This is a genomic window from Amycolatopsis keratiniphila (assembly GCF_000400635.2).
Classification (GTDB): domain Bacteria; phylum Actinomycetota; class Actinomycetes; order Mycobacteriales; family Pseudonocardiaceae; genus Amycolatopsis; species Amycolatopsis keratiniphila.
The window spans coordinates 4,849,904-4,965,246 of sequence record NC_021252.1 but is presented as its reverse complement, the minus strand read 5'-3'; the positions used below and the strand labels follow the sequence as shown (position 1 = coordinate 4,965,246).

The 115,343-nt window shown below is 66.4% G+C and carries 101 protein-coding genes, 4 tRNA genes and 2 pseudogenes (2 of these 107 running past the window's edge); 62 read left to right on the top strand and 45 right to left on the bottom strand.

Annotated elements, in window-relative coordinates; all coding sequences use genetic code 11:
* Positions 1 to 327, top strand: the end of a protein-coding gene (locus tag AORI_RS63615) for an ALF repeat-containing protein (protein ID WP_016334861.1). It extends 3,177 nt beyond the left edge of the window; 327 of the gene's 3,504 nt are visible here — the last part of the coding sequence; the start codon falls outside the window, past its left edge; the stop codon is at positions 325 to 327.
* Positions 328 to 1,116 carry a hypothetical protein gene (locus AORI_RS63610; protein WP_016334860.1) on the top strand — a complete coding sequence of 263 codons (789 nt, stop codon included), beginning with the start codon at positions 328 to 330 and terminating at the stop codon, positions 1,114 to 1,116.
* A 202-nt stretch (positions 1,117 to 1,318) separates the two neighbouring features.
* Here AORI_RS63610 and AORI_RS84790 read toward each other — a convergent pair whose 3' ends face one another.
* From AORI_RS84790 to AORI_RS63595, 4 genes are all read right to left on the bottom strand, one after another.
* The gene (locus AORI_RS84790) at positions 1,319 to 1,603 is read right to left on the bottom strand and encodes an RICIN domain-containing protein (protein WP_123798475.1); all 285 of its coding nucleotides are present in this window, start codon (positions 1,601 to 1,603) and stop codon (positions 1,319 to 1,321) included.
* 35 nt (positions 1,604 to 1,638) lie between these two features.
* Positions 1,639 to 2,280, bottom strand: coding sequence for a YrhB domain-containing protein (locus AORI_RS82955; protein WP_123798473.1), 642 nt, complete (start codon positions 2,278 to 2,280; stop codon positions 1,639 to 1,641).
* 158 nt (positions 2,281 to 2,438) lie between these two features.
* On the bottom strand, positions 2,439 to 2,966 hold the full coding sequence (locus AORI_RS63600; RefSeq protein WP_016334858.1) for a hypothetical protein: 528 nt from the start codon (positions 2,964 to 2,966) through the stop codon (positions 2,439 to 2,441).
* 79 nt (positions 2,967 to 3,045) lie between these two features.
* Positions 3,046 to 4,203 carry a NucA/NucB deoxyribonuclease domain-containing protein gene (locus AORI_RS63595; protein ID WP_123798471.1) on the bottom strand — a complete coding sequence of 386 codons (1,158 nt, stop codon included), beginning with the start codon at positions 4,201 to 4,203 and terminating at the stop codon, positions 3,046 to 3,048.
* An 823-nt stretch (positions 4,204 to 5,026) separates the two neighbouring features.
* Between AORI_RS63595 and AORI_RS63590 the strand changes: the two genes are divergently transcribed.
* Positions 5,027 to 7,732, top strand: coding sequence for an ATP-binding protein (locus AORI_RS63590; RefSeq protein WP_016334856.1), 2,706 nt, complete (start codon positions 5,027 to 5,029; stop codon positions 7,730 to 7,732).
* Positions 7,733 to 8,032: 300 nt separating this feature from the next.
* On the top strand, positions 8,033 to 8,722 hold the full coding sequence (locus AORI_RS63585) for a hypothetical protein (protein ID WP_016334855.1): 690 nt from the start codon (positions 8,033 to 8,035) through the stop codon (positions 8,720 to 8,722).
* Here the strand turns inward: AORI_RS63585 and AORI_RS63580 are convergent.
* A complete protein-coding gene (locus AORI_RS63580; RefSeq protein WP_016334854.1) occupies positions 8,689 to 9,030 on the bottom strand; it encodes a hypothetical protein in 342 nt (113 codons plus the stop codon). The two genes, AORI_RS63585 and AORI_RS63580, sit on opposite strands and share 34 nt — an antisense overlap.
* A gap of 44 nt (positions 9,031 to 9,074) precedes the next feature.
* Here AORI_RS63580 and AORI_RS83415 point away from each other — a divergent pair, with 44 nt between their 5' ends.
* The 3 genes from AORI_RS83415 (at position 9,075) to AORI_RS63570 (ending at position 14,060) form a co-directional block, all read left to right on the top strand.
* Positions 9,075 to 9,641 (top strand): hypothetical protein, encoded by a 567-nt coding sequence (locus AORI_RS83415; protein ID WP_123798469.1) that lies wholly within the window; start codon positions 9,075 to 9,077, stop codon positions 9,639 to 9,641.
* A gap of 316 nt (positions 9,642 to 9,957) precedes the next feature.
* On the top strand, positions 9,958 to 10,566 hold the full coding sequence (locus AORI_RS83680; protein ID WP_016334853.1) for a hypothetical protein: 609 nt from the start codon (positions 9,958 to 9,960) through the stop codon (positions 10,564 to 10,566).
* A 275-nt stretch (positions 10,567 to 10,841) separates the two neighbouring features.
* Positions 10,842 to 14,060 (top strand): hypothetical protein, encoded by a 3,219-nt coding sequence (locus AORI_RS63570; protein WP_228688157.1) that lies wholly within the window; start codon positions 10,842 to 10,844, stop codon positions 14,058 to 14,060.
* Between the two features lie 57 nt (positions 14,061 to 14,117).
* On the opposite strand, the gene AORI_RS63565 is transcribed toward AORI_RS63570, so the two are convergent.
* A complete protein-coding gene (locus AORI_RS63565) occupies positions 14,118 to 17,861 on the bottom strand; it encodes a hypothetical protein (RefSeq protein ID WP_016334851.1) in 3,744 nt (1,247 codons plus the stop codon).
* Between the two features lie 670 nt (positions 17,862 to 18,531).
* Between AORI_RS63565 and AORI_RS63560 the strand changes: the two genes are divergently transcribed.
* Complete coding sequence (locus tag AORI_RS63560; RefSeq protein WP_228688416.1) at positions 18,532 to 19,479, top strand: hypothetical protein; 948 nt, start codon at positions 18,532 to 18,534, stop codon at positions 19,477 to 19,479.
* 94 nt (positions 19,480 to 19,573) lie between these two features.
* Here AORI_RS63560 and AORI_RS63555 read toward each other — a convergent pair whose 3' ends face one another.
* The 3 genes from AORI_RS63555 to AORI_RS63545 form a co-directional block, all read right to left on the bottom strand.
* Entirely contained in the window at positions 19,574 to 20,158 is a 585-nt protein-coding gene (locus tag AORI_RS63555; RefSeq protein WP_016334849.1) for a hypothetical protein, read from the bottom strand.
* A gap of 34 nt (positions 20,159 to 20,192) precedes the next feature.
* A complete protein-coding gene (locus AORI_RS63550) occupies positions 20,193 to 20,777 on the bottom strand; it encodes a hypothetical protein (RefSeq protein WP_043848168.1) in 585 nt (194 codons plus the stop codon).
* A gap of 925 nt (positions 20,778 to 21,702) precedes the next feature.
* Positions 21,703 to 22,836, bottom strand: coding sequence for a hypothetical protein (locus AORI_RS63545; protein WP_228688156.1), 1,134 nt, complete (start codon positions 22,834 to 22,836; stop codon positions 21,703 to 21,705).
* 247 nt (positions 22,837 to 23,083) lie between these two features.
* Between AORI_RS63545 and ligD the strand changes: the two genes are divergently transcribed.
* Positions 23,084 to 25,150: a DNA ligase D gene (gene ligD, locus AORI_RS82945; protein ID WP_016334846.1), complete on the top strand. Its 2,067-nt coding sequence runs from the start codon at positions 23,084 to 23,086 to the stop codon at positions 25,148 to 25,150.
* A 573-nt stretch (positions 25,151 to 25,723) separates the two neighbouring features.
* Positions 25,724 to 25,945 carry a DUF2188 domain-containing protein gene (locus AORI_RS63535; RefSeq protein WP_016334845.1) on the top strand — a complete coding sequence of 74 codons (222 nt, stop codon included), beginning with the start codon at positions 25,724 to 25,726 and terminating at the stop codon, positions 25,943 to 25,945.
* 139 nt (positions 25,946 to 26,084) lie between these two features.
* Here AORI_RS63535 and AORI_RS63530 read toward each other — a convergent pair whose 3' ends face one another.
* Positions 26,085 to 26,393, bottom strand: coding sequence for an ANTAR domain-containing protein (locus tag AORI_RS63530; protein WP_016334844.1), 309 nt, complete (start codon positions 26,391 to 26,393; stop codon positions 26,085 to 26,087).
* Between the two features lie 637 nt (positions 26,394 to 27,030).
* Here AORI_RS63530 and AORI_RS83410 point away from each other — a divergent pair.
* The gene (locus AORI_RS83410) at positions 27,031 to 27,321 is read left to right on the top strand and encodes a hypothetical protein (RefSeq protein WP_123798467.1); all 291 of its coding nucleotides are present in this window, start codon (positions 27,031 to 27,033) and stop codon (positions 27,319 to 27,321) included.
* 33 nt (positions 27,322 to 27,354) lie between these two features.
* Here AORI_RS83410 and AORI_RS63525 read toward each other — a convergent pair whose 3' ends face one another.
* Complete coding sequence (locus tag AORI_RS63525; RefSeq protein WP_016334843.1) at positions 27,355 to 28,347, bottom strand: hypothetical protein; 993 nt, start codon at positions 28,345 to 28,347, stop codon at positions 27,355 to 27,357.
* 213 nt (positions 28,348 to 28,560) lie between these two features.
* Positions 28,561 to 28,752 (bottom strand): hypothetical protein, encoded by a 192-nt coding sequence (locus tag AORI_RS63520; protein ID WP_016334842.1) that lies wholly within the window; start codon positions 28,750 to 28,752, stop codon positions 28,561 to 28,563.
* A gap of 237 nt (positions 28,753 to 28,989) precedes the next feature.
* On the opposite strand from AORI_RS63520, the pseudogene dnaE reads away from it, so the two are divergent.
* The 6 genes and pseudogenes from dnaE to AORI_RS83675 form a co-directional block, all read left to right on the top strand.
* Positions 28,990 to 31,179 (top strand): annotated as a pseudogene (dnaE, locus tag AORI_RS63515) (DNA polymerase III subunit alpha); the annotation flags it as partial.
* Positions 31,180 to 31,283: 104 nt separating this feature from the next.
* The gene (locus tag AORI_RS63510; protein WP_016334840.1) at positions 31,284 to 32,765 is read left to right on the top strand and encodes a hypothetical protein; all 1,482 of its coding nucleotides are present in this window, start codon (positions 31,284 to 31,286) and stop codon (positions 32,763 to 32,765) included.
* Positions 32,765 to 34,711, top strand: a complete 1,947-nt coding sequence (locus AORI_RS63505; RefSeq protein ID WP_016334839.1) for a hypothetical protein — start codon at positions 32,765 to 32,767, stop codon at positions 34,709 to 34,711. The genes AORI_RS63510 and AORI_RS63505 overlap by 1 nt, the downstream gene beginning before the upstream one ends.
* A complete protein-coding gene (locus tag AORI_RS84035) occupies positions 34,708 to 35,043 on the top strand; it encodes a hypothetical protein (RefSeq protein WP_016334838.1) in 336 nt (111 codons plus the stop codon). The genes AORI_RS63505 and AORI_RS84035 overlap by 4 nt, the downstream gene beginning before the upstream one ends.
* Positions 35,040 to 36,791, top strand: coding sequence for an integrase (locus AORI_RS63495; protein WP_200870925.1), 1,752 nt, complete (start codon positions 35,040 to 35,042; stop codon positions 36,789 to 36,791). The genes AORI_RS84035 and AORI_RS63495 overlap by 4 nt, the downstream gene beginning before the upstream one ends.
* Positions 36,788 to 37,219 carry a hypothetical protein gene (locus AORI_RS83675; RefSeq protein WP_016334836.1) on the top strand — a complete coding sequence of 144 codons (432 nt, stop codon included), beginning with the start codon at positions 36,788 to 36,790 and terminating at the stop codon, positions 37,217 to 37,219. Before AORI_RS63495 ends, AORI_RS83675 begins: the two co-directional genes overlap by 4 nt.
* Before the next feature lie 45 nt (positions 37,220 to 37,264).
* Here AORI_RS83675 and AORI_RS63485 read toward each other — a convergent pair whose 3' ends face one another.
* A complete protein-coding gene (locus AORI_RS63485; protein WP_123798463.1) occupies positions 37,265 to 38,464 on the bottom strand; it encodes a pentapeptide repeat-containing protein in 1,200 nt (399 codons plus the stop codon).
* 624 nt (positions 38,465 to 39,088) lie between these two features.
* On the opposite strand from AORI_RS63485, the gene AORI_RS63480 reads away from it, so the two are divergent.
* Positions 39,089 to 40,264 (top strand): helix-hairpin-helix domain-containing protein, encoded by a 1,176-nt coding sequence (locus tag AORI_RS63480; RefSeq protein ID WP_046199812.1) that lies wholly within the window; start codon positions 39,089 to 39,091, stop codon positions 40,262 to 40,264.
* A 92-nt stretch (positions 40,265 to 40,356) separates the two neighbouring features.
* Positions 40,357 to 40,878 (top strand): hypothetical protein, encoded by a 522-nt coding sequence (locus AORI_RS82440; RefSeq protein ID WP_016334833.1) that lies wholly within the window; start codon positions 40,357 to 40,359, stop codon positions 40,876 to 40,878.
* A 9-nt stretch (positions 40,879 to 40,887) separates the two neighbouring features.
* On the opposite strand, the gene AORI_RS63470 is transcribed toward AORI_RS82440, so the two are convergent.
* The 10 genes and pseudogenes from AORI_RS63470 to AORI_RS63435 all read right to left on the bottom strand — a co-directional run bounded on the left by AORI_RS63470 (position 40,888) and on the right by AORI_RS63435 (position 46,912).
* Positions 40,888 to 41,385, bottom strand: a complete 498-nt coding sequence (locus tag AORI_RS63470; RefSeq protein ID WP_016334832.1) for an NUDIX hydrolase — start codon at positions 41,383 to 41,385, stop codon at positions 40,888 to 40,890.
* A 70-nt stretch (positions 41,386 to 41,455) separates the two neighbouring features.
* Positions 41,456 to 42,295 (bottom strand): endonuclease/exonuclease/phosphatase family protein, encoded by an 840-nt coding sequence (locus AORI_RS63465; protein WP_016334831.1) that lies wholly within the window; start codon positions 42,293 to 42,295, stop codon positions 41,456 to 41,458.
* Positions 42,286 to 42,939, bottom strand: a complete 654-nt coding sequence (gene tmk / locus AORI_RS63460) for a dTMP kinase (RefSeq protein WP_016334830.1) — start codon at positions 42,937 to 42,939, stop codon at positions 42,286 to 42,288. Before tmk ends, AORI_RS63465 begins: the two co-directional genes overlap by 10 nt.
* The gene (locus tag AORI_RS82935) at positions 42,936 to 44,054 is read right to left on the bottom strand and encodes a radical SAM protein (protein WP_043848167.1); all 1,119 of its coding nucleotides are present in this window, start codon (positions 44,052 to 44,054) and stop codon (positions 42,936 to 42,938) included. The genes tmk and AORI_RS82935 overlap by 4 nt, the downstream gene beginning before the upstream one ends.
* A gap of 53 nt (positions 44,055 to 44,107) precedes the next feature.
* Complete coding sequence (locus AORI_RS84360) at positions 44,108 to 44,644, bottom strand: DUF5753 domain-containing protein (protein WP_228688155.1); 537 nt, start codon at positions 44,642 to 44,644, stop codon at positions 44,108 to 44,110.
* Between the two features lie 96 nt (positions 44,645 to 44,740).
* Positions 44,741 to 44,962: pseudogene (locus tag AORI_RS84785) on the bottom strand (helix-turn-helix domain-containing protein); the annotation flags it as partial.
* A 54-nt stretch (positions 44,963 to 45,016) separates the two neighbouring features.
* The gene (locus tag AORI_RS63445; RefSeq protein WP_228688154.1) at positions 45,017 to 45,493 is read right to left on the bottom strand and encodes an NUDIX hydrolase; all 477 of its coding nucleotides are present in this window, start codon (positions 45,491 to 45,493) and stop codon (positions 45,017 to 45,019) included.
* The gene (locus tag AORI_RS84780; protein WP_420806990.1) at positions 45,466 to 45,582 is read right to left on the bottom strand and encodes a helix-turn-helix domain-containing protein; all 117 of its coding nucleotides are present in this window, start codon (positions 45,580 to 45,582) and stop codon (positions 45,466 to 45,468) included. Before AORI_RS84780 ends, AORI_RS63445 begins: the two co-directional genes overlap by 28 nt.
* A 271-nt stretch (positions 45,583 to 45,853) precedes the next feature.
* Positions 45,854 to 46,036, bottom strand: coding sequence for a hypothetical protein (locus tag AORI_RS63440; protein ID WP_016334827.1), 183 nt, complete (start codon positions 46,034 to 46,036; stop codon positions 45,854 to 45,856).
* 282 nt (positions 46,037 to 46,318) lie between these two features.
* The gene (locus tag AORI_RS63435) at positions 46,319 to 46,912 is read right to left on the bottom strand and encodes an RNA polymerase sigma factor (protein ID WP_016334826.1); all 594 of its coding nucleotides are present in this window, start codon (positions 46,910 to 46,912) and stop codon (positions 46,319 to 46,321) included.
* A gap of 595 nt (positions 46,913 to 47,507) precedes the next feature.
* On the opposite strand from AORI_RS63435, the gene AORI_RS63430 reads away from it, so the two are divergent.
* Positions 47,508 to 48,839: a helix-turn-helix domain-containing protein gene (locus AORI_RS63430; RefSeq protein ID WP_043848164.1), complete on the top strand. Its 1,332-nt coding sequence runs from the start codon at positions 47,508 to 47,510 to the stop codon at positions 48,837 to 48,839.
* Between the two features lie 4 nt (positions 48,840 to 48,843).
* Here the strand turns inward: AORI_RS63430 and AORI_RS63425 are convergent, their stop codons facing one another.
* Positions 48,844 to 49,401, bottom strand: coding sequence for an NUDIX hydrolase (locus tag AORI_RS63425; protein WP_016334824.1), 558 nt, complete (start codon positions 49,399 to 49,401; stop codon positions 48,844 to 48,846).
* Between the two features lie 226 nt (positions 49,402 to 49,627).
* Between AORI_RS63425 and AORI_RS63420 the strand changes: the two genes are divergently transcribed.
* Positions 49,628 to 52,318, top strand: coding sequence for an MFS transporter (locus tag AORI_RS63420; RefSeq protein WP_016334823.1), 2,691 nt, complete (start codon positions 49,628 to 49,630; stop codon positions 52,316 to 52,318).
* Positions 52,319 to 52,320: 2 nt separating this feature from the next.
* Here the strand turns inward: AORI_RS63420 and AORI_RS63415 are convergent, their stop codons facing one another.
* A complete protein-coding gene (locus AORI_RS63415) occupies positions 52,321 to 52,731 on the bottom strand; it encodes a winged helix-turn-helix transcriptional regulator (protein ID WP_016334822.1) in 411 nt (136 codons plus the stop codon).
* Positions 52,732 to 53,077: 346 nt separating this feature from the next.
* On the opposite strand from AORI_RS63415, the gene AORI_RS63410 reads away from it, so the two are divergent.
* The 15 genes from AORI_RS63410 to AORI_RS63340 all read left to right on the top strand — a co-directional run bounded on the left by AORI_RS63410 (position 53,078) and on the right by AORI_RS63340 (position 66,369).
* Positions 53,078 to 53,761, top strand: a complete 684-nt coding sequence (locus AORI_RS63410) for an A24 family peptidase (protein WP_016334821.1) — start codon at positions 53,078 to 53,080, stop codon at positions 53,759 to 53,761.
* 28 nt (positions 53,762 to 53,789) lie between these two features.
* Positions 53,790 to 54,389: a hypothetical protein gene (locus AORI_RS83400; RefSeq protein ID WP_123798461.1), complete on the top strand. Its 600-nt coding sequence runs from the start codon at positions 53,790 to 53,792 to the stop codon at positions 54,387 to 54,389.
* 524 nt (positions 54,390 to 54,913) lie between these two features.
* Entirely contained in the window at positions 54,914 to 55,345 is a 432-nt protein-coding gene (locus tag AORI_RS63400) for a hypothetical protein (RefSeq protein WP_228688153.1), read from the top strand.
* An 81-nt stretch (positions 55,346 to 55,426) separates the two neighbouring features.
* The gene (locus tag AORI_RS63395) at positions 55,427 to 56,122 is read left to right on the top strand and encodes an SAF domain-containing protein (RefSeq protein ID WP_016334817.1); all 696 of its coding nucleotides are present in this window, start codon (positions 55,427 to 55,429) and stop codon (positions 56,120 to 56,122) included.
* 40 nt (positions 56,123 to 56,162) lie between these two features.
* On the top strand, positions 56,163 to 56,990 hold the full coding sequence (locus AORI_RS63390; RefSeq protein WP_016334816.1) for a CpaE/TadZ family protein: 828 nt from the start codon (positions 56,163 to 56,165) through the stop codon (positions 56,988 to 56,990).
* Positions 56,991 to 57,049: 59 nt separating this feature from the next.
* Positions 57,050 to 58,516, top strand: coding sequence for a TadA family conjugal transfer-associated ATPase (locus tag AORI_RS63385; RefSeq protein ID WP_228688152.1), 1,467 nt, complete (start codon positions 57,050 to 57,052; stop codon positions 58,514 to 58,516).
* The gene (locus AORI_RS63380; protein ID WP_016334814.1) at positions 58,513 to 59,439 is read left to right on the top strand and encodes a type II secretion system F family protein; all 927 of its coding nucleotides are present in this window, start codon (positions 58,513 to 58,515) and stop codon (positions 59,437 to 59,439) included. Before AORI_RS63385 ends, AORI_RS63380 begins: the two co-directional genes overlap by 4 nt.
* Positions 59,436 to 60,341 carry a type II secretion system F family protein gene (locus AORI_RS63375; protein WP_016334813.1) on the top strand — a complete coding sequence of 302 codons (906 nt, stop codon included), beginning with the start codon at positions 59,436 to 59,438 and terminating at the stop codon, positions 60,339 to 60,341. The genes AORI_RS63380 and AORI_RS63375 overlap by 4 nt, the downstream gene beginning before the upstream one ends.
* Before the next feature lie 79 nt (positions 60,342 to 60,420).
* Positions 60,421 to 61,404 (top strand): hypothetical protein, encoded by a 984-nt coding sequence (locus AORI_RS63370; RefSeq protein WP_016334812.1) that lies wholly within the window; start codon positions 60,421 to 60,423, stop codon positions 61,402 to 61,404.
* Between the two features lie 16 nt (positions 61,405 to 61,420).
* The gene (locus AORI_RS63365; protein ID WP_016334811.1) at positions 61,421 to 61,675 is read left to right on the top strand and encodes a hypothetical protein; all 255 of its coding nucleotides are present in this window, start codon (positions 61,421 to 61,423) and stop codon (positions 61,673 to 61,675) included.
* A gap of 138 nt (positions 61,676 to 61,813) precedes the next feature.
* Entirely contained in the window at positions 61,814 to 62,143 is a 330-nt protein-coding gene (locus AORI_RS63360) for a hypothetical protein (RefSeq protein WP_338024026.1), read from the top strand.
* A gap of 107 nt (positions 62,144 to 62,250) precedes the next feature.
* Positions 62,251 to 62,613, top strand: a complete 363-nt coding sequence (locus AORI_RS63355) for a TadE/TadG family type IV pilus assembly protein (protein ID WP_420806969.1) — start codon at positions 62,251 to 62,253, stop codon at positions 62,611 to 62,613.
* Entirely contained in the window at positions 62,610 to 63,050 is a 441-nt protein-coding gene (locus tag AORI_RS63350) for a TadE/TadG family type IV pilus assembly protein (protein ID WP_123798459.1), read from the top strand. The genes AORI_RS63355 and AORI_RS63350 overlap by 4 nt, the downstream gene beginning before the upstream one ends.
* Positions 63,047 to 63,460 carry a hypothetical protein gene (locus AORI_RS63345; RefSeq protein WP_016334807.1) on the top strand — a complete coding sequence of 138 codons (414 nt, stop codon included), beginning with the start codon at positions 63,047 to 63,049 and terminating at the stop codon, positions 63,458 to 63,460. Before AORI_RS63350 ends, AORI_RS63345 begins: the two co-directional genes overlap by 4 nt.
* Before the next feature lie 29 nt (positions 63,461 to 63,489).
* Positions 63,490 to 66,369, top strand: a complete 2,880-nt coding sequence (locus tag AORI_RS63340) for a BTAD domain-containing putative transcriptional regulator (protein ID WP_228688151.1) — start codon at positions 63,490 to 63,492, stop codon at positions 66,367 to 66,369.
* A 487-nt stretch (positions 66,370 to 66,856) separates the two neighbouring features.
* Here the strand turns inward: AORI_RS63340 and AORI_RS82930 are convergent.
* Positions 66,857 to 67,725 (bottom strand): IS5 family transposase gene (locus AORI_RS82930; protein WP_228688150.1). Its coding sequence is split into 2 segments (ribosomal slippage): positions 66,857 to 67,351 and positions 67,354 to 67,725, totalling 867 coding nucleotides; the frame shifts between segments, so codons are not numbered across the junction.
* Positions 67,726 to 67,786: 61 nt separating this feature from the next.
* Here AORI_RS82930 and AORI_RS63325 point away from each other — a divergent pair.
* The 4 genes from AORI_RS63325 (at position 67,787) to AORI_RS83395 (ending at position 72,612) form a co-directional block, all read left to right on the top strand.
* Positions 67,787 to 68,293, top strand: a complete 507-nt coding sequence (locus AORI_RS63325) for a hypothetical protein (protein ID WP_016334805.1) — start codon at positions 67,787 to 67,789, stop codon at positions 68,291 to 68,293.
* A gap of 734 nt (positions 68,294 to 69,027) precedes the next feature.
* Positions 69,028 to 69,261 (top strand): hypothetical protein, encoded by a 234-nt coding sequence (locus tag AORI_RS63320; protein WP_016334804.1) that lies wholly within the window; start codon positions 69,028 to 69,030, stop codon positions 69,259 to 69,261.
* A gap of 70 nt (positions 69,262 to 69,331) precedes the next feature.
* Entirely contained in the window at positions 69,332 to 71,203 is a 1,872-nt protein-coding gene (locus AORI_RS63315) for an ATP-dependent nuclease (RefSeq protein ID WP_016334803.1), read from the top strand.
* A 995-nt stretch (positions 71,204 to 72,198) separates the two neighbouring features.
* Positions 72,199 to 72,612, top strand: coding sequence for a hypothetical protein (locus tag AORI_RS83395; RefSeq protein ID WP_123798457.1), 414 nt, complete (start codon positions 72,199 to 72,201; stop codon positions 72,610 to 72,612).
* Positions 72,613 to 72,748: 136 nt separating this feature from the next.
* Here AORI_RS83395 and AORI_RS63310 read toward each other — a convergent pair whose 3' ends face one another.
* From AORI_RS63310 to AORI_RS63265, 10 genes are all read right to left on the bottom strand, one after another.
* Positions 72,749 to 73,465 carry a DUF3800 domain-containing protein gene (locus AORI_RS63310; protein ID WP_016334802.1) on the bottom strand — a complete coding sequence of 239 codons (717 nt, stop codon included), beginning with the start codon at positions 73,463 to 73,465 and terminating at the stop codon, positions 72,749 to 72,751.
* Between the two features lie 1,543 nt (positions 73,466 to 75,008).
* A complete protein-coding gene (locus tag AORI_RS63305; protein WP_016334801.1) occupies positions 75,009 to 75,968 on the bottom strand; it encodes a C40 family peptidase in 960 nt (319 codons plus the stop codon).
* Between the two features lie 15 nt (positions 75,969 to 75,983).
* Positions 75,984 to 77,018, bottom strand: a complete 1,035-nt coding sequence (locus AORI_RS63300; protein ID WP_016334800.1) for a replication-relaxation family protein — start codon at positions 77,016 to 77,018, stop codon at positions 75,984 to 75,986.
* Between the two features lie 65 nt (positions 77,019 to 77,083).
* Positions 77,084 to 79,570 carry a type IV secretory system conjugative DNA transfer family protein gene (locus AORI_RS63295; RefSeq protein ID WP_046199810.1) on the bottom strand — a complete coding sequence of 829 codons (2,487 nt, stop codon included), beginning with the start codon at positions 79,568 to 79,570 and terminating at the stop codon, positions 77,084 to 77,086.
* Between the two features lie 33 nt (positions 79,571 to 79,603).
* Entirely contained in the window at positions 79,604 to 80,437 is an 834-nt protein-coding gene (locus tag AORI_RS63290) for a GP88 family protein (RefSeq protein ID WP_046199809.1), read from the bottom strand.
* Positions 80,438 to 80,497: 60 nt separating this feature from the next.
* Positions 80,498 to 82,408 (bottom strand): VirB4 family type IV secretion system protein, encoded by a 1,911-nt coding sequence (locus tag AORI_RS63285; protein WP_016334797.1) that lies wholly within the window; start codon positions 82,406 to 82,408, stop codon positions 80,498 to 80,500.
* Entirely contained in the window at positions 82,405 to 83,562 is a 1,158-nt protein-coding gene (locus AORI_RS63280; RefSeq protein WP_043848158.1) for a PrgI family protein, read from the bottom strand. Before AORI_RS63280 ends, AORI_RS63285 begins: the two co-directional genes overlap by 4 nt.
* Positions 83,559 to 85,721 carry a TrbL/VirB6 family protein gene (locus AORI_RS63275; protein ID WP_016334795.1) on the bottom strand — a complete coding sequence of 721 codons (2,163 nt, stop codon included), beginning with the start codon at positions 85,719 to 85,721 and terminating at the stop codon, positions 83,559 to 83,561. The genes AORI_RS63280 and AORI_RS63275 overlap by 4 nt, the downstream gene beginning before the upstream one ends.
* Before the next feature lie 4 nt (positions 85,722 to 85,725).
* Positions 85,726 to 86,052 carry a pilin gene (locus AORI_RS63270; RefSeq protein WP_043848886.1) on the bottom strand — a complete coding sequence of 109 codons (327 nt, stop codon included), beginning with the start codon at positions 86,050 to 86,052 and terminating at the stop codon, positions 85,726 to 85,728.
* A gap of 59 nt (positions 86,053 to 86,111) precedes the next feature.
* Positions 86,112 to 87,068, bottom strand: coding sequence for a hypothetical protein (locus AORI_RS63265; RefSeq protein WP_016334793.1), 957 nt, complete (start codon positions 87,066 to 87,068; stop codon positions 86,112 to 86,114).
* 196 nt (positions 87,069 to 87,264) lie between these two features.
* On the opposite strand from AORI_RS63265, the gene AORI_RS83390 reads away from it, so the two are divergent.
* The 6 genes from AORI_RS83390 to AORI_RS63240 all read left to right on the top strand — a co-directional run bounded on the left by AORI_RS83390 (position 87,265) and on the right by AORI_RS63240 (position 91,826).
* Positions 87,265 to 87,447, top strand: coding sequence for a hypothetical protein (locus AORI_RS83390; protein WP_123798455.1), 183 nt, complete (start codon positions 87,265 to 87,267; stop codon positions 87,445 to 87,447).
* 132 nt (positions 87,448 to 87,579) lie between these two features.
* On the top strand, positions 87,580 to 88,404 hold the full coding sequence (locus tag AORI_RS63260) for a hypothetical protein (RefSeq protein ID WP_016334792.1): 825 nt from the start codon (positions 87,580 to 87,582) through the stop codon (positions 88,402 to 88,404).
* Positions 88,397 to 89,281, top strand: a complete 885-nt coding sequence (locus tag AORI_RS63255) for a DNA methyltransferase (RefSeq protein ID WP_016334791.1) — start codon at positions 88,397 to 88,399, stop codon at positions 89,279 to 89,281. The genes AORI_RS63260 and AORI_RS63255 overlap by 8 nt, the downstream gene beginning before the upstream one ends.
* A gap of 178 nt (positions 89,282 to 89,459) precedes the next feature.
* Positions 89,460 to 89,915, top strand: coding sequence for an XF1762 family protein (locus AORI_RS63250; protein WP_016334790.1), 456 nt, complete (start codon positions 89,460 to 89,462; stop codon positions 89,913 to 89,915).
* A gap of 177 nt (positions 89,916 to 90,092) precedes the next feature.
* Complete coding sequence (locus AORI_RS63245) at positions 90,093 to 90,404, top strand: helix-turn-helix domain-containing protein (RefSeq protein WP_228688149.1); 312 nt, start codon at positions 90,093 to 90,095, stop codon at positions 90,402 to 90,404.
* A 63-nt stretch (positions 90,405 to 90,467) separates the two neighbouring features.
* The gene (locus tag AORI_RS63240) at positions 90,468 to 91,826 is read left to right on the top strand and encodes a tyrosine-type recombinase/integrase (protein ID WP_016334788.1); all 1,359 of its coding nucleotides are present in this window, start codon (positions 90,468 to 90,470) and stop codon (positions 91,824 to 91,826) included.
* A 49-nt stretch (positions 91,827 to 91,875) separates the two neighbouring features.
* Here the strand turns inward: AORI_RS63240 and AORI_RS63235 are convergent.
* From AORI_RS63235 to AORI_RS63220, 4 genes are all read right to left on the bottom strand, one after another.
* Positions 91,876 to 91,950: transfer RNA gene (locus AORI_RS63235), tRNA-Val, on the bottom strand.
* Between the two features lies 1 nt (position 91,951).
* Positions 91,952 to 92,022 (bottom strand) — tRNA-Cys (locus AORI_RS63230).
* A gap of 25 nt (positions 92,023 to 92,047) precedes the next feature.
* Positions 92,048 to 92,120, bottom strand: a tRNA-Gly gene (locus AORI_RS63225).
* A 136-nt stretch (positions 92,121 to 92,256) separates the two neighbouring features.
* Complete coding sequence (locus AORI_RS63220) at positions 92,257 to 92,682, bottom strand: SsgA family sporulation/cell division regulator (RefSeq protein ID WP_005159130.1); 426 nt, start codon at positions 92,680 to 92,682, stop codon at positions 92,257 to 92,259.
* Between the two features lie 400 nt (positions 92,683 to 93,082).
* Between AORI_RS63220 and AORI_RS63215 the strand changes: the two genes are divergently transcribed.
* From AORI_RS63215 to AORI_RS63195, 5 genes are all read left to right on the top strand, one after another.
* Positions 93,083 to 93,154: transfer RNA gene (locus tag AORI_RS63215), tRNA-Val, on the top strand.
* An 892-nt stretch (positions 93,155 to 94,046) separates the two neighbouring features.
* Entirely contained in the window at positions 94,047 to 95,573 is a 1,527-nt protein-coding gene (locus AORI_RS63210; RefSeq protein ID WP_016334786.1) for a sugar transferase, read from the top strand.
* A gap of 109 nt (positions 95,574 to 95,682) precedes the next feature.
* Positions 95,683 to 96,297, top strand: a complete 615-nt coding sequence (locus AORI_RS63205) for a malonic semialdehyde reductase (protein WP_016334785.1) — start codon at positions 95,683 to 95,685, stop codon at positions 96,295 to 96,297.
* A 180-nt stretch (positions 96,298 to 96,477) separates the two neighbouring features.
* On the top strand, positions 96,478 to 98,496 hold the full coding sequence (gene thrS / locus AORI_RS63200; protein WP_016334784.1) for a threonine--tRNA ligase: 2,019 nt from the start codon (positions 96,478 to 96,480) through the stop codon (positions 98,494 to 98,496).
* Entirely contained in the window at positions 98,493 to 99,029 is a 537-nt protein-coding gene (locus AORI_RS63195; RefSeq protein WP_016334783.1) for an HIT family protein, read from the top strand. Before thrS ends, AORI_RS63195 begins: the two co-directional genes overlap by 4 nt.
* 160 nt (positions 99,030 to 99,189) lie before the next feature.
* On the opposite strand, the gene AORI_RS63190 is transcribed toward AORI_RS63195, so the two are convergent.
* Positions 99,190 to 99,732, bottom strand: a complete 543-nt coding sequence (locus AORI_RS63190; RefSeq protein WP_034307837.1) for a YceI family protein — start codon at positions 99,730 to 99,732, stop codon at positions 99,190 to 99,192.
* 105 nt (positions 99,733 to 99,837) lie between these two features.
* On the opposite strand from AORI_RS63190, the gene AORI_RS63185 reads away from it, so the two are divergent.
* The 6 genes from AORI_RS63185 (at position 99,838) to AORI_RS63160 (ending at position 104,335) form a co-directional block, all read left to right on the top strand.
* Entirely contained in the window at positions 99,838 to 100,380 is a 543-nt protein-coding gene (locus tag AORI_RS63185) for a MarR family winged helix-turn-helix transcriptional regulator (RefSeq protein WP_043848884.1), read from the top strand.
* A 104-nt stretch (positions 100,381 to 100,484) separates the two neighbouring features.
* The gene (gene pgsA, locus AORI_RS63180; protein WP_016334780.1) at positions 100,485 to 101,126 is read left to right on the top strand and encodes a phosphatidylinositol phosphate synthase; all 642 of its coding nucleotides are present in this window, start codon (positions 100,485 to 100,487) and stop codon (positions 101,124 to 101,126) included.
* Complete coding sequence (locus AORI_RS63175; protein WP_016334779.1) at positions 101,123 to 102,040, top strand: phosphatidylinositol mannoside acyltransferase; 918 nt, start codon at positions 101,123 to 101,125, stop codon at positions 102,038 to 102,040. The genes pgsA and AORI_RS63175 overlap by 4 nt, the downstream gene beginning before the upstream one ends.
* 22 nt (positions 102,041 to 102,062) lie before the next feature.
* Positions 102,063 to 103,208 (top strand): glycosyltransferase family 4 protein, encoded by a 1,146-nt coding sequence (locus tag AORI_RS63170; protein ID WP_043848883.1) that lies wholly within the window; start codon positions 102,063 to 102,065, stop codon positions 103,206 to 103,208.
* Positions 103,205 to 103,687: a hypothetical protein gene (locus tag AORI_RS63165; protein WP_016334777.1), complete on the top strand. Its 483-nt coding sequence runs from the start codon at positions 103,205 to 103,207 to the stop codon at positions 103,685 to 103,687. Before AORI_RS63170 ends, AORI_RS63165 begins: the two co-directional genes overlap by 4 nt.
* Positions 103,688 to 103,873: 186 nt before the next feature.
* Positions 103,874 to 104,335: an XdhC family protein gene (locus AORI_RS63160; RefSeq protein WP_016334776.1), complete on the top strand. Its 462-nt coding sequence runs from the start codon at positions 103,874 to 103,876 to the stop codon at positions 104,333 to 104,335.
* Here the strand turns inward: AORI_RS63160 and AORI_RS63155 are convergent.
* Positions 104,329 to 106,437, bottom strand: coding sequence for an elongation factor G-like protein EF-G2 (locus AORI_RS63155; protein ID WP_016334775.1), 2,109 nt, complete (start codon positions 106,435 to 106,437; stop codon positions 104,329 to 104,331). The genes AORI_RS63160 and AORI_RS63155 overlap by 7 nt on opposite strands.
* 164 nt (positions 106,438 to 106,601) lie before the next feature.
* Here AORI_RS63155 and AORI_RS63150 point away from each other — a divergent pair, with 164 nt between their 5' ends.
* Both AORI_RS63150 and pdxS read left to right on the top strand, forming a co-directional pair.
* The gene (locus AORI_RS63150) at positions 106,602 to 108,020 is read left to right on the top strand and encodes an FAD-binding oxidoreductase (RefSeq protein WP_016334774.1); all 1,419 of its coding nucleotides are present in this window, start codon (positions 106,602 to 106,604) and stop codon (positions 108,018 to 108,020) included.
* Positions 108,021 to 108,155: 135 nt separating this feature from the next.
* Positions 108,156 to 109,070, top strand: coding sequence for a pyridoxal 5'-phosphate synthase lyase subunit PdxS (pdxS, locus tag AORI_RS63145; protein WP_016334773.1), 915 nt, complete (start codon positions 108,156 to 108,158; stop codon positions 109,068 to 109,070).
* Positions 109,071 to 109,113: 43 nt separating this feature from the next.
* Here pdxS and AORI_RS63140 read toward each other — a convergent pair whose 3' ends face one another.
* Complete coding sequence (locus AORI_RS63140) at positions 109,114 to 109,539, bottom strand: PaaI family thioesterase (protein WP_016334772.1); 426 nt, start codon at positions 109,537 to 109,539, stop codon at positions 109,114 to 109,116.
* Between the two features lie 75 nt (positions 109,540 to 109,614).
* Between AORI_RS63140 and AORI_RS63135 the strand changes: the two genes are divergently transcribed.
* From AORI_RS63135 to AORI_RS63125, 3 genes are all read left to right on the top strand, one after another.
* A complete protein-coding gene (locus AORI_RS63135; protein WP_016334771.1) occupies positions 109,615 to 110,031 on the top strand; it encodes a DUF6892 domain-containing protein in 417 nt (138 codons plus the stop codon).
* A 123-nt stretch (positions 110,032 to 110,154) separates the two neighbouring features.
* Positions 110,155 to 110,655 (top strand): peptidase inhibitor family I36 protein, encoded by a 501-nt coding sequence (locus AORI_RS63130; RefSeq protein ID WP_016334770.1) that lies wholly within the window; start codon positions 110,155 to 110,157, stop codon positions 110,653 to 110,655.
* 89 nt (positions 110,656 to 110,744) lie between these two features.
* Positions 110,745 to 113,444, top strand: coding sequence for an AfsR/SARP family transcriptional regulator (locus tag AORI_RS63125; protein ID WP_016334769.1), 2,700 nt, complete (start codon positions 110,745 to 110,747; stop codon positions 113,442 to 113,444).
* 106 nt (positions 113,445 to 113,550) lie between these two features.
* On the opposite strand, the gene AORI_RS63120 is transcribed toward AORI_RS63125, so the two are convergent.
* Both AORI_RS63120 and AORI_RS63115 read right to left on the bottom strand, forming a co-directional pair.
* Positions 113,551 to 114,612, bottom strand: a complete 1,062-nt coding sequence (locus AORI_RS63120; protein ID WP_016334768.1) for a DmpA family aminopeptidase — start codon at positions 114,610 to 114,612, stop codon at positions 113,551 to 113,553.
* A 136-nt stretch (positions 114,613 to 114,748) separates the two neighbouring features.
* Positions 114,749 to 115,343, bottom strand: partial view of a TetR/AcrR family transcriptional regulator gene (locus AORI_RS63115; protein WP_016334767.1) — the 3' portion only. The gene runs 53 nt beyond the window's last position; 595 of the gene's 648 nt are visible here — the last part of the coding sequence; its start codon lies beyond the right edge, outside the window — the gene reads right to left on this strand; the stop codon is at positions 114,749 to 114,751.

The following is a 115,343-nucleotide window of genomic DNA, read 5'->3' as shown; positions in this document are numbered from 1 at the left end:
GCAGGCAAAGTCGGCGAAGGAGCCGGCCGCGTCCTCCTGCCCAAGATCGGCGAGAAACCACGCAAAGTCGTCAACACCGACGTGAGGCATCTCGGCGAAGACAAGCGTTATGAACGCGGAGGATTCGCGGACGAGAAGTCAGCACGAGAAGCCGTACAGGGACTCGGGAAGTCCATCGAACGTAACGGCATCCCCAAGGGAACCATTCCCGACACGGCCCGCACTGACCGGCTGCTGGTGCCTCTGAACGACAAGGCCTACGCTGTCTATCAGATCAAGCCAAACGGCAACGCCGTCTTCAAGACCATCCTGGAAAAGAGAGGGTAAGTGACCGCAGAGCAGAGCGAGTCGCCGGTTGCGGCGTTCTGGCGGTTCGACACCGATGACGAACGGCGCATCGTGCGCGATGTGCTGTATCGCCGGTTCCCTCGGTTGACCAGCGTTCTAGTCGACTGCTTTACCGCTGTGTCCACATATGACATCGCACACCCAGGAAACCCCGACGGTGACAATGATGTCGTCATCGAGACACTCACGCTGTTCGGAGATGTCAACGGGAATCTCGGGCGAGTGTCCGCCGGGCGGCTGAACGACACCCTCGCCGAAGGCGCGGCGCGCAGTCTCGGCCATGCAACCGACCTCGGGCACGTGCGGGAAGCAATTCAGCTGGTCAGCGCGAAATCCGCGACGATCGACTGGGAAGCCCTCGTCTGGGTCGAGGCGACCGATTTCGACGGATCTGTAATTCCTGAAGAAATCCGCCCGCTCAGCGCACCCTTTTGGACGTTGCAGACAACACGTGAGCGCACGACCGTCAATACGGTGTTAGCGCGACGGTTCCCGCAGACATCGGCAGTTCTGTCAAGCTGTCTCGAGGAAGCTGATACTCAAGACATCGTGTATCCCGACCAGAGTCCCGAATACACGGAAGTGGTGCGCGAGGTACTTACGCTATTGTCCGACGTCTACGCCGATCTCAGCCGTGTCACGCCGGTACGACTTGAGAATGTCCTCTATGAAGCACTCGCACGGTGCTTCGGCGAAGCACCCGAGGAGCACCGAGTGCCTCACGCGGTCAACCTCATCGCCGAGCACGTCAACTTCCGTAGCAGCTGACCAACGATGCCAGGGTCTGTCGGTTGAGCATGGCGGGCTCGCGCTCCGCCGAGCCATCAACAGAAGGTCGACTACAGGCGGCATAGACATGATCGCTGGTCGGACGGCCGCTGGGTGCAGACGTGCTAGCCGGTCACGAAGAACGGTGGCTCTGCTGACCTGGGTGCTGGCTCCACGTTCGGTGAAGCCAGCACCCAGGGTGTTACGGAGTTGTGCTGACCTGGATGGTGGTCCAGCGTTGGTTGGGATTGCCGAGGTCGGCCCACTGGCCTACGAGGGTCGAGTTGGCAGTGCCGTTACCGAGTGCTTCGGCGACTTTGGAGGAGTAGACGCTGCGGAGGCGAAGGTGCCGTTCGCAGCGGTGGTGAACTCCCAATGCTGGTTGACACCGTCGTGGCAGGTGTACTGGACGATCTGTGGGCCATCGACGACCTCCACGGCTAGCCGAGAAGCCATTGGCCCGGCTGAATCGATGATGCCGGAACACAACGCAAGCCGACTGCCATCACCTGCCTGCTCTGGTCAGGGCATGCGCCATCTGCTTGATCGCGTGCCCGACATGAGCTTCGCCCCACCATGGGAACCCTTGTCGACAACCCCGCCAGCAACGGATACGGATTCAAAGGATGCGCGTTCCTGGTTCGGGATTCGGCCCAGATAGACGCCAACACACCCTTCGGCCGGTCCGCGTTCCAGGAAGGCGTGGGCGAATGTGCTCGGGTGCTGACATGCGGGGGCCGCGACAGCCTCGACGTAATCTCGGGCCTCTTGCGCACTGAGGTCGGGGGCGGATGCTCGCACGAGCCGGAGCGCGTCGAACCGCCGGCCGCGGTCGGTCAGCTCGATGATGCGTGTTCGCAGCGGATCGTGACGTTCGATCCCGCGGACTTGCTCGAGGTACTCCGCGATCCACTCGCCCTGCTCGAGATCAGCGGTTGCGTGCAGTCCATGGAGACTGCCGTCCACCGCGTCGACAAGGAACGGTCCGTGGCCCACCACTGCGTCCGTGATCTCACCGGAGCGCAGGTAGCGCTCGCTCTGGCTATGCACCACCCAGCCAAGCCGGTGCGGGCTGACTTTTATGATCACCATGTCTGGTCCGTGCACCGCCCACCCGGACACATGCCGCTCTACGATCTCGACAGCCCATTCCTTGGACACCACGACACCAGGCTAGAGGACACTGCGCGCGGATAGTGCGAGGAGCTCGGCAAGCAGGATGCGTTCCGACGCCGCGAGATGAATGGTTCACGGTCCCCAAAGTCCTCGTCATGATGACACCGGGATGGCGCGCATGTGGTGCTGCCCTGCTTCCTGTGGGGTTAGTGGGCGCGCCAGAGTGCGCCGGTGTTGTCGGTGGCTTTTAGGAGTTCGTCCTGGCGCGGTGTTGCCGGCCAGATTTGGATCAGGTGGTGCTCCTGCGGGTCGTCGGGGCCGCGGTCTTCGCCGGCGTCGCGGTGGCGCACTGAGTCCCGTACGCGGTAGTTGCCGTCTGGGGCTAGGGGCAGTGCGATGGGGATGTCGACGGCGCCGTCGGCTTCGGTCCCGCAGACCGCGATCGGGCCAGCTGGCCAGATGACCGAGACTTCGGCCACGTCCTCCCAGGTTTCAAGGTCGGGCTCCGGCGGCCCGTCCCAGGTCTCGGTGGTGACGGTGATGCCGCCGAGGTGGACGCCGCACGTGACCGCGACAAACCCCGGGGCTGTGGCGAGAAGTCCTGTGACTCGTGGGGAGGGCAGGGCGCCGACGTGGTAGAGCGGGCTCTGCGGATCGTTGCGGTCTCCGAGGGAGAAAGTGTTGTCCTCGATGGTCAAGGCGCCGGTAGTGCGATCGAGCAGCGTGACAGTCATCGGTCTCTATTCCTTGTGCGGGAACGTGACAGGGGTGAGACCGCGGTGCGGCCCCACCCCATCGAACTGGATAGCTAGGTTATCCCGGGCACTTCACGAACGCCCGGGTCTTCTCGGCGATCTCCTGTTCGGTGATCCCGGCGGGCAGGACAACGTTCACCCAGAATTTGTCCTTGTCCAGCACGCGGTTGGCGGCGTACCAGGGGCGGCGGTAGCGGCTGCCCTCGAGGCTGTTCTGGGTCGCGGGCACCATGTAGCAGGAGTGATCCGGGTTGAGCGAACCTCCCTGGTAGGTGCTGGCGAAGGGGTACTCGTCGCACGATTTCCCTACCGGGCGCGGGATGCTCGACGGGCAGGCGGCGTTCCGGTTGGCGGTGATCAACGCGCTGTCCATGGTGCGCGTGAGCTCGGGCCCGAATCCTTTCCTGCCCCACTTGCCGGCGAGGTTGCGTTGTGCCCACTGGATGTGCCAGGCCACCTGGGCGGTGTCGTTGTTGAGGGTGGATACGTCGTAGGTCGGGGTGAACTGGGCATACACGCATCCGCCGGTGTTGGGCCCGACGTTCGGGGTGCTGTCGCAGCGCACGTCGACGGCTGTGCCGATCTCCTCACGCAACGGTCCGCCAATCGAAGGCGACACGGATTGGAAGGTGAAGACGGGCAGCACTTTCAGCTGTTCCAGGTTAGAGCCTGCCGACGTGACCTGGTAGTCGAAGTCCACAGCGACATTGAACGGCAGACTCTTGGTCGCCGACGCTGTGGTGGTGCACCCGCTCGAGCACGTCGCGGTCGCGTAGGCGACGGTTCCAAGTTTGGCGGCACCTTCCGCGATCATCACGGTCGCGTTGATCCGCTGCGTCCACGTCCTGGTCCGCACGTCCAGGGTCACCAGGGACCGGACAGCCATGTCCCCGAAGCCGGCCTCTTTGCCGGTCTGCAGGTCGATGAGCTTGTAGGCGACCTCCTCGAACAGACAGGACTCCGTCCGGTTGAAGAACAACTGATCCTTCGCGGTGCACACCACAGCGGCAGGCACGGCGAGCTGCCGCTGTAAAGCCTCCCTCCGGCGCGTCTGATCGGGAAGGCTCTCGGGACTCGTCAGGCAAGCCACAGTCCCACGCCGACCCGCGTCGATCTGCAGGTTCGCGCAATCCGGCCCCGTCTGACTCACAATCTGCCGTGCCTTACCGGAGCTTGCCCCGCCAGCCGTGTCAGCGGATGCCGTGGTGCCGCTCAAGGCGGCTCCGATTACCGATATCGCTGCGATCAGCGTGAAAAATCTTCGCGACCGATGCTGTTTAGTCACACAATGGCCCTTCTAGTCGAAGTTGCTAGTAAGTGACGGAGTTGCGCTTGACCTGTGTTATGGGCAGAACTCAGGGGCGTCTTGTGTCGCCGTGCGCCGGTCCGGGCGGTCAACCACTTGCTTAGATTCGTGGCCCCGCGCACGGATATGCGGATTCGTCCGAAATTGCTCATTCAAGCGACGTCAAAATGCTTTTGGTTGGCGGCTGGAGCGACCATCTCAGCTCCGCGCGTGATCCACGACTTCACTATGTGCCGTACGCGGGAACCTGTCACTGCGCGATGCGGCTGCGCTGCCCTGGTATCCCTGAACTGACGGCCTAAAGTTAGTCGAAGGAAAGCGAATATGTGTGCGATTCACGCGACGAGATCGCGACGGCTGCGCCCCGCATCCTGCGCAGTTTGAGCAGGTTGAACCAATAGTGCCTCGTTGACCCCCCTTGGCTCAAGAATCACTGTGACTTGTCTACCAATCACAATGTTGCGCTGTCAAGGTTTTGCAAACATGGTGGAACTACGGAGTGGAGAAGTGCGGATTCCCCATTCTGGTCTCATTGGTAAACAGAAATCTGCAGGTTCGCTCCCTGTGGATGTGTGAGTGTGGCGTGTCTTGAGATGAACGGGTTTGGCTACCCGATCGCGGTCCCGGTCTGCGGAAGATGCTGTCACTTTGTGGTGACGGCGGTTGACCTGCGGGCTGGTGCCTTGGATTTTCAGGCAAACTCGTCTGAGCGGTGGGCGAGGGGAGAGCGGCGATGGGAACGGAGCGGGTGTCGCGGCATCACTTGATCGTGGTGGCGGATGTGGAAGGGTTTGGTGACCTGCGGCGAACGGAGCCGCATCAGCGGGCTGTGCGTGAAGGTCTCTACGACGTGGTGCGGGCGGCGTTCGGTGCGGCCGGGGTCGAGTGGGACGAGTGCTATCACGAGGATCGCGGTGACGCTGTGTTTGTGCTTGTTCCAGCTGGTGCGGAAAAACAGGTGTTTGTGGAGACGGCGTTGCCGACGTTGGTGGCGCGTCTGCGGGTGCACAACGATAGTCGGCCACAAGCGCAGCAGATTCGATTGCGGATGGCCTTGCACGCCGGAGAGGTCGGCTACGACTCCCACGGCGTCACGTCAAGGTCTCTGACGTTGGCGTTCAGGTTGTGCGACGCGCCGCAGCTGAAAGCGGCGCTGGCCGCCTCGCCTGGGGTGCTGGCGGTGATCGCGTCGGACTGGCTGTTCGACGACGTCGTCCGTCACATCCCCGCGGCAGCGCCTACGGCCTGGCGGCCCGTCACAGTCGCGGTCAAGGAGACCACCACAACCGGATGGATTACGCTGCCTGACCATCCATATCGGCCTGAGCCTCTGCCGGTATCGGCGGGTGAGGGGGTGCCAAGCAGTAGCTACCTGCGTGCGGGCCAGCCTGAAGCTGTTCCGCGGCAGTTGCCTGCGGCAGTACACGACTTCACTGGCCGCGCCGAGCATCTGGCAGCGCTCGACGCGCTCATCCCGCCCGATCCCGGTCAGGACGGGCAGGGCGATTCGCGTGTCCGGTCGGTCGTGATCACGGCAGTCGACGGCGCCGGCGGTATCGGCAAAACCACCCTGGCGCTGTACTGGGCGCACCGAGCGCAGAACAAGTTCCCCGACGGCACCTTGCATGTGAATCTGCGCGGATATGGTCCTGGGGTTCCAGCGACTCCCGCCGAGGCACTGGGTGGATTCTTGAGGGCGCTGGGTATTGCGCCACGCGCCATACCTGCAGACGTCGAGACGCAGGCCGCGATGCTGCGCTCGCACCTTGCAGGGAAACGGGTGCTCATGGTCCTGGACAACGCCAGTGGGGCCGAGCAGATCCGGCCTCTGCTGCCCGGCACACCCGGCTGCATGGTGGTGGTGACAAGTAGGGATAGCCTCACCGGTCTGGTCGTCACCGACGCGGCCCACCGTCTGACGTTGGATCTACTCACCCTTCCTGAAGCTCACGAGTTGGTCGCCGGCATCCTCGGTTCCGACCGAGTCGACGCCGAACCAGTTGCCGTCGCCGAACTGATCCGCCTGTGTGCCCGGCTACCGCTTGCACTCCGCATCGCGGCCAGCCGCGCAGCAGCCCGACCGCGCCTGGCCGTGGCCGACGTCGTCGCCGAGCTCGCTGACGACCGGATCCGGCTGGACATTCTGAGCGAGGCCGGCGACGAACGGGCCGCAGTCCGTGCCGTCTTCGACTGGTCCTATCAACAGCTCCCCGTGGCCCAGGCCCGCGTATTTCGCTGCCTCGGGCTCCACCCCGGCCCCGACCTATCACTCCCTGCGGCCGCCGCGCTCGCAGATCTATCGCCGGCTGGCACCCGCCCGCTACTGGCTGGGCTCGAGTGCGCCCACCTGATCGAACTCACGGCAGGTGGTCGCTACCGATTCCACGACCTGCTGCGGGCCTACGCCGCAGACCAAGCACGACGTCATGACACCGCAGAACAGCGTGACCAAGCGATGGAGTCGCTGCTGACCTGGTACACCCACGCCACTCGTACCGCCGACCACCATCTCTACACCGTGTTCGCGCAGGTACCGGCGAGAGTGGCCGAACCGGCCTTTCCGCACGTCTTCGCCGGGCCCGACGAGGCCTGGGCATGGCTCACTGCCGAACGTGCCAATATTCAAGCCGTGCTGCGGCACGCCACCGAACATGGGCTGGACTACCACACGATCCCTCTGACTTACGCCTGCCGCTTCCTCAACTCCGCAGGTAGTCGGCAAGAGCAGCTTGAGGTTTACAGTTTGGGAGTCATCGCCGCATGCCGGACCGGCAACGCGACCCAACAGGCAATGCTCCTCCTCGCCCGCGGCGAGTCGGCGTCCCGACTGGGTCGGTGGACCCAAGCCCGAGGTGATCTCGACCGCGCGCAAGCCTTGATCGAGCGCCTGGACAACGTCACCTTGCGGGTCTTTGCCCTCAACGCTGAGAGCGTATTGTTGCTGCGTCAACGCCAGTTCGAGAGAGCGCTAGTGCACCTCGACACGGCGCTGCCGCTGAGCCGGGGGATCGATTCCGGACGGTGGGAAGCCGTGGTGGAAGGCAACCTCAGCGAAGCAAACTTCGGACTTGGTCGCTACCAGCGCTCTCTCGAGCACGGTGAACGTGGCCTGCGCCTGCGCCGACAGGCCCAGGACCTCAGTGGCGAAGCCGGGGCGCTAACGCTGCTCGCGCGTACCTGGCACGCGCTGCACGACACCCGCAAGGCGATCGAGTTATGCCAGCAAGCGATAGCGATTGGCCGCCGCACGCTCATTATCCGGTACGAGACCCTAGCGGAACCACTGGATGTCCTCGCGATCTGCCAGCACCACCTCGGCCATACCATCGATGCCATCAAATGCTGGCAAGAAGCCGCCACTATCTACGACGACTCAGGTCACGCACGCAAAGCCGCCGAGGTCCGGCAGCGCCTGCACCAGGCTCAGGCCGCACTCTGAACCCGACTACTTGCGACCTTGAGTCCTCGTGACACAGGAATCTTCGCAGGATGCGCCCCGACGGCAGCGCCCACGTCGGCAACCCGCTGGTTAAGAGTCGGCACCTGGGCGTGCCGGACGGTGTCGAGTAATGCCGGACAAGACCTTTTCGTCTGGTCGTGGGTCAGCTGCTGTGTCGGGGTGTGTCGTCTGGTGTCGGACTGTTTCAGACCTCTCGGGCGCGTCTCGGGCTCGCAGATGTCGGGTTCTGTCGCTTGGTCCAGCCGCCTTGGAGGCGTGGGTTGCTGGGTGGTGTGGACGATGACGACGGAGGATCGGCGCGATCCGGTTGTGTCGGCTGTGAGCACGATGGTGGGGATCGTGGTCGGGCTGACGTTCTTGTTCGGGTTCGGCAATGTCTTCGCGCTCGCTCTCCGGCTCGGTGTTCCGGTGTGGGTTGCACCGTTGGTTGCACCCGCGGTGGACCTGACGGTAGTGGCGTTGCTGGTGGCGATCCGCCGCCTCTCGGCGCATGGAGCGGCTCCTGAGGTTCAGCGTTCGGCAAGACGGCTTCTTGTCCTCGCCAGCGCGGTGACGTTGGCGTTGAACGTGGCAGAGCCCGTCATTGCTGGAGAGATCGGTAAGGCGCTATTCGATGCGGTGGGACCGGTGTTGCTGATCGGTTGGTCCGAGGTCGCGCCGGGCCTGCTGCAAGCGCTCGCCGACCTTCGCCAGAGTGTGGAACCTCCTGCCGATTCGGCGCCCCTGACCGCGATGGCGGAACGTGAATCGAAGGTGTCGAACGTGGTCAACACTGGCTTGGACGGCGATTTGGTCGAGCGGGCGAAGCATATGGACGCCCGGCATCGGGAGTTGCACCAGCGACCGATCTCGGCCGAAGGGCTTCGTAAGGCTTTGGGCGTCGGAGCGGAGCGTTCCCGCTCACTCACACGCCTGGTCCGGTCGGAATGGCGCGATCAGTTGGCTGTGAACTCGGAGTCCGCTTCGTAGCTGAGCTCGGGAGGGTATGTCCTGCAGTGCTTCGTGGGGCCGTTGACCCAGCAAGGCCACCACCGGAAGCCTTGGAGGTCGAGTCGCTCCTCCAACGCGTCGACGACTGGATGCGGCCAGTTGATGACCACCTGGCGCACCCGCTCGTCGAGCGTCATTTGCTGCTCTGGGTGCATGTAGGACAGGCGCTGGCGGCCCTCGTAGTACTCCAGAAGCCGCCACAGCTCCGGCAGCTCGTAGTTATGCGCCAGGGCAAGCCGGTTGATCCACTGCTGATCGATCGAGGACGGCACGTCGCCGATTGCCACGGCCACCTCCCGGAGTCGGGTCCGGCCCATGGTAGAAGCGTTGAATGCAAACCGCGCTGATCAGTGCACTTACTGCCGCAGTGGTAACCCTGTTCATCGAGTACCTGGCGAAGCCTCGCCTGGAGGCGAGAAAGGATCGGATCATCGAAGGTGCCCGACATCGCCGAGCGCTGAAGGCTGAGCTGATGAGCATCTTCGCTACGGCTTCCCATCTGAAGTTTGAGGCTTCAGTCCAATGGCCTCGGGAACATTGGGAGAAGCCGATTGAAGACCTGGAGAAGAGGCTAAGTCACGCGGAAGGCACGCTGCTCGCGGCATCTCCAATGTTGAAAAGGGAGCAAATCAAAGTCATCTTGATGCCGCTAGGGGAAGCCGTAAGAACCTGCGGAACCCTTAGGCAAGTGATCAAGTATGGCATAGAAGGCGGCTCCGAAGCGGAGGCTATCGCTCTAGGGTTCGACGCCATCTCGCAAAACGCTTTCAAGTCGGCAGCCAGAGCCGAAATACCACGTTGGCACATTCTCAAATATCGAAAGTTGATCAAAGCGGTAGCTAGAGAAAGGTCCATCGACGTTGATCCAGTTAGTTCGTCGGACGACAATTCGGCCTGAGCGGGCGTGCTTCTGAGCCAGCCCGCGCCAGCGGGTGATCGCCATTGCGGCCGTCGGGACGCGGCGTCGATGCGCTTGCCGACGGGCCTGGCGGTCAGGCCTGTCTGGTCGGACCTGGTCCGCGTCTCCGGGAGAGTGGCGGACTTCGACCGCGTCGAAGCGCCACCCGAGACCGGGTTTCCGAGTGGTGTGTCCAGTTCCGGGACTTGGCGTGCCGACGCTGGCTCTGGCTATCCAGGGCGCCCTCCTTGAACGGAACCCTCGATGCCAGTAGGTGCCACAGGCCCGTCTCGGTCGGCTCAAGTACTGTCGCCGGGTGTTGTCTGTTCTCGTTCACCAAGTCACTGTTCAGAACACTGGGGTCAAGCCCACCGAGATCGCCACGGTCGTTGTCGCCTTCTTCGCGCTGACCGCGGCGACATGGTCAGCGCTCACAGCGCACAGAACCGGAGTTCGGCAGGCGCAGCAGCTCCAAGAGGCTCGGGATCACGAAATCCGGCGGCAAGCGGCACAAGTGGCTGCCTGGAGCGTTCCGAACATGGACAACGACGGAACGCAGACGATCTCGACCTACATCGTGAATGCCAGCAGCCTTCCCGTCTTCACGCTGGAGCTGACGGACGTAGGTGGGACTTGGAATTTCGCTGTGCAGGAGCCGACTCCGGAGCCGCGCCTTATGCGCGCGCAGGACTACGACTGGTCGGAGGACGGGATCGATCCTTCGGAGATCCGGATGGCCACGTTGCTCTTCACTGATGCCGAGGGCAATCGGTGGGTCCGTGACAAACACGGGCTCTGGCTACTCGAGCGCGCCAAGCTGCAACAGGTCGGCGGAAGATCCGTTGGGACAGCAGCCGCTCAGCGCTCGGCCTCTTGGTGGCGCCGGGGGCGCCAATCTTCAGCTGCGAACGACCAGACGGGGTGAGCCCGAACTTCGCGCCGTACTGCGGCGCAAGTTGTCTCGGCCTCGTGCTGCACCTGCAAGCCTGGGCTTTGACGAACCGTTCGGCACCTGCACCAGCGCTGCGGAGCCGTTCACGAGCTTCGTTGCGCTCAAAGCCCGGCTCGACGCCGAATATGCGGCCGCCGGAAGCTAGGTTTCGGGCCGCGGCGCGGTGACCGTGCTGATTGGCTCGCCTGGGGGCGTGTCGTTGCCGACTGACACGGACAGGCGATGTCGACAATGGACGGGTGGTGTCGATGACGGAGGACGGTGGATCGTTGCCGGAGCTGCCCGATGAGGTGGCGGCGACGATCACGCGTGAGTTGCCCACGCAGGGGGCGAGGATCTTGGCGTGCCTGCGGACGGCGTCAGTGTTGATCGTTTACGCGCTGGACGATGAGGCCGATCTTCGGCTTGCCGAGAGTGCGGCCTACAACGTGCGCGAGGCAGTCGATGCCGTCGTCAAGGAGAGCAGCCCGGTCCCAGGTGGGGGTCTTTCCGTTGTGCGTGAGGCTTGGCAGCGGTATGAGGAGGAGATAGCACGGCCGGGCAACGACGCCGATGCATCGCTGGCCACGCTCATGGACGTTCTGCGGCGCGTCGCCGAGAAGCGGGATCGGGACTCGTATCACGCCGCTCGTCTGTTGCAGTATCTCCGGTCGAAGGCCGGTATCGATCCTCTGGGCGGCGAGCTCGACCCGGTCAAGGAGTACACCCAGCTTTACAGCGAGGCAAACCGGGCGCTGCACTCGCAGACGACTCTCCCCGCAGCTGTAACGCTTTATTCCCGTGCGGTGGCGTGGTTCGTCCGGATGTTCACACCGTCCGATGAGATCGTCCGTGCACTACGGGCCTTGGCCGACGAGCCGTGGAGCGGCCACGACCAGGTCGAGCGTTTGCGGAATCTGGCACTGAACGAACATCATCTCCGGCTGTTTCTCGGGCTGCTGACCGACCCCGGCTGGCTTATTCCTCTCTACGACGCGGACGTGATCGCATTACCCGCGCCGAGCGGTACCTGGCCGGGTGCGGCGCTGCTAGAGAGCCTCGGGAGCACCGCGCCAGCAGAGGTTGCCGTCGTTTTGACGCGTCTGGTGAGGGACGTGAAGCAGCGCACGCTCGAAGAGGACAGGGACAACGTGGCGTTCACCCTGTTGCTGTTCGCGTCCCAGCTGGGGACTGCCGGACATAGCGCGGTCGGTGACATCGTCTCGGCCTATTCGAGCAACCGGTCGGTTCGTGTGATCGGCGCTGACGTGATCAAAAAGGCTGATCCGACGATCCCGCTTGTGGAGACCGTGGCCAGGACGATCCTGAACGGTGCCCCTCTCGACACCGACCGCTACTACTACAAGCTGGTGCTCGAACGACTCGAAGCAGGGCTCAACCGCGGCAACGCCACGAGCCGCATTCGCATGCTCGCGGCCAAAACACGGGAAGCGTCCCAACATCACCAGGCCGGCTGGATCACTCGCGACAGCGCGCGCCTCACGGCCGACCTCGGCGAACACGATCGCCATTACCTCGTCATCCTCGCCCACGGCCTCGCGCGCCTGCTAGAGCAAGCACCGAACCTCGGCATCTCCACCGCGGACCTCCTTAAATGGACAGAGGGCATTGGCGGCGAACTCGGGGAAAGGATCACCAGCCGCATCCTCGCACCCGCCGGCGACGTCCCGATCAACGACAAAATCGATCACGTCACGCGCCGACTCGCGTCGTCCGCCCCCACCGGCGACGACAAAGACCTCATCGACGCAGTGCTCCTCGCCGCCCCTGAGCCCGGCCGCCTCGCGCCATGGGCCGAAGCGCTCGGTCTACCAGGGGACGATCCGTTCGGCGAGGACGAGTCCATCCCGGCCGCACTGCGCCGCGCTTGGCACTGGTCGACAGTGCTGCCCGACTCTGCGCTGGAGAACTGGCAGGACCGGATCGCGGAACTGGAGGAGCGCTACGGCTCCCTCCCGCAGGAGCTCTTCGAACACAGAACTGATCACGTAACCATGATGTCGGGACAACCCGCATATAGCACAGAAGAACTGTCCTCCCTGTCCGTGGCCGACGCCATCGACACGGTGACACGGTGGCGGCCCGACGGCGATAGCCGCGGTCGCATGGTTCTCGCTCGTGAACTTGCCCGGGCTCTTGAAAGTGTCGTCGAAGCAGAACCCCAGGCATGGACAGTCGATCCCGTGTCGGTCGTGACTGGCCTGCGGGAACCTGTGTATGTCCTGCACTATTTCGACGCGGTCGCGAAGAAGGCAGCCGATGTCATCGAGAGTGCGCCGGACATCGTTGCGGCTGCCCAGCTCGTGCGGACCGAACGCTGGACCCCGATCGTCCTCGGGGAGGACGATTTCGACTTCGAGCCGGACTGGGGTCGCGTCGAGCAGGTGACAGTCGACCTCGTCCGTGCGCTGGCGAATCACGACACCCGACTTGCCGACCATCTCGACACCGTGTGGGCTTGGGCGCTGGAGCTGATCGATCGTGCACCTGTGAGCGGAGACGCTGCTCACGCTAGCCACGACGCGCTGTTCCGCGCGATCAACGGCCACCGCGGGCGAGGGCTGCAGGCAATTCTTTCGCTGGCGGGCTGGGAATATCGCAACGGAGGCGTGATCCGCCCTCAGTTCGTCGAACTGCTCGACGAACTGATCCAGATACCTGGTCCTGTCGGCATGGAGTACCGGGCCGTCCTCGCCCAGAACCGCAGATTCCTGGAAGCAATCACAAAGGACTGGCTCGTCCGACGCGTCGACGCGCTGTTCCGGGACGCCGAACTGGGCATCGAGACGTTTGAGCTGACCTTGAAGTACGCACAACCCACCCCCTGGCTCTACGCCAACCTGCGAGATGAGTTGATCGCCGCGGCGAGACAAAACGCGGACAACGCGGTCGACACCCTCCTCGTAGGAATGCTCCGCCACGAGACAGGGTACGAGATTCCCGCCATCCTCCAGGCCCTCCGCGGCTGTCCTGAGGCGCTCACCGCAGCATCCTCAGGAGCCGCTGTCTTGGTGCAAGGCAGCACCGACGGTGAACCGGAACTCGACGTCGCCGCCGAGTTCTGGCGAGCCTTGCTCGACGCTAACCGTGAGGCAGTGCCCGCCGACGCGCTTCGTGCCGCCGGCTGGTGGGCGTTCGTCACCGGCGTGCCCGAAGAAACGTGGGCACAGCTCACGGTCCGAACACTCGCCATCACCAGAGGCTTGGGCCACTACACCATCGAAGTCGCGGACCGCTGCCGCACAGCACCGGTCCCAGGCGACAGCACCAAGATTCTGCTCATGCTGCTGGGCAATGGCGCGCCGTGGGAGCAGGACTACGTCGCACGAGCCTCGATCGACGCACTACGAACCATCAGCACGACACGGTTCGATCCCAACTTCGATGAGCTTCGTACCAAACTCATCGACCGCGGTTACGCCGAAGCAACCGACATTGCTCCGTACAACGATCCGAACGACGCTTGATCAGCTCCTCGTTGTGAAGCCGTGACCGTCCAATGTCATCAGCGCCGCGGGTGTCAGTCATTGTCGTCGCTGTCTGCCGTGTCGCGCGGCAAGGAGCCGTTCAGGCTTCAGAATGAGACCGGCGAGAGCAGGATGTGTTTCCTCTGCCTGGGCGATGAAGTCGGGGTCAGTGGTGGAGAGCAGCAGTAGCGCGTGGTAGGCCACGAAGATCGCATTCGCTTCGCACACCTGACGGCGGTCCGGGGGGAGGGCCGACGCCACGTCATGCAGGCTGTAGGTCTCCAAGGTGTGGTAGGCGATGGCTAGCCCGTCTTGGCGCAAGATGGATACGTCCATCTCGGAGCCGACGGGAACTACCACTGAATGCCGATGTATTTCGTGGTCGATCGCGATGCTGCGCATCGCCGGAAGCTGGGGAACTACCGGGTCCACCAGTTGGCTTGGTGACCTCAGCCAGGCAACCTGATGCGGACCGCGGTAGGTGCACACCTTGCGGGGATCCGCAGTAGCCATCTGCATAGGCTCATCGAACGCAAGGGAGCCGTCGTCGATAAAGACGAACAGGAGAAATTCGCCGATGTCCGCCGGCAATCCCATCGCACGTAACGCGAAGGCCGTCTCGACCGCGACTTCCAGCGGATCACGCCGAGCGCGACCCGCAGCACGGGTAGCTTGCGCCGCGCCCACGGCTCGTGCCGGTGCCGAGTCGGCATCGATGTGCTCTAGCAGAGCCCGGATCATGCCCTCATCGGGAGCCAGCGCCGAGGCGGGAGTAGGGGCGCTCTGGCGCCTGCCGAGCGTGTGTTCGCTGGTTTCGCGCGGCAGTTCGAAGGACGTGCCGAACGACGGGTCACGGCGGTCGGTGCACCCGTTGAGCAACAACCGGCGCATGACGTTGACGGCTCCCGTTCGATCAACAGCGTCGATCTCTGCGGGTACCGCCTGGTCGAGCAAGCCGCGACACGCAGACTTGTCGCCAATGAGGTAACAACTCAACGCTCGAAAAACCGCGATGACGTCTCTGTCTCCCACCTGAAGCTTGACGCCCTTGTCAAGCGCTGCCGTCGCCATCCGGTCCGCTGACACAAGCAGCTCGAATGCAGCCTCGTCCTGAGTGAGCAAGCCCTCAAAGCAGCCCGTGCTCAGGTTTCGCAACAGCGTCGAGATGTCGAATCGACGGAGCGCACCGGACTGCACGGCCTGTTCGAAGCGATCTACGATCGCCTTCGCGGCGACCCAATCGCGCAGATGTACGCATGCCTCTGCCACGATGCGCAAGACCTGAGGATACTCGACCTGCGCGGGATTCATGCGCTCCAGCAGCGCCTCGCCCTGCGCGCGGGCCTCGGCGGCACGACCGGTTCTGATCAGCAGATTGAGCCCGGTCAGGTTCTCGAACCAGTCGTCCCCTCCGGCCGTGGGAACCAGCCGGCGAAAGTCACACAGCGCCGATTCCAATGCCATCAGTCTGGGATGTTCGGCGTCGTGCATCAGCAGGTTCATGACCGTGGCGCTAGCTTTGCGGATCGTCAGTGCTGCCGTTTCCTGGTCCAGGCCAACCACTCGGGGCACCTGGGTCACGAACTGCTCCAACAGCGGAACGATGAGCTCCACGTTCTCGCGGGGATGATCACTTAGTTCGTACAGCACGTGAGCGTAGGAGACGAGCGTTTGGACGCGGAGACCGAGTGAATGATCATCGGACTGGCTGTCGAGATAGGCGAGTTCGGCCGCAAGGTATCGCATCGCTGTTGGCCACTCCTCCAAGTAGCCGAGGATGCCCGCTGTGTTCCCCCATAACAGCGACACGGCCTGGTTGAAGACTGCCAGTTCGATGGCGTGCTCGGACAGGGCGATGGCATGGTTGACCATGCCCGAGGCCGCGGACATCTCGTAGTGCGAAGTGAATGTTTGCAGCCACGCTTGTGCGCAGAACGCCAATTTGAACACCGTGAAGTCGGTATTGCCCTCGCGATCGACCAGCCCTCGTACAATGAACTGGACGATGTCATTCATCGCGATGGACGCGTCCGATGGTCCGGATAGTCCGTCGATGCCCTCCCGTGGCATCGGGAAGTGTCCGTCCATGACCGCGAGCGAGTCGCGCTTCATGGCACGGAGGACTTCGCCGATCGGCGGATCGGACTCGGTGTAGTGAGGAAACGTCATGTGTACTGCTGGGCTGGCCGAGGCCAGCAGCAGGTGCACGGGAATCTGTCGCGACGCGACGAAGGCTGCGCCGCGCAGAGCTTGTGCGGCCAGCTTCGCGGCGGGTTCTGGCCGGCCGGTTACCCGCTGCCACGTGGCGGTGATGGTCCCGACGACGGTGTGCGGATAGCCGGGCGGGACCGAGGGGGCATCATCCATCGCCTGCTGGAGCAGACTGCCGAACTCGGCAATCGCACGAGCAAGATCGCCCTGGTACTCCAGCACCGTGCTCACCAAGTACGCTGCTGCCAGTTCCAGGGCCAGAGGCCAGCGGTGCAGGAGATCCGCGAGCTGCTCCAGCGCTTGCAGCTCTTGCGGATTCGGGGTGCGGTCACCCAGCACGCGTCGGGCCAGCAGTTCGATGGCCTCGCCGCCGGTCATTCCGGCAACCTCGATCTTCGCGGTGGAGGGGCCCGCGAGCGGGGTCTGGTCCGTGGTCGTGACGAGCGTATGCCCGTATCCCCGTGGCGGAATCCAGTCGCGAATCGCGGCTTGATCCGCGCAGTTGTCGAACACTAGAAGCCAGGGGCGGGCGCTGCGTGCGAGCACGCCGAAAATCCGCTGGGGCAAGGGGATGTCGGCGTCGCTGGTATCGATCAGGCCGTGCGCCCGAAACCAGTCCGCGACTGCACTGAACGATGCGGCGAGTTGGGACGGTGACGTCGCGTCGACAAACATGACCAACTCGTAGCTGTACGCGTTGTCGTCGGCCCAGGCTACGGCCAAGCTGCTCTTTCCGGTCCCCGACAGACCCGCAATGAGGCACACGGGCGCCGCATTGGGATGCACGGGGAAAGGCAGATGCTGTCGCAAGTCCGCAAGCAACTCTGGCCGCGCGATATCCCCGGTCCGGGGTGCCGGAGTCACCGGGATCGCCCAGTCTCGCTCGCGGATCAACGCGGTGAGCGCCTCGACGCTGGTCCCCAGGATGCGCACCAGAGCGCTCATGGGCAGTTCGGCCACTGCTGGGCCTGCGGCCTTGCCCATCACCTCCCACACGAGATAGCCGGTCAGCAGGCCCGCCGCATCCCATCCCACGGTCGACGGTGCCACCCGGTGTCGGGCTGCGCGGACGCGTTCCTGCACGTCGACCCGCACCTGCTCGATGTCGCGCGGGTCCAGCACGACCTCCATGCGGACAAGGCGTTGCCAAAACTCTGGCTTCTGAGCTGCCAGTTCGGTCGCGACCTTCCACCGGCCGGCCAGGGCGAGTACCCGTTCGCGCAGGTCAGAACCTTCATCGCGCATCAAGGTCAGTAACTCGGAGAGGTTGTCCCCGGCCGAGCGGTTGGTCACCACCAGGTAGCGCTCGGCGGAATGGGTCAGCAGGCGGACCGCAATGGACAGGAGATTCGACGCCGTGAACGCCGAGGTTGCGCCGCCGCTCTTGATCTGGGCGACCGTCATAATGCGGTCGCCGCGCCGCACTCCGAAGTCCACGATGTCCTGATCGGCCCTCAGTCGGGTGGTCAGGATGCCCTCTACCTGAATAGCTGTGGATTCCGGATCGTCGACGAACAGTGCTGACAGCCCGTACTCCAGGGTCCAGAGAAACTGGTACTCGAACCCGCGTATGGCGTCCTGTGCGCCCACGTGTGATCTCCTCTGCGGTGTTGCGGCTCATGACCCCGGTTCGAACTACCTGGTCTCGGTTGTCATCGCGGTAAGGCGCGATGACAAGCCACGTCATTTCGGGGGTTGGGGTATCCCCAGACTTAATGACCAGGTGTACTCACCTGGGCACCCTCTGATGGTATCGGCGGTGCTGACACTGCTACTGGGCCAGTCCCGCCTTGTACCTGACCGAAGGGTTTGACCAGGCAACCTGTCGCTGTGGCTGCGCTCGAATGGCCGAGACCGCATGTGCCGCCCGCCGAGCGCATCCAGAGCCAACGGTGACCGCATCAAGACGCTGGGCCGCGACTACATCCTTGAATTGCCTAGATGGTCTCGTCGTCGCCGGTATCGCCGAGCTGAGGTCGTTGACCCGGCTATGCGGGAACCTGGCACGTTGCGGCGGATGCTGGGCACTAGGACCGCAGCGGGAGCCGTAGTCGAATCGGCTGCCGCGGTCGCGGGGCGATCGGAGGTGGCCAGCTTAGGCGCGTCTTCGGTAGGTGGGTGTTGTTGGGAATTCTGCCGTCGGTGTCATCGAGGCGGCGTTGGCGGGTCGGACTTGTACTCGAAGAAGGTTCCCACCGTGTTGTGGACGGACTGGTACCCGTTCCGCCTGTCCGCAGGGAGCTACCATGACTTGGTGGAGATGCGTTCCGCCTGGCTGAAGTGGGCACGTGCCGTCGAGCATCAGCAAGTCCTGAGCCGCAGCATTCGCGAGTACCTCGCCGAAGACCCCTTCCAATACGTTCGGTGGGACAACGCGAGTGACGTCACGGATCCACTGATTCGGATGCAATGGCGACTGAAGATCACGAAGCCGTTTCCCGAGTCCTGGGGCGTCCTTCTGGGGGACGTGCTCACGAACCTGCGAGCCGCTCTTGACCACACGATGTGGACAGCCGTCCTGAACCACTCGGGGCCGCCCGTTAAGCCGAATCAAGTGCAGTTCCCTGTCGCCAAAAAAGAGGCTGCCTTCAAGGACGCGGCGGGTAAGCTGCGTACCCTGGTGGCCCCGGAAGTGTGGGCGGTGATCGATGCACTTCAGCCTTTCCGCGGCGGCGACCGAGCCCACACCGCACCTCTGGAGATCGTTCGCTGGTTGTCCAACATGGACAAGCACCGGAGTCTACGTTTCGTCGTCCTCGCCTCGATCGATCTGATGCCGGTGCACATCACCTCGGACGCGCCTGTAGAGGTCATCGAGGAGCGTCGGCACGAGGGCCCGATCGAAGGTGACAACAAGACGTTGCTCTTCCTGAAGATCAAACGTCCGCTGGGGAACGCACCGATCGACCTGGCGCCCACGTTCGGATTCTCCCCGTCGCTCCAAATCAGTGAGGAGCCCGTCGAGTTCCGGCCGCTCGCAAGCGCGATGCCGATCATGACGGAGACGGTCTTGAAGGTGATCGCGTCCGTCACCAGCGCCCTAGGCCTGCCGATACCGGACGGCCACGGCTTGCAGCTGGGGCACGAACACGAAGGCGTGGCGGCCGAACTCAGCGGCGACACGTACACCTTCCGCAACGCCGATGGCACGATTCACCGGTTCGACTTGTCATCGCCGGACCTGGGTGAATCCGACAGTCCTTCGTAGGCGCAGGCGCCGGGGCTGGAGCGCTCTGGTCTCCTGCCCGCGTGTGGCCCTCGCAGAATCGCGGACCGCCCCAGTCAGTTGGTCGCCCTGTGGCTTAGCGTGCACTGCCACCTGATTCCGGGGCCTCCTTTACGCTTTTGAGCATGGCAACGGTTGCGTCTTTCGGGTCACGAACGTCCTGCGATAGGGCGTGAAGCACTGCGTCTTGGTCGCCGCCGAGCTCGCCTGCGATGTCGTAGGCAAGCTCGGCCTCGATCCACTCGGGATAGGGCTCGAAGCCTCGCCCGGTCAAGACCGACGAACGATCGAAGATCAACCACTTGAAGCCGGCGTCGCCCCGCTCGTGGGGCTGCAACCGAGCGGCACTTGCAGGGTCAAGCGGGACGCCCTTCATCGTGTGTTTCATCTTCAGGCGGACGCGCAGCGTCGTTGCCAGATAGCCGGGGAGCTGTAACAGGAGAGCTTTCATGTGAGCATCGTTCTTCGTCAGCTGCTTTGCGTGAGCTGCATCGAGGTGTAGTTCGAGCAGTTTGGCCAGCATCTGCGCCCGGGTACGAGCGGCGGCGTCGTGCTTGTCCTGTTCGGCTCGCTCTTCGGCTCGGCGCCAACCCATGATGGCGATCCACAGGGCGACGGTCGATGCGAGAAGCGAGCCGATTAGGCTTAGGTAGTTGGTCATTGCTGGAATGTAAACCTCACCACCGACAATTACGTTATCGTGAGGGATTACCATCTTCTGGCGGTTGCTCGGCAGAGGCTGACGTGTCTCTGCTTCTCATCCGGTCGATCGGATGAGGTTGGTCAAGAAGTTGTGACGGTGCGGTCGGAAGTAGGTCGTCAGATCGCATCTCTTGCCTGATGACGGCTTGTAGTTCATCCGCGATGGCGCCGACTCTGACCCTCATGGCAATCCGGTCGCCGTCGTTGGGTTTCCTGCCCATCGGCTTCCCCCAGAAAGCCTCGGCCGGAATACGGTTGAACAGGCCGTTCACCGTCCGGCTCCCGTACATTGTCGCGCGGACGCCCAGTCGGGCACGTTCCAAAGGAGGGAGCCGTAGATCTGTGTAGTGGCTCCCGAATCGCTTTCGAGTCTCCTCGTCCTCCATGTCCCGTTCGATCCACTGCTGCTCGGCATATGCCTCCGTCAAGAGATCCACGTACACCTGCGCGCGCTGCTCCCGCAGCCAGCGACTGTGGTCTTGGCGCAGCGCAAGTCTGAACGACACCAAAGGTACGACGACGGCGATGATCGCTGCTATCAGCGACGGCACGAGCACAAGGACCGGCGAAGTAGTCATAGGCATGAGCCTTGCACACGAAGACGTTCGCCGGACGGTCCGCTCCGCGGCTAGGCAGGCGGAGAACCTGCTGGCCCGTACCTCGACATGTGGCTGGCTCCCTTCCTTGAACTGCTGGTTGAGATCGATGAGGTTGAGTCGGCCGGTGCGTTGCTTGCGCAGTCGTCACAGGCTGCGAAAGACACGAGAACGCAAGCAGGCTGGTACCCGAATTCAGGCTGGCCGTGAATCACGGCCGGTCTAAAACTAGACTGGTCTGATTTTAGACCGGGCTGAATCCGTTCTGGTTGGAATTGGTGCAGGTGCAGGGGACGTAAGCGACACTATCTATATAGGTAATGATGGCGTAGAGGCCCAGTCTTAGATGCTTAAACGTCACCGGCTAAGCTCGTACGCGGTTGCAGCTCATAGTGTGATCCCGCCGCTCCTCGATTGCTCGGGCCCGGCACTCGGGAAGCGACAGCTTCTCAGAAGGGAGAACACGAATGGGTCAACACCGAAAGGATGAAAGCAACTCCGGCGGTCCGCCACCGGAGCGCGGGCCCGGCTGGCCACTGAAGACCAACCGGTCCCACGTTCTCATCTGGGTGATCCAGCTCCTGAGGGCGCTGGCTGCCGTGGTCCAGGAAGTTTCGAGGTTCTGGGACCACTAGGCAGGGGGCGGCGTCCGTGTGGGCGTTGCCCCTCACTTCTTTGAAGCCAGTTCGCCAACGAATGCCGCTTGCGAAATCGCAACAACCCGAAGCCTACCCCATCGCTTCTGTAGCGTTTAACGTCTGTAGCGCGCTACAGAGCCAGGCCGCTAGGCGGAACCGCTGGACGCCGTGCCTAAGCCATTCCGCTTCGGGCGTCGCTGGCCTCATCAAAGCGGTGCTCCAGCACGCGGTGGGTGCTCTTTTCGATTTGAGCCCACTGGCCAGGTCGATCACAACAGTCGGTCGCGGCCTTCCTCGGCTCGGGTACGAACAGCGGATTCGAAGGCGTCGTCGAGTCGTCCACCAAGGTCGTCGGTGCCATTTTCGTCGAAGTCGCTCTCAGTGTCGTCGGACTCAGAGTATTCGTGGAAGAGAAGGCGACAGCCGTGGATTCCGTCGAGTAGGTCTTCGAGTAGGTCATGGGCGGGCCGAAGTGGGTCGAGGAGGCTGATGCGTAGCTGAGCCGAGTTGAGCGGATCGTTTTCGCCGAGCCGACTCTCCTCGGCGCTGAGTCGAGCGTTCTTGAGGATGTCCGGAACTGACGTGGGGTCGGCGATCCGGCCTTCGGCGGCGATCATCGCGGTCCGGATGAGGCCTAGCACGACGTCGCGCGGCAGTTCGCCTGACCCAAGTCGTTCCAGTACGCGGGTGGGTGTTTCGACGGCAAGAGCTTCGATGTCGTCGGCTTCGATTACGACTTCGGCGGGATCGCACTCGGCGAGGTCGGCGGTGACGTCGGCTGCTGCTTGAAGCCAATGCGCCGCGGCGACAGCCGCTGCTGTCGGGTCTACCTCGTGGAGAAGTTTCTCCGAGCCGAGTGGGTGTTCGCGAAAGAGATCGTTGGCCGCGTTCACCTGGAGCGGGGAGGCGTCGGCGCGGGCGAGAAGCACCGCTTGTTTCGCCCGGTCGGAAAGGTCGCCGCGTTCGGCCTGTTCGACGGCGCGGAGCTCGGCTTCGACCTCGGCAGTTACTTGCTCGGTCAGCGTCTTGTCACCGAGCGTGTGGAGTGCGCGGCCGACGCGGTGTGCTGCTTCCTCGACACGGATGTAGGACTGGATCATGTAGCCGTCTTGCGGGAGGTTGGGCTTCGTCAAGGCCTGGATCACGGAGTCGAACGCGTTGCGCTCACCTTGCCGGTACCACCCTTCGGTGTTCTCCTCCAGGCTGTCGGCGGCGCTGGCCGGATGCGTGTACGTTCGCCACAGTTGGCGGGACAGGCCGGTCAGGGTGTCGGCAAGACGAAGCAGATCCTCATGCGCTGCTTTCGCGGGAAGTTCGGAGACACTGCCCGCCACACTACCAAGGCCTGTATCCCACGTATTGATCAGAACTTGCCGCGTCGCGTCGATGGCATAGACCGTCACGAGGACGATCGTGCCAGGTGTGAGGAGAACGCGCCCGTAAAGGAGTACGTCGTCGTTTCAGCTCGACAGGTTGGAGTTTGTCCGGCTTTCGGTGGAGTCGGTGTCCTGGCCCGCTGTCGTCCCGTAGATGCACCCGTCCTGGGGGCTTGACCAGCGCATACCCAGCGCTGCTAGGCCAAGCGGGTTACCGTCGAACCACGAACGGCGCACACGTCGACACCTGTGCGCGGGGCGACGGGAGCTCGCGATGGCGCGGAAGGCGGTGCCCGGCCAGGCGGAGAGCGGCGTTCCAGGGTGGGTGAGCCCGATGCTGGCCAGTCCGGACGGTGGCCGGTTGCGGGAGGGGCCGGAGTGGGCGTACGAGTACAAGCTCGACGGCTTCCGAGCGTGCATGAGGGTCGCCGCCGACGGCAGCACGGTGTTGACCAGCCGCAACGACGTCGACTTCACCGACGAGTTCGCGGACCTGACCGGTGTCCTAACCGAGGCGCTCGATGGGCGGAGCGCGGTGCTGGACGGGGAGATCGTCGTCTACAACGACGCCGGTCAGATCGACTTCGGGCTGTTGCAGGAACGCCGCGGCCGCTATCAGACCCATCGCAGCTCTGCTCGCCGCGGCGAGCCGTTCGACGACGTCCCGGTCCGGTTCCTGGCGTTCGACCTGCTTCAGCTCGGCGGTACCTCGCTGTTACGCGAGCCGTACGACGAGCGTCGGCGGCAGTTGACCGCGCTGCCGATGCCGGATCCCTATCGGGTGGAGGTGGTGCGCGGGTTCACCTTCACCGATCTTGCCGCGGATCGCCGGACCCCGCGGCACCTGCTCGACCACGTGAAAGCCAGCGGTCACGAGGGCTTGGTCGCGAAGCTCCGCACCGCCGCCTACACCCCCGGGCGCCGCAGTAACGCCTGGCTGAAACACCCGCTGACCCAGACGACCGAGGTGATCGTCTGCGGTTACCGGCCCGGGCAGGGACGGCTGGACGGCCTGATGGGCGGGCTCCTGCTCGGTGCCCACGACCCGGATAGCGGCGACCTGCTCTACATCGGTGACGTCGGCACCGGCTTCACCGAAGCCGAACGAGCCCGCTTGCAGGCCCGGCTCGACGTCCTCGAGCGGAAGCGACATCCCTTCGCCGAGACACCACCCAGGGCCGACACCGCGAGGGCGCAGTGGGTAGAGCCGGAGCTGGTGGGCGAGGTGGTGTTCCGGCAGTTCACCCGCGGCGCCGGCCGCCTGCGGCACACCGCGTGGCGCGGCCTGCGCGACGACAAGAAGCCCGCCGACGTGCTCGCCCCGCAACGACGCGAGCCCGCCTCTACCGGAGCTCGGGCGAAGACACCTGCCCGAAAGACCACGCGTGAGCAGACACAAGGTGAACCGGTGGCCGAGGATCAGCCCACGGCTTCACCGGGGGCGAAGATCACCGTCCAGGCCGGTGACCGGAGACTCGTTCTGTCCAATTTGGACAAACCTTTGTATCCGGACGGGTTCACGAAGGGGGAGGTGATCAACTACTACTCGCGTATCGCCCCGGTGCTGCTGCCGCATCTGGCCGGGCGTCCGGTGACGTTCATCCGCTTCCCGGACGGTGTCGGCGGGGAGCAGTTCTTCGAGAAGAACGTCCCGCACGGCGCGCCGGCGTGGCTGCCGACCGTCCGGATCGCTCGCAGCGGCAGCCGGGGCTCGACAGAGCCGGTCACGTACGCGTTGCTGGACGAGCTCGCCGCGGTGGTGTGGGCGGCGAACATGGCCGCACTCGAACTCCACGTTCCACAATGGACCGTCGACGGCGACGGCACGCGCCGCCCGCCGGACCGGCTGGTGTTCGACCTCGACCCCGGGCCGGGAACCTCGATCGTGCACTGCTGCCGCGTCGCCGAACGACTGCACGAAGCCCTGACCGAGGACGGGCTGACCGCGTGGGCGAAGACGTCCGGCTCGAAGGGCATGCAGCTCTACTGCGCCATCACCACCGACGACCCTGCCGCCCCGTCGGCGTACGCCAAGAAACTCGCCCAACGCCTGGCCCGGGAGACACCGGACCGGGTGACCGCGGTGATGGCCAAAGCCCAGCGGACCGGGCGGGTGTTCATCGACTGGTCCCAGAACAACCCCGCCAAGACCACCGTCGCCCCGTACTCGCTGCGCGGCCGCGACCATCCCACCGTCTCCACTCCGATCGCCTGGGACGAAGTCCGCGGCTGCCGCCGCCCGGCACAGCTGGTGTTCACCGCCGACGACGTCCTCGACCGCGTCAGCGAACACGGCGACCTTCTCGCCGGACTCGACGCCACGCGAGCGGCTCTCCCATAGCGCTCGTCCGAGACGAACCCGTTGCCGCCAATCCGGTGAGAGCGCTGCCCCTTCAGCATCGCTGAACTGCGGGCCAGGGCGCCCTCGGAGACGTTTTCCGCCCCCGCCGCGCTGTCCATGCAGGACCGTCACGTGGTGGATGCCGTCGGAGTCGGTAGCCCAGCCCGGTGGCGGCGGTCAGGCTGGAAGTGGCCGGTTCGCGGTGTGCGTGCGCACCGCGAACCGGCCACCAGCCGGCCGCGCGGCGCGAACAAGGGGGAGGGTCGCGCCGTGGCCAGGTAATCCCATCCCGGGATCCCTACAGGTCTACCCGCATTCCCGACAACGGGAAACCACCCGTTCGGGCGGCGTGGGCGGGCGACGTCGCGAACCGTCGGGCACACAACCCGCGAGGAAGGTGGAGCGGCATGCCCGGCGGCCGGCTACGCGAGGCGAGGACCAGACCGGGGCAGCGCCCCTGAGTACACACCCGTGCGGGTCGTCCCGGCGAGACCCCGATCGGACGACGTTCGGACAGCCACGTGACCGGGTATCCACTCGCTGTCGGTGACGAGGCGGGAGAGGAGTCCCACGGTGCAGGGCGACATCGAGACCTACTACGAGGACGGCCAGTGGAAGAACAAGGTCGAGGGCAGCACTCGCGCGGCCAGTACCCATGACACCAAGGCCGACGCGGTCGGCAAGGGTCGCGATATGGCGCGGGAACGCAAGGTCGAGCACTTCATCCGGAACCAGGACGGCCGGATCGGTGAGCGCAACACCTACGGTCACGACCCTCGTAACATCCCCGGCTGAGCGCTCGAAGACGGGTCCATGGGCGCGCAGCTGTTTAGCCAGGCTGGGAGTGGACACTGCGCGGCGCAGGGCGTTGTTCAGAAAACAGCGGCGCTCGGGTCCCGCCGGTTCAGCGGTGTGTCCGGCGGGACGCAATCGCCTACTCGCCGAAGGTCGAGCCCAGTACCGATCTTCGGGTCTCGGCAAGCACAGCGCGCACCGCCTCGCGGTCGGCCAGGGACGGCTCCACGTGGCTGCCCGCGGCGACGATCACCGTCGCGACGTCGTGCAGCTTCACGTTGGTGTGCTGGGAGACCGTCTTCAACGCCGCGAACGCCTGCTCGGCCGACCAGCCGCGCAACAACATGAACATTCCCTTGGCCTGTTCGATCACTGGCAGGGTCTCCAGCGCTTGGCGCAGCTGGTCCCGCTCGACCGAGGGATCCTTCAGGTCCTCGTGTGTCGTCATGATCTCTATTTCACCGCACCCGCGTGAGGACAACCACTGCCCCTGGCCGTCAACCTCGCCGGGCCATGCGCCCTCGCGCGTTCATGCGGTCTGCTCGACCAGCGCGACGTCAAGATTCGCGATCAACCCGTCCACTTCCCCTCGGTGTCCGGCCCTCCTGTAACACTCCGCTGAGACGACAGAAAGTCTCCGTGTCCGCTATGCCGCGGCCCATCTCAGCGCGACGTCTCCTGGCGGTCGCGCTCCCGCCACCTGTTGAAACGACATCGCCAACCATTCCAGAGGCGCAAATGTGCCCTGCGAGATCGTCGGCACGAAAACCTGCACCCCTGTCGCCGTTGACAATGCTTGAAGTCGACATCTGCCGACCTGGCCGCAGTTGCCGAAGCGAACGACTGTAACGACGATGGAGCAGGGCCGCCTCGGCATGCCCTGCGTTCAGGTTCTGATCTACGAGAACAGTAGAAGTCTTGATATGTAGCGCAGGTATGCGCCGCTGAAGTTAACTGTCACGGCGGTTCGCCTTAGAAGAGCTCAAACCAGATTTCTGGTATTGCGTCCGGCGCCCCGATCTCAGTACAGTCATGGGAACCGATGAGCTCCGTGGGGGAGAATGATGAGAATTAAGTTACCGTTCTTGACGGTTCTGCCGGGTGCGATCGTCGCTGCGATGCTGAGCGGCTCAGGAGCAGTCGCTGAGGCGACATCTCGCCCATGGGTCGAGTTGAGTCAAGTTCATTCGGTCGACCCGATGGTTACGGTCAGGGGTGACGTCTCGACTTTGGGTGAATGGACAGTTTGGGGCACCTATACCAGCCCTGCTGAATGTAGAAGTGTCGGCCAGTTCGTGGAAGAATATTTTCGTTGGGATTGGTACTGTCAGTACATTGAAGAGCGGAACCATTACGAGCTCAGGGTCTATACCTGATCCGATATTCGATCGACGGTGATCGAACACAGGTCAGGAGCTTTCCGCCTCGGTAGGCGACTGTGCCGCGACGGCCAGAAGCTCGCCGGTCACCAGGTAGGTGCTGATGGCGCACAGCTCGGCCTCACGCAGTCCGAGCTGCGCGTGAACTCCCTTGTTCGCCAACTCATCCAGGGTCTTGAACCGCTCGAGGAGTCCGCCGTAGGCGGCCTTGGCTGAATCGGCCACGCTGCCACTGTTGACGTGCCGAGCGATGAACTCGTGGACCCTGTTGCGGTACGACGGGTCATCCAGCCTGACACCGCTCTCGTTTGTGGCACCCCGTTCTCCGGGCAGGACGTGGTCGGCCACTGCCTTGAGAATGCGACGACAGGTGGTGACCGCCTGGGAAAGGTCTTCCTGCACCGTCGACTCTGGCCTCTGTGCGGCTTCGCGCAGCCGGCGGTAGACCGCGGTGAATTGGTCGAGCACCTGTGGGGCCCCGTTGGCGAGAGTGGCATCGACCTGGGAGCGGAACCGCTCGAAGATGCGCTCGTTGACGTCGGTGTAGGTCAGCTGACGTTCCCACGAACACAACGCGGTGAAGATCGTGTGGCGAACACCGTCCTGAATCGCTCGCAGGTGGGCGATGTTTGCCGCAGTTTCGCGGGTGACCGTGTCCGTGTCGTACTGACGCAAGATTTCCGCGATCTCAGCCAAACCGTGGGCGGACAGCTTGCCAGCGTTCGGACCCGACTCGATCTGCCGACGCCCCGAGTATGCCTCGAACGCCGTCTCGACAGGGCTGTTCGGTGCATCCCACAATGACGGGTCAGCCATCAGACGCTGGGTATCGGCCTTGTTTGCTGCGGGAAGGCCCCCGATCGGCTTCAGCTCGAGACCGAGCCGAACCGCCAACTCGGTCTCACCGAGCAAGACGGCAATCCGTGCGGTGCGGCGCACCGTGGCGTCCAGCGGACGGTCGTCGAGCTCATCAAGAGCTTTGCGAACGAGGGACAGCACGTCCGCGCTGGTGGAGTCGGTCACCCACGAAGAATAGACCGGCCTGCGACCACCAGAACGACAAGATCAAGGCCACCAGCTGCTGGTGTGGGCCAAAGCCGCAGCCGAACAGGCGAGCGCCAGCAGAAGAGGCGGTTCGTCCGTGGACACGCTCGGGGGTGGAAGTGGCCGGTCGCAAAATCCGATCCGCTCCTGCGCCCAGTGTTTCGCCGAGCGGTCACGGCGGACGGCCGAGGTTCAACTCGAGACTTCAGTCCAAGTCGGCATGTCGCGGAGTGTGGACGCGGTGACGAGGGCGGGACGAGATGTACCGCCGAAGGGTTGATAGTAGGTGGTGTCGTCGGGCAGGACGTGCCAGCGGCCGCCGCCGAGAGAGGGTTTGTCGGCGGCTTCGTACACGGTCGCGCCGGTCAGGTCGGGTTCGTCCACCGTGCCTCCCAGGTCACTCTTACGGCCTAGCGTGTTATCAAGTCGAGTCAACCATGCCAGTCCCTGCACATGGTTCACTGGTCGGGGTAGTGTCGGGTCCACTACCTGGTGTTATGTCAAGCACAGGGCTTGACGGGAGCAAGTTCGGCGTTCAGGATCGTCGACAGAGTTCGTGCGTATGTTCGAGTGTTTGTCGCTGGCTTCCCCCCACGGCAGAGCGTGTGGTGTGGAGCTGGTGTGGCGTTCAACAATCCTGCTGTCCCGTGGCGTGAGATCCAGCGGGTCGCGTCCGGTCGTCCTCGTGTGGAGGGTGACGGGAACGATTCGCCGGCGTGGTCGCGTAAGCGAGAGGGTTACGCGGGGCCGCCGGTGGATCTACGGGTCCGCGAGGGCGACGACGACGGCGGCGCGGTGCCGCGAGTTCCGTACGCGGAGTTGCACGCGCATTCGAACTTCAGCTTCCTCGACGGCGCCAGCCACCCGGAGGAGCTGGTCGAGGAGGCCGCCCGCCAGGGCCTGGACGCGATCTTCCTGACCGATCACGACGGCATGTACGGGGCGGTGCGGTTCAACGAGGCCGCCCGCGAGCTCGGGGTCCGCGTCGGTTTCGGCGCGGAGCTGTCGCTGGATCTGCCCGCACCGCAAAACGGCGTCGCGGACCCGAGCGGCGCGCACCTGCTGGTGCTGGCCCGCGGCCTCGAGGGCTACCGCCGCTTATGCCGGGTGATCTCCCGCGCGCAGCTCGCGGGCGGGGAGAAGGGCCGCCCGGTCTACGACGAGGACGCGCTGGTCGATGATCTGGCGGGGCATGTGCTGGTGCTGACCGGCTGCCGCAAGGGCCGGATCCGCCGCGCGCTGGCCGCGGACGACAAGGTCGCGGCGATGTCGGAGCTGGTGTCCCTGGCGGACAAGTTCGGACGCCACAACGTGGCGGTGGAACTGATCGATCACAGCCTGCCGCTCGACTCCACCTACAACGACACCCTGGCCTCGATGGCGGAAGCGGTCGGCGTGGTGACGGTGGCGACGAACAACGTCCACTACGCCCACCCCGGCCGGGGCCCGCTCGGCGACGCGGTGGCCGCGGTCCGCGCCCGCCGGTCGCTGGATGACATGGAGGGCTGGCTGTCGGCGGCGCATATGGCGTTCGTGCGCTCGGGCGCCGAGCAGGCCGAGGTCTTCGCGCGGTATCCGGGCGCGGTCACCCGCGCCGCTCTGCTCGGCGTCGAATGTGCCTTCGACCTGAACCTCGTCGCACCCGACTTGCCGCCGTTCCCGGTCCCGGCGGGGCATGACGAGATGTCGTTCCTGCGGGAGCTGACGTGGGCGGGTGCGGCGAAACGCTACGGGCACCGCGAGGATTATCCGAAGGCTTACGCCCAGCTCGAGCGCGAGTTGGACGTGATCGAGGAGCTGGGGTTCCCGGGGTATTTCCTGGTGGTGTGGGACATCGTCCGGTTCTGCCGCGACGCCAACATTCTGTGTCAGGGCCGGGGATCGGCGGCGAACAGTGCGGTCTGTTACGCGCTGGAGATCTGCCACGCCGACCCGGTGAAGTGGGGGCTGCTGTTCGAGCGGTTCCTCGCGCCGGAGCGGGACGGTCCGCCGGACATCGACATCGACATCGAGTCCGACCGCCGCGAAGAGGCGATCCAGTACGTCTACGACAAACACGGCCGTTTCCATGCGGCGCAGGTGGCGAACGTGATCACCTACCGGGCGCCGTCGGCGATCCGGGACGCCGCCAAAGCCTTGGGTTTCAGCCCCGGTCAGCAGGACGCCTACAGCAAGATCGTCAACCGCTGGGCCGGCGTGAAGAAAACCGGCGAGGAGGCGGCGGGGGAGATCCCGGGCGAGATCCTCGAACTCGCCGACGCCCTCGAAGACTTCCCCCGCCACCTGGGGATCCACTCGGGCGGGATGGTGATCTCCAGGGAGCCGGTGTCGGAGGTGGTGCCGGTCGAGTGGGCCCGCATGCCCGGACGGTCGGTGTTGCAGTGGGACAAGGACGATTGCGCCGCTGTCGGGCTGGTGAAGTTCGATCTGCTCGGTCTCGGCATGCTGTCGGCGCTGCACTACATGATCGACCTCATCGCCGAGTATCACGGGGAGACGGTCGACATCGGCAAGCTCGACCTCGCCGACCCCCACGTCTACGACATGCTGTGCGCGGCGGACGCGATCGGCGTGTTCCAGGTCGAGTCCCGGGCGCAGCTGGCGACGTTGCCGCGGTTGCGGCCGCGGAAGTTCTACGACCTCGTCGTCGAAGTCGCGCTCATCCGGCCCGGCCCGATCCAGGGCGGCTCCGTCCACCCCTACATCGCCCGCCGCCGCGGCGAGGAAACCTGGAAGCACAAGCATCCCCTGCTGGCGCGGAGTCTCGATAGGACACTCGGGGTGCCGTTGTTTCAGGAGTTCTTGGGGCAGTTCAGATATGTCTCACGAGATGCGCATGCCGTGTGATCGAGTTTTTGGATTGGCGGTGATCAGCTGCTATCTCTCGTGCGATGCCATCTCACGGAGGTACGAGGATGCGGCGGTTCACAGTGGACAGCAAGCTGGCCGAGCAGTATCTGGAGAGCCCGGTGTTATCCGGTGTGGACGTCGCGCGGCTGCTGCGGGAGCGGTCGATCTCGGACGGCACACCGATCTACCTCGGCGACGAGACGATGATGCCGATCGAGCCGTTGTGTTCGTGGGGTCGGAACTTGTCCTACGCGGAGTTGTCCCGGACCACGATGCAGGATTACGGGCGGATCATGGCCCGCTTCGCCGCGCACCAGGCCTCCCATGGTCGGGACGTGGTGTCGGCGTCCGAGTCAGATCTGGTGGCTTACCGCCGCCAGCGCACCCAGCTGCAGCGGCGACCGATCGGTGTCTCGGCTTGGCGCAAGGAGTCGGTGCTACTGGACCAGTTCTACAATTTCCTGGAGAAGACCGGGCACCGGAGGCAGCGGCCGGTCCGAGTGGCCGCGCGGGGGCGTAACCCGTTGTCGCCCAGACTCCGGCGGGCGATGGACATCCGACATCTCACGCTGGAGCAGTACCGGTACTTCCGGGACGTCGGTCTTGGCGGCCAGCGCCCGGACTCGCGGATCGACCGTGGATTCCGTGGTTGGGCGCCTCACCGCAGTCGGGCTGGGGCGGATCTGGCGCTGGGCACCGGGATGCGGTGGCAGGAGTGGGCCACTGTGCTGCTGCCCGAACTCGGCATCGGGACCGCCACGCCGGGCACGTCGGTGGAGTTCACTGTCCAGGCGTGCGCCAAGTACGGCAAGGCCCGGGGGATCTACGTCCCCGAGGAGTCGATGCGCTCGGTGGAGACCTATCTGCTGCTGGAGCGGCCAGAGCTGATCGCGGCTGCGGCCAAGACGCTGGAGCGGCGGCACCGGGAGCTGTTCGTGGTTTCGCGGATCGACCGGGAATCGGGCCTGGTCCACGGAGTTCAGGACGGCGAGCAGCACGTGTTCACTCTGGCGGGCATGCCGCCGATTCTGCGGCGGATCACGGTTCACGAGGGCGAGTTCGGGCTGGAGGCGCTGGCGGTGTTCGTCTGCCGCGGCGGGCTGATGCCTGGCGCGGACTCCTGGAAGCGGTATCGGCACGCGGCCTGGCGGCGCATGGTCGCCCTGGCTGATGAGTCCGCACCGCGCCTGCCCAGGAAACGGTGGCGCTGGCACGACCTCAGGCACACGCACGCCCTGCAGCTGCTCACCTACCTGGAACAGCAACTGGAGGGTGCCGAGCCCGATCCCGCTGCCCGGCAACGCCGTCACCTGCGCTATTTGACCGAGCACGTCCGCCGCAACCCACTGCTGATCGTGAGCCGGCGGCTCGGTCACTCCAGCCCCGAGGCCACCTACGCCTACCTGCAATACACGGACGATCTGATCAACGAGTTTGAGGAGGCCTTCAGCGGCTGGATCGGCGATCAGACCGAGGAAGTCACGTACGCCCAGATCGCCGCCCATGCCTTCGCCCTCGATAGCCAGCCCGGACAGGACCTCGGCTGATGGCCACTCAGGACGCAGACCGGCCGGAGGACACACTGGCGGGGCGGGTCGGCACCCGCGAGGTCCAGGTTCTGCGATCGCAGGGACGACCGGTGATCCAACGGCTCGACCCGGGCGCTTATCGGTGCTCGCGGCTGGCGGCCCAGCTCGCCGACGAGTGGATGGACTACGTCGCAGCCACCGAGATCACCAGCGCCCCGTCGGGTGCCTACCGGCGGGGCATCGACCTGTTCTGCATCGCCGTCGACACCGATCCCGAGGTCAACCCGGAGTCGACGGACCTGGAAACCCCGCAGCTGGCGCGCGTGTTGGCCAGGTGGGAACGTCAGTTACCAGCCGCGTTTTCCCCCGGATCGAGGTGGGCTGCCTTCATTGCCAGGGCACTGCGCGTGCTGATCATCCGGCGGGATGACCACCCCGACCGGCCCGTCGCGGACGAGATCGTTCGCTTCGCCCGAGGCCCGGCGGCGACCCACTGGCGCGAGTCCTCGGAACGCGATGAGTTCTCCCGCCACGACAAACGAGCTCTGATCAAGGCAGCTTGGGCCGAGGTCAACGCGTTGGAGCACCGGTTGGACAACGGCTGGCAGCTCGCCGCGCAGGGCCGACACCCTAAGCAGGGGAGCTGGCTACATCCGCCGGACTTGCTCTGGGGCATTTCCCGGGGAACGGTCGCTATGAGTGAGCTGCGCGCGCAGCTTCCCTCGCATGTTGGTGAGTGGCCGGAGGAGCTGCGGAGGCTGGTCGCCGGGTCGGACGGGACGATCATGCCGAACCTTGCCAAGCGGCTGCTCATTCACCACCTGACCGCGCAGCTTTATCCAAACACGATGGACCTGCACGCCTTCCGGGTTCTGCTGATGGACGCCACCGGCCTGAGCTCGGAGGAGGTGACCTCCTTCGGCGTAAAGGACGTCGAGTTTCTGCCTCAGGGCGTGAGGCTGACGATCGTCAAGAAGCGCGCGGGCCGGGTCCGCCACCGCGCCTTCCGCGACGGCGCACCGCAGCCAGGCGGCGTCGAGCAGCAGGCTGAGGATCGCGGTGAGCCAGCCACCGAAGGACCGGCCACGCACGACCTGCACGATCGGCCCCGAAGAGAAGTCACCGCGATCATCCAGCGGCTGCTGAAGGTCACCGCGAATGTCCGCGAACGGCTGCCGGAGGTCGAGGACTCGCTCTTCGTTCGCGCGGCGTTTCTGCCCAACTACGCCTTGGTGTTCCGGCGTTGGGACCCCGATTCTCCACGAACGACGTTCAGCGCCTGGCTCACGAGCGTCGGCGTCGAGGTCAGCAGACCAGCCCACATTGGCCGGCTGCGCAAGTCCACCAAGGTCGAGAAGGCCATCGTCGCCCGCGGCCGGGTCGGGATCGCAGCTGATGACCACACCCGAGAGACCTTTGCTGCGCACTACGCGCAGGGCACCACCTTGCGGATCATCTCCGGCGAGGTGATCACCGCCGCCCAGCGACACTGGTTCGATAAGGCCATCACTGGGCCAATCGTCATTACGCCGGAGGCCGAGGCCGCTGCCGGCGACAGCGCACGGCTGCAGGAGCTGGGGCTCCCCGCCGACCAGGCCGAGGGAATCGTGACTGGCCAGCTGGATATGGGCCTGTCGCACTGCAAGGACCCCTACGACTCGCCGTTCAGCTCCGCCGGGGAACTCTGCTCGGTGGCACCGTTGCGCTGCCTGGAATGCCGCAACGCCTGGATCCTGCCCAGCCATCTGCCCCAGCTGCTGTTGTTCGAGCAGCACTTGGAGAACACCCGCCGCCGCATGCCCCCGGACCGGTTCACGACAATCTGGGGCCAGACCTACACCAACCTCCGCGCGGTCCTGGCTGACCGGACCGTGGAAGAGAAAGCATTGGCCCACAAACACATCGACGCTGGAACCGCCGCACTACACCTGCCTCTGACCGCACACCAGGAGTTCGACCGGTGAAGCTCGACCAGCCCGCCTCCGAACGGCGATCGCTCTTCGGCGAGAAGGACGCGGTCCTGCAAAGCCACCCGCTGCTGGAGTCCGCCCGCCACCCCGACGCCGCGGTCCCACGCTTCGGTGACACGGTCGGTTGGGACTTCAACGGCATCGTCCGCCGCCCAGCCAACCTCAGTCCCGCCGAGTGGCGGATCCAGTTCTCCTCAGGCCTGGAGGAGCCCCGCTGGAATCTGTTGGCCCGCGAACTGCTGACGGCGATGGCGAACCCGCACCACGAGGTACTCCAGGAAGCCGGCGTCTATCTGGGCACAGCCCAGCGAAAATCCCTACCTTGATCCAGACCGCCTCCAAGCTGCGTAGCCTTCTCGCCTGGTCCAAGACTGCCGGGCTGCCCCTGGACCCCAGCCACTGGAATGCGGCGGATCTGCGGCGACGGGTGAAAGGCCTGCGGGCGACGCAGAAGCCAGGCACGGTCGTGGCGCATGTCGTTTTGATCAAGCGTCTCGCCGCTGTCGCCCCGGCCCTGACCTGCGACTGGCCCAGTGAAGACCCGTGGCCGGGACGTAGCGCACGCCAGGTCGCGCACTACGCCGGCCAGCGAGAGCTTGCGACCAAAGCTATCTCTCCGGAGATCTGGTTCCCGCTCATCCGCGCGGCCTGGGCCTACGTCCACACATTCGCCCCGGACATCCTCCGGGCCGTCGGCCGCCGCGACGAACTCCTCGCCGCCGTGTCACCGTCGATCTTGGGCCGCCACGCCGAGGTCGAGGCCTGGCTGGCCAACACCGCGAACAAGATCCCCGTCCACGCCGCGCCGCGGGAGGACGGACAGCCACGGGTCAATTGGCTCCTGCTGGACCTGCTGGTCGGACTGCGCAGCCAGCCCACCTACTCCCTCGTCAAGAGCTCGCGACACAAGTCGCGTGTTCTGCGGGTCGTCGCCGAAGGGCGGACTACCACGCAGGGACTGGTGGACGGCCTTGCGCAGGTGAGCAGGCCGGACGGCACTGTCGGCCCGTGGCACCCCGGCATCGGGCCTCAGCATCTGTTCAACCTCACCGTCGCGTTGCGCAACGCCGCATTCGTGCTGGTCGCTGGGCTGTCGATGATGCGCGACTCGGAAATCCACGCCATCACCCGCGGGAACGTCGTTGAGCACTACAACTCCCCGGCCATCGCGTCCATCGAAGAGAAGGGCGATCCCAGCTCGCCCCGCAAGCACTGGTGGATCATCGAGCCGGTCGCCGAAGCCATCACGGTCGCCGAGGCGGTTTCCCCACACGCCGAGCGCGTTTTCGCGCCACTGGCGCGCCCGCACGTGAGCGAGACCGTCGACGGCGCGGAGATGACGGCGGCGTTCATCGCCTTTGTCAACGCAGCCCGGGGCTGGACCGGGCTGGAGGAGATCCCAGCGGGGGCGGCCCGGCCGCACATGTTCCGCCGGACGATGGCGATGCTCACCGACCAGTTCCCGGGCTCGGAGATCGCCCTGGGTATCCAGCTCAAGCACGCCGCGACCCGCGCGCTGGCCAACCGCGTCACGCAGGGCTACGCCGCCTCGGACCCGTCCTGGTCCAAGCACCTGGAATCCGCGATCGACGCCGCTCGGTTCCGTCGCATCAAGGACCTCTACCAAGCCCACAAGAACGGCCACCCGGTCGGGTTCGGCCCCGGAGCAGCACAGATCAGCAAGGCCTTCGACGAGATCCAAGAGTCGGTCGCGGCACGCGGCGGAGACGCAAGAGTGGAGGAAAGCCTCCTGCGCAAAGCACGGATCACCATCCGGTTCGGCACGCTCAACCACTGCCTGTTCGACCCCAACAACCCCGTCGGCGCGGTCTGCCTGGAACACGCCACGATCCCGGCCGGCCACACCGGGCCACTGGAAGAACGCTGCCGCCCGGATCGCTGCCGCAACAGCCTGATCGGCGCCGAGCACATCCCGATCTACGACGCGCACCGACGCACCCAGCTCGCAGTCCTGCAAACCCCGAACCTGCCCGCCTGCCGCCAAGCCCTCATCCGCCGCGAGCTGGAACGAGTCGAGGCCGTCCTAGACACCATCCCGAAGGAACCACGATGAGCACCAGCCGCACGATCACCAGCGACGGCGTCTCCACGACGACATCCGAGGCCCTACGCTCCGCCATGCAGCGGTTGTTCGAAGGCAAACCCCAGCGGACCGACGGCCGGTTGACCAAGGAGAACCTTTGGCGCGAGGCCCAGGTCAGCCGCGCGACGATGAACCGGGCCACCGGCATCCTGGCCGACTGGGAGGCCCACCTCGCCCAGCATGGCACCCTCACGCCGGGCGAAGCCCGCCGCGACGACGAGATCGGTCGGCTCCGAGCACGACTGGCGGAGAAGACCCGCGAGAACACCGAGCTCCGGAAACAACTCCAAGCCGCAGCGACGGCGATCGCAGCCCTACACCACGACAACACCCTGCTGAGACAGGACCTGGAGCAGAAAGGCAGGATCGTCTCCCTCGACGAGCACCGCCGCAGATGACATTGCGGACCGCTCCACCAGAAGCAAATAGGGACACAACACGGCCTAATCGTCCTCGCCATGTTCGAGATCCGACGACAGATACTCCATTATCTCGTTCGGCACGCTCCGCGCAAACTGGGCCTCACTGAATCCAGCCGTGCCACTGAAGACGATTCCTTTGAAGACGGCGTCGGCAACGAATTTTGCTCCGCTAAATCCGACGGAGGTGAACCGAGCCTCCCTGAACCTGGCATCGGCAGCGAACTCTGCACCCGCGAACCAGGCCACGTCGGCGAACTGGCTGTTGCTAAAGTCGGCAGCGCCAATGAACCTGACCTCGTCGAACTTGGCGATTCCGCTAAATTGGACCCCTTTGAAGTTGGCTTTTCCGGTGAACTGTGCATTGCTGAATGTAGCAGTCCGAACTGAGCAGTAAGCGAAATCAAACGCGACGAGGGCGGCACCAGTGAGGTCGAGGTCGACATCGGCCCAGAACCCGTCATTGGGTTGCCCAGATGGCGCGTGGGGTCGGGCGTGGTCGGCGAGAAGACGCTGGGCGGCTAGGCGGACTTCGTGTTCCTGCACCGCAGACTCCACAGCAGTCGGCGCGGTGACAACCGCAGGGGCATGTCTGCGGGGGCGCACGGCTAACAGCGTGCGATGCAGGCCGTTCCGATGGCTGTGGCCGCCGCTGGGTGGGCCATACGGCATCCGCAAATAGGCGCACAGCAGATTGACAATGGTCTGCCGCTGACCAGCGTTGTCCTGGGCAAGTCGCTCCAACGCATACAACCCGGCCAGGCGTACCGGGGCCTTGTCGGAGCCAAGCTGATCGGCAGCCTTGACATACAGCTCAGTGATGCGGCGTTCCGCCGCATCATGGACGGCGTGGCGATCCGCAAGCTCAGATGTCCACTGTCTTCGGCCGGCCAGCAACAACGCGCCGACTGCACCAGCTCCTGCTCCCACCGCGAGCGCTGTCTTGATCACCTCAATACGAACAAGGGGTTGGGAGGTGTCGACCGTGGCGTACAGCAGCACCAGCGTCAGTGCCGTCAACGCAGCAATCGGCACCACAATGACCAATCCTGCTGCCCGTGTCCATGTCATACCCCGTGTCCACACCCAGACAAGCCGCACCAAAGCTCCGATAACCAGCGCAGACCCCGCGATGGCACACCACCCGGCCACCGACACATGAGCCAACTCTTCCGCTATACGAGACCATCGCGCTTTCAAGAACAGCGCCACGACCAGCAACATGGCGCCTCCTGTCGCTACGACAGAGCTAAGCTGCGGTTTCATCACCATGACAAGGAGTCTGACCCAGCGGCTCCTGAGCGCAACACCGATAGCGCAGCCGTGGCAACGAGGCACATACGCATGCGGTGGGCCGATAATTACTAGCGGTCGCCGCACGCGCTCTCATAGCCGCATTGCGCCCGTTCGGTGACAGACGTTCCGCGCAGTCCCGCGGCCAGGACGCCTCGCCAGTTGGGCACATTCACCCGTCCGCGGCTAGGCACATTCGCGCGTACGTCGACAGCAGGCTGCGCCGCAGCCTCAGCACACCGACGATAGCCACCGCGCTGCTGGACCTCTCCGATCCCAGACAACACAACACCGCGTCCGCGCTTGCACGTCTGTTTGTCGGGACCGAACTCGGCCTCGCTGACGCTTATGGCTGCCTGAACCACAAGGCCTCCATCCCGCCTGATCGCATCAGGCAGTTGGCCCGCACCTGGGCGACCCCCAGCTACGACCGCCACACCGAGCTTCCCAAACCTGAGGCAACCCTCTGCCGGGGACCGATCAGACCCGCAGCAACACTCCAGGAAGTGACGCTGGTCACTACTTGGAGGTCCTCCGCCAGCTCGGCGATGGCTCATGAGACACGCAGAAGCCGAAGAACAGGAGCAGGTCATGCAGATGGCCGTCGACGTCGCGAGCTTCACCCCGGCCGAGGCCGACTTGCTGCGCCGGGCGATGGGCGCGAAGCGCTCCAGCGCCAAAATGCGGAAACTCGCCAAACGGTTCTTCGACGGGGCGGCGGCGAACGGGGTCGACCGCGACACCGCCGTGTCGGTGTTCGAGCAGATCCACGCCTTCTCCGGCTACGGCTTTCCCGAAGCCCACTCCATGAGCTTCGCTCTGCTCGTCTACGCCTCCGCGCATCTCAAGTTTTACTATCCGGCGGCGTTCTGCGCGGGCCTGTTGCGGGCGCAGCCGATGGGGTTCTACTCCCCGCAATCGCTGGTCGCCGACGCCCGCCGCCACGGCGTCATCGTCTACGAACCCGACATCAACGCAAGCCTCACCCACGCCACCCTCGAACCCCAACCCGAAAGCACCGGCGGCCACGCCATCCGCCTCGGCCTCGCCGCAATCAGGAACGTCGGCGACAACGCCGCCGAAGCGATCGTCACCGAACGCCAGAACAACGGCCCCTACACCAGCATCGGGGAGCTGACCGAACGCGTCCGCTTGAAGAAGCCCGCCATCGAGGCCCTCGCCACCGCGGGCGCGTTCACCAGCCTCGGCCCCGCGCGACGTCAAGCGCTCTGGGCCGCCGGTGCCGCGGCCACCACCCGGCCCGAGCACCTCCCCGGTCTCGCGCCCGGCCTGGACGCCCCGGCGCTGCCGGGGATGACGCGGATCGAGGTCACCGCCGCCGACCTGTGGGCCACCGGCATCTCACCCGGCTCCCACCCCATCGAATACCTCCGCCAGTGGCTCACCGACCACGGTGCCATCACCGCTGCCGCCGTCGCCCAGGCCGAGGACGGGGCACGGGTGTGGATCGGGGGAGCGGTCACCCACCGCCAACGCCCCGCCACCGCCGGCGGCATCACGTTCCTCAACCTCGAGGACGAGACCGGCATGGCCAACATCCTCGTTTCCCCGGGCCTGTTTCACCGGAGCAGGAAGGTGCTGCTGGCCAGCAACGCGTTGCTATTCCGGGGTATCGCGCAGGTTGTTGAGGGAACGTGCACGGTCGTCGCGGATCAGGTGCGGCCGCTGGATCTGCTGGGGTTGGCGTCGAAGTCGCGTGATTTCCGGTGACCGGAGCGAACCGGGAGTGGAAGACTCTGGAAGTACCGATCCGACCGGGTTCTGGGGCGCCGACACGATGTCCGTGGGGTCATGATCTCGCGGTGGCACGGGTCCGGCAGGGCTGGTCGCAGGACTACCGGGCGCCGGAATGGCTGTGTGAGGCCTGCTATGCCCTGCCGGGGCGTGATGGGGTGTGGGCGTTGATCGACCCAGCCCTGTCACGGCAGATCACCGAAGACCACGTCGACGAATACGGACTGCGGCTCGTGCTGCTCCCGCCGTTGACGGGGGCCGGGATCGGTGCTGTCCAGCTGCGCATGGGGCACACGATCTTCGGTGAGATCCGCTTTTCCCTGTGTGGCATCGACCGGCGCGCGATCCTCGTGAATGTCGAGGTCGAGGAGAAGCACCGTCGCCGCGGCGCCGGGAGCGTGCTGGTGGCCGCCGCGGTCGCCCGGGCGGCTCGCTTCGAATGGACGATGCTGCCGATCGGGCAGGATCCGGTCGCGGTCGCGTTCTGGGCGCGTATTGGAGCCGTTGGTCCGACGAGCCCGTATCCCTGCTCGCATCAGGTCGAACAGAAGGTCGTGCCAGCGCAGTTCCAGTGGACGCAATGGTGGTGACGCGTCCGGTCAGCCAGCGATTACAAGGGGCGTGTCGTTGAACTGCCCGGTGAGCACGGCCTTCAGCAGGTCGGGCATCTCGGCGGGGAGGAGTTTGTCGTTGCAGTCCTCAAGGTCGTCCACTGTCCACCAGCGTCGCTCGATCAACCCGGCTTGCTCGTTCTCGGTGGGTTTAAGCGCGACCTCAGCTGTGGTGGTCGAGGTACGGGCGAGGAAGACGTGGTCGATGCGGTGGTGGTCGCGGTTCTTGTAACGGAAGCGGGATTCGCGGGTCCACAATTTGCGGCCGATGGCGGTGAGGGTGAGGCCAGTCTCTTCGGCGACCTCGCGGCGGGCCGCGTCGTGGAGAGTTTCGCCGTCGTCGAGTCCGCCGCCGGGTAGTTCCCACCAGTGGTGGTCGGGGTTGGTGGGGTCGAGGGCGTGGATGAGCAGTACGCGATCGGCGGGGTCGAGCAGGAGTACGCGGGCACCGATTCGGGGCGTGGTGGTACTGGTCGAGCTGGACATCCTGCGGTGGTACCTCGCGGTCGGCTGGCGGGCATCGGGTCCCGGCGGCCGGCGACGAGTGGAGACCGTGTCAGAACAGGGTGGCCTCCGGCTCGGCGGATGTGACCGCCGTTGCGGGATCCGACGTTAGCAGCGTTGTGGTCGCTGTCAGTGTCAGCCGCACGGCGAGTCCCGAGTGGTCGGTCAGCCGGGTGCCGTCCGGGCCGATCTCCCGCGTCTCGTGGACGTAGTCGCAGGCCGTGAGCCGTTCGGCCAGCGTGAGGGATCCGTGGGCGTGGTCGTAGCGGTAGCCCAGCTCCGGTCGGCGGGCCCAGCTGTGTTCGACCTGGTCCGGGTGTAGGTGCCGGAAGAGGTCGATGAGGTGGTGCCGGTCGGTCAGGCCGGTGTAGAAGGCGTACTCGAAGGGAGCGAACTGGCCGCGGTGGGCTGGTGTGTGGGTGGGCTCGAGAACGTTGAGGTCGCCGAGCAGCAGCAACGGAGTGCCGTTCGCCGTGCGGTCGAGGGCGTCTTGGAAGCGTTGTAACCAGGTCATCTTGCGTTCGGTCTTGTCCGCACTGGAGTCGCGGGATGGCACGTAGGCGCCGGCGACGCGGAGCGGTCCGTCAGTGGTGTCAACGACGACCCCGGCGGCACGAGCCGGCAAGTAGTCCATGGCGGTGCTGAGCGGGTCGGGTGTGACGGCGAGCTTGCTGATGATCATGACGCCGAGTTCGCCAGGGGCGTGCTCGGGAAAGGTCACGGCGTACCCGGCTGCGGTGAATGCTTCGGCGAGGAACTGGCTGCCTGCGGTAGCTTTGGTTTCGGTCAGGACCAGCACGTCTTCGGAGCGCTCGGCGAGCCAGCGGAGCTGGCGCCGCGCGCGGTCGAGAGACGGGGCACCGACGTTGACGGTGATCAGACTCAGAGGCATGCCGGGCTCTTCTCGCTCAGAACCTGCTGGATGAGGGACACGACAGTGGAGGCAATTGTCCCGGGTGACCCGTTGGTGGCGTCCACCGTGGTCACCGGCCAGCCTCTGTCCTGCAGGTTGGCGACGGCGTGGACGTACAAGGCGGTCTCGCGGGCGCTGTTGTCCGCGGCGCGCTCGAAGCGGCTGTGTCCGCCACGGGCCCGGAGGCGAGAGTCGATGACCTGTGGATCGCCGGTGAGGATGATCGACAGGTCGGGTTGGTAGACGCCGTGGTTGAGCTGCCACACCACCTCGGCAGGCAGACCGTCGAGGCCTTGTAGGACGAGAGACGAGGCGACGTAGCGATCACACACCACGACCTGCCCGTCATCGAGCGCCGGCAGGATCTCGGCGTCGAGCTGGTGATGCCGGTCGGCGGCGCAGAGGCACGCCAAGGCCATGTCCCGGTAGGCGTCGGTGCCGTGCCGGGCCAGTTCGCCCAGCGGCGCACGTGAGGGTTGTGCCGTTGCGTGAACGGGCAACCCGGCCGCGGCCAGCGTCTCGCCGACCAAGTCCGCGGTCGTGGATTTGCCCACGCCACCGGGGCCATCGAGGGTGATCAGCGTGCCGGGCAGGCGTTGAGGATCAGCGAACCGGCAGGTCATGCCGGCATCAGCGGAAGCAGCCGCCGTCCCTCGTAGTGTGCTCCGTCGACGACTGGACATTGCTCGTTGTCCACGTCGCCGATCCGGCCACCGCCGGCGACGACCGCGGCGGGGCACCCTTTGCCGCAGGAGGAGTTCACTGCGCACGCTGTACAGGTGGGATTGGCGCCGACCTGGTAGCGGTCGTGGAAGCGGTAGTCGTCCAGGCGGGTGGCGATGTCCGGGTCGGTGAAGATGTTGCCGACGATGAACTCTGTATCGGTGTGTCGGGATTGAGGGGTCCGGGCGGCGAACACCAGGTACGGGCACACGGTGACTTCGCCGGGGGTGAACACGTAGATGATCGTGCCGGCCTCACAACCGGCCAGCGGGCGGCGCTCGACGTTCGGGAAGCGGATGTGCGCGACGTCCAGCTCCGGACCATCGAAGGGCGCGGTCAGCTCGAAGATCTCCCGCATGTGCAAACTCGTCTTCGCCAGCTTTGCCCGAGACTTGACCCCGCGGCCCATACTGCCCAACGGGTTCAACAGTACGTAGCGCGCACCGTTCGCGCGCGCGAACGCGCACAGCCTCGCATATTCATCGTTCTCTGCCAACGTGTTCGGCGTGCACAAGAGTCCCTGCAGGATCCCGGCCTTGCCGAGCCTTTCGACAGTGTCCACGGTGGTAGCGAAGCTGCCGCGATCGCCCCGGAACTTACCGTGGGAATCGGCGGCGAACCCGTCGAGGGAAACGTTGCAATGCACGGCCAGCTCGGCGAGCGTCGCGATCTGGACCGCGTCCAGAGTGGTGGCGTTGGTGCATATCCCGACATCCATCCCGGCCGTGCGGAACGCACGCACGATCGCCAGGAAGTCAGGGTGGATCGTCGGCTCCCCACCGGTCAGGGTGACCCGTTTGACCCGGGCTTCAGCTAGGCGCGGAATCACCTTCTCGATCACCTCGCCCAGTGGCATCTGCGTGCCGACGCGCGTCGCCGACACGAAACAGTGTGCGCAGCGAAGATTGCAATCCTCGTTGATCTGTACTAGCGCCTTCCGGAACGGCTGCTCGACCGTGGTGCGGAAGTAGCACGATGTTGCCACGTTGTCTGCGGCGATGCTGCGAGCGTTCATCAGCGAAACTCCATACCTTCCGGTGGTGCTAGCTCGGGTTGCGTGAGCGGTGGTCATCCAGGTGTGGCTTCGAGCTTGGCCAAGCGTCCGGTGAGCCAGTCGCGGGTTTCTTGGCGGCTGAGGGCCGGGCGCGTGATGCGCTCTAGATAGCTTTCGAAAAAGGCGATGTCGTGGTCGTTCTCGAGAAAGAGGCTGATCGAGGGAAGTTGGCAATGGATCACGGGGCGATGGTCGTCGTGTTGGTAAAGGGTGAACGCGGTGCGGATGTCGGCCAAGCCCGCACCTGTGGGCACGAGGTGGATGCGGCAGTGGGGTAGTGACGACGCGATCAGCAGGTGTGACAGTTGCGCGTGCGCGACCGTGGGGCACCCGATCTGCCCTCCGAGTACAGTTTCGGGAATATAGAACGTGAAGGACCGGGGGTGTCGGAAAGAAGATTGCTGACTGTGCAGCCGGGTTCGCAGAATCGTGTCGAGATCGTGGCAGTGGTCGTATCCGCGCGAATTCCGGATGTAGGTTTCAACCTGTAGATGGCGGGGGACTTCCACGGGATCGTAGGTGGTGATCGATGTGCTTTCCGTGTCGAGCATGGTGATGATGGGAAGGCTGTCGGGGCAGCCCGCGGGGTGGGGACGGACCTGGTAGCCGTCGTCCGGTCGCCGGTCCAGAGTGACCAAGTCGTCTAGTTCGGCGGGGGTGGCGCCAGCTCTTGCGAGGTAGAGTGCGACTCGTCCGTCCTCAACCTTGCTTAAACCTTTCTCCAGGCGTGAAATGGTGGATGCGTTCCAATTCAGCTGAAGGCCAAGCTCACCTCCGGTGTATCCTGCACGCTTTCGGATTCGTCGAAGCTCGGTGCCCAGTTCCCTTCGTTTTGCCGTGGACGGGAGCCTGTCTTGGTTCGGTGTCACAATTTCCTCAGTGATTCGGGGATTGTCCTATGTGTGGTGTGTCTACTTGATGTGTCAGGGTGACCATGCCCACCATGGAAAATCCGACGAAAGATTGCCGGTCAGAATCGCGTTTCTGATCGCAGCCGGTTGCAATAGGCCGAGATCTGACTCGTTTGCCCACCAGTGCATACAGGGAAAGCGGTCAGAGATGCTGCTGACGTCGGGAAGTGTGACGTCGAACAGGAAGGCCACTTCCGATGCCGAACCGAGCCAGACGCCCCTGTCGTCCTCGTGTTCTATCACCGAGCAGAACTCAATGCTGGCCAAGGTTGTCCCAAGCTGATCGCGCAGCGTGCGCTGGAGCGCGTGCTCGATCGGTTCGCCACTATGGACCGGGCCTCCGGGGAGGACGTGGCTTCTGTCGGCGGTCGCTATGAGCAGGATCTGCTCGTAGCGACCGATCAAGGCGTAGGTGCACACTCGCGGTCCAGACGCATCGTCGCTGTTCGCGCTGAGCTTCATCAGGGCCGGCCTCGCTGCTGCAGCCAACGGACGATTGTGCTCTGGGACCGTCCTAGGCGAGCGGCGATCGCGTGGATCGGTACGCCTCGCGCGCGTCGCTCGATGGCTTCCCACACCTGGTGAGGGCGCCGTCCGTCTCGAGGTGTCCACGGCAGGAAATCGCCGAAGAGGGAGAAGTTCTTCGTCCAGTCCGGGTCCGCGATCTGGTCGCTCACCTCGTAGTGGCGGGCGGCGATCTGGCGACCGATCGTCGGCCAGTTCGAACCGAGCGATGACCCTGCGGCACGCTGCCGGCGTTCAGGAACGGGCACCTGATCTTCCCTTCTCTGCGTCGCGAGTGATGTGGGCTGTACCAGGACTAAAAGACGGGACCGGACGGCGTGAGGCCTAGAACATGAGCGGAAGTCCGAAGTAGAGCCTCGCCCCGAGGTAGGCGATGACGAACGCGCTGCCGATGATGACGCCACCACCGACGAGCAAGAGGAGGAAGCCGAGGTAGCTGACATGGCCAGGCTTCGAACTGGTTGAAGTGCGTCGAGTGGTGACGTACGAGTGGCGTCCCGCGGGCATCGGTAACTCCTCCTCGGGTCGGGGGCGGGCGTTCAGTGTGGAGAAAAGTCGAGGTCGCGGTGCGGCCACTGGATCGCTGGTGGCAGTGGGGCGGTCGGGAGCTGGGCTTCGATCCATAAGTGGAGGAGCCGCTCGGGTTCGAAGGAAGGCAGAACGGGGATGACTTGGGTCTGCTCGGAGGCGCTGGTTCGAGCGCTGGCCTCATGCCAGGTCGACTTCGGTCGGGACATTCGATCTCCTTCCCGGCGGTCCGAAGGGTGGCACTTGTCCTCGCCGGTCAGTTCAAGCGGCGTCAGGTAGCTCGGCGTACGTGGCTCGCAGGCCGCGGCGAGCGCGTAAGGCCAGCGCGTGGGTGGCGTTGGGTGTCCGTCCGACGATGGCGGCTACGTCGGCGATCGGTCGCTCGTCGAGGATGGTGAGCGTGAGGATCTGGCGCCAGGATTCGGGAAGCCGGAGAAAGGCATGGGTTGCTCGGCTGCGTTCCAAGTGCGACTGGATTCGCTCCTGCAGTATCGCCGCCGGCGACAACTCGGTGTCGTGCGCGAATTTTTCGATATCGTCAACGAATTTCAGGCGACGGTTCTTTCGGTAATTGTGGATGGTGATGTTTCGGACTGTGGAAATCAGATAGTTCCTGAAGTCATCACGCGGTCCGCGGCCTGCGAGCAGGGCCAGGTAGATGTTGATAAAGGCATCGGCGACAACGTCTTCCGCAGTGGCGTCGCAGGTGCTGAGGCGTCGCGCGTAACGCAGGGCGGTGATCCTGTGGCGCACGTACAACGCACTGAAGGCACTGACATCACCTGCTCGGAAGGCAGCTACGAGATCGGAGTCGGAATTTAGGTCATACAGGTAACGGGGGTCGGTTTCAAACATGGCGGTTTCGCCTCTTCGAAATCTATAGGTGCTGAGAAGCTTCGGCATTCGTTGTGGAACGGCGGCGGAGTGGACGGACTCGGCACGTACTCCCGCCGCCGGTCTGCGGGGCGGCAGGGTGAGAGGAATCCCGGCGAGGGGTCAGATTCCGGGATTCCTCTCACCCTGCCGCACGCGCATCGCGGAGGAGGTCACGCCAGGGCGGTCGTGAACGAATCAAGGTGCTCGCTCGTGGTTGAGGTTCTTGACCGGTCGGCTGCGGACCGGGCGGTCGACGGCCCGAAGCGTGGCTTTGTTACCGTGAGTCACCTGCTGCATGTACTGAGTGTCTGCCCGTGGTCGCCGGGGCGGAACGACAGTTGTGCATGAAATCTGCTGGTAGAGGGACACGGATACCGGATTCCATACATGGCAGGTATGGAATTCGCGACTCTGAGTATTGAGTCGCATACAATGCGGTGAAGGCTTGACGGAGGTGATCTTTGTGCAAAGTGCAGCGCGCAGGTGCGAGGCGTGCGGTGCGCGCCTGGCCCGCGATCGCGTGAGTAAGCACTGCGGACCGTGCATTCGTCGCCTGGTCTCTCACGAAGCACCTATGAGGCCGGAGTCGTTCTGGCAGGCGGAGAGCATCCGTGCCGCGCTTGAGGCGCGCCACTTCGGCCGGCTCTTCGCGGCGTATCGCCGTGAAAGCACGCCGCATGTGTCGCAAGCGGCGCTCGGCCGGTGGCTCGGGCTGGCGCAAGCACAAGTGAGTCGGCTCGAGGCGCCAGATGCTCGTCGGCCTGGCAATCTGCATAGCCTCGAACGGTGGGCGAAGGCACTACACGTCCCGCCTTCGCTCCTCTGGTTCAAGTTTTCCGATACATGCGAAGCATCGGCAGAGGTGAAGCGGGAAGCTAACCTCGACGACGTGCAACGGAGACAATTCTTCAAAGCTGCAGGCGTAGGTGTGACAGCAGTTGGTGCTTCGCTTCTCGGCGCGACCCCGGCGCCGGCGGCAGTTTTGCCGAAACCCAGGAGCAGCGACGTCGACCTTGTTCGGGACATGACGGCGACGTTCCGGCGACTCGACAATCGGTACGGCGGCGGGCATAGCCAAGCCACGTCGACCACCACCAGGTACCTGACTTCCACTGTGACGCCGATGTTGAACGACACGACCAAGAGCCTGGCGGAACGTGAAGAACTGTACGGAGCAGCTGCCGAACTACATCAGGTTGTCGGTTGGATCGCTTACGACATCGGTAACGCGGGGGAAGGGCAGCGGTACCTTCGTGACGCTTTGAAGTTGGCGCAGGACGCCGGTGACGATGCGCTCGAAGCCGAGATGCTGGCGGCGATGAGTCACCACGCCGCGTTCAATAAAGCCCACGGGGTCGCCGTAGACATGGCGCTCGCCGCTAGGAGGACGGCGAAGCGGTCCGGCCTGGTGGCCTTGCAAGCCGAGGCCGCTGTACTGGAAGCGCATGGTCACGCACTGCAGGCGAACCCTTCTGCTTGCTTCGCGGCACTTCGCGACGCGGAAAGTGCCTTCGAGAGGTTCGTCCCCGGATCGGGTCCGACCTGGTTGACCTATTTCGACAACGCTTATCTCTCGGCCAAGTTCGCGCATACCTTCCGTGACCTCGGGCGCCCTGTCGAAGCCGAGCGGTTCGCCCGGCAGTCACTGGGCATGAGCGATGGATACGAGCGTGGAAGGCTGTTCAACACCGCCTTGCTCGCGTCAACGTTGGCCGATCAAAATCGTCTTGACGAAGCCTGCAAGGTTGCCGCAACGGCCGTGAAGATGAGTAAGCACGTCCGGTCGGTTCGAGGCGGCGCCTATCTCGCCGACGTTGGACGGCGCCTCGCGGTGAATCGGAGCGACCGCCGCGTGCGGTCCCTGTACGCCCAGATGACCGCGGCAGGTGTCCCCACTCCCGTGTGAAGCGTCAGCGATGGAACGCGAGAACGTGAAGTAGCGCGACCTGAGATGCCGCACCGACGATCTCGCCCTTGGCGATGCGGTCGCGTACGGTGTCGAGCTCGATCCAAGCTACGCGCTCAGCCTCGTTGATGTCTTCGGGCTCGCCGACATATTCGGCTCCTCGAGCCAAGTACAAGAGGTTCTCGGCGTCGGCACTGCCGACCATGGGCTGCAGCGAGCCGAGAGGCTCGACGTCGAGCGGTCGCCAGCCCGTCTCCTCCTCAACTTCACGCGCCGCGGTCTTCGCGGGATCTTCGTCGGGGTCGACGTAGCCACCGGGCAGCTCCCAGACCCATCGGTCGATGATGAACCGGTGGCGCCACATCATGAGCACGCGGTCTTGGTCGTCGAGGACGGCCACCATGGCCGCCTTGGGGATTCGCAACACGTACTGCTCGAAAGTCACGCCGTCGGGCAGTTCGACGGAGGCGATGCTCAGCCGTAAGCGTCGCGTGTCGTCGACGAGCCGCTCCCCGTGAATCTTCCAGCGCGTCAACTCGTGCCCGTTGGGTTCGATAGCCACGTGGACAGATCCTACGGCGGATCGTCGTTGAAGCAGTACGGCCTGGTCGATCGAGGCTGACCAGCATCCTGATGCGGAAGTAACCATGTGTAGTCGGCATGGTACTTCCGAGTGAACCTAATTCGCGAAGGACGACCTCTTCCCGGTTCGCACCTACCGTAGCTGTCGGGATACTCGCTGTGGCAGCGGAACGGGGACCGCTGCCGTGAGGGTTGCGGGGGAGGGAATGGCTGAGCAGGGCAGAGCTGGCTTTTCAGTGCCGCTACGCGTGCGCGAGTTTCGCTCGCTGTGGATAGCCGAACTGGTTTCGATCGCCGGTGACCAGGTCGCTCGTGTGGCGCTGTCGCTGGTGGTGTTCGCTCAGACCTCGTCCGCGGTTCTGACCGCGCTGACGTACGGCCTGACTTTTGTGCCTTCGGTGCTGGGCGGGTTTCTCCTCTCCGGTCTGGCCGATCGTTTTCCGCGGCGGACAGTGATCGTCACCGCGGACATCGTGCGCGCGGTTCTGGCTTCGCTGATGGCGATTCCGGCTATGCCGCTGCCCGCGTTGTGGGTATGCGTGGGTTTACTGAGCGTCGTGGCGGGCCCTTTCAAAGCCGCTCACATGTCGCTGATCCCGCAGATCCTCGAGCGCGATGACGAATACGCGGCGGGCGTTGCTCTCCGGCAGTTCACTACCCAGGCAGCTCAGCTCGCTGGTTTCGCCGGCGGCGGGTTGCTGCTAGTCGTCGTTGAACCCCACGTCGGCATGCTGGTGAACTCGGCGACTTTCCTGTGCAGCGCAGTCCTGGTCCTCGCCGGAGTTCGTGCGCGACCGGCCGCTCGAGGTCAATCGGCAGCTGGTGACCATCGTGTCGGCGACTTCGGCCACCGTGGCCAGCTCGCCGTCCTTTTCGGGTTGGCGTGCCTCCTTGGCCTGTACATCGTGCCCGAGGGGCTTGCCGTGCCGTATGCCGACGAGCTGGGTGTCGCCACCTGGGGCGTGGGTCTTCTCCTAGCGGCCGATCCTGCTGGAAGCGCGATCGGGGCTTGGCTCACGACTCGCATACGGATTCCGACTTCACCGCTCGCCGCTCTCGTGCTCGCGGTTGCGGCCGGACTTGTCCTCGTGGTCTGCGGTCTCGGTCCCGGGCTGCCGATATCTGTAGCGCTCTGGGGACTCTCCGGCGCCCTTTCCACCGCATATCTCATCCAGACGCAGACGATGGTCGTCGGGATCGTTCCTGACCGGCACCTCGGTCGGGTGATGGGCCGGATGGCCACCTGTATGTACTGCTCGCAGGGTGTCGCCGTGGTTCTCGGCGGGCTTGCTGCTGAATCGATCGGCTCGTTCCGTGCGGTCGCGGGTGCCGGGCTGATCGCTGCTGTCCTGGCGTTGGTGCTCCTCGGTATCTGGAACTGGACCGGCTCCCGGCGAAGGCGCGGGAACCGGTCCGAACGCGTTGCGGATTCACCTCACCATTCCTTTCCGGCCACGACGAGCACCTCCTCCCAGGAAACGGACTGCACGGACGGCTCGGCGGCGGAGGCGGGAGCAACGCCAACCGCGGCTGGACCGTCCGGGGACGCAAGCGCAGCCAGTATGAAGGGTGAGGATCACAGGACGAGCGGCCGGACGCGCAGCGTATTCAGGCGCAACCGAAGAGCGACAAGGGGGAGACTCTTCGCCTTGCGGCCTCGTGTAGTCGCCTTCGTCGTTGGCGTCGTGACAGCTGCGACTGTCACGACGGTCGTGATGGCCGTGACCAGTTCGGTGACCTTGACAGGGTGGATCGGGTTCGCGGTACTGCTCGGCGCGGGGCTGGCCGTCGCGGAAGCGACGCGGTACATCGAACGCATTCGCAGGCAGCTTTCGGATACGCCGCACGTCAACATGAGCTCGGTTTCGATCTTGGCCGTGACCATGTTGGCCGGTCCGGCTCTCGGCGCGGCGACAGTTGTCCTCCTGTACCTGCATTTGTGGTGGAGGACGTGGCGCTGGACTTCCGGCGTCCCGATCTACCGAGCGGTGTTCAACGCCAGTGTGATGATCTTGTCGGTCTATGCGGCGTGGATCGTCGTTCACGCGGTTCCGCATGGCCAGATCCTGGACATCGTCCGGCCCCAGGACCTGATCGGGCCGGTGCTGGTCATCGCGACATTCTGGACGATGAACTCCGTGCTCGTCGGGGCGGTGATCGCGCTCGAGGACGGCGAACGGTCTTGCGCGCGGCTGCTGGGCAGCTGGAGCGACAACGCCTTGGAAATCGTCACACTGTGCATCGGCGTTCTGACCGCGGCGTTGATGATCTGGCGGCCATGGCTGATCGCGTTCGTATTGCCCACCGTCTACGTGCTGCACCGCAGCGTCCTCGTCAAGCACCTCGAGCAAGCAGCGACCACGGATCGGAAGACCGGCCTCCTCAACGCGACCAGTTGGCGAAGCCTCTCTGAACGTGCGTTCGGCAAAGCCAAGCGCTACCGAACGTCCGTAGCGGTCCTGATGCTCGACCTCGACAACTTCAAACGCATCAACGACACCCATGGCCACCTTGTCGGCGACCGGGTGCTCCAAACCGTTGCTGACACCGTGCGGCGTCAGGTCCGCGCGTACGACCTGACTGGACGCTTCGGCGGTGAAGAGTTCGTTGTTCTCCTGCCGGACGCGGCGGTCGACGACGCCGTCAGCGTTGCCGAGCGGATCTGCGCGGCCGTTCGAGCACTCCGCTTCGGCGAAGAAGACGAGCAGCTAGCTGACCTTCGAGTCAGTGTGTCGATCGGCGCCGCACAGTATCCCGGCGTTGGACAGGACCTCGAAGAGTTACTTCTCGCCGCAGACAACGCGATGTTCGCCGCCAAACAGTCGGGGCGCGATCGCGTTTGCGTGGTCAAGGGCGCACCGGCATCGCTGCGGGTTCCACAGGCTGAACACCGCTGACGTCAGTCGACCCGGACGGCGTCGTGGTCGTCCTGATCCTCGTGCTCCTGAGCCCACTCGACGAGCGGACGAACTGCCCGAAGGAGGGCTCGGCCCTTGGGCGTCAGCTCGTAGACAGAGACGCCGGAGCGCTGCGGGTCTGTGCGTTTATCGATCAAGCTATGTCCCTGCGCTCGCTTCAACGTGTCGGTGAATACGCGATCTGACAGCGGGGCACGCCCACCGGGACGATGCTCGGCTGTGTTGACCGCCGTCAACAGTTCCTTGTACGGCAGCTCCCCCAGCGCGAGCGCGGCGAGGACGGAGATCGTCCACTGCCCGCGGAGAATCGAGACGGCGTCGTTCACCCTTTGCTGATACGAGACGTTCTCCCCACCCATGCCCTCAGCTAACACGATCCGGCGGCGCGCCATGGGGGAAACTTCGGCTCGGTCGGCCGCCTGCCCCAAACGGGTGAAAGGTGGCCCACTGAGCCCACACTCACCCGGGTACTTACCTTGCACTCAGTCGGACCCGTGGGTGTACGTGTTGATCTCAGCCAGGAAATGGACTGCCTGGTGACGCAAGAGGAGCACGGTCGGCCGACTGGGTGTGGCAAGCCAGCGGGAGCAACGCGTTTTCGGGCTCGCTCATTCAGTTGGCCGCCGTTCATCAGCATCGCCCTCACAGGGACGTCCTCGCTCCGGTAGGCCCTGGGGCCGGTGCCGTGAACACCGGCATAAGCAGTGAGAACGTGGGAGGACACGGTGCTGGAACGAAGTGACTACCGACTTCGCTGTCCTGTTCGGTTGGGAGGTTTCAGTGGTTTCGGCCATGGTGGTCGCGGTGGGCACGGGAAGCCTCGTTGCGGGCCCTGCACTGCTCGCGGCCGCGAAGCGCACGACGGGCACGGCGCTGGTGACTGGACTGTGGGCACAGGTCGCGGTCGCGGCCACTATGTCGGCCGCGACGGTGGCGGCGAGCTGGATCGGCTGGCTTCGGCTGGGCGCGACGCCGAGCTGGCCGGTGTGGTGCTGGGCCTGCGCGTTGGGAATTGGTCTCGCGCTCACGGATCTCCGATGCCGACGGCTTCCGTTTCCAATGGTGACCGCGCTGGCGGGCGGTTGCGCCATTCTTTTCTTCGGCATCGCACTCATGGACAGGGCCTGGTCGAGGTTCGGCTTCGCCTGCGTGGCTGCCGTGGTCATTTACGGTCTCGTGTCTCTGGTTCAGATCTGCGCGCCGAACCACACCGGAGGAGGCGATACGGCGCTGTACGGCGCACTCGCGTTGTTCCTCGGTTGGTTCGGGTGGGACGGCTTACTTCGCGGCCTGCTATTCGCCAGCGGACTTACCGCGGTGATCGCCCTCGTGGTCGCGGTGTCGTCCAAGAGCAAACATGCCACTTTCGCTGCCGGCCCGTCACTGCTCGGCGGAGCGTTGGCGAGCGTCGTCGTGGCATAGACAGATCGTTGAGCGCGGGACGGCGTGGTTGGGCACGGACCGGAGTCAGCATTGGGGAGGAATCATGAACAAAGTCAGTACTCGGCGGGCGCTGGCGGCTGTCCTGGCCGGATCGGCAGTGGTGCTGCTGATAGTGAGCTGCAGTGCGGACACGGGGCAGGTTTCGCCGTCGTCACCGAATCTGTCGGCGCCATCCGCGCCACCACAGTCGGCGAGTTCTTCAGGCCAGGATGAACGGGCAGCGGTCGAATCGGCTTACTCCGCGTTCTGGTCGCAGACACTTCGGACCGACGACGAGCCGGAGGAGACGTGGCGTGCCGCGATGGCGGCGGTGGCGGTCGATCCCCAGCTCACCACGACGCTGAACGCGATGCGTAGTCAGAAGCAAGCGGGAATCAAGGTCTACGGCGACGTCACCGCGCGGATTCAGTCCGTTCGGATCGACGGCGCGTCCGCCATCGTGAGTGATTGCCAGGACGCGTCGCGCACGGGACAGGTGGATGCGGCGACCGGTGATCCGAAAACTGTCGGGGTGCCGAGGAACCCGGTGAGCGCCGACCTCAAGCGGGACAGCACGGACGGTCGGTGGCGAGTCGCCAAGGTCGCGTTCACCGGCGGGACATGCTGATGTTCCGGCCACCCAGCATGCCGGCTACTTCGATCGGTCTCGTCTGCCTGATCGGAGGAGCGGTCGGCCTCGTCACGCCCCAGGCGCAGGCCGCGGTGCCACCGACTGCCGATGATGGCCAGGTCATCGTGGTGCCGGGGGACTCGTCGGGATTGGTCGCTCCTCCGACGGTCGACATGGAGGCGCTGCGGCAGCGGGGGCAGGCTCCGGTCCGGCCAGGCGGACCGGGAAGGAAGTCCTCGGGTCAGGATCGGCGGGCGGCAATTGGCAACGGAGCACTGGAGCCGTCGGACGGGCTTCCTGCCGGCTGTTCGTTCGGCGGTTTCGGTGTTGGTGGCTCACCTGGCGTAGGTCGGCCGGGCGGCAGTGCGTTCGGGATCCGCTGCCTTCCTTCGTTGCCTGTCGACGAACTCGCGGCTTCAGGTGGTCCGGCGGCTCCGCCGTTGCCAACGCCGGCGGAGCTTGCCGCGCGCGCGTTCGAGCAGCTGCGGTTACCGTTGCCGGTGCCCCGGCATTCTCCGGACGTGCGGTTGCCCGATGGCCGGGCTGCCACGATCGTCGGGGAGAACACCTGGATTTGGACGGATCACAGCGTGTGGAAACCGGCTGTCGAGCGGGTGCAGGCCGGGCCGGTGTGGGCTGAGGTGACCGCGACGCCGACGGGGATGACGTTCAAGTCGGGGTCCGGCGGGTCGATGTCCTGTTCGGGGCCGGGAACACCGTATGACCGTTCCCGAGGGCTGCATGCCGCCAGCCCTGATTGCGGTTTCGTGTACACACGCAGTTCGGTCGGGCAGCCGAACGATCAGACCACCGCGGAGTGGGCGATCCAGTGGTCGGTGAGCTGGGTCGGTTCGGACGGTACCGGCTCTGTCGGCGGCGATTTCCCGTTGATGCAGTCGCGGGCGAGAGCGACGTTCGCGGTCGCCGAAGTGCAAGCCCTGCGCGCGAACTAGCACCACACTCTGTCGAAAGTGCGATTAACACATTCTTAGGCGCACCGAAGCCGTAATTCGGAATCGTGGAGGAATACCGCTATGGGTACCGCTTTGTCTTTTTCACGGCAACCGAAAGCGCACGGCAGCGACTCGCCCTACACCGAACCCGAGGACGACGAGGCACCACGGGTGCCGCGGCGACGGCGTTGGTGGCTGCTGGGGGTTGCGGTGGTGCTGGCCGCGGTCGTCGCGCTCGGCAACTTCGCCTTGATCACGGGGCAGGACGACCGGGTCGATGCCCTCACGCTCACCCGCGACGTGGACTGGGGACAAAGGATCGAGGCGAGCGATCTCGGTGTGGTCAAGGCCGTCCCGGATCAGCCGCTGGCCTTCATCCCGGCCGGTGACAGGGACCGGGTCGTGGGCCAGGTCGCGCGATCGGTCCTGCCCGCGGGGACGGTGCTGGTGCCCGGCCAGCTGTCCGGACAGCCGATTCCGGGGCCAGGGGAGCGGCTGGCGGGGCTGCTCGTGCGGCCGGGTCACCTCCCTGCCCGTGGCTTGTCGGCTGGGGATCTGGTGCAGGTCACCCCGGTCGCGGCCGGGAACGGGTCCGACGTCGGGCAGGCCCCGGTGAACATGTCGGATCCGTTTCGGGCGCGGGTGCTCGGGGTCGGCCCGCCGGATTCCGCCGGCGCGGTGACGGTCGATGTCGTCGTCGGCGCTGACGTCGCGGACGCCGCGACCAGCGCCTCCGCCGGGCAGGTCGTCCTAGTCCAGCTCGGACCGGGCGCGTGACAGAGACCAGCTGTCGAAGGGAGTGGTGAGGGAAATGGCAATGATCACGATCGTGTCGGGCAAGGGATCGCCCGGCGGGACCACGATGCTGGCCGCGCTGGCGGCGGCATGGCCCGCGCCGGTGCTGCTGGCCGACTGCGACCCCGCCGGGGGCGACCTGGCGCCGGGCTGGCTGGGGCATTGGGTCGTGAACGGATTCCTTCGGACCGATCTCGGCCTGTTGTCGCATGCCATCGCGACCCGGCACGCGACCGCAGGAGACCCTGCGACGCTAAATGCGCATGTGCAGGCGGTGCCTCCGGCACGGCACGTCGGCCTGCTGGCCGGGCTGAGCACACCGAGCCAGCACACCGCGATCGGCACGGCCGGATGGACCCGCCTGACCGTGGCATTGGCCGCGTTCAAAACCACGGCCGGGCATCCCGCCGACGCGCTGGTCGACCTCGGCCGTTTCAGCTCGGCGACGCCGTGGCCGGTGCTGCTCGCGGCAGACCTCGTACTGGTCGCGGTGCGCCCCACACAGCGGCATGTGCTGGCCGCACGCCCCGTCCTGGCCGAGCTCGCCGAACGGATTCTGCCTCAGCGGCTCGCGCTGGCCGTCTGCGCGACTACGCCCGCGGGCACCCGCGAAGTCCGAGTGGCGCTGGGGCGGGAGGCCGCGGTGGAAGTCCCGATGGCCGCGCGGACGGCGGCGGTGTTCTCCGACGGCATCGACGGAGGAGCCCTTCCTCACCGGTCGCCGCTGCTGCGCAGTGCACGCCGCGTCGCGCGTCGCCTGCACGGCACTTATCACACCTACGCGCCGAGCGAACCGCGCATTCTGGCTGTGTCGACTTCGGCCCACTTGCTTTCCGGAGGTGCGCGATGACGTTGCCGCGTAACGGGTTTCGTCCCTCAGGTGAGTCGGCGTTCCCACAGCAACTGGCGATGTCGCGGCCTCCGCGCAGTAGCCCGGCGGGATCGGCGACAGCGCTCCCGCGAATTCCGGTCCAGCCGCAGAACACTGTGGAGGCCGGGTATGTCGATTCCGCGGTCGTCCGGGAGATCCGGGAAGTGGTCGCTGCCCGGTTGGAACGCGTGGCGGCGGGTGAGTCCCATGTGGACACACCGCTCACGGGCGAGGAGCAGCAGGCGCGGATGCGTGCCTACGTGGCCGACGAGGTCGCCGGCTGGGTGCAACGCCGCGCAACCGCCGGACACGCACTCTTACCGGCTACCGAAGAACGCCGGCTGGCCCGCGCGGTCGTCGCCGCGTTGTCCGGGCTGGGTGCCTTGGAGGAGCTGTTGGAGCGCGACGATGTGGAGAACATTCACGTGCACGGCTGTGACCGGATCCTGCTGGAGCTGGCGGACGGCACGGTCGAGCAGTGGCCACACCCGATAGCCGACACCGACGCCGAGCTGGTGGAGATGTTGGCGGCGATGTTCGCCCGCCAAGGCCAGACCTCCCGGGAGTTCAACGCCGGACGCCCGCTGGGGAACCTGAGGATCGGCGCTGGTGGCCCGTTGGGGGCGCGGGTGGCCGCGGTGATGGAGGTGTCCGACCGGCCGCGAGTGGCGATCCGCCGCCACCGGCTGGTCGACGTCGGCCTGAACGATCTCGTGGCCAACGGCACGCTCGATCCTCTACTTGGCGCTTTCCTGCGGTCGGCGGTGCGGGCGGGCTGCAACGTGATCGTGTCCGGTGGCCCGGCCGCGGGCAAGACGACGTTGCTGCGCGCGTTGTGCGCGGAGATCCCGGACTACGAGCACGTTGTCACGGTCGAGGAGGAGTACGAACTCGGTCTGCACATCGGCGCCCGTCCCTTGGTCACCCCCTTGGAGGCCCGTCCGGCGAACTCGGAGGGGATCGGGGAGATCTCCTTGGACGACCTGCTGAAGCAGACGCTGCGGCACTCGCCGAGCCGGGTGATCGTCGGGGAAGTCCGGGCAGGGGAAGTCACCGCGATGCTGCGGGCGCTCGGGAACGGCGCCACCGGCGGCATGTGCACCTTGCATGCCACGAGCGCCTCGGCGGTGTTCGACCGGATCGGCGCGCTCGGGCAACTCGCTCATCCACCGCTGGCGATCGAGGCAGCTCACCAGTGGACTGCCTCGGCGATCGACCTCGTCGTGCACGTCGCCCGCGCTGACCACGCCACGGCTAGTGGGCGGCGCAGGCAGCGGTTCGTCACCGAGATCATCGAGGTCGGCCCGGTCGGAGATTCCGGCCGACCGGACACCACCAGGATCTTCGCCCCACGCCCGGAAGACGGCCGCGCTGTCCCGGCCTACCCACCGAGCCGTGATCTGCTGGAGCGCTTGACGAGGCACGGGTTCGACCGCCACCTGTTCGACACCGCCGGAGCCGACACCTGGCAGACCACCGAGCTGCCGGACGGAGGAAGGCGATGACGGGCGTCTGGGCGGGCCTGCTCGGCGTCGCCGCGGCGGCAGCGATCGCCTGCGCTGTTGCGGCCTTCCGCCCACCCGCCGCCCGGTCGACGACACCGCGCACGGCGCGCCGCGCGGGCTGGAAGACGTTCGCGGCACGAGTACCGCGGCGGCGGGTCGTCGTCGCGGTCGCCGCGGGCGGGATCGTCTGGTGGGGCACCGGCTGGCCGGTCGCCATCATCCTGACTGTCACAGCGGCGCTGACGGTGCCGATCCTCGCCCGCGGCCACGACGCCCGCCGCGTGATCGCGAGGTTGGACGCCCTCGCCAGCTGGGTCCGGCGTCTCGCCGATGTCCTGGCCTCCGGCGCCGGCGGACTGGAGCAAGCGATCGCCACCTCCGCCCGCACCGCCCCCGAAGCACTGAGCGGCGAGATCGAAACCCTGGCGGTACGTCTGCGGACGCGTGGCCTGGAGGCCGCGCTCCGCGCTTTCGCCGAGGACGTGGGCGACGAAGCCGCCGACGAAGTCGTGCTCGCGCTGATCCTGCGCGCCCGCGCGGGCGGACGCGGACTGGTCGACATTCTCGACAGCAAGGCCACCGCCCTAGAACGCGAGGTCGTCGCCCGCCGCGACATCGAAGCCGACCGCGCTAAGCCCCGCACCGATGTCCGCGCCATCCTCGGCATCACCGCGCTCCTGCTCACCGGACTGGTGGTCTTCGCGTACGAGTTCCTTACCCCGTTCAACGACCTGCTCGGCCAGCTCGTGATGGCCGGGATCGGTGGTCTGCTGGGCGCGGCCGGGTGGTGGATGCACCTGCTGACCCGGACGCGCCGCCCCGCCCGCCTGCTCGGCGCCGCCTCGAGGATCCCTCCCGGGGCACCGAAACCGAGGCGCACCCCGTTCGCTGCCACCGATGTCGACGTGGAGGTGCCGCGATGAATCCCGGGATCACCGCTGCGTTGCTGGGCGCGCTGGGCGGGTTGGCTCTGGTCTGCGTGCTCCTGGCGCTGCTGCGCCCGGCGCCGGTCAACGTGGCCGCCGCGGTCGCCGAACTGGACGACCGTGCCGCCCGCCGTGCTGACGGAGCGCCGCCACGCAGCCGCTGGTCGACCCGGATCGAACGTCTTGCCGGGATCTCCGGACGGTCGTCGAACCGCTGGTGGGGCATCCCCGCCACCGACCTCGACGTCCTCGATCAGACCGCCGACCGCTACCTTGCTCGCCGCCTGACCTGGGCTGCTGCCGCTGCCGGAACCGTGTTCGTGATGGCCGGGCTTAGCTGGTTCGGCGGCATCGACCTGTCCGCCCCGGTGGTGGTGCTGGCCGTGATCGCCGGCGCGGCGGCCGGATCGGCGGTGCCGGTCCTGGCCGTGCAGGAGGACGCCGCTCGGGCGCGGGAGGAATTCCGTCGCGCCACCGCCGCCTATCTCGACCTCGTCGCGCAGGAACGCGCCACCGGCCGCGCCCCCAGCCAGGCGCTGGGGGAGGCCGCCGCAGTCGGAGACTCGTGGGTGTTCGCCCGGATCAGCAGAACCCTCGGCCGCGCGACACAGGCCGGTCATACCCCGTGGGAAGCCTTGTCCCGGCTGGGGAAACGTATGGGAGTCGTCGAACTCAGCGACCTGGCCGACATCCTCGCCACCGCGGCCGACGGCGCCGCCATCTACACCACCCTGATCGCCAAATCGAGTGCACTGCGCGCCGCCGCGCTGGCCGCCGACAAAACCGACGCCAACGCCCGCTCCCAACGTCTCGCGCTCCCCGTCGCACTGCTGCTGGTCGCGTTCCTGCTCCTGGTCATGTACCCCGCCATGATCAGGTTGGCCGTAGGAGGGGGCTAGCCAAACGCGCGACGCCCCGTCGCGACCTCCGCTTTCCTTTCCAGAGACAGAAATCGGCCCCGACTGAAGGAGAAACCTGATGCACAACCATCAATCGCCTGCAACGGTGCCGCCGGTACTCGACTGCATGCTCCCCGACGGCTACGCCACCGTGCTGCTCAACCCTGCCATGACCCCGCGGCAGTGGCGGCGCAGGCAAGCCCTCAGCCTCGTTCGCCCGACGACCATCCTCAAAGGACTTTTCGCCGCGGGGCTGGCCATTCAGATCTCCTGCGCCGGTCACGGATTCGGCGAGAAGTTCGGCATCGGCTTGGTGACCTTGATCGTGGTGCTGGGTCTCTTTCGTCTCCTTTGCCGCCCACCCGGTGAGACCTCCTTCGAGTATGAAGGTGTACCGCGGCTTCGGCTTCGGTGGGGAGAGTTCTACCGGCGTCGCGATTTCGATGACCTGGGTGGAGATTCCCGCGAACTGGTCGCCGAGTTGCTGACGGGGGTGCAGACACTACACCGGAGTCCGGCACTCGCCTGGCTCGATCCCGCATTGCCGGGTGAGATCCACACAGTGGTGTGGCGGACTTTGTGCTGCCTCGACCGCACCCGCGAGGCCCGCGCTCTTGCCGATGAGGTCGCTGCCGAGCTCGACACGACCGATGACCTGGTCACCGCGACGCGGCGAGCGGTCGACGACATCGATACGAGCCTGCGGGAGGTAGCGCGGCAAGTGCGAGGGTGCGTGGTGCTTTGTCGTGCGTGGGAACAGAAACTCCGGCGACACGATCTCGCTGCCCGCGTCAGTCACACCCTGGCCGCCATCCCGGGGCAAGACCACCTCACCAGGTTGTCGCAGGACTCCGACGCGTTGCCGCGAAACGTGTTCGCTCACGTCACCGCGGCACGGGATATCACGCATTCCGGGGCATTCCCGTGGGAGCAACCTCCGTCCGAGTGGCCCGGAGCAGGGGGCCTCCCGGTCGGGCGAATCATCAACACGCCTAGTCATGAAGAGGCAGCCGTGAACGCGAAGTCAACCGGCAAACCTTATAGGCCAACGACTTCCTCGTGAAAGGAGAACGATACTCATGCTTAACCATCTCAAGCGCTGCGCGACCACAGTCCGGCGACGAGGCGCCCGGCTCGGACTGTTCCTCACCGCCTGGGTGCTCAGCTACGTCGTGACTGCAGAAGACCACTGGTCGCGGGCCCGTGCATCGGGAGACCGCGGATCCGAGTCCGTGGAAAAGGCGGTCCTCGTCGCGATCGGCCTTGCCGTGGCGATCGGGCTTGGCTTCGCCATCCGTGCCGCCGTCCAGACCTACCAAGGCCAGATCAAGTGAACCTGTACGTACCTGGAAGCCCTTAACTGCAAAGGAGACCACACGATGCCGACCGCTGAGGAGATCGAACGACGTGTCGAAGTAGCAGACACTGCCCGGAGTGAGAGGAGGTCCGCCGCGGCCCGGCGCGTCGGTGACTTGGCAGACCGCCACGCCGAGCTGGCCAAGCAACTCGGCGGCATCGAACGCGAACTGGGTGAGGTGCTGGCCGAATCCGGCGACGTGATCGAGATCGACGAGCTGGCCGCCTTCACCGACGTCCCCGCAACCGAGCTCGCCCGCTGGCTCAACAACGCCAAACCCGGACGCGCCAAGCGGAAGAAGCCCGCCGGAACGAATCCTGCGAAGACCACCCAAGCCCGGAAACCGGCCGCTTCACACCAGTCAGCGCACACCAACGTCGCCGCCGCGCAGGACATTCCACCCGCACACGGCGGCACCATTCCTCTCCCGGCGGTAGCGTCGTGACAACATCAACTTTCTCGCTCCGCCAGGCCGACCGGCCACTATGGACACGGTGCCGAGTATTCATCCGGGCGCGGCTTCACAACGACAGGGGAGCGGAGTCCGTCGGCTTGGCCGTGCTGTTTCCGTTGGTGTTGCTGCTGATTCTCGCTGTAGTGCAAGGCGGCCTGTGGTGGCATGCGCATTCCGTGGCCGCTCAGGCGGCACAGGCCGGTGTGGACGCCGGACGTCCTGTCGGCGCCACACAACCCGTCGCGGCCGCCGCCGCACGGTCGTTCGCCGACCGCGCAGGCCGCGGTGTCCTGACCACACCCGAGGTTCGTGCCACCATGACCGCTGACACTGTCCAGGTCGCGGTGTCCGGTACGACAGTCCGGCTGCTGCCGATCCCCGGGCTTAATATCGGGGTCGAAGTGACCGCGCGAGCGGTCAAGGAGCGCTTCACCACGTCGTTGACCGGGGGCGGCTCGTGACTCGCCACGCACGTATCGGTCGGTTGTGGACAGATACGGGTTCCGTCAGCGTCGAAGCCGCGGTGCTCGTGCCCGCCGTGATCCTCGTGGGGCTGCTGATCATCGCGGGTGCCCGCGTCAGTTCCGCGGAGCAAGCCGTCGACAACGCCGCCACCGCTGCTGCCCGCGCCGCGTCGATCGCCCGCAGCCCTCACTCGGCGCAGCAGGCCGGAGCGGCTGTGGCTCGTGATCGTCTCGGACGTGAGGGCATCACCTGCCAGGAAACCAGCGTGTCGATCGACGCCAGCCAGATCGCCGTCGGCCGCGCCGGCTTGCTGAGGGCCAGCGTGACGTGCCGCATCGCGCTCAACGACCTCGCCCTCCCCGTCCCCGGCGGTACTCGCCTGATCACCAGCTCATTCACCAGCCCCGCCGATCCGTACCGGGGGAGTCCATGATCACCGCGGCACGGCCACGGGACGCCGGGTCGCTCAGCGTGATGATCGCGGTCCTGGTGCCCGCGTTGCTGTTCGTGCTCGCTTTGGTCGTCGACGGCTCCGCCCGGCTGCGGACCATCGCCCGCGCCGACGCCCTGGCCGCCGAAGCCGCCCGCGTCGCGAACACGGCCGTGGACACCCGCAGCCCGCACGTCGGCATCGACACCACCACGGCCGCCCGGACCGCGGGCGACTACCTCGCCCGTACCGGGCACCCCGGCCAGGTCACCATTTCCGGTACTCGCACGGTCCGGGTGACGGTTGCGGTCACCGAGCCCGCGCCCATCGGACTGCTCGGCCGTAGTGTGCAAGCCACCGGTACCGCGGTGGCCGAACTCGGCGTCGGGACCCGCGACGGCGGGCTGCCATGACGTCCCCGGTGGCACAGCGCCTCCGCGGCATGCTTGCCGCGCTGGCTCTGCTCGCGTTCGTCGCCGGTATCCCGAGCGGGCTCCTGGCCCTTGGCGCCGATCCTGCCCGGTTGATTCCCGAGCGGTGGCCGGACCCGGTACAGATCACTCAGTGGCCCGAGCAGATCTGGGCCACGCTGCGCTGGGCGTGGATCACCGGCGACCTGGTGATCTGGCTGATCGTCGCCGTGGCATGGACGGGCTGGCTGGCCCTCACTGTGTCCGTGATCGTCGAAGTGATTCGCCAGACCGGCCGTGCCGCCCGCGGCCCGCTGCGGCGGATCCCGACCGGCCGGTGGATCGCCGGGCTCGTCGCCGCCGTCCTGATCGCCACATCCGCAGGCACCGCGGCAGCGTCCGGACTCCCCGCCACGCCGACCGCGGCCACCGCGCCACCACGGCCCCATCCGAACCCGGCCAGCGCGCCCCGCGATTCTGCTGCGGGCACGGCGACGACAACCACGCACGGCGCGGTCCCGTACACGGTTGTGCACGGCGACACTTTGTGGTACCTCGCCGAACGCCATCTCGGCGACGGCAGGCGCTATCACGAGATCGTGCGGCTCAACCCCGGCCTGCTCGCCGGCAACCCGGACGACCTCGAACCCGCCTGGACCTTGCTGCTTCCGCTAGACGCCGCCGGTCTTCCCCCGCGCCACGCCATCACCTCGGAGACCGGACGGACCGTCACCGTGCAGCCCGCGGACACACTCACCGGCATCGCTGAGCGCCATCTCGGTGACCCGGACGCCTGGCGCGTGCTGTTTGACCTCAACGCCGGGCGGGCCCAGCCCGATGGCCGTGCCCTGCGCCACCCCGACCAGCTCCTACCCGGCTGGACGCTCGCCCTGCCCGACACCGCGCCAACCGCACCACCGGCAGAAGCCCAGGAGCCGCCGCCGAGCGTGTCGGCACCCGAACTCCCGGACGATCCACCCCCAGCTGGCCAAACACCGCCGCCCACACTCGGGGACGAACAGCAGAATTCCGTGGCGTCCGGAGACGGCGGTGTGTCGCTGCCGGGTGGGGCGTTCGTCGGGCTCGGACTGGCCGCTTTGATCACCTTGGCGACGGTCACGGTCCGAATGCGTCGTCGCCGCTGGTACCGGCCTGGTGTCCGAACCGACGGCGATCCCACGGGATTTCCGGTCGTGCGCGCTCTGCGCATCGCTCACGACGTCGCCACGCGACCTCCGGCCGACCAGGAGACTCCGGCGACCGAACCGACGAACTCCCGACACACCCGGCAGGTCGAGCTGGACACCCGCGACCGAGCCAAGGCCGTCGTCCGCGCCGCACACCCGACGACACCCGGGACCGCGGTCGGCATCCGGAACGGACACACCATCGCGCTCGACCTCGCCCAGACACAAGGCCTCGGGCTCGTCGGGCCCGGCGCTCACTCCGCCGCGCGGGCCCTCATCGTCACCCTGCTCGCGCAAGCCGCCAGCGACGGCCTCGACGCCACGATCGTCATCCCGCACCCTGTCGCCCGCTCGTTGTTCGGGCACACCCTCCCAGACCGTGTACCGGAACGGCTGAGAATCGTCGACGCCCTACCCGCGGCTCTCGATGTGCTGGAAGCCGAACTGCTCGCCCGCACGCACGGCCAGAGCCTCCCCAGGAACGACCCGGATACCCAGACACCTCGCCCGTCGAGCCGTTCCGGGCCCTTTCTCATCGTGGCCGCGCCCAGCGCGGACGCCGACCGGCGCCTGCACACCATCCTCGAGACCGGAGCCCACCTCGGCCTCACCGGATTGCTCCTTGGCCCATGGCGTCCCGGCGGTACCGTGCGCGTGACTGGTGACGGCATAGTCGACACGGCTTCCCCTGCACTCACCGGCAACCTCGCCGGCGCGCGGCTCTTCTCCATTCCGGGCGCCGACGCCCTCGACCTACTCACGCTGCTCCACGCCGCCGAGCCCGACCGCACCGAACCGTCACACCGCTCCACCTGCGTCGATAGCGTGGCCACGACCACATCCGAATACGAATTCAGCAAAGCCGGTCCCGAACACGGCCCTGAAGCGCCTCAGGCGACTACGCAACGGGACGTCGGGACGGCAGAGACCAGCACCGCGGACCGATCCCCGGATCGGTCGCTGCGGCTGCAGGTAGTCGGCCGTCTTCGCCTGAATCGCACCGGCCCAGAACCGTATGACCTCGTTGAAGCGCTCGCGCCGCGACAACGGGAGATCCTTGTCTACCTGGCATTGCACCGTGAAGGCTGCCGCCGCGAAACCCTTAGCGCTGCGCTCTGGCCCGATGCACCGGCTGATCGCCCCTACAACACCTTCCACGCAACCCTGTCTCAGCTCCGCCGAAGCCTCCGCAGCGCCACCGAGAACGACGCCCTCGACATCATCACCACCCAGGACGGCCACTACGCCCTCAACGAACAGCTCATCGCCGTCGATCTCTGGCAGCTGCACGACGCGCTCACCGCCAGCCGAACCAGCACACCGGCCGACGCCACCCAGGCGCTGAACACCGCCATCGCGCTCTACCGCGGAGACCTCGCCGAAGGCATCACCGCAGACTGGATCGACGGACCCCGCGAGGCGCTCCGCCGCGAGGTCCTCGATGCGTTCAGTACCCTGATCCGCGCAGCCCGTCGCGACGCGCCCGAACACTCTCTCGCCCTGCTGGAACAAGCCCGACGGCTCGACCCCTACAACGAAGCGATCTACCGCGACCTCATGCGCACCCAAGCCCGCCTCGGCCAGTACGACAGCATCCCGCGCACGCTGCGGCTGCTAATTACGGTGCTATCCGAACTCGGAGAACACCCTGCCCGCGACACCATCACCCTTGCCGCCGCACTTCAGCAACCGAGGAATGGCGTTCCGGACAGGCAAGCTAGCTGACCTGACTGAGCAGCGCTTCATCGAGGCGGCAAGAGCTTGTCCGCCTACTTCTCCAGCTTCCTTTCCGCCTTCCTCTCCGGGGGCCTGCTAGAGCGGAAGGGGCAGGGAACGGGCTTTTCGCAGCACAGGTACGTCGGCACCCCTTCCTCTGTGCCCTCCAACTTCGGTGCCAGCAGGCATCTGAACAGTCTGTCGGGTGGGTGGCCGGCTTCCGTCTGTTTGGATTCGGCGGTCACGTTGGGTGCGACGGTTGCGTTCGCGTGCGAGGGGCTTCCCCGACATCCGAAGTATCCTTCCGCCCGCCAGTCGCTGGCCGCGGGGCCGGCCTGCTGGCAGCCGTGTTGTCATGCCCTCATGACTGTCCACTATGGACCAAAATGCCGTCCCTTGAGATAGGGGACGACGCTTAGCGGCTGCTAAGCGCACGTGTAGTCGGCTAAGCACGACTAAGGCGCCCCTGGGGCTCGGCTAGGGCGTGTCCTGTAAGTCATTGGAGCCAGAGCACGATCGCGGCGATGGTGAGTTCGGCCTGGTAGTAGGCGGCGCGTTTGGCGTAGCGGGTGGCCAGGTCGCGGAACTGTTTGAGCCGGTTGAAGCACCGTTCGACCACGTTGCGCTGTTTATAGACCTCGGCATCGAATGTTGGTGGTCGCCCGCCGCGGGAGCCTTTGGTGACGCGGCGGGCGATCTGGTCATCCCGTTCCGGGCTGACAAACCTGATCCGCCGGTCCCGCATCGCCTGACGGGTTGAAGGATGCGAATACGCCTTGTCAGCTATCACCGCCTCCGGTCGGCGGCGTGGCCGGCCTGGACCGATCCGGGCGACGGTGATGCCGTCCAGTAGCGGAACCAGCTGCGGGTTGTCTCCGGCTTGGCCGGGGGTGAGCAGGAACCGCATCGGCAGGCCCCGTCCGTCGACGGCGAGATGGATCTTGGTGCTCAGCCCGCCGCGGGACCGCCCGAGTCCTTCCCCGTCGAGGGCGAGGGCTTCGATTCCGTCGCTGCATCCCCTTTTTTCCGGGCGCCGGCGGAATGCTGATGCGCCCGGACCACGCTCGAGTCGACGGAAACGATCCATTCGAGGTCGCCGACGGCGTCGTCTTTGACGATCACCCGGTCGAGGATCCGGTCCCAGGTGCCGTCCTTGGTCCACAACCGCAGCCGTTCATGCGCTGTCTTCCAGGGCCCGTAACGATCAGGCAGGTCACGCCAGGGCGCACCAGTGCGCAGCTTCCACAGGATCGCGTTGATGACTTGACGGTGATCCCGCCACCGCCGCCCACCACCTTGCCGAGGCGGCAGCAGTGGCTCGATCACCGCCCATGCCTTGTCCGTCAACTCACCACGACCAACCACGACCGCAATCCAGCCGAACCGCAGCTAGATCACTTACAGGACACGCCCTAGGAGGAAGGCCATGCAGCAGAAGACAAGAACGATCTACGTCGCCGTCCACCGAGTCACTGGGCAGGAGCTGGAAACAGGCTCGCCTGTGAAGGTCGCAGGCCCGCACGGGCGTGGCGCTGTGTTCCTCCACGTCGTACGGCCTGATCGCCGCGAGCCGCACCGGGAGCTGGCCGAGGTTCACGTCCGCTGGGACGCGAACGGCCGCACCAGCGACTGTTGGGCGCGAGACGTCGGGATCCGGGTCGAGCCACGCGAAGTACCCATCACAGGAACGACGCCGCTCGTACCGGTAACGGCGCGCCAGCAGGACGCCATACGTCACGCCGTTCCCACGGCCCAGCTGGACGGCTGGCATTTCGGCACAGGGAGCATCGTCGTGCCGCACCCTCCGCTAGAGGCACTCGCGGTAGTCCAACGGGCCTTCGACTGGGCAGCGGAGAAGTACGGCGCGAACAAGTTCCCTGCGGCTTCACTGCGCAACGTGCTGAAGAGCCTCGAGGATAGGACGACGAGCTGAAACTCGGAGTTCAGCACTTGCAGGTCGGCGCGGGAACGCCGATGTGTGCCCGCGCCGACCTCAAGTCCCAGCAGACCATTGGCGGCACGTCGTCCTAAGACGAGTGACTTCCACGGGACGACGCCGGCTGCCAAAAGCCCCCCGGGAAATTCTTTCTGGGTCGCTTCTCTGTCCGCGAGGGAACCGGACAAGGACGTGAGTTCCCTTCGAACCGCAACAAAGAGCTTGGAGAAGACCATGACTACGCGCCCCAATAGCCCCGACCCGGCCGCCTTCCCGCTGGAGGAGACGTGCCCTGCCTGTCACGTTGAAATCGGACAAGTTCACGAACATCGCTGCGAGATTGCCCGCTGCTTAGCCACTGGCCGACAGCGCAACGGCCACATGTACTGCCGTTGTCCTCAGGACGTATGGACGGGCCTGATGTCTGGGATGGCCGAATGTATCGAGTTCGGCTGGATGCAAGAAGGAGATCCCAGTCTCCCCGACCTCAACCGCCTCTACACCGCCGCGACCTGGGACCCTCGAAGCCAACGCTGGACCCGACCCTGATCGGCCGATCCCCGCAGAACCACAATTGAATGATCCGGTCCTCCGGGAACGTGAGAAGCGCCTCCGCCACCTCGACCGCGCGGCGCCGTCGATTATCGACTGCCGCCGCAGGCCGCCGAGCTCAGCTCATTTGGCGGACGCTCATGTCATGTTCCACGACTGGGCCTGACAGGGGAGATAACGTGAGCGGCATCGAAATGATCGTTGCGACATTGGAGACAGCCATGGCAGCGATCGACCATGCAGAGCGGGCAGGCACGCACGCTGCTAGCGGGTTCGAAGAGTCCTCCCGGCTCCTTGGCCAGGCTGTCTCCGGCACCAGCGACGCCCAGGTAGCCGACAACGGCCAGCCCGTCGGCGAGGTGGCTCAGCTGGACGTGGCGCTTCTTCGAAATGGCTTAGCGATCTTGGAGTGAGCGGCGTAACCTGTGTACCGCTGTTCGGGGCAGCCATCGTCAAGGCCGTTTGCAGGAAAGAGAACCGTCGATGCGTTTGCTGTCCGCCCACATCACGAAGTTCAAGAGCATCACCGACTCCGGTGAATTCACCCTTTCTGGTGACGTCACCGCGCTCGTCGGGAAGAACGAGTCCGGCAAGACCGCCGTCTTGGAGGCCTTATACCGCGTGGATCCGCTCGCCAGCGGCCACCCGACGAACTTCGACGAGCTGCGGGACTACCCGCGTCGCTACCGCGCCCGGGACAAGGCGGCTATCGGGACTGCCCAGCCGGTCAAGGCGACCTTTGAGCTCGAGCAGTCCGATGTCGACGCGGTCTCCGAGAAATTCGGTCCGGATGCACTTTGCGCGAGTACCCTCACGGTCGGCCGTAGGTACGGCGTCAAGGTGCTGTACTGGACTTCGCGGATTTCGAACCCTCTGGGGGCTGCGCGCCACCTCGTGACGAAGGCGGGGCTCGACGTGAGTCGCTACTCCGCTACCACGGTGGAGCAGCTGATCGAGGTCCTGAGCGCTGATGACGAAGCCGACGCCGCGGTGCAGCTGGCCGACGATCTCGCCAAGCGTGATCTCGGCGACGAAATTCGGAAGATCCTTCGTTCGCGGATCCCGGACTTCCAGTACTTCGACGAGTACAGCGTGCTGCCAGGCGAAGTGTCGATCAACCAGCTGCAGACCGTCGCGGAGGAAGACCTCGGTCCGCACGAGCGCACCGCACTTTCCCTACTTCGGCTCGCCGGCGTCGAGTCGGCAGAGTTCACAGCGGAGTCCTACGAGAGCCGCAAGGCTGCGCTGGAGGCCGCGGCGAACGAGCTGACCGACCAGCTCTTCGAATACTGGACCCAGAACCCGAGCCTGTCGGTCGAGCTCGACATCGAGTTCCGGCCCAAGCCCAACCCGCAGAACCCGCCGGTGATGCTGTCCGAGCCTTGGCTGCACATCCGGATCAAGAACGGCAAGCACCGAGTGACCTTGGGGATGGAGGGCCGCTCGAAGGGCTTCATCTGGTTTTTCTCGTTCCTTGCGGCCTTCTCCGAGTACACGAACAGCTCCGGGCGGCGGCGGATCATCCTGCTCGACGAGCCAGGGCTCAACTTGCACGCCAAGGCACAGGCCGATCTACTGCGCTACATCGAGGAACAGCTCGCCCCGCACCACCAGGTCGTCTACAGCACCCACTCCCTGTTCATGATCCAGCCGAACAAGCTGGAGCAGTGCCGGACCGTCGAGGACGTCGACGACGAGGGCACGAAAGTCAGCCAGGAGATCTGGAAGGCCCGCCCGGAAACGGTCTTTCCCTTGCTCGGCGCGCTCGGGATCGACATGACCCAGACCCTCGTCATCGGCCCCAACCAGCTGCTTGTCGAAGGCCCGGCCGACGTCGTATACCTGACCGTCATGAGCGACCTCATCCGGGCCGCCGGCGGCACGCCGCTCGACCCGCGCTGGACGATCACTCCGGCCGGTGGCCTGGACAAGGTCCCTGCATTCGTCTCGCTGATGGGCGGAAGTAAGCTCGAGGTCGCGGTCTTGATGGACGTCGCTCCGGGGGTCAACCAGCGAATCGCCCAGCTGGCAAAGCGCGGTCTGCTCGAGGACCGGCGCCTGGTGTACCTGACCGAGTTCACCAGCACTAGCGAAGCCGACATCGAAGATCTCTTCGAGGCCGGCTGGTACCTGAAGCTGCTCGGCGCGTCGAAGGTCGGCCGGTTCACGAAGTCGAAGCTGAACGGCGGCGGGCGGATCGTCAAGCAGGTCGAGGCGCTCCACGGTGACCGGTTCGACCACTATCAGCCAGCGAACCACCTGATGCGCTCGCCGGGGAAGCTGCTCGAACAGATCGACGAGCCGACACGCGCGCGCTTCCAGGCCCTGTTCATCCGCCTCAACAGTTTGCTCTAGCTGACCTCGCGCCCGTTGCGGTCCGCAGTCCGGGCCCAGCCGCGCCTGAGCCAGCGCCTTTCAAGGATCCAAGAAATCTGAGGCCCGCCAGGATCGGGTGGTTCGTGCTCCGGCTACGAGAGTGCTGATCCGACAGGTGCACTGCAAGGGGTTGTCGGGCGCGGGCCTGTGGCATACTCACGTTGTGCTCCTGGGACTTGATCGCCCCGTGCCTGCGTCGAGTGGGACCTGGCCCCTCCGGCAGCTCGAGGCTGAGCTCGCCATGGAGCTAGGTGTGCGGGCTACCTCCGGACGAGACGAAGAAGCACATTGGCACCTTCGAAACGACGCAGGGGGTCGAACGAGCGTTGTTCGACTTATTAATTTCCGGTCAGTTGTCGGCCTAATTGAATTGAAGCAATATCGACGCAGGTTTACGCTCGAGCATGAACGCGAAGCTTTTCTAGAGCATGTCAAGGATGCCGCCGACCTTTACGTTAATGCCGTATCGCTTACCTCCAACGTTCGACAGACTGTCGGCAGGGGGGTAAGATTTCCTGCTCTACGATTAGCTTCGGACGCGCTGAAGGTCGAAGCTGATGCTTTCGATAGCGCAGGTTTCCAATATGGCGCTATCGCGTCTGCGCTTTCGTGGAGCCAAAAGGAAATTACGGTCTCCTATGATCGCGTCGTTGTTTCACGTGAGCGCGATACCCCTGAAAGACTGCTTGTTCAAGTTGTTGGCAGTGTTGATGCGCTGCTTTTGCGAACTTATAAAACTGCTGCCCTGAAGCGATTTGTTATGGTGCTTCGGGCAATTTTTGCAACCCTTCAAGGGTTGAGGCATCCAGTGGCTAGATCACTGGTTTCACCCGGAAGGCTTGTGGCGACCTCGCCCCATCCGACGCGAGGGCCCGACTTGCTGCGAGTGACTAATAGCCCAGTCATTCGCGGGGCGTCGCTCACCTGCGCATAGCGTCAGATGGAACGACTCCCCTCTGTCGGTTGGAGTCGTTTTGACGCACTTTCTTCTCGGGTTACTTAATCCTCATGTTGGGTTCGGTGCGCTGCTTGTCGCCGCGTTGACCTTTTTGATATGGCAAATTCATAAGAATCACTCAAAAATGGATCCCGAGCTTGCAAAGGTTCGTGTTTGGGGCAAGGTTGTCAGACTCGGTATTCCGCGAAACAGAAGAAGCGAGGGTGATAGCTTTACTGCGACTGAGATTGCTGAAATTCTAAAAGAAATCAATTCTGCGCAAGCTTCGCTGCCCGATAGTAAGGCTGGTAGCGCTGGTGATCCACAGGGGTCGCCTGGGGAGGCGCGTTACGGGGATTCGGTCGGGCGTTGGAAGCGGTCGCCAATAATAGTTTATCTAATTGTTGACGATATGTCGGCCTGTGGAAAATGTCCACCAGGTGCGCAATGAGGGAGACCGGCGTGTTGAACCGTGAAGAGAGCATGGTTGAGCTGTTGGCAACTAACGTCGAGTTTCATACGTGCGACCTTATTGCTCGACGTAAATTGTATGCCCCGTGTTTGCTTCCATTCGGATTCCGTTCTGGTTACTTGGCTGGCCAAGGGTCGCGCCATGTGTGGGTGTGCTCAGATATCACGTCTCTAATCCTGGTGATCGCAGCCCTAGCGTCCGGATGGCTGTCCCGCTTGTTACGATATCGCTGTAGGGCATAGGCGACGATGTCCGCAAGTTGCACCCCAGGGCTGGTATGAGAGCTCACAAAGTGCATGGAGTCGATGACGGTTTTGAGCTGGGTTCCGGGCACCTCGCCCCCGCGCCAGTCCTGGAGGTCGGCGACCATCTTCACCGCTCGTAGTTGGTGTTCCTTCTGTTCGTCAGCGATGAGGATCTTGTTCCCGTCAGATTTGTCGATCTTTTCGAGCAGGAACTGCAGAGCCAAAAGGTAGGCATTCCCGTCTGCGCTTCCGTTGTACCGCGTGTGCAGTCGCTCCTTGTGTATGCTGGCGTGAGAAACATCAATGTCGAGATCGTCGAGGACCGCGATCGCGTCCTCGTATACAGCGATCAGCTCGGCGGGCGCAAAAGCCTCCCAGCGGCCAACGCCGTTCCAGATCTCGTTCCCGTGAAGCTCGAAGTCCGCGGGCAGCCACTTTAGGTGTTTCCAAGCCACTGCGTGAAACGCCTCTTTGAGGGCCTTGACCTTGTCCTCATGAACGAGCACGGCGGCGAGCGTTAACAACTCTTGTTGCTTTGCGCCCTTCCCGACTGAGCCCGTCTCGTCGATGTACACCAGGTGAGCCATACATCGTAGTATGCCCGATCTAAGTACCCGACGAGAGGACAACAGAGTGCCTGTCGAGTAAGAGTGTTGTACGTTCCGGGCGAACATGAGCAAACCTAATCGCTCGACCTTGTGTTTCCGTGCGATTGAAGCGGCTCGTCTGTGGTCGGTTTCCGCGCTATCTGAGCACTCGGTGCTCTTGGGGCGGGCAGCGATCGCACCCTCGCTCGCCTCCCCGGGGCAACGGTGAGGCGTCCGGAATGCGCCGCACGTAGGTGTCGTCGGCCGTCTCCAGTACCAGCGTCAACTCCGCCAGGCCACCTCCAACTGCGCTGCTCTGACCCATCAAAGCAGCGCAGATGCCAGTCCAGTCATCGGTGACGTCTCCGGCGTCCGTGTCGTCCAGTTTGAAGGGAGCATGTTTGTATCTGCGGCCGTCACAGTGCTCGGCGACTGCCATGACGCCCTCAATGCCGGCGGCACCAGCTCCCTACAGCGAATCCAGAGCCTGCAAGCGGGTTCGCTCAACTGATTTCCGTGGCTGGCTTCACGTCAGGCCCCAAATACCCGAGTGCGGCATATCCAGCGAGGCCCGCCAGGCTGGGGCAGGTGGTGGCCACCAAATCGTAGGCCGCCGCATTGGCCAGAGCGGCAGAGTAATCATTCGAAAATCTTTGCTAGGCTGATCTCGCATTGTTATTTCGGTTGTCGCATAGCCCATAACGCAGAATACGACGTTTATTAATCTGATAGTGGCCCGGTATGTTGGAAAGCTAAGGCTGCTGTTGTCGCTAGTTAGGGTGTCTAGTCTTGTTCCAAACTCGACTGCAGCGAGGTGCTCGCCCTTCGATGGGTTCGAAGGGACGGCCATGGCGCCGATCCGGACCCACGCCTGGTCCGGCGGCTGGTCATTTAAATAGAACGCGCGGCGGTGTTCTATGGGAAAGAGATTAATCTGGCTCTTGTCAGCGTAGGAACACACTACGGCGGTCTTGAATGCCCAGCGCGCCAAGGTGAGCTGCGCATCCTGTTCGAGCGGGATTGACCTACCGTGTGACCTGAACAAGTGGATCAGCAACGGCTTTGCGTCTTGCTCCAGTCTACTCATCCACCCGTTGTTGCATGACGCGCACGCGATCTTCACCTTCGCGCTGAACACGCCGCGACGCTGGACGCTATCGTTCGTTTCGTGAAGACCAATTCCATTGTAGCCGAGCTTGCGTAGCCAGTTGCCAAAGATGTGTTCACCGGTCAATCGTCCAGGCGCCTCGCAGAATGCGCAGACTTTCCTCGTCGTCGCTGTGGTGCGACGGGGTGCATGCGCATGGTGCTCCATAATTCAAGAAGTATACGCGAACTTGGATCCACTGCCAATCCGAGGGCTGCATGATCTCTGAAGGCTTCAACTGTGGAACGGGCAGGAGACACGATCCCTTCGCTCGGAGACAATCGAAGTAGGGGGACGTGCTGCAGCGAGGGACCTTCAGGGGCACTTGAACAAATGCTCACGACATGCTCAAGTACACTTGGAAGTGTTAAACCTCGCGCGGAAATTACACGCGCTCTATCCGGTTGGTCGTGTGGCCCCAGCGTAGTCGTCTCCGGGGCGTCGGTGGTCGTCGATCTGGACGGGTTGGCCGAATGTGGGAGCGTTGATCATTTTGCCGTTGCCGATGTAGAGGCCAACGTGGTGGATCCTGGCGGGTGCGCCGTAGAAGACGAGATCGCCAGGCAGGAGCGGTTGCCCATCCGGCACTCGGGGTCCGGCGTGGAATTGGGTATGGGCGGTACGGGGGAGTAAGACCCCTGCTGAGTCGTACGCTGCCTTGGTCAGCCCGGAGCAGTCGAAACCGTCATGCCCGCCGTCCGGGCCGTTTCCGCCCCAGACGTAGGGAAGGCCACGTTGCCTGCATGCGTAGGTGATTGCGGCCTTTGCAGCGGGAGTGGGTGCCTGAATCGCGTTACAGCCGCCTGTGCCGCTGGATGTACAAGTCGCGCCATGGACTGCGGCAACGATCTGGCGAGCGGCTGGTTCGAACTGTGCGTAGCGGTCGGGAAAGCCTGATCGCTGTACGGTTTGGGCGGCTTCGGCGACGGGCATGGTCTGCCAGTTCGGCAGCGCCGTGAGATGCCGGTAGAACTGCTCGCTGCTGTAGTTCGGGTTCACGATCTGTGCGACGGAGCCCCAGCCTTGCGAGGGGCGCTGCTGGAAGAGGCCGATGCTGTCGCGGTCGCCGTAGCTGAGGTTGCGCAGTCGTGACTCGGTGATCGCGGTAGTGATCGCGATGACCCAGCCCTTTTCGGGAACGTTCATCTGCTTGCCGACGGCGACGATCGTCGCCGCGTGTCCCATTTCTCCGGCGCCGTATCCGGCTACCGGTGTGCCGGTCGCGCCGCCGGGGACGCAACTCGTGCTTTGTACGGAGCTGCCGACCACTGCTTGGACCACGGCGATCGCACCTCCGCCGATGAGAAGAAGCAGCACGACGAAGAACGCGACGCCGGCTACTGCGAGCTTAGCCATCGCTTAAGGCCCCCCTTAGCTGTTAAGGCGTGAGGAAACGGCTGGCGGCATCGGCGTGGGCGGCTCCAGCCTCGGTCGCGTGGCGCGCGTGGCATCGAGGTTGCGCGCACCGCTCGACGGCGGGGATGCGGGCAGATGCGGCCAAAGCTTCGGAAGCTCGGCCAGGGCTACCCGTCCCAGAGCTCCGGAGTCATCGACCCGGAGCCACCGGGATGCGGTCATGTCGAGTGGATCGGCGGAGGACTCGCCGCTCGTCGTCGCAACTGGCACTCGCGCGGGGCTGGCGAGACCTCGCAGGACTTCGGCCAGTGCGCGGCGCGCGTTGGCTTCTCTGGCGGCGGTGGGAAACCAGGCCAGAACGGGTGTGGCGATACCCGTGGTGTCGGCGAGGCGCTCGTAGCGGACCAACTTGCTCGCCAGGCGGGACAGTGTCTCTGTGCCGAAGTCGAACTCGACGAACCATTCGATCTCCCGTCCGGCTTCGCGCCACCTGCCGTAGCCATCCGGGGTGACGATGTCGCCCCAATGTCGTCCGCACCGGGCCGCCGACCACCAGGTGGTGAGCTTTCCGGCAGCATCGGGTTGGCGGGCCGCGCGGATCAGGGTGGTGAAGAGCGCGTTGCAGCCCACGGTGTGGGCGAGTTGGAGGGAGAAAGCGCGGCCCACTTCGCGTTCGCGGCTGTAGCCGAGGTCTTTGAGCTCAAGGCCGTCTTCATAGGCGATCGCCGCGGCTCCTGCGGTATCGAGGACGTAGTGCATCGGGTGCGAGCCGAGGGACCGGTGCGGTTGGAATCGGTGCACGACGCCCCAGCGATAGAGGTTGTGCAGGCGCAGGTTCGCGGCGCGGCGTGCGGGGAAGGCGATGTCGACGATCTGCGTGCTGGTGAGGACGTGGTGCTCGAACAGCATCCGGCACAACCAGCGGTCGCGGTCGGTGAGATGCCGGGCGAGCCAGGCGTGGTGCTCGGCGCTGTTCAGCACGCGTGGTGCGGGACGTTCCGGCCGGTGTGCTCGCAGCTGTCGTTGCGGGGTCGGGTTGCTGATCTTCATGTGGTGCACCTCCAAATGCGCCAACGCGCGGCGTTGGGCTCAAACGAGGAATGGCGAGTGCCGGGTCAGGCGGCACGCCGGGGATCGAACGCTGCGGGTCGTGCGTGTTCGGCAGTGTGCGGTGCGTTGTTCCGTGAGAGCTGGCGGATCTCCTTAGCGCGTCCGAGGATCGCGGGCGGAAGCTTCTCGGTGACTGCTGTGAACGGGGGTGCTTCCTCGCTGTTGAGCACCAGCCGTGCGGCGATGTGGTAGCGGCCCAGATTGGCGAGGTCGTGTTCGGAGAGCTGGGGCTCGGTGTGCCGCGCGAGGTCGCGCGCGTCTTCGGGCGAAGCGGAGAAGATGATCTTTGAGCGGGCGTTGGCGCTGATGCCTTCTTCAAGCTCGCGGGGGAGCTGGCGCAGGTATTGGTGGGCCAGGGTCATCGACATCCGGTAGCCGCGAGCTTCAGCGAGCATGTCTTCCAGGGGGTAGGCGAGGGACAGAAAGTTGTGGCATTCGTCGATGTAGAGCGAGCTGTCGGGTCTTTCCCGCTGGGGGATTCGGACGCGGCGGGTGGCGGCTTGCCAGGTTCGGGCGACCACGATCGAACCGACCAGCCGGGCGGTGTCGATCCCGAGCGAGTTTTTACTCAGCCGGACAAGGCAGATGCCGCCGTTGAGGACCGCGTCCATGTCGACGGTGGATTCGCCGCCTGCGAGGGAGGCCCGGATGAACGGCCGCAACAGCAGGCCGCGGAGCTTGTTCATCAACGGGGCGACGACCTGGGCCTTGCTGGCGTCGGATAGGTCGTCGTACCAGGCCCAGAAGCCGCGCAGGACATCGTCGGAGACCTGTGCGAGTGCGCGTTCCCGGAAGCTCGGAACCGTCAGGAGTTTCGGCAGGTGGGTCAGGGTCGGGGTGCCGGGAAGTTCGCGCAGGGTCAGCAGCCCGGATCGGAGGATGTCTTCGGTGCGCGGGCCCCAGCTGGAGGCGTACACGTGGGAGAAGATCGACACGAGGTCATCGACGGTGCGAGCGGTGTCGGCACCTTCGAGCGGGTTGAGCACCGGTGGCCGGTAGCGGCTGTCTGCGTCGAAGAGCACGACCTTGTCCCCGAGCCGTGACGGAAGCCGCATCAGGACGTCGGTGATCAGGTCGCCTTTCGGGTCGATGACCACCAGGCCGCGGCCGGCGTCAGCATCGTCGAGAATCATCCGCGCCATCAGTTCGCTCTTGCCGCTGCCGGTGGCTCCGAGGATGTGCAGGTGGTGACGAGCGTCAGCGACACGCAGCCCGACCGGACGGGAATGGCCAGAGTCACTGATCCCGATCGGCTTCACCTCCGCGCCGCCAGTGGCGATGCCAGGTGGCGGTGGGACCGCCTTTGCCCCGGCGCGCTGCAGGCCGGGTATGGCGTCGTCGGTCGGGAGGTGCGCGAGCGCGGCCAGCTCGGTGATGGAGAGCAGGTCGCCGTCGGCGAGGCGGCGTTCGGTGACGGCCTGGACTGGGCGGATGAGCCGGACGCGGCGGTAGTAGTTGTGCTCGCTGTAAGCAGCGAACGCGCTGGCGATGGCGTGGCCGCGTCCGGCCAGGTGCTCGTCCACCGGCGAATGCTTCGCGTCGGTCAGGTCCTCGTCGACGAGGATGGCGACGGCGTAGCGGACGCGGGTTTCGAACTGGGGGCCGCGCTGCTTGGCTACGATGACCCGATCTTGGGAGGAGGTCTCTAAGACTGTCTGGCGATCGGCGACCGGCTTCGTCGTGCTGGCTTGGGATCTGCGTCCCTTCGTGTGCGGGGTAATCAAGTCCAGGAAGCGTCCCGCCACTTTCGCGGAGCTTCCGGAGCGGACGTGGCGGGCGGCTCGGCGGGCCTTGCGGACACGCGCACCGGTGACCGGTCGCGCGAGGATCTGCACGACGGCGCGTTCGCGGGAGCCGAGCCCTGCCGGTGCGCCGAGCAGGGCTCGGACTGGGTCGGCGGGGAAGTCGGAACGGATCGGCAGCGCTTCGCTGCGAGCGAGCCGCATTTCCCCGCCGACGGCCTCGACGGCTTTTCCCACAGGTGTGGATTCCGGGATCGGTGGTTTGGCCGGGGTGGTCCGGGTGTGGGCGCCGGGCCATGCCGCCTCGATCGCGCGTTCGGCCATGCCGGTCGGGACGATCCCAGGCAGCCATACGCGCACGGCGACTCCGGCACGGGAGAACACGTATTCCCACACGATGTGAGGCTGGCCGTGGATCCGGCGTTTCCAGCCGGGACGCAAGAGCCCGACAAGGTTGGAGAAGAGCGCCTCGGCCCCGCCCGGGTCCACGGTGGGCGGGGCGAGCACCGTGACCAGCCTGGCTCCGACGACCATCCGGTTATGGCGTCGTCGCATCCACCACCGTCGTCCGAGGACGGCGCCGGTCCAGGCGAGCGCGAGCGCGGGACCGGCGACCGGTCCCCACGACACGGCGACGACTCGCAGCGCGGTGAGAAGGGCGTGCACCGCGCCTCCGGGATCGCGGAGGTAGTCCTGCAAGGGAGAGGTAAACGCCTCCGCGTAGGCAGCCACGGACTGGGCAGAAGACATCAGAACTCCGTTCTGCACTGGGAAATCAGGCGTTCAGGCTGCGTGGCGATCGGCGTCCGCCGGGCGCGGAAGGTTCTGCGGCGACGGGACCGCCAGGCTCGTGCCGGGTACGAGCCGAAGGTGTCGACGTTGCTTGCGGGCACGGTCGGCATCGATTTCGGCCTGCCATTCCGACAGTCGCCGCCCGTCCATCCGTTTGAGGAAGTGCGGGATGTTGTTCGCGGGTACCCCGACGAGCCGCGGGCCGAGTACGGCCAGCAGGTCGGAGGCTTCTTGCGAGGACCATCCGGCCGCGGTGATGGCGGTGGTGTCGGGGAAGACGTCAGCGACCCGGTCGCGGCTGGGGTCGATGTGGGCGTCTTCTTTGCCGCCGTAGCTGTAGACCCACAGGAAGTTGCTGGGCGGGGCCGGCTCGATCAACCGCTTGAATCGGAGGACTTCCTTGGTATAGGCATAGAAAGTCACGTCCGGGCAGGCGCGCATGACGCGGCACCATGCGAGCGTGTACGGGTCGTCGAAGAAGTCTCCGGCGTCGTGGACGCGGATGAATTTCCCGGTGAACCGTGACGCTGAGAGTTCGCGGATCATGGCCGATTCCCAGCCGGGCAGGTCGTCGAGAACGAAGGCGAGATTGGCTTGGTGGCGGGCTTTCACGGCAGGGAAGCGGTAGGTTCCGTTGCGGGCGTAGCAGATCTGCGCGCAGGCCGAGGCCGCGGGACAGGTCACCTGTGTTCGTCCGTCGGGCAGCCGCGCCGCGAGCGCGGGCAGTGTCCAGTTCCAGACACCGATGGCGCGCATCGCCCGGTTCTGCGTCAGCAACCGCGCGGGCCGGCGTGAGCTAGCGAGTTTCGTGACGGGTAAAGACATACAGCACCTCACACAAGGCAGGCAGAGCAAGGAAGAGGGATCGGCTAAGCGCGCTTAGCGTCAGGCGGCTGGGTCGAGGTCGATGTGACGGTCGGTGCCGTCGTCGAACGTCGCCTCGTTGTCGATGCCGTCAAGGTCGACGAAGGCGCTGTCGTCGGTCTCACCGCCGGGGTCGGCGTACGCGGCGAGCTCGGCCGGGTCGGTGGTGATGAGCGCGTTCTCTTGGGGCGAGGCCAGGGCTTGGAAGGCGACTCGTTGTGTCCCGGTGCTGAGCAGGCCTTGTCCCTTGTCCGCGGAGACGAGGAACCGTTTCTCCCCGTCGGACAGGTTGAACGTCGTCACGATCTCGTCGATCGCTTGGGTGGCTTGGCGGAGCAGAATCTGTGTGGCGGCGTTGGCGATGATCGCCTTGCCCAGCTCGGTGCCGAGGACGTCGCCGACATCCTGTGTCGCGATGGTCAGGCCTGCCCAGTGTTTCCGGGCGGCTTTGGCCATGCGGTGCAGGAACCGCGCCCCGGCGGGGTCTTGCATGAGCAGCCACGCTTCCTCGACGGTGATTAGCCGCGGCCGCCGGATGGCGGGGTTGGAGACCCGCCGCCAGATCGTGTCCAAGGTGAGCAGGGTCCCGAGCGCGCGCAGCTCGTCTGGCAGGTCGCGGAGGCTGAACACGGTCAGGTGGCCCTCGGGCCTGGTGATGGTAGGCCCGGAGAACATCGCCGCGGACGCGCCGTCGACGAACGGATGCAGCCGGGACGCGAGGTCGGCTGCGACCGGATCATCGGTGCCGGTCAGGGTCGCGGACAGGTCGGCCAGCAGCGGGGCCTGACGGCCCCAGGACCGGGGATCGCTGGTGATCCCGGCATTCTTGTAGGTGGCGAGGAACGCGCGGTCGAGCACGGCCCGCTGGTGTGCGGACAGTTCCATGCCGAGCAGGACGCCGATCACGGTGTGCAGGAACAGAACGCGTCGTGTCAGCGCGTCCTTCGGCGCGGTGCGGCGTCCGTCCGGGCGCGTCGCGATCGGCAGGTCGAAGGGATTGATGCGGACCGCAGGGTCGCCGAGGCGGATGTAGGTGCCGCCGATCGCCTCGCACAGCCGGCGGTACTCGTCTTCCGGGTCGATGATCGCGACTTCGACACCCCGGTAGAGCGAGCGGAGCGCTTCGAGTTTGACCAGGTAGCTTTTCCCGGCGCCGGACCGGCCGAGGACGACGCTGTTGTAGTTGTCCGCGGCGAACCTGTTCCAGTGCACCAGGCCCTGGCTGCCGATGTTGAACCCGTACAGCACCCCGTCCGGCGCGGCGACGCTGGTCGGATCGGCGGGTGGAAGATCGGGTGAGGTGAACGGGAACGCGGCGGCCAGCGCGCTGGTGTCGAAGGTGCGGCGCATGCCGATGAGGTCCAGCGCGAGCGGCAGGGTCGAGACCCAGCCTTGCAGCGACCGGTAGGTGGTGGGCTGAGCGTTCATCAGCAGTGACGCCGCGAGGGACCGGACCGCGGCGACGTGTTCGGCGAGATCGGGTTCGCTGGTGGCGTGCACGGTCAGATACAGGCCGAACCGGTAGAGCTTTCCTTCGCCGCGGGCAACGCGGGCGGACAGGTCGTAGGCGTCCTCGGTGGCGGCCTCGACCATCGGGTCCAGTAGCCGCCCCTTCTCGTTGCTGTGCCGTCGTCCGGATTCCAGTTTGGACAGCTGGCGCTTGAGCCGGTTGGCGGCGGTGACAGGGTCGATCGGCTCGATGTGCAGCGAGACATCGACACGGCCGGGATAGGACAGCAGCGGCTGAAGCCATCCCGCGTGCACTTCGCGCGGGTAGCCGATGATCGCGAACGATGCGACCCACTCGCCGCCGATCTCCAGATGCCGCGGTGAGACCGAGAGCGAGTCCGGAGTGAATGCGCTCGCCCCGCCCGCCGGTGTTGCCGCCGTTCGCCGGGCGCGTCCTCGAGTGTGGCTGGTTTTCCTGCTCATAGGTCGTCGCCCTCCCAGTCGTCGAGTGCTGTTGCCTCCGGTGCCGCGCGGTGCGTGGGCTCCCCGCGGCTCCTTGGGGTTCGGAGGGATGGTTCATCCTCGGGTTCGGAGGCGGTGGTGATCACTTCGTCTGCGCCGGCGAGCCCGGCCGACGGCGGGATGAGGGTGTCGGGATTGCAGGCGGTGGCGAGGACGGTGGTGGCCTGCCCGGCGTCCAGCGGGGTGATCGTGATCCCGGCGGGGGAGAGCAGTTCGATGGCTTCGCCCAGGCGGCGCACGAGCCGGGTTTCCGCGGATCGCAGCGCGCTCTCGGTGACCGTGTCGCCGCGGTTGGCGTGACGGCGTGCGCGCAGGGCAGCCAGCGGTGACGCGCCGCCGAGCCCGTCGGTCGGACCGGCCGCGCGTACCGGTTCGCGCAGGACGATCAGCACCTGGCGGCGCAGCAGATCGGTCGAGCGGCGCAGCTGGTCGAGGTAGGTCGCGTGCTCGCGCGCGGCCGTTTCGAGCATCGGATGCGGCAGGCCGGGAGCGGCCTCGCGCAAGTCGTTGATCTGGTGGCTCAGGTCGAGCCGCTCGGCGCGGACGAGGATCTGCACGGGCGCGGAGATCGAGTGCAGGTACCGGCCGAACGACGCGACCAGCGCTTCCTGTTCGCCGGGGGTACGGAGCGCGAAGTTCACCGTGCTGGCGACCGCGACCATGGCCACGCCGTCGGACCCGAGGTCGATGACACCGGCTTCGGTGACCCCTTCCGCGGGCAGTCGCAGCGCGGCCGGAGACACCTGCGAACCGTCCGCCGCCCCAGTGTCGTCGTTCGCCGCGACCTGACTGGTCAGCCATTCGGGCGCGGGATGGACACCCTCTGGCGCGGCTACCCGATGCCGTGGCTGCATGCGCTGCCGGACGGCCGCGAGCACGAGCCGGTCGAGGCTCATACCGTCGCGCTGCCCCAGGGCCAGCACCGCGGCCACGACCCCGATCGGGACGGCGATGATCAGGTACACCAGCAGCGGCACCGTGCCGCGCGCCAGCGTCCACCCGCCGTACAGGACGATCCCGCTCACCGCGAGGATCGCCAGCTGCCGCGCGGTGAGATTGACGAGGACACGGTCCTCCCGATCCACATCGGACGGTATGCGCACAGGTTGGGTCATGGCTTCCTACCTCCAGAGGACGAGGGCTTCGGCGCGGGTGCTGGGGGCGCCGGTGGTGGAGTCGGCGCGCGGAACGCGACCGGGGGAGCGGCCGGAGTGCGCGGCCGGGCGTCCGCGGGGCGCGGCTCGGGACGCGGGGCTCGGAACACCGGCGCCGACGGAGTCGCGGTCGCGGGCGTGACCGGCCGGGATTCGTGACTCGGTTCCGGCGCAGCGGGCTGGAACCTCAAGTGCGGCGGGACCGCCGCGACACCGACCGGCCGCGCGGGCGCCTGCCCGTTCCCCTGGCGGCGTGACGGATTCGCCGCCTGGAACCGCGGGTTCGTCACGCGCCGCCGACCACCTCCAGGCGGTGGGAGCGGAACGGCGGCCCGGGGCGCCGAACTGAACTCCGGCTTGGGCGGCGATCCCGATGGAGCGGGGCTGACAGCGGGGTCGTGCGTCGTGGTTTGCGGACCCGGTTGCAGGAACTTCGGTTCTTGCGTAGGGACGCGCGGCTGCTGGGCAGCGCGCAGCCGCTCGGCGTCGTACTGCTGTTGCATGCGCTTGTTCACCGCTTCCGGAGTCGGGGCCAGCCGCGGTTGCGGCGGCCAGGGCGGGTCGGCGACAGAGGCACGCCCATCCCCGCTGCGGCCGCGGGGTGCTGTGGCGATGCCGGCTGCGCGGGATGCGCCTAACCCGCCGGAGCGACCGGCGATGGCGCCGAAGGTTTTCGCGGCGATCACGGCTTTGACCAAGCCGCCGAGAAACGAACGGCCGCCCCCGCCGAGCTTCGTGGCGGAGAGAAACCAGGACGGGATCTTGATCAGGATGTAGAGCAGTCCGAGGACGGCGAAGAGCATCATCAGACCGCCGCCGACGGAGCTGAACAGCTTCGTGCTGCCGTTGAGGAAGGTGTTGACCGCGACGATCAGCGTGAGCGATTGGACGACCTGGATACCGAGCGTCGCTCCGGTCGCCCGCCAGCCCCAGCGGGCGATGCCGTCGGTATGGGGAAGGGCGTGGCAGGCGACCCACAGCGGGGCGGACACGGTCAGGAGCAGCGTGAGGATCACCCGCACCACGTAGACCAGCAGCAGCGCGATGACCGCGATGACCAGGACGACGTTCAGCAGGATGACGAACAGCCCGCCGGAGGCCATCGCGGAGTAGGTGCCGTTGATCGACTGGGTGAGGTTGTCGCCGAGCTTGGGCGGATCCGCCCCGCCGGACAACACCGCAGTCGACAGCGCGTTCGCGAGCCGGATCGCCTTGTCGATGACGAACAGCGACAGCATCGAGGCGATGAAGGAGATGACGAGACGGGGCGCGATCTCCTTGATCGAATAGCGGCTCTGGACCGACTCGTGCGACATCACGATGATCCCGCCGATCATGATCAGCCCGCCGTAGCAGGCCAGCACGATCAGCCAGGAGTTGTTCCACAGGTTCGCCACTCCGGGCAGCGAATCCAGCGTCGGCGTGCTGAACGCGGTGTCGCCCAGCAGTTTCAGCAGAGGGTCGAGCGCGGACTTGACCAGCTCGCGGAACACCGCGTTGATGGCCTTGTTGATGCAGCCTTCGATGTTGGTGATCCCGCAGTCCGGGTCGTCACCGTCGGCGCCCGGCCCGGTCGGCCCCGGATGCGTGGAAGGCGGAGGGGAGCTGGGTTGAGGGATGCACCCTTCACCGACGCAGGGACTGCCGGGACTGGTGGCCGGAGCCGTGTTTGGTTCGCCGGGGGCGCAGCCGATTCGGCCGGGAAAGCAGCTCTCCGGCGGCGGTAGTTCGGTGATCGGCGGCAGCGGAGTCGCAGGGACCGACGGCCGTGGCGACCCAGTTGGGAAGTTGCAGATCGGGTCCGGTGAACCCGGCGCACACGTCTCACCCGGTGCGACCGTCGGGAGAGGCAGGGGAAGCTCGGGCTGCGGTTGCGCCGCCGCGGCCGGCGACACGGTAGAGGGCGGCGAAGACTCCGGCGCCGCCCACGCTCCGACCGCGAGAAGACAGCCGAGGACCACGACCAGGCCGATCGGAAGCAACCGCAGCAGGCGACGCCGCGGACGGCCGTTCCCGCCCGGGGCGAACGGGCTGAGCAGGATGCGTCCGCTGATCTTCACATGCGTGTCGGTCTCGCTGCGACCGGATGCGAGCGCGGGGTCGGGACGGGGCTCGGCCATGACCTCAGGCCCCGACAATCCCGCGCAGGATCTCCACGGCGAGCGGTGCCAGCGCCGCCAATCCGTAGCCCCACGCAGCGTTGCGGAAAGCCGACTTCGCCTTCTCGGTTTCGCCCGGGTCGCCACCGGCCAGCAGGTACCGAACACCGCCGACGGTCAGGAACACTGTCGCCAGGCCCGCCAAGATCCCGATCAACCAGTTGCGGATGTTGGTGAAGACTTGATCGACGGTGGTCGCGAGCGCGACGACGTGTGTGGCCGCCTGCGCTGGATCCACGGTTGCGCCACACAGCAGGACCGCGCTCACGGTCACGAGCGCGCTGCGGATCATCGGCCGCGCCACCGGGCGCGTGCTCGGACATGGGGTGTGATGAAGGGGTGGCGGGGGTGTCATGCGCATCGGCGCACCTCCGAAGTCGGCTCGTGTTCGGCGGTACGCGGAGAGCTGGGTGTGATCTCCCCGCGCCCCAAGAGGCCGAATTTCGGGTCGTTTTTCGACACCGAGCGTGAAGATTTGTTCTGGCCCGGCTGCCTGCCGTTGCGCAGACGTCCGCTTACAGCGCGTGATGCCTGTGCTGGGGCCTCGACCGGAACACCGCCGGCATCGGAGGCCATTGCAGTCAGCGCCGCGTCCGCGACCGGGTCCTCGGAGTCGGGGTCCGTTGCCTGATCGCGCAGCCACGCGACGAGTCGGTCTTCGGCCCGATCGCGGACCTTGAACGCGGTCTTGAGCGCTGTCTCACGACGCTGTGCCCACTCGGTCATCGACTCTTCACCGAGCCGCGTCGCCGAGATCAGCTCCGCTTCGACTGGGGTGAGAATCCGTTCGCCGACTGCCCGCGCGAGCACCAAGTCCGGGTGCCCGTAGGGCGGCCGCGGCGCGGTGGAGCGATAGCCCGAGCCTGCGGGAAGCGGAGCGTCGAGCGACTCTTCCAATGCCGCCTGCCCGGCGCGGCGGGCCGCGAAATGCAGCCGGACCGCGATGCCCGGATCGGTCAGATCCACCGTCGTAAGCGCCTGGATGAACCCGGCGAGAACTGCAGCGTGCACATCCGCGCGATCACCGCGATACCGCGCCGCCAGCCAACGTGCACTCGAGGCCAGTGACGGTAGTGCCATCCCGACGCACGCCACCGTCCACGCGCCGCCTCGGGCACGCGACTGCAGCACCAGATGCGCCCAGACGTCATCGCGGGTGCGGGGCGGGCACTGCTTGCTCATCACCCGGTCCCGCAACTCGTCCAACGGCACCGGCCGCCGCGGCAACCCGGCGAACTTCGAGCCGTGCAGCGCCATCGGTTCCGGCCCGGTCACCAGCCAACCGAAGGCATCGCGTGCCGTGTCCAAGGGCAACCATTCTCTTGTCATCACCTGCTCCTGTCCGGTAGCGGAATTGCCCCGTCAGGAAGCCGGAGTGGTGACAAGAAAAGAACAAGAAAAGCTACTAAAAGATCGCTGCTGAAAGGATTCAGTCCGGCGAGTGTGAGCGCTGGCGGAGCGCTACATTCGTAATGCCTTCGTGGTCGTTGAACTGGGGATTTAAGTGCTTCTTAGTTCGATCGCAGGCGCACTTCTGGCCGGGAATGTAAACAACTTCTGGTCGGCAGATCTGAGAAATCTGGAGCTGGATTGGTCGATTGGTCCTGCCGGAATGCTGTCGGCCAGTTTTGAAGAAGTGTCGATTTCGGTGTCGAAAAACGGGCTCGAAACCCGCCTCTTGGAGTGACCTGGCAGACCACGCCACGAGGAGGGCTAGCCCATGGCATCGACACCTCACGATGAGCCGAGGCGAGGTTGGCACCGACCGCCCCAACGGCGAACGCCGATACCGGTGCACGGCAGTAACCACCGGCGCAGGGTGCGCCTCCGTCCGCCCGCTGTCGGACGCGGTCGCGCGACGCGTCTGACCACTGTCTGGCCCTTCGCCGGCGCCGAGCAGTTGCCCGGAACCGCGCTGCTCGCCGGCTGGCTTGGACGCACGATCCTCACTCTCGTCAGGACCTACACCCGTCCCGGCGACCGCGTGCTCCTTCTGACCCCGCCGACCGCGATGCGCGCATCGCGGTCCCTCTCCGACCGGACCCGCGGCACCACCGTCTACGCCGGACTCGACGAAGCGGTCTGGACTGTCACCCGGCTCGGTCGCGGTGTCGACACCGCGACCGCCGTGCCGGAACATGGGCACCTCGGCGACGACAATCGTCCGGCCCCGTCTGACCGAACGGAGTCCGAGTCGCGATCCGGACTCAGGCGGCCCGAGCTCGGCCCGGTCACCGAACCGGACACCGACTCGGCGCGCAGGCGCCGTCGGACCGTACACCGACCGCGAGGTCGATTCGACCTCATCATCACCGCCGTCGATCCACTCTCCGCCGACTGGCTCGGTCACACCGATTTGGGCGTGCTCCTCGCTCCGCGAGGACTGGCCGCCGTCATCACACACAGTGAAACTCGTGGCGGGCGCCTGCTCGATCCTCAGGCGCAGATCGTGGACACGCTGGGTAAGCGCGGGTTGAGTTGTCTCGACGCTATCGCCGTGCTCACCGCACCGGTCACCCCGGAAGCCGCCACCGTCGCCAAGCCGGTCCGCGGTGTGCTGCCGTCGCGCAGGGCTCACCAGGACCTCGTGCTCTTTGGACGACTGGCGGACGCGGCCGACCGGACGGAGGTCGCGAATGTTTGACCAGCCAGGCAGCCCGGTTCTGACGTCGGTCTGGCCGACCGGGACGGCCAGTGTGGCGACCCAACTGGACGAGGGCGGCTACCACGACGCCACCGGCACTGACACCGAGTCGATGGCCCCGGCCATTGCCCGGCACGCCATCGAAGTCTTCACCCCGCCCGGTGGGGTGGTGCTCGATCCGGACTGCGGATCCGGGACGACCATCGTCGAAGCACTGCGTTGCGGGCGGCACGCGATCGGGCTCACCGGACAACGCCGATGGTGGCGCCTGGCCCGCGCGAACGTGACCGCCACAAAGGCTCGCGGCGTGTTCGTCGACGGGATGGTTCTCGTCCTCGACAGACGCCCCGGCACGGCTACCGCCGCGGCAACGGCGGGACTGACTGGCCGCATCGACCTCCTGCTGACCACCCTGCGCCGCGGCCCGGCCGGCGACCTCACGGCGGCGCTTGAGCGGCTGAACACCCTGCTGACGCAGTACCGGCACCTGGTGCGCCCGGGCGGGTATGTCGTCGTCACCTGTGCACCCGAGCGGCATCCGGCCGGGCACGAACTGCTCGACGTTCCCAGCAAGATCATGGCCATCGGCGTCGCCGTCGGGCTTGCACCAGTGGCGCGCAGTGTCGCGCTGATCGCTGACGCTCGTCAGCGCCGGGTCCGCACGTACGCCACGGCTGCCGAACGCCGCGCCGTGGCTCACGCGGAACGCGCTCTCGGCCACCCCATCGCACTGCCCGCGCACCACACCGCACTCGTGTTTCGCGCCGATCCTGAAGCCGGGAGCCGAGTGACTGCGCTTCCAGTTCCGCCACTGCCCGCTCGCCGTGGGCTGGCAAGGCTGGGTGATACGGCACGTGTCCTATCGAACGCGGCGTAGGGGTGCTCCTGATGCTCGGTGACTTTTCTAAGTATCGGAGCGAGAGACCGTCCACTGGGGACACCAGCGACATGTCCAGCTGCGGTGAGGCGGGACTCGGACCCGGCCGAGACGGTGTCCGCTCCGTCCACCATGAACCGCCGAGTTCTATCGGCCGCCGCCGACCGGAGGTGCCGCAATGGGTTTGAGTATCGTTCCGGTCACCTTTCGCCAGGCGTGCGATTTCATCGCCGCGCATCACCGGCATCATCGGCCGCCGCGCGGGATGAAGTTCGCCGTGGGCGTCGCCCAGGAGACCGAGCTCGTCGGTGTGGCGATCGTCGGTCGGCCTGTTGCCCGTCACCTCGATGACGGGGTGAGCGTCGAGGTGACGCGCACCTGCACGACCGGGGCCCGGAACGCCAACTCCAAGCTGTACGGAGTCTCGTGGCGCGTCGCTCGAACACTCGGGTTTCGGCGACTGATCACCTACACGCAGGACGGTGAGAGCGGCGCGAGTCTGCGCGCGGCCGGTTTCCGTCCGGTCGCCGATCTTCGGCCGCGTCCGGGTTGGTCCACTGTGTCGCGACCGCGCGAGTCGCGCGGTGTCGATGGGATCCGGCGGACGCGGTGGGAGATCCGAGCGGACCGGTAGTTCACGCGATCGGGTAGGTCGTCCGATCCGCTCAGGATTGCCTTGTGCGCCAGCTGTTTCAGCTGGTACAGCTGGCGATCGGCCGACGCTACCGCGTCCGATCAGCTGATCCGTTGCTGAACCGTGCTGTGCGCATCACTGGAGGAGGTGAATGTTGTGACGGACGACAGTCCGCGTGTGAGCACTTCCGCGCTGGATTCCGTCGATGGCGGTGCGGCGTTGGCGGCTTCGATCCGGGAGCTCGCCAGCGCGGTCCGCGCCTTGGCGGCACATGCGCCCCGCGATCCCGACGCGCTGCTGACAGCGGAGGACGTCGGTGCGTTGCTCGGCTTGTCGCCGAGGACGTTGAAGGATCGTGCTGCGGCCGGGGTGTTTCCGCATCGCCGGTTCGGCAAGCACTACCGGTTCAGCCGGGAGGACGTCGCGGAGATCGTGCAGTTGACGAAGAACGCGGTGCGTCCGTACCGCGGTGGCATGCGTGCTGCGTGAGCGTCGGCCCATCACGTCCCGGAACTGGCCGGGGCGCTCGCCAAAGAAAGAGAGGTATCCGTCGTGGCCTACGCACAACCAACCGACGGTGATCCGCCGGGCTGGCGTGCTCGGTTCAAACGTCCTGACGGGACGTGGGGAAGCAGGTCGGGTTTCAACACCGAGAAGGCGGCCGAGGCGTGGGGTGTGGAGCAGGAGGCGTTGATCCGGCGCAACCTGTGGCTGGACCCGCGGGAAGCGGAGATGTTGTTCGGCGTGTTCGCCGAAGAGTTCATGGACGCGGTCGGTCCGCGGCTGGAGCCGACGACATCGGCGAAGTACCGGTCCTTTCTGGACAACCATCTACTCCCGCAGTGGTCGTCATGGCCGCTGGCCGGGATCTTCAACAGCTACGTCGAGATCGAGAAGTGGCTCTCGGAGTTGCACGAGGACTACGCCGACTCGTCGGTGGCGTCGATCTTCTCGCTGTTCTCCACGATCCTGGGTGCCGCGGTCAAGGCGAGGAAGATTCCCGCGAACCCGTGTGCCGGGATCCGGGTCACTTCGGGCGAGTTCGAGATCGAGAACCTCGTCGCAACTCCGGTGCAAGCACTGAGGGCGTCGATGCGGCTCTACGAGAGCGGACTCGGACTCGCCGGATTCGTGCTCGGTCTGCTCGACTTCTACACCGGTTCCCGGTGGGGCGAGTTGGTCGGTCAGCAGCGGCACGAGTACGACAGCGAAGCACGGGCGATCCAGATCCGCGAGCCGCTGAAGGAGATCGGTGGACGATTGTTCAAGGGTGGTCGCCGGGTCGACACCTCGCGGCTCGCCGATCTCGGTCACCGGCCGACTCGCCCGGTGACACCGCGACGACAGGGCGGTCGGGCGAAGAAGGGCAGGACCAAGACTCCGGCGGGCACGCGGAGCGTGGAGTTGCCGCCGAGCATCGCGGTCTTCTATGAAGAGCTGATCGACAGCCACAGCTTCCCGTTCATCCTCTGCAGTGCCGAGGGTGCGCCGTTGCGGCGGTCGAACTTCCGCAACCGGTACTGGCGCCCGGTGTGGGACGGCAGTGACGCTGAACACACGCGGTCGGCGGAAGTGGTGCAGCCGATCCTGCCGACCTTCACCTTCCACGAGGGCAGGCATAGCCACAGCACCTGGCTCGCCGAGGACGGCATCCCCGAAGTCGCCCGGCGAGCGCGGCTCGGGCAGAAGATGAAAGGCATCGCGAGGGTCTACGACCACGTGACTCCGCTGATGCGCCGTCAGATTCTGCAGGCGCTCGAGACCCGGTGGATCGGTTCGTTGGTCGCGCTCACGCCGAGTGAGCGGACGAAGCTGGGGGAGTGGTTCCCGCACCTGCACGCCACTTTCCGTGACGGGCAGTTGGAGACGGCCCCGAGGGCCATCGCCATTTCATCGCCATTGAACGACTGAAGCCCCGCCCCTCCGAGGAGGAGCAGGGCTTCTGACCTGCGAAAACAGATGGTGCGCGATACTGGGATTGAACCAGTGACCTCTTCCGTGTCAGGGAAGCGCTCTCCCGCTGAGCTAATCGCGCGAGGTGGAGACGGGATTCGAACCCGTGTACACGGCTTTGCAGGCCGTTGCCTCGCCTCTCGGCCACTCCACCGTGTCAGGCCCGAGAGGGCCTTCCGAGCGGATGACGGGATTCGAACCCGCGACCCTCACCTTGGCAAGGTGATGCGCTACCAGCTGCGCTACATCCGCACATCCTCGGTCTGGATGGGAGTTCAGAGCCTCGCGGTTCTGTCTCTCACCCCGTCGCCGTGGTGTGTGTGAACACTATCCGATCCCGAAAACGGCTCTGCAACCGGGGTGCCACTTGCTGTTCGCAAGGCCGTCATCAGGCCAGATCGTTGGGGATCAGGTGCGTCAGGGCGTCGTCGACGTCGACCCACAGGTGCTCGTTGCCCGGGAGCACGACGTCGTAGGTCCGGTCGAGGAAGTCGGCCAGCTCCTGAGCGGACGCCTCGAACATGGCGTGCCCGGACGGCGAGTTCAGTTCGATGAGGACGGACTCGGGGTCTTCGACGGACGGGCGGATGCGTACGTCGCCGTCGCCCGCGTCGGCCAGGAGGCCGTCGGCGAGGAGATCGCGCGCGTAGACCCACTCGACCCAGCCGGCGCGGCCGGTGCGGAAGGCGGCCACGACCGCGTACGGGTCGCGAGTGTCGTATCGCAGTTCAACCTTGACCGGAACCGCGGGGGTCCGCGGCGCCAGGAGGTCGAACACCGCCGTCGAGCGGAGCGTCACGTGATCGTTGCGCATCGTCCTACCCTTCGTCTCCTTCCCGGCCCGGTCGAACCGAGTGGCGATGATGTGACGTATCGGCCGGCTGATCGGAACGCGGTTTTGCCGCAGATCACCCGGACGGGGTCATCGGACCCCGGGTCCATACTCCGTCACCCCATCATCACCCGCGCGACGCGCAGCCCTACATGCGCCCTGCAGGCAGTCCACATGTACATACTGCGCGGTTTAGTCGTCACGCGATAGCACCGTCGCACGAATGTCGAAACGCGTCGCGGGCGGCCCCCGGCCCGGACAACCCCGGCTAGCTCGTGGTTGTTCGCTCCGTACTTGCTGGTGAGCGGAGTGTGGTCGGAGGGAACCACCCGTTTGCAGGCCCCCTAAAGTCGTGGGGTAGAGTCTGCCGGACACCGCGAGCGGGCGATTAGCTCAGCGGGAGAGCGCTTCGTTCACACCGAAGAGGTCACTGGTTCGATCCCAGTATCGCCCACCGGATGAAGGCCCTGGACCGTCGGTCCGGGGCCTTGATTCATTCTCGGCCACCTGACGGCGGTGAGCCGTCCGGAGGCATTCGATCCCCAGGTCGGACGCGGGTTGTGTGGGGGCGGTACTTCTGCCGTCGCGGGCGGCCCGGCTTGTCCGGGTGGATCCACACTGGCCGATCGAGGGCGCGGCGAGCCGCCGGTTCGAAGATCCCCGAAGTCCGCCCTGCCGGCCGGTGTGGACATTCGCCGGAGACCTCGTGTCGCGCCACGAAAATGTCGCATGATCCGATCATTGAGACTTCTTTGTGATCCTCGGCACGAAACCTCCGACGAAAGGTCCAGACCATGAAGAAGGTGATGTGGGGCATGGTCGGACGGCTCACTCGTCCGGCTCCGGCCGCGGGGCCGTCGTGACGCCGACGTGATGTGACGAAACGTCACGCCGGTGACCGATTGACAAGGTAGGTCGGCGCGCGGTGAGCGCGCCGGGCGGGCCGCGGTCCTCCCGGTGGGTGAAATCCACAATGGACCGGCCGGAGATCGACTTCCGTGAACCGTCCACTGTGGAGTTTTCCGGGCTGTTCGGCCGATCGGGGAAGCGGTGCTCCAAGTGGCCGGAAGTCTTGATAATTGGTGACTACTTTGAGTAGTTGTTCGGGGATACGGTCTATTACGCATCGTCATCATCTTGTTATCAACGCGGCATTCATTTGCCGGATGCTTGCCCAGGGTGTGGCTGGAAATCCTTGTAACGATGGCCGGAGAGTGGCCGATACCTTGGCGTGTGTCGCCCCATCGGCCGCTGAGAGACCATGAGAATCGATCACTCTTCGAGATCACTCTCATTTACTCAGCGTGTTGATCCGGCGTTCGGGAATCCCCACTCCGGGAGGTCTGATGGAAGAGTCGGTGCGGCCGTCGTCCACCGTCAACGGGACGCCGCAGCACATCGACCTCCAGTCGATTCCGCTTCCTCCTCAAAGGGGTGCGGGCGATGCAGCCGCGGTCGACACCACGTCGGCGCGGCCCCCTTACGCGGCTTGGGAATCGCGCTACCGCGCCTGGGTCATCGGTAGTGACGTTTTCACCGCGTTCGTGCTCATCGTGATGAGCGCCTTCTTGATCGATCGATCCGATCCGCACGACATGCACGCGCTCGGCACCGCCGCGGCCTTCTTGTTCGGGCTGTCGGCCAGCCGTGCCTGGAGTCCGCGTGTGCTGGGCGAGGGGGCGGAGGAGTACCGGACGCTGGGGCGCGGCCTCGTGGCCACCGCCGTTCTCGTCGCGCTGGGCGGCCTGCTCTTCGGCGCGCTCGCCGTGCAGCCGTGGGTCTTCATCGTCGTCCCGATGATCTCGGTCTTCATGTTCCTGCAGCGATACGCGCTGAGACAGGTGCTGCACCGGCGCAGGCGGCTCGGTGAATGCCTGCTGCCGGTGCTCGCCGCCGGAAGTCCCGACACGGTCGCCGACCTGATCGCCCGCACCAAGGCCGATCCACATGTCGGCTGGCGGGTGGAAGCCGTCTGCACGTATTCCGGTGCCGGCGCGGAGCGGGGGAGCGGCGAGGTGGAAGGCGTCCCGATCGTCGGGAAGCTCGACGACCTCGCGAGCCACGTCCGCCGCGGCGGCTACCGGGTGGTCGCCGTGACCGCCGATCAGCACTGGAACCCGAAGCGCCTCCAGCGGCTCGCCTGGGATCTCGAAGGAACCTCGGCCGAGATGGTGGTCGCGCCGATGCTGATGGAGGTCGCCGGACCCCGGCTGAACGTCTCCGGCGTGCTCGGCATGCCGCTGCTGCGGGTGACCGCGCCGATGTTCACCGGCGGCCGCCGTCTGGTCAAGGAGGCGCTCGACCGGTTCGGCTCCGCCCTGCTCCTCACTCTCGTTTCCCCGGTGCTGCTGGCCATCGCGGTCGCGATCAAGCTGGACGACCACGGCCCGGTCATCTACCGGCAGCGTCGCGTCGGCCGCGACGGGCACACCTTCACGATGCTGAAGTTCCGCACGATGGTCACGAACGCCGACAAGCTCAAGCAGGATCTCCAGGCGGACAACGAAGGCGCGGGCCCGCTGTTCAAGATGCGGAAGGATCCTCGGGTGACCCGGGTCGGCGGTCTGCTTCGCCGGTACTCCCTCGACGAGCTGCCGCAGCTGCTCAACGTCGTGAGCGGGCGGATGTCGCTCGTCGGCCCTCGTCCGCCGCTGCCCGAGGAGACCGCGAAGTACGCTCCCGACGCGCGCCGCCGTCTCCTGGTCAAGCCGGGGCTGACCGGGCTCTGGCAGGTCAGTGGCCGCAGCGACCTCAGCTGGGCCGAGAGCATCCGCCTCGACCTGCGCTACGTCGAGGACTGGTCGCTGGCCCTCGACCTGGTGATCCTCTGGAAGACCTTCCGCGCCGTGGTGCAGGGACGAGGTGCCTACTGACGCCTTCCTGTGACCGGACCCACACGCACAGATAGTTGAGCGAGAAATAGTTCAGCGCTCAACTAGGTTGGGACGGGTACAAGGACGCGTACGGAAGGAAGATCCACCCATGACCACCAGCGTTGAGCCGACCGAAGCCTTGAACCTCCCGCAGGACGTTCAGGACCTGTTGTTCCGCGAGGCCCGCACCGCGAACAACTTCAGCGACGAGCCGGTGACCGACGAGCAGATCCGCGCGATCTACGAGCTGGTCAAGTGGGCCCCGACGTCGATGAACAACCAGCCGCTGCGCGCGCTGGTGATCCGCACCGAAGAGGGCAAGAAGCGGCTGTCCCCGCTGATGTCCGAAGGCAACCGTGCGAAGACCGAGGCCGCGCCGGTGACCGTCGTACTGGCCGCCGACACCGAGTTCCACGAGAACCTGCCCCGCACCTTCCCGCACTTCCCGGGTGCCAAGGACCTGTTCGCCGACGAGGCGGGCCGCGTCGAGACCGCCAAGCTCAACGCGCTGCTGCAGGTCGGTTACTTCATCATCGGAGTCCGCGCCGCCGGGCTGGCCGCCGGCCCGATGACGGGCTTCGACGCCGAGGGCATCGACAAGGAGTTCTTCGCGGACAAGCCGTGGAAGTCCCTCGTCGTGATCAACGTCGGCAAGCCGGGCGAGAACCCCTGGTTCGACCGCCTGCCGCGGCTGGACTTCGACGAGGTCGTCGAGACCGTCTGACCTCGTTCCTCGCCACACGAAGGCCTTCTTCCGATGGGAAGGAGGCCTTCGTGGTGTTAGGGGTAACGCGCGTGAGCCGCGCCGCACCTGACGACTAACATCACGGGAACCATCCGCTTTAACCGCGAGGAGTCCATCGTGTCCCAGCCGTCGTCAGTAGCAGCCGCAACCGCCCCGCGCGTGGTGGTACCGGCGGGCACTACGGCGGGCACCGCGGTCCGCGAAGCCGGGCTGCCGACCAAGGGGCCGGACACGATCGTCGCCGTGCGCGACGCCGAGGGGAACCTCCGCGACCTCGCCTGGGCCCCGGAGGCCGAGGTCGAGGTCGAAGCCGTCGCGGCGAACACCGAGGACGGCCGCAGCGTCATCCGCCACTCGGCCGCCCACGTGCTCGCCCAGGCCGTGCAGCAGCAGTTCCCGCAGGCCAAGCTGGGCATCGGCCCGCCGGTCAAGGACGGCTTCTACTACGACTTCGCCGTCGACACCCCGTTCACCCCGGAAGACCTGCAGGCGCTCGAAAAGCGCATGAAGCAGATCGTGAAGGGGGCGCAGCAGTTCTCCCGCCGCGTCTTCGACTCGGTCGACGAGGCCAAGAAGGAACTGGCCGACGAGCCGTTCAAGCTCGAACTCGTCGACATCAAGTCCGATGTGGACACCTCCGAGGTGATGGAGGTCGGCGGCGGCGAGCTGACCATCTACGACAACCTCGACCCGCGCACCAAGGAGCGCGTGTGGAGCGACCTCTGCCGCGGCCCGCACGTGCCCACCACCAAGTTCATCCCGGCGTTCAAGCTCACCCGGGTCGCCGCCGCGTACTGGCGCGGTGACGACAAGAACCCGCAGCTGCAGCGGATCTACGGCACCGCGTGGGAGTCCGCCGAGGCGCAGGACGTCTACCTGGAGCGGCTGGCCGAGGCCGAGCGGCGCGACCACCGCAAGCTCGGGGTGGAGCTGGACCTGTTCTCGTTCCCCGACGAGATCGGCTCGGGGCTGCCGGTGTTCCACCCCAAGGGGGGAATCATCCGGCAGGAGATGGAGAACTACTCGCGGCAGCGGCACGTCGAAGCCGGGTACGACTTCGTCTACTCGCCGCACATCACCAAGGGCGCGCTGTTCGAGACCTCCGGTCACCTCGACTGGTACCGCGACGGCATGTACCCGGCGATGCACCTCGACGCCGAGCACAACGAGGACGGTTCGGTCCGCAAACCCGGCCAGGACTACTACCTCAAGCCGATGAACTGCCCGTTCCACGACCTGATCTTCCGTTCGCGCGGGCGGTCCTACCGGGAACTGCCGCTGCGGATGTTCGAGTTCGGTTCCGTGTACCGCTACGAGAAGTCCGGCGTGATCCACGGCCTGACCCGGGTGCGCGGCATGACGCAGGACGACGCGCACATCTTCTGCACCCTGGAGCAGGTCCCCGGCGAGCTGAAGTCCCTTTTGGACTTCGTGCTGAACCTGTTGCGCGACTACGGTCTCGACGACTTCTACCTCGAACTGTCCACTCGGAACGACGAGAAGTACATCGGTTCGGACGAGGTGTGGGACGAGGCGACCGAGGTGCTCCGCACCGCCGCCGTGGACTCCGGGCTGGAACTGGTGCCGGACCCGGGTGGCGCCGCGTTCTACGGGCCCAAGATCTCCGTGCAGGCGAAGGACGCGCTGGGCCGCACCTGGCAGATGTCGACCATCCAGCTGGACTTCATGCTGCCCGAGAAGTTCGAACTCGAGTACACCGCGGGCGACGGCAGCCGTCAGCGCCCGGTGATGATCCACCGTGCGCTGTTCGGCTCGATCGAGCGGTTCTTCGGCGTGCTGACCGAGCACTACGCGGGTGCGTTCCCGGCGTGGCTGTCGCCGGTCCAGGTAGTCGGCATCCCGATCACCGAGGACCAGGTCGAGCACCTGCGCGGGGTCGAGAAGGCACTGCGGGCCAAGGGGATCCGGGTCGAGGTCGACGCGAGCGGCGACCGGATGCAGAAGAAGATCCGCACCCACACCACGCAGAAGGTGCCCTTCATGCTCCTGGCGGGCGCGAAGGACGTCGAGGCCGGCGCGGTGTCGTTCCGGTTCCGCGACGGCGGCCAGATCAACGGTGTCTCGGTGGACGACGCGGTCGAAGCGATCGTCGGCTGGGTCCAGCGCCGTGAGAACGCTTCGCCGACCGTGGCGGGCTTGGAGGCGGTACTCCGGTGACGGGCCCCGATGGCCCGGAAGCCGTCGGACAGGACGGTGTGGGGGTCCCGGACGCTTTGCAGCGTCTGTGGACCCCGCATCGGCTCGCCTACGTGCAGGGGTCGAAACGGCCCGACGAGGGTTGCCCGTTCTGCCATCTCCCCGAGAAACGTGACGAGGACGCGCTGATCCTCGCGCGCGGGAAGACGGTGTACGCGGTGCTGAACCTGTACCCGTACAACCCCGGGCACCTGATGGCCGTGCCGTACCGCCATGTCGCGGACTACACGGATCTGACGCCGGAGGAGACCGTCGAGGTGGCGGAGTTCACCCAGCACGCGATGCGGGTGATCCGGGAGGTTTCGTCGGCGCACGGGTTCAACATCGGGATGAACCAGGGCGTGATCGCCGGCGCGGGGATCGCCGCGCATCTGCATCAGCACGTCGTGCCGAGGTGGGGCGGCGACGCGAACTTCATGCCCGTGATCGGGCACACGAAGGTGTTGCCGCAGTTGCTGGGGGAGACGCGGCAGTTGCTGGCGGACGCCTGGTAGGTCCGGCCGTTCTCGGGGCGCCCGGGTGCAATGAACGGTCCTTTCCTTGCACGCGCCGGTGGTCGCCTGCGGGCGCGGGCAGTGGCTGATGTCATGAAAGGGTCGTTCAGGACGAAAAACGTCCTGAACGACCCTTTCATGACACTTGGTGAGGCGAGCCTCAGGCGTTCAGCGCGGCCTGCAGCTCGATGTCGATCTTGACCTTCTCGGACAGGAAGGCGTTGCCCTCCGGGCCGATGCCGAAGTCGCGGCGGTTCACCGTGGCCGTGGCCGAGACGCCGAGGGTGGTGGCGTTGTCGTTGGCCGGGTTGGTGCCGATGCCGTTGAACTCCGCCTCGAGCGAGACCGGGACGGTCTTGCCGCGCCAGGTCAGCTCGCCGTCGATGACGTAGTCGCCGCCGTCCTCGCGGATGCCGGTCGACCGGAAGGTGATGACCGGGTGCTCGTCGACGTGGAAGAAGTCCTCGGACTTGAGGTGCGTGTCACGCCCGTCGACACCGCTGGCGACCGAAGAGGCGTCGATCTCGACGGTGACCGACGAGTCGAGGATGTTGTCGGCGGTGACGACCTCACCGGTGAAGGCGGTGAAGTTGCCCCGGGACTTCGCCAGGCCGAGGTGCTTCACGGTGTAGGCGATGTCGGAGTGGGCGGTGTCGATCGTCCACTTGCCTGCGACGTAGCCCGGGATTTCGGTGGTGGTCATGAACTCGATCTCCAAAGTCTGTGGTGAACCCTGAGCTGGTTGAGCGCTCAACCATGACTGTAGCGCAATTTGGTTGAGCGCTCAACCAGGGGTAGAATGGGCGTCATGTCCGAACCCCGATGGCTCTCCGACGAGGAGCAAAAAGTCTGGCGCGACTTCTCCGCGGCCACGCGGATGCTGCAAGCGCATCTGGAGGGCCAGCTTCAGCACGAGGCGGGCATGCCCCACACCTACTACGAAGTGCTCGTCGCCCTTTCCGAGGCGCCGGAGCGGCGGCTGCGGATGAGCGAGCTCGCCGACGCGCGCAAGGCGTCGCGCAGCAGGCTCTCGCACGCGGTCGCGCGCCTCGAGGCGAACGGCTGGGTGCGCCGTGAGTCCTGTCCCACCGACAAACGCGGCTCGTGGGCGGTGCTCACCGCCGAAGGTTTCGCCGCGCTGGAGGAGGCCGCGCCCGGGCACGTCGAGGCGGTCCGCGAGAGCCTCTTCGACCCGCTGACCCCCGAACAGGTGAAGGCGCTCGGCGAGATCAGCGCCGCCCTGCTGGCGCGGCTGTCGCCGAAATGTGCCGCGGCCGAGGCGGAATTGGCGCTGCGGGAAGAGAGTCTCGCGGACCTCGCCGACTCGGCCGAACTGGCCAAAGCGGACTGACCTGGAGGCGGTCCAGGGGCGGGCGCGACAACGAGTGTCGGTGCGGGTGGATAGGCTTCGGGCGGCCACCCGACCCTGCTGCTTTAGGTGCACCTGAAGAACCGATGCTCAACATTTTCGCGCGCGCCTCCGTTTCCCGCGTCACCGACCCGATGGGGAAGGTGCTCGTGCGTGCCGGTCTGACCCCCAACGCGATGACCGTCATCGGCACGGCCGGGGCGGTGCTGTGCGCGCTCGGGTTCTTTCCCAACGACATGCTGCTGTGGGGCACCTTCACCGTCTGGGGCTTCGCGATGCTGGACCTCCTCGACGGCGCGATGGCCCGCGCCCGCGGGTACGGCACGGCCTTCGGTGCCGTCCTCGACGCGACCTGCGACAGACTGGTCGACGGCGCGTTGTTCGCCGCGATCGCCTGGTGGTGCTTCGTCCACGACGACAACCGCCCGGCCGCGGCCGCCGCGCTGATCTGCCTGGTGCTCGCGCAGGTCATCTCGTACGTCAAGGCCCGCGCCGAGGCCTCCGGGCTGGAGGCGGACGGCGGCCTCGTCGAACGCGCGGAACGCCTGATCATCGCCCTGGTGGGAACCGGACTGCACGGTCTGGGCGTTCCGTACACCGTGGACATCACGCTCTGGCTCCTCGCGGTGCTTTCGGTGATCACCCTGCTGCAGCGGACGGCCGCGGTGGCCAAGGCGGCGAGGGCCGCCAAGGCGGCGGGTCCACCCGCCGCGGAGGGCGGGGCATGAGCGGGTTCTCCCAGCGGCTCAGTGACTTCGGCTACGCGACGGGCTGGCGGCTCGCGCGCTGGCTGCCGGAGTCGATGGGCTCGGTGACCTTCGGGCTGGGCGCCGACCTGGCCGTCCGGCGGGACGGTGGCGGAGTGCGCCAGCTCCGGCGCAACCTCGCCAGGGTCGTGCCGCAGGCCGACGGCGTCGAACTCGACGAACTGACCCGCCGCGCGATGCGGTCGTACGCCCGCTACTGGCACGAGATGTTCCGGCTGCCCTCGATGGACCACAAGGAGGTCAGCCGCAAGGTCGCCCAGTCGATCACCGGCGTGGAGAACCTCGACGCCGCCCTCGCCGAGGGCAACGGCGCGGTGATGGCGCTGCCGCACAGCGGGAACTGGGACGCCGCCGGCGTCTGGCTCGCGGACTACCTCGGCGGCTTCACCACGGTCGCGGAGCGGCTGAAGCCCGAATCGTTGTACCAGCGCTTCGTGTCCTATCGGGAGTCCCTCGGTTTCGAGATCGTCCCGCTGACCGGCGACAGCTCCGCGATGCGCGTGCTGCTCAAGCGGCTGCGGGAGAACAAGGCGATCTGCCTGGTCGGGGACAGGGACCTGACGAACTCCGGGGTGCCGGTCAAGTTCTTCGGCGAGCAGACCCGCATGCCGGGCGGGCCCGCGCGGCTGGCCGCCACCACCGGCGCCGCGCTGATCCCGGCCGGATGCTGGTTCACCGAGGACGGCTGGCAGATCCGCCTGCACCCGCGGATCCGGGTCACGAACCGGTCCGAGGTCCCGGCGGCCACCCAGGCGCTGGCGGACATCTTCGCCGGGGACATCGCCGCGCATCCGGCCGACTGGCACATGATGCAGAAGTTCTGGCTCTCCGACTTCGATGCCGGGGAACAGGCCGAACTCGGCGAAGCGAGCTGAGCGGATGGCTCAGTCGCGGGTCATGAAGATCGGGATCGTGTGCCCGTACTCGTTCGACGTGCCGGGCGGTGTGCAGGGGCACGTCATCGATCTCGCGAAGGCACTGCTGGCACGCGGGCACCGGGTCTCGGTGCTCGCGCCGGCCGACGAGGACTCCGACGTCCCGGATTTCGTGGTCCCCGCGGGCAAGGCGCTCGGCATCCCGTACAACGGTTCGGTAGCGCGCCTGCAGTTCGGCCCGGTGTCCTACGCCCGGGTGCGGCGATGGATCCGCGACGGCGACTTCGACGTCCTGCACCTGCACGAGCCCGCCGCGCCGAGCCTTTCCTTGCTGGCGCTGAAGGTCGCGGACGGCCCGATCGTGGCCACCTTCCACACGGCGACGACGCGTTCGCGCACGCTGGCGGCGTTCCAGCCGGTGCTGCGGCCGCTGCTGGAGAAGATCACCGCGCGGATCGCGGTTTCGGCGCTGGCCCGCCGGGTCCAGGTCGAGCACGCCGGGGGTGACGCGGTCGAGGTGCCCAACGGCGTCGACGTCGACTTCTTCTCCCGCGCGCTCCCGCTGGACGGCTACCCGCGAGCGGGCGGCACGGTCGGCTTCGTCGGGCGGTACACCGAGCCCCGCAAGGGGATGGGGGTGCTGCTGGAGGCGTTGCGGATGTTGCTGCCGGAGTTCGAGGAGCTGCGGCTGCTGGTCGTCGGCCGCGGCGACGCCGATCAGCTCCGGCGCGAGGCCGGGCCGGAACTGGCTCCGCATATCGATCTGCTCGGCCAGGTCGACGACGAGACGAAGGCGCGGGCGCTGCGCAGCGTCGACGTCTACTGCGCGCCGAACACGGGCGGCGAGAGCTTCGGGATGATCCTCACCGAGGCGATGGCGGCGGGCACGCCCGTGCTGGCGAGTGGCCTGGACTCGTTCCGCCGCGTCCTCGACGACGGCAAGGCCGGGATGCTGACCGAGACCGGCGACGCGTCAGCGCTGGCAGACGGGTTGCGTGATTTGCTCGGAGACCCGGCTCGCCGGGCCTCGCTGGCGGCGGCCGCAGGGGAGCGGGTCGCGATGTTCGACTGGTCCGTGGTCACCACGCAGGTCCTGCGGGTGTACGAGACGGCGATCGCCGCCGACCCCCGGCGGGTAGGCGCGGGTGAACGCGAGTTCAGCCGGTGACGACCTGGGTGTGGATCGGCGGCCTGGTGGCCGCGATCGTGGTACTGGGCGGGTTGTTCCTGCTCGCGACGGCGAACCGGCTCGACCGGCTGCACGTCCGCACGGACGCGGGCTGGGCGGCGCTCGACGCCGCCCTCGCGCGGCGCGCCGTCGTCGCCAGGGCGGCCGCCGCGATCCTGGGTGACGAGGAACTGCGCACGCTGGGCGAGCGGGCCGAGCGGGCACCGAGGCCGGATCGCGAAGCCGAGGAAAGCGAGCTGACACTGCGGCTGGCGCGCGTCGATCGCGCGGCCTTGCCGCCGTCGCTGGCCGAAGAGCTGACCGACGCCGAACACCGCGTCGTCATCGCGCGGCGCGTGCACAACGACGCCGTCCGGGACACCCTGCATCTGAGGCGGCGCCGGAAGGTCCGGTACTTCGGTCTCGCCGGGACCGCCCGGCTTCCGGAATACTTCGAGATCGCCGAGCCCGAACTTTAAGGCCTGTTGGCGGAGCTGAAGATGGATCAAGAGGTGACCGAACGTGTGAACCCGCCCCGGCCGAAGGCCCCGCTATCGCGGTGGCAGGGCGCCCTGTTCACTACCGTGACGCGGAAGGCCAGGTGGCGCCCTGCCGACGTCGATTGCGGACGCGGGTTCACCAACCGGTACTAAGGAGGACGGACGATGAGCGATCGGCTGCTGGTGGCGGTGTTCGCGACGCCGGTCGCGTCGTTCCTCCTGCGCTACGGCAAGGACCTCGGCTACAAGGCCGTGCTGTTCGAGCCGGACGGCGCACGCGCGACGGACGTCGAGACCGGTCTGGAGGCCGTCACGACACTGCCGGACCTCGGCGCGGACGCCGACGTCGTCGTCACCGATCACGACCGGCCCGAGCTGGGGGAAGTGCTCAAGGCCGTGCTGGACCGCCCGACGCGGTGGGTCGGGGTGCTCGGCAATCCGCGCCACGCCGGCCCGCACGTCGCGGCGCTCAAGGCACTGGACGTCCCGGACCGCGAGATCGCGCGCGTCCATCGCCCGGTCGGGCTGAACATCGGCTCACGCACGCCGCCCGAGATCGCCGTCGCCACCCTGGCCGGTCTGCTGGCCGACCGGAACGGGCGGCCGGGCGGCTTCGAGTTTCAGTAGGCCACCGCTCCTTCCGGCATCGGCTCGAACCGGGCGTGCCTGCGGGTGAACGTCGCCGTCCCCGAGGTCAGGGAGCGTAGGTCGATCGCGTAGCGCAGCAGCTCCACGGCGGGCACCTCGGCGCGGATGATCGTCCGGCCGCCTTCACCCGATTCGGTGCCGAGGACGCGGCCCCGCCGGGATGAGAGATCACCCAGCACGGTGCCCAGATGCTCGTCCGGAAGCCGCACCGCCACCTCTTCGAGCGGTTCGAGCAGCGCGATCTTGCCCGCCGCGGCGGCCTCCTTCAGCGCCAGCGCTCCCGCCGTCTGGAAGGCGGCGTCCGACGAGTCGACGCTGTGCGCCTTCCCGTCGACGAGGGTCACCCGGATGTCGATCAGCGGATGACCGTCGACGAGCCCCCGCTGGGCTTGCGCCCGGACACCCTTTTCGACACTCGGGATGAACTGGTGCGGCACCGAGCCGCCGACGACCTTGTCCACGAACTCGAAGCCCGACCCCCTCGGCAGGGGCTGGACCTCGATGTCGCAGACGGCGAACTGGCCGTGCCCACCGGATTGCTTGACGTGCCTGCCATGCCCGCGAGCGGGCCCGGCGAAGGTCGAACGCAGGCTGATGCGGACGGGTTCGGTACCCACGTCGGCGCCTCCCGCGCGCAGCCGCGACAGCACGACGTCGGCGTGGGCCTCGCCCATGCACCACAGCACGAGCTGGTTGGTCTCGGCGTTGCGGTCCAGCCGGAGCGTGGGGTCGCCCGCGACCAGCCGGGAGAGGTTGCGCGCCAGCGTGTCTTCGTCGCTGCGCGTCTTCGCGACGACGGCGACCGGCAGCAGTGGCTCCGGCATCGCCCACGGTTTCATGATCAACGGGTCTTCCGGCGACGAAACGGTGTCGCCGGTTTCCGCCGAGCCGACCTTGGTGAGCGCGCAGAGGTCGCCCGCGACGCAGTACGGGACTTCGCGCAGGTTCGATCCGAGCGGGGAGTACAGATGCGCGACCCGCTCGTCGGTGTCGTGATCCTCGTGGCCGCGTTCGGCGAGGCCGTGGCCCGAGACGTGCACCGGCCGTTCGGGGCGAAGCGTCCCGGAGAACACCCGCACCAGCGAGACCCTGCCGACGTAGGAGTCGACAGCTGTCCGGACCACCTCGGCCGCCAGCGGGCCGTCCGGATCGGCGCGGAGCCCGGCGTGCGGCTCCCCGGTGGGCGAGGTGACCTCCGGCGGGACGTGCTCGAGTGGTGACGGGAAGGCGCGCACGATCCCGTCGAGGACTTCGGCCAGCCCGACCCCGGTCGCCGCGCACACCGGGATCACCGGATGGAAGGAGCCGCGGGCGACGGCGGTTTCGAGGTCGGCGATCAGCGTGTCCTCGGCGATCTCCTCGCCGGAGAGGTACCGGTCCATCAGGGACTCGTCCTCGCTTTCGGCGATGACCCCTTCGATCAGCTCGTTGCGGGCCTCGGTCATCCGGGTGAGCTCGGCCGCGTCCGGCTCGCCGACCTCGGGCGGGAAGCCTTGCGAGTAGTCGAAATAGCGGCGCGTGATGAGCCCGACGAGCCCGTCGCGCGCGGGCAGGTACAGCGGCAGGACGCCGGCGCCGAAGGCCTCCTGACAGGCTGCGATCTCGCCTTCGGGGTCGGCGCGGTGATGGTCCAGCCGGGAGACGACCACCGCCCTCGGCATCCCGACGGCGGCGCACTCCTCCCAGACCGCGACCGTGGCCGCGTCGACGCCTTCCGCCGCGCAGACCACGAACAACGCCGCGTCGGCGGCGCGGAGTCCGGCCCGCAGCTCGCCGACGAAATCGGCGTACCCGGGGGTGTCGATGAGGTTGATCTTGTGCCCTTGGTGCATCACCGGCGCGACCGAGAGGCCGACCGATCGTTGCTGCCGGACCGCGGCGGGATCGTGGTCGCACACCGTGGTCCCTTCCACCACCGAACCTGCCCGCGTCACCGTGCCGGACGCGGCGAGCAGCGCTTCGGCGAGTGTCGTCTTGCCCGATCCGGAGGGGCCGACCAGGACGACGTTGCGGACCTTCGCCGGGTCGTCCACAGCGACGGCGGCCCCGGAGTCTCCGTTCTTGCTCTGTTTGTCGGCCATGCCGATCTCCTCACCACACGATGCCGCGTACAGGTGTGTCCTCGATCACACACCCGCGACGGGCGTCGCGGCAAGGCGACCGGCGAGGGACCCCCCGAATGTCGACGCGCCGTTATGCTCGATGGCGGACACCCGGAGGCTGATCCGACGGTGGGGGATGAGCGATGGAGCTCGACAGGCGCACGGTGTTACGGCTGGCGGGAGCGGTCCCGATGATGGCGGCGGTGCCCGCCGCGATCCCCGGGGGCGGAGGTCCGTGGGAACGGTTGCGTGCCCGGCTGACGGGTGAGCTGTTCCGGCCCGGCGACCCCGGCTACGACGAAAAGAGGCTCGGGTTCTTCAGCCTCTACGACCATCAGATGCCGGACGGCGTCGCGGTCTGCGCGAACGAGGACGACGTCCGTCACTGTGTCGATTTCGCGGCCAGGAAGCGGATTCCGCTCGCGGCCCGGTCGGGTGGCCATAGTTACGCCGGTTATTCCATAGTGGACAGAGGGCTGGTCGTCGACCTGTCCCGGCTGAACGCGGTGCGGATCCTGCCCGGTGGCCGGGCGGAGATCGGGGCGGGCGCGCAACTCGGCCCGGTGTACGAGGCCCTGGCGGCGGCGGGCCGCGCGCTGCCCGCCGGCAGCTGCCCTCAGGTCGGCATCGCCGGGCTGACCCTCGGCGGCGGGATCGGCGTTCTGGCCCGAAAGTACGGTCTGACCTGCGACAACGTCGAATCCGTGCGGTTCGTCGGCGCGGACGGGAAGGCGTGCCTGGTGTCGGAGGAGACGGCGCCGGACCTCCTGTGGGCGTTGCGTGGCGGTGGCGGCGGCAACTTCGGCATCGTCACGTCCTTCACCTTCCGCACGGCGGCGGCCAGGACGCTGGCGAACTTCAATCTGGTCTTCCCGCCCGCCGCGCTGGCCGCTCTTGTGGCGGCCTGGCAGGAGTGGCAGCCAGCGATGCCGGACGAGTTGTGGGCGGGAATGGGCCTCGGCGCCGCGGCCGCGAACTGCGGTGGTTGTTTCGTGGGCTCCGCCGCGCAGGTGAACCCGTTGCTGGACGATCTGGTCCGCCGTGTCGGCGTCCAGCCGCTCGAACGCGAAGTGACCGAACAAGGCCACCTGGCCACGATGCGGACCTTCGCGCAGGAATCCGCGTTCCCCGCCGCGGTCGCGCAGCGCGGGGAGTACGTGGCCACTTCGCGGATGCTGACCCATCCGGTGCCTGACCCGGACGCGCTGGCGGCGTTGCTGGCGAGCGATCCGCATCTGTACTCGATCGTGGACGCGTACGGCGGCGCGATCGCGCGGGTGCCGTCGAGCGAATCGTGCTTCCCGCACCGGTCCGCACTGGGCAGCGTCCAGATCATCCGCGGCCTGGAAGGCGGAGAAGCGTACGCGCGCCAGGTGATCGGCGGGGTCCGGGACGAACTCGGCCGCGAATACGGGCAGGCCGGGTACGTCAACTACATCGACCCGGAGATGCCGGAGTGGGCGAAGGCGTACTACGGCGACAGCCTGCCGCGGCTGCGCCGGGTCGCGCGGAAGTACGACCCGGACGGCCTGTTCTCGTTCGAACAGGGCCTGGCCCGCTGACGCGGGGGAGGGGTGCGGGCCAGATCACCCAGTGGACTGCTGAAATCGCCGCGAACTGGCCTGCTTCAGAGGTCCAAAAGCGGCTTACCCTCGGAGGCGTCACCCTCACTCGTGCGCTTTCCGAAAGGTCCAGCAGTGTCTGACGACTCCACGAACACGGCCACCACCTCGCTCACCGGCACCGCCCGGGTCAAGCGCGGGATGGCGGAGATGCTCAAGGGCGGTGTGATCATGGACGTGGTCACCGCCGAGCAGGCGAAGATCGCCGAGGACGCCGGTGCCGTCGCGGTGATGGCGCTCGAGCGGGTCCCGGCGGACATCCGCGCGCAGGGCGGCGTCGCCCGGATGAGCGACCCGGACCTGATCGACGGCATCATCGAGGCCGTCTCGATCCCCGTCATGGCGAAGGCCCGCATCGGCCACTTCGTCGAGGCTCAGCTGCTCCAGTCGCTCGGCGTCGACTACATCGACGAGTCCGAGGTGCTGACCCCGGCCGACTACGAGAACCACATCGACAAGTGGGCCTTCACCGTGCCCTTCGTCTGTGGTGCCACGAACCTCGGCGAGGCGCTGCGCCGCATCAACGAGGGCGCGGCGATGATCCGCTCCAAGGGCGAGGCCGGCACCGGCGACGTCTCGAACGCGACCACGCACATGCGTAAGATCCGCGCCGAGCTGCGCCGCCTGTCCTCGCTGCCCGAGGACGAGCTTTACGTTGCGGCGAAGGAACTCCAGGCGCCGTACGAGCTCGTCAAGGAGGTCGCGGCGAAGGGCAAGCTCCCCGTCGTGCTGTTCACCGCGGGTGGCATCGCGACCCCGGCCGACGCCGCGATGATGATGCAGCTCGGTGCCGAAGGCGTGTTCGTCGGCTCCGGCATCTTCAAGTCCGGCAACCCGGCCCAGCGTGCCGAGGCGATCGTCAAGGCCACCACGTTCTACGACGACCCGGACGTCATCGCGAAGGTTTCGCGTGGCCTCGGAGAAGCAATGGTAGGGATCAACGTCGACGACGTGCCCGAGCCGCACCGTCTTTCCGAACGCGGCTGGTAGGCCGATGGCCCGGTGCTCTTCGACGAGCGCCGGGCCGTCCCCGTCAGCGGGCAGGGCCGTTCCTGGTCAGCACACTTCCCTGCGCCGCGGCACTGAGTGTCGTGGTCCCGTCCTGACCGATCACGTACAGATCGCAGCGGCAAGTCGCCTGACGACGGCCGCTGTGCAGGACCCGGGCCTCCGCCACGAGCCGGATTCCTTGTGCGGGCCGCAGGTAGTTGATGCTGAAGCCGCCGGTGAGGACGTCCGGTCCCAGTGCGGTCCCGGCCGCGAAGGTGATCGCGTTGTCCGCGGCATAGGCGAGCACGCCGCCGTGGAGATAGCCGTTCTGTTGCAACAGGTCTTCGCGGATGTCGAGCTCCAGGACCGCCGCGCCGTCTCCGAACGAGGTCACCCTGGCGCCGAGCAGGACGCTGAACGGTTGCGAGGCGAGGCCCTTCCGGGCGTCTTCGAGTGTCAGTGCTGTCATCAGGCCACCATCCTGCCATCGGACGACTTCCCGGATCCGGACCCAAGCGGACATGGCGGCCTATAAGGTCCGGACATGAGCCAGACGATCCAGTTCGCCGACCGCAACTTCAAGCTCGCCGTGGTCCAGGAACTGATGTACAACCAGGAACTCCTCCCGAAGTTCGACTTGCGGGAGTACGCCGCCGAGAAGGGCTTCACCTACGACGCGGGGAGCGTCGAAGCGGTCCCCGAGGCGTTGGCCTACTTCGCCGAGCTCGAAGTCCCCGCCGAGCTCGCGGAGAAGATCACCGAGATCGAGATGGACGGCGGCAACGAGATCTACCTCGAGATCGCGCCGAACTGGGACGGCGAGGACTCCCTTTTCGACGTCGACGAGTTCGCCGACGTCGCGCACTTCCCCAACCTGAAGTCGATGACCTTGCTGTACACGGGCAACGACGAGGCGCTGGAGTCGTTGCGCGCCCGCGGCATCGAGGCGGACTGGCTCTGATCGGCGACCAGCGGAGCTAAGCGAAGGAACCGCGTTCCCTTTTCGACTGCTTAGGCATCGGGAAGCGGGGCGCGGGACCTTGATTCCGGCGTGCGGAGGGCACGCCGGGATCAAGGAGGACAAATGCGCACTCTTCGGTTCGTTTCCGCCGCTTTGGGGGCCGCCGCGATCGCGACGGCACTCGTGGCGACGCCCGCTTCGGCCGCGACGGACGAGGCGGCCACGCTGAAGGCCGCCGGCATCGACGCGGCGAAGCTCGCTCCCGGGTGGAAGGTCGACGGCGGCCAGATCGTCTGGAACGGCGGGGAGACCACGCTGTCGTTGTCGTCCAGTGCGGCCAGCAACTGCCAGGCGAACTACGTGTGCCTGTACGAGCACCGCGACTTCGGCGGACGGCGGCTGCAGTTCCGGGACCCGGGACTGAAAAACCTCGTCGATTACGGATTCAACGACCAGATGTCGTCCTGGCACAACCGACGCGGAGTCGACGCCCGCTGGTACTACAACATCGGCAGTGGGACCAGCCGCTGCATGCAGGCGAACTCGCAGTCGTCGTACGTCGGGAACGCCGACAACGACCAGGCGACTTCGTTGAGAATTTACACGTCGGCCAGCGCCTGCTGAGCGAAGTGTTCCTTCGAATGCCGGACGCCGACCCCGGATATTTCTGAGACTCTCGACTGGGGTGTCTCGATTTACTGGGGGAGAAATCGGTGAAGGAAAAGAACCTCTATTTCTATCGCCTGTTCGGTGAACCCGCGGCCGAGTGGCAGGGCACGGACCTGCCACTCGGCCCGCCACAGGCGCGCCGGGTGTTCGCGCTCCTGCTGATCGAGGCGGGCCGCCCGGTGCCGTCGGGCCGGATCATCGACGAGCTGTGGGGCGAAACGCCGCCCGCCTCGGCGAAAGTCCAGATCCAGGGGCTGATCTCGGGTCTGCGCCGCGCCTTGCGCTCGCCACGGGGCGATCAGCCGATCCTGACCAGGGGAGCGGCCTATCAGCTCGACGCGCGGCCGGAGGACACCGACACCGGCCGGTTCACCTGCCTCGCCGCGCGGGGGCGCGAACTGCTGGCCCGTGACTGCCATCGCGAGGCGGCCCAGTACTTCCGGGACGCGCTCGAACTGTGGCGGGGACCGGTGCTGGCCGGGATCCCGGCCGCGGCGGAGGTCGTCGCGCGCTGGGAGGAGGAACGGCTTTCGCTGCTGGAGGACAAGGTCGAGGCCGAACTCGGGCTCGGCGAGCACGATCGGCTGGTGCCCGAACTCCGTGACCTGCTGACGGCCGCGCCGTTCCGGGAACGGGTATGTGGGCTGTTGATGACCGCGCTCGCGCGCGCCGGCCGCGTGGCCGAGGCGCTCGACGTCTACGCCGGATGGCGCCGCAGGCTGGTGGACGAACTCGGGGTCGAGCCGTCGCCGTCGATCCGCTCCCTGCACTGCGAGATCCTGCGCGATGGCCAGGGCATGACGACTCGGGAATATCCCGCGTATCAGGAACCGGCCGTGCCGAGCCAGCTGCCGCCGGGCATCCCGGATTTCGTCGGGAGGGACGCGCTGATCGCGGATCTGCTGGCGGAGCTGCGCCGGGACGGCCGCGACACACCACCCGTGGTGCTGCTGACCGGCGCCGGCGGGATCGGGAAATCCTCGCTCGCGATCAGGCTCGCGCACCAGGTCGCGGACGACTATCCCGACGGCAGGCTGTTCGCGGCGCTGCGTGGGACCACGAACGAGCCGAGATCCCCGGAAGCCGTGCTCGCCGGGTTCCTGCGCGCGTTCGGCGTTCCGACCGACGGGATCCCCGCCGACGTCGACGACTGCGCCTGCCTCTTCCGCAGCCTGGTCCACGGGCGCCGCGTGCTGCTCGTCCTCGACGACGCCGCCGGTGAGGCCCAGCTGCGGCCGTTGCTGCCCGCCGGTGGCGGCTGCGCGGTGATCGTCACGAGCCGGTTCGTCCTGGCCGGACTCGAACTCGGCAGGCAGGTCCCGGTCGACGTCCTGCCACTGGCCGACGCGGAGGCGCTTCTCGCGAAACTCACCGAGACAGACGAGGATCCTGTTGCCGCTCAACAGGTTCTCGAACACTGTGGCGGGCTCCCACTGGCGCTGCGGATCGTCGGCAGCCGGATCGGCGATCGCACAGGCTGGCGGCTCGCCGACGTCGCGGACGAGCTCTCCGTCGAACGGCGACGGCTGGATTGGCTGTGTGCGGGGGATCTCGCGGTCCGAGGCAGTCTGTCCCTCGGGTACCGGCAACTGGCGCCGGATCGTCAGCGGCTGTTCCGCAGGCTGGGTTTGCTGCCTCCGGCCGATTTCCCCGCCTGGGCGGCGGCGCTCGCCGACGACGGGGAGCCCGGAGCGACGTCTCGCGCGCTGGAAGACCTGCGGCATCGGAACATGGTCCAGCCCGCCCCGCGGGCCACCGGCGCTCCCCGCTACCGGGTGCACGATCTCTTGCGCGCGTTCGCGGTCGAGGAGGTCGCCGTCGAACCGGAACAGGACCGCGCGGACGCGACCGAGCGAGTGCTCGGCGGCTGGCTCTGGCTCGCCGAGAAGGCCGCGGACCGGTTGTCCCGCAGCGTGTTGCGGCCGGAGCCCGGAACCGCGGCGCGGACCTCGCTCGACGAAGGGCTGGTGGCCGAACCGCTTTCGTGGTTCCGGGACGAGGTTCCCGCGCTGGAGGCCGCCGTCTCGCACGCGGCCGGCGCCGGGCTCGGCGAGCTCGCCTGGGAACTCGCCGTCGTGGCCGCGTCGTACTTCGACCACAGTGGACTGTACGCGGAATGGTCGCGGTGCCACCGGTGCGCGCTCGCCGCGGCGCGGGAGTCGGGATGTGCGCGCGGGGAGGCCGCCTTGCTGCGGGGAATCGGCCAGATCTATCTGTACCGGGACGACTTCCGGACGGCGTGCGAGGCGCTTACCGAGTCGTGCCGCATCAGCGACCGGATCGGCGACCGCGCGGGCCGGGCCAGGGCACTGACCGGGTTGTGCGTGCTCGCGCGGGTGGCCGGGCGGCCCGAAACCTCGCGCGCGACGGCGAGCCGGGCGCTGGCCATCTTCCGCGAGATCGGTGACGTGCTCGGCATGGCGCACGCCCACACCTCGTCCGCCGTCGCGAGCACCGAACTCGGTCTGCTCGACGAGGCCGAAGCGGAACTGGACGAGGCCGGGCGGCTTTGCGCCGAGCTGAACGACCCGCATCGCACGGCGCTCGTCCTGCGCAGACGGGGACAACTGCACCTGCGACGCGACGATCGGCGGAGCGCGATGTCGTGCCTGCGCCGCGCGCTCGAACTGCTCGACTCGCTGTCCGACGAGATCTGCGCCTCGCGGGTCCGGCTGGAGCTCGCGCGAATCCGCGCGAGCTCCGGCGACCGTCCGCCGTCGGGGAAGGTCTTAATCAGGACCTAGCGCGCTGAGCTGGAGGTTCGTCGTCGGTACAGGTGGTCGTGAGTGGCGTTTCGGGTTCTAACCCGAAACGCCACTCACGACCACGGTGACCGGACGGCATGCGGCATCAACGCCAGCGTCCGGTCGGCAGCGCGGGAACCCGGCGCCCGAGGTGACCGGTCATCTCCTCGTTCGCGAACAGCGCGTTGAGCACCGCCTCCTCGGTCGCCTGCACGACGGCCTCGAAGAAGGGATCGAGCCTGCCCCACGGGATGAAGCGCATGCTTTCGTACTCGGCCTCCTCCGTCCGCGGGAACCGGCTGGTGAGCGCCCCCGGATTCGCCGTGCTGAACGCCAGGAAGAGGTCACCGGAGAAGTGTGAACCCGCGGTTCCCGTGCGGGCGAGACCGAGCGGGACCCGGCGGGCGAGCGACGTGCACTGGCCGGGCAGCAGGGGAGCGTCGGTGCCGACGATCACGATCACCGACCCGGCCCCCGACGGCGCCGCCCAGGCCTCCTCCATCGGGTTGTCGGCGCCGAGCTCGGCTCCGACGTGCTCGCCCGCGACGGTGAGTTCGCGACGTGAGCCGAAGTTGGCCTGTACCAACGCTCCCACGGTGTACTCGTCGTCCCCATAGGACACCAGGCGAGAGGCCGTTCCGGTGCCGCCCTTGAAGCCGTAACAGGTCATCCCGGTTCCGCCGCCGACAGAGCCTTCGCTGACCGGACCCGTTCGCGCGGCATCGATCGCGGCGATGGCGTGTCCACTGTGGATGGTCGGCGCGGTGCTGTCGTTCAGGTAGCCGTCCCAGGTCTCGGCGACCACCGGCAGCAGCCATTCGGCGGCCACGTCGGGCCGTTCGCGTACGACCCAGTCGATCGTGCCGCGGTGGCACGCGCCGACGGCGTGCGTCGAGGTGATCAGCACCGGCAGCGTCAGCGACCCGGTCTCGGCCAGCCACGCGGTGCCGGTCATCTCGCCGTTGCCGTTGAGGGCGTACGTCCCGGCCGCGCACGGCACGGCGAAGTCCTCGCGTCCGCGAGGCAGGACGGCCGTGACGCCGGTGCGCACCGACTCGCCTTCGACGAGGGTCGTGAAACCGATCTCGACGCCGGGGACGTCGGTGAGCGCGTTGTGCTCGCCGGTCCGGCCGGGCAGCGGGACACCCAGGTCGCGGGCGCGGGTCATGGACGGTCCTCCAAGTGTTCGTAGGTGAACCCGCGTCCGCGATCGACGTCGGCAGGGCTCTGCATGGTCATCCAGGTCGCCAGAGTGCTGAGGGCGCCCTGCCACCGCGATAGCGGGGCCTTCGGCCGGGGCGGGTTCACGCGTTCCGTCCCTTCTCGGGTGCATCTTCGGCTCCGCCGACAGGCGCCAAGGGGTTCGAGGTCGCGGTGCGGGCGTAGGAGAGCAGCATCGCTTCGGCGGTGGCGGTTTCCATCGTCGGCACGGCCTGGGTGAGGTGCAGGCCGTAGCCGTCTTCCAGCGCGACGAGGTTCCGCGCGATCGACACCGGCTCCGCGGTCAGGGTGAACTCGCCGGTGGCCGCGCCGGCTTCGAGGATGCCGGTGTAGATCCGGACCTGCTGCTCGTAGAGCGTGATGTGCCGGGCGGCGTACGCGGGATCGCGGCGGGCGATCGTGCCGAGTTCGTAGAGCAGCACGCAGAGTTCGTCGTCGGGGCCGGTCGGCAGGCCGCTGCGGATCATCGCCAGCAGCCGGTCGGACGGCTTCGTCGTCGCGTTCGCGGCCTGTTCCCTCGCCGAGCAGAACCGTGCCACCGCCTCGCGCTGCACCTCCTGGAGGAGGTCGGCGAGGGTGGGGAAGTAGTACAGGACCGAACCCGGCGACAGGCCCGCGCCCTCGGCGACGTCCCTCAGCCGCAGGTTCAGCACGCCGCGTTCGAGGAGGGCTCGTCTG

Excerpts from the sequence above, each read along its gene's own strand:
- AORI_RS63325 (WP_016334805.1), top strand. The coding sequence starts at position 67,787 with ATGCAGCAGAAGACAAGAACGATCTACGTCGCCGTCCACCGAGTCACT.
- ligD (WP_016334846.1), top strand. The coding sequence starts at position 23,084 with ATGGCGCGGAAGGCGGTGCCCGGCCAGGCGGAGAGCGGCGTTCCAGGG.
- AORI_RS63585 (WP_016334855.1), top strand. The coding sequence starts at position 8,033 with ATGACGACGGAGGATCGGCGCGATCCGGTTGTGTCGGCTGTGAGCACG.
- AORI_RS63205 (WP_016334785.1), top strand. The coding sequence starts at position 95,683 with ATGACCACCAGCGTTGAGCCGACCGAAGCCTTGAACCTCCCGCAGGAC.
- AORI_RS63135 (WP_016334771.1), top strand. The coding sequence starts at position 109,615 with ATGAGCCAGACGATCCAGTTCGCCGACCGCAACTTCAAGCTCGCCGTG.
- AORI_RS63560 (WP_228688416.1), top strand. The coding sequence starts at position 18,532 with ATGCGTTCCGCCTGGCTGAAGTGGGCACGTGCCGTCGAGCATCAGCAA.
- AORI_RS63280 (WP_043848158.1), bottom strand. The coding sequence starts at position 83,562 with ATGACCCAACCTGTGCGCATACCGTCCGATGTGGATCGGGAGGACCGT.
- AORI_RS63270 (WP_043848886.1), bottom strand. The coding sequence starts at position 86,052 with ATGATCCGCAGCGCGCTCGTGACCGTGAGCGCGGTCCTGCTGTGTGGC.
- AORI_RS63340 (WP_228688151.1), top strand. The coding sequence starts at position 63,490 with ATGCTTGCCGCGCTGGCTCTGCTCGCGTTCGTCGCCGGTATCCCGAGC.
- AORI_RS63555 (WP_016334849.1), bottom strand. The coding sequence starts at position 20,158 with ATGACCAACTACCTAAGCCTAATCGGCTCGCTTCTCGCATCGACCGTC.
- AORI_RS63290 (WP_046199809.1), bottom strand. The coding sequence starts at position 80,437 with ATGTCTTTACCCGTCACGAAACTCGCTAGCTCACGCCGGCCCGCGCGG.
- AORI_RS63390 (WP_016334816.1), top strand. The coding sequence starts at position 56,163 with ATGATCACGATCGTGTCGGGCAAGGGATCGCCCGGCGGGACCACGATG.
- AORI_RS63600 (WP_016334858.1), bottom strand. The coding sequence starts at position 2,966 with ATGACTGTCACGCTGCTCGATCGCACTACCGGCGCCTTGACCATCGAG.
- AORI_RS63465 (WP_016334831.1), bottom strand. The coding sequence starts at position 42,295 with ATGCCTCTGAGTCTGATCACCGTCAACGTCGGTGCCCCGTCTCTCGAC.
- AORI_RS63380 (WP_016334814.1), top strand. The coding sequence starts at position 58,513 with ATGACGGGCGTCTGGGCGGGCCTGCTCGGCGTCGCCGCGGCGGCAGCG.
- AORI_RS63220 (WP_005159130.1), bottom strand. The coding sequence starts at position 92,682 with ATGCGCAACGATCACGTGACGCTCCGCTCGACGGCGGTGTTCGACCTC.
- AORI_RS63295 (WP_046199810.1), bottom strand. The coding sequence starts at position 79,570 with ATGTCTTCTGCCCAGTCCGTGGCTGCCTACGCGGAGGCGTTTACCTCT.
- AORI_RS63310 (WP_016334802.1), bottom strand. The coding sequence starts at position 73,465 with ATGGCTCACCTGGTGTACATCGACGAGACGGGCTCAGTCGGGAAGGGC.
- AORI_RS63415 (WP_016334822.1), bottom strand. The coding sequence starts at position 52,731 with ATGGCGCGCCGCCGGATCGTGTTAGCTGAGGGCATGGGTGGGGAGAAC.
- AORI_RS83415 (WP_123798469.1), top strand. The coding sequence starts at position 9,075 with ATGCAAACCGCGCTGATCAGTGCACTTACTGCCGCAGTGGTAACCCTG.
- AORI_RS63190 (WP_034307837.1), bottom strand. The coding sequence starts at position 99,732 with ATGACCACCACCGAAATCCCGGGCTACGTCGCAGGCAAGTGGACGATC.
- AORI_RS63435 (WP_016334826.1), bottom strand. The coding sequence starts at position 46,912 with ATGTTTGAAACCGACCCCCGTTACCTGTATGACCTAAATTCCGACTCC.
- tmk (WP_016334830.1), bottom strand. The coding sequence starts at position 42,939 with ATGACCTGCCGGTTCGCTGATCCTCAACGCCTGCCCGGCACGCTGATC.
- AORI_RS63480 (WP_046199812.1), top strand. The coding sequence starts at position 39,089 with ATGAGACACGCAGAAGCCGAAGAACAGGAGCAGGTCATGCAGATGGCC.
- AORI_RS63430 (WP_043848164.1), top strand. The coding sequence starts at position 47,508 with ATGAGGCCGGAGTCGTTCTGGCAGGCGGAGAGCATCCGTGCCGCGCTT.
- AORI_RS63570 (WP_228688157.1), top strand. The coding sequence starts at position 10,842 with ATGACGGAGGACGGTGGATCGTTGCCGGAGCTGCCCGATGAGGTGGCG.
- AORI_RS63315 (WP_016334803.1), top strand. The coding sequence starts at position 69,332 with ATGCGTTTGCTGTCCGCCCACATCACGAAGTTCAAGAGCATCACCGAC.
- AORI_RS63505 (WP_016334839.1), top strand. The coding sequence starts at position 32,765 with ATGGCCACTCAGGACGCAGACCGGCCGGAGGACACACTGGCGGGGCGG.
- AORI_RS63185 (WP_043848884.1), top strand. The coding sequence starts at position 99,838 with ATGTCCGAACCCCGATGGCTCTCCGACGAGGAGCAAAAAGTCTGGCGC.
- pgsA (WP_016334780.1), top strand. The coding sequence starts at position 100,485 with ATGCTCAACATTTTCGCGCGCGCCTCCGTTTCCCGCGTCACCGACCCG.
- AORI_RS63420 (WP_016334823.1), top strand. The coding sequence starts at position 49,628 with ATGGCTGAGCAGGGCAGAGCTGGCTTTTCAGTGCCGCTACGCGTGCGC.
- AORI_RS63510 (WP_016334840.1), top strand. The coding sequence starts at position 31,284 with ATGCGGCGGTTCACAGTGGACAGCAAGCTGGCCGAGCAGTATCTGGAG.
- AORI_RS63300 (WP_016334800.1), bottom strand. The coding sequence starts at position 77,018 with ATGAAGATCAGCAACCCGACCCCGCAACGACAGCTGCGAGCACACCGG.
- AORI_RS63485 (WP_123798463.1), bottom strand. The coding sequence starts at position 38,464 with ATGTTGCTGGTCGTGGCGCTGTTCTTGAAAGCGCGATGGTCTCGTATA.
- AORI_RS63470 (WP_016334832.1), bottom strand. The coding sequence starts at position 41,385 with ATGTCCAGCTCGACCAGTACCACCACGCCCCGAATCGGTGCCCGCGTA.
- AORI_RS63305 (WP_016334801.1), bottom strand. The coding sequence starts at position 75,968 with ATGGCTAAGCTCGCAGTAGCCGGCGTCGCGTTCTTCGTCGTGCTGCTT.
- AORI_RS63210 (WP_016334786.1), top strand. The coding sequence starts at position 94,047 with ATGGAAGAGTCGGTGCGGCCGTCGTCCACCGTCAACGGGACGCCGCAG.
- AORI_RS63365 (WP_016334811.1), top strand. The coding sequence starts at position 61,421 with ATGCTTAACCATCTCAAGCGCTGCGCGACCACAGTCCGGCGACGAGGC.
- AORI_RS82935 (WP_043848167.1), bottom strand. The coding sequence starts at position 44,054 with ATGAACGCTCGCAGCATCGCCGCAGACAACGTGGCAACATCGTGCTAC.
- AORI_RS84360 (WP_228688155.1), bottom strand. The coding sequence starts at position 44,644 with ATGCTCGACACGGAAAGCACATCGATCACCACCTACGATCCCGTGGAA.
- AORI_RS63550 (WP_043848168.1), bottom strand. The coding sequence starts at position 20,777 with ATGACTACTTCGCCGGTCCTTGTGCTCGTGCCGTCGCTGATAGCAGCG.
- AORI_RS63395 (WP_016334817.1), top strand. The coding sequence starts at position 55,427 with ATGGGTACCGCTTTGTCTTTTTCACGGCAACCGAAAGCGCACGGCAGC.
- AORI_RS63255 (WP_016334791.1), top strand. The coding sequence starts at position 88,397 with ATGTTTGACCAGCCAGGCAGCCCGGTTCTGACGTCGGTCTGGCCGACC.
- AORI_RS63120 (WP_016334768.1), bottom strand. The coding sequence starts at position 114,612 with ATGACCCGCGCCCGCGACCTGGGTGTCCCGCTGCCCGGCCGGACCGGC.
- AORI_RS63175 (WP_016334779.1), top strand. The coding sequence starts at position 101,123 with ATGAGCGGGTTCTCCCAGCGGCTCAGTGACTTCGGCTACGCGACGGGC.
- AORI_RS63345 (WP_016334807.1), top strand. The coding sequence starts at position 63,047 with ATGATCACCGCGGCACGGCCACGGGACGCCGGGTCGCTCAGCGTGATG.
- AORI_RS63155 (WP_016334775.1), bottom strand. The coding sequence starts at position 106,437 with ATGGCCGACAAACAGAGCAAGAACGGAGACTCCGGGGCCGCCGTCGCT.
- AORI_RS63160 (WP_016334776.1), top strand. The coding sequence starts at position 103,874 with ATGAGCGATCGGCTGCTGGTGGCGGTGTTCGCGACGCCGGTCGCGTCG.
- AORI_RS63590 (WP_016334856.1), top strand. The coding sequence starts at position 5,027 with ATGGGAACGGAGCGGGTGTCGCGGCATCACTTGATCGTGGTGGCGGAT.
- AORI_RS83675 (WP_016334836.1), top strand. The coding sequence starts at position 36,788 with ATGAGCACCAGCCGCACGATCACCAGCGACGGCGTCTCCACGACGACA.
- AORI_RS63170 (WP_043848883.1), top strand. The coding sequence starts at position 102,063 with ATGAAGATCGGGATCGTGTGCCCGTACTCGTTCGACGTGCCGGGCGGT.
- AORI_RS63385 (WP_228688152.1), top strand. The coding sequence starts at position 57,050 with ATGTCGCGGCCTCCGCGCAGTAGCCCGGCGGGATCGGCGACAGCGCTC.
- AORI_RS63285 (WP_016334797.1), bottom strand. The coding sequence starts at position 82,408 with ATGAGCAGGAAAACCAGCCACACTCGAGGACGCGCCCGGCGAACGGCG.
- AORI_RS63140 (WP_016334772.1), bottom strand. The coding sequence starts at position 109,539 with ATGACAGCACTGACACTCGAAGACGCCCGGAAGGGCCTCGCCTCGCAA.
- AORI_RS63275 (WP_016334795.1), bottom strand. The coding sequence starts at position 85,721 with ATGGCCGAGCCCCGTCCCGACCCCGCGCTCGCATCCGGTCGCAGCGAG.
- AORI_RS63250 (WP_016334790.1), top strand. The coding sequence starts at position 89,460 with ATGGGTTTGAGTATCGTTCCGGTCACCTTTCGCCAGGCGTGCGATTTC.
- AORI_RS63370 (WP_016334812.1), top strand. The coding sequence starts at position 60,421 with ATGCACAACCATCAATCGCCTGCAACGGTGCCGCCGGTACTCGACTGC.
- AORI_RS63530 (WP_016334844.1), bottom strand. The coding sequence starts at position 26,393 with ATGACGACACACGAGGACCTGAAGGATCCCTCGGTCGAGCGGGACCAG.
- AORI_RS63440 (WP_016334827.1), bottom strand. The coding sequence starts at position 46,036 with ATGCCCGCGGGACGCCACTCGTACGTCACCACTCGACGCACTTCAACC.
- AORI_RS63375 (WP_016334813.1), top strand. The coding sequence starts at position 59,436 with ATGAATCCCGGGATCACCGCTGCGTTGCTGGGCGCGCTGGGCGGGTTG.
- AORI_RS63130 (WP_016334770.1), top strand. The coding sequence starts at position 110,155 with ATGCGCACTCTTCGGTTCGTTTCCGCCGCTTTGGGGGCCGCCGCGATC.
- AORI_RS63150 (WP_016334774.1), top strand. The coding sequence starts at position 106,602 with ATGGAGCTCGACAGGCGCACGGTGTTACGGCTGGCGGGAGCGGTCCCG.